Raw genomic sequence first — 112,133 nt, forward strand, 5'->3', positions numbered from 1 at the left:
GGTGTATGAGGGCGTGCATCGACTGATTGCGCGCGAGCCGTTGCAATATGCGTTCGTCGCGTTGGCGGTGCTCGGTGTGTCGGTGGTGCTCGAATCGCTATCGTTGTGGGGCGCGGTCAAGGAGATTCGCAAGACGCATCCGGATAAAAATCTGTGGCACTGGTTTCGCGAGACGCGCGAATCGGATCTGCTGGTCGTGGCCGGCGAAGATATCGCCGCGCTATTCGGTCTCGCGATCGCCTTCGTCGCGGTGCTATCGACGATGGTGACCGGCAGCCCCGTGTATGACGCGCTCGGCTCGGTGGGGATCGGTCTTCTGCTGATGACGATCGCGTGGCTTGTCGCGCGTGAAGTGAAGTCGATGCTCGTCGGCGAATCGGCGAGCCCGGAAGTGCGCAGCGCCATCGACGCGCATCTGCGCGCGCGTCCCGAGATTCGCGGCATCATCAACCTGATCACGCTGCAGTGGGGGCGTCACGTGGTGGTGGCGGTGCAGGCGGAAATGATCGACTACGCGAGCGGCCGCGCGATGGTCGATGCGATCAACGTCATCGAGGCCGATCTGCAGGCCACGTTTCCTCAGGTGCGCTGGGTGTTCTTCGAACCGGATGTGCCGCGCAATTAAAGAAGACTTCTCCACTCGGGCATGAATCGGGTCCGTGAACCCCGCGGACGAGCGGAGGCGAGAGGAGGCGAAGCGACGTGCGCTGCAATCGCGGGTCATTCCGCCCGTCCCGACTGGATGCCAGTACGCTTCACAGCGTTTATTTGAACCCCGCCACCGCATGCGGCACATACAGCTCTTCGAGCCGGCGAACTTCGTCGTCACTGAGCTTCAACGAGAGCGCCGCAACCGCATCGTCGAGATGATGCAGTTTGGTAGCACCAACAATCGGCGCGGTAATCGGCTTCTTCTGCAGCACCCACGCTAGCGCGACCTGCGCGCGCGGCACGCCGCGCTCTTTCGCGATCTCGCTGACCCGCTCGACGATACGCCGATCCGCTTCCTGCGTGTGCGCGTACAGCGTGCGGCCGAATTCATCGGTTTCCGAGCGCGCGCTTTCGGTGTCCCAGTCGCGCGTCAAGCGTCCGCGGGCAAGCGGACTCCACGGAATCACGCCGATGCCTTCGCTTTCGCACAGCGGCAGCATTTCGCGCTCTTCCTCGCGGTACAGCAGATTCACGTAGTTCTGCATCGTCACGAAGCGCGTCCAGCCATTGCGCTCAGCCACCTGCAGCGCCTTGGCAAACTGCCATGCGTACATCGACGACGCGCCGAGATAGCGCGCCTTGCCGGCTTTCACGACATCGTGCAGCGCTTCCATCGTTTCTTCGATCGGCGTGCCGTAGTCCCAGCGATGGATCTGATACAGGTCGACATAGTCGGTACCGAGCCGCCGCAGGCTGTTATCGATCTCCGCCATGATCGCCTTGCGCGACAGCCCCGCGCCGTTCGGGCCCGGATGCATGCGGCTATTGACCTTGGTGGCGAGCACGATCTCATCGCGCTTCGCAAAGTCCTTCAGCGCACGGCCGACGATTTCCTCGCTGGTGCCGTCCGAATAGACGTTGGCCGTGTCGAAGAAGTTGATGCCGTGATCGAGCGCCTGCTTGATGAAAGGCCGCGCGGCTTCGTCGTCGAGCGACCAGGGGTGCGTGCCGCGCGAGGGTACGCCATAACTCATACAGCCGAGACAGAGACGCGATACATCGAGGCCGGTGCGGCCGAGTTTCACATAATCCATCGTGTTGCTCCTGTAGTGAAGCGCACAAACCCGCTGCGAGGGAAGGATATTCGATTATAGGGAAACGACGGCAAGCGCGTCGTCACAGGCCGCACCGCTTTCGATCGCTTCAATGCAAATGCGCCCGCGAAGCCACTTCGCGGGCGCATGACGCCGAGTGCCGTGAACGACAGCCAACGCTCAATGCTGTATCGGGCGATACGGTGTCCACACGGGCGTGTCGGTATTCCAGTTGTCGAGTTCCGATGGTGTCATGATGTGCTCCTCGATGGAGAGGCGCGCAGCTTTGCGCCGCAAGCGCGCCGGGTTCTGAATCAACTTCTTCTAACTCGTTACTGGCCCTTCGCAACGCGCGTCACTTCGCCGTTCGTTCCTTCCTGCAACGCGATGCGCGCGGCTTGCGTCTGGCCGATCAGGCCTTTGTCCGGATACGAGGTGCGATTCAGTGAGGGCAGCGAGCCGTCGCGATACGCGGCGACCAGTTCGGCCTTGACCTCGGCGCGTGTCTTCGTGCTCGCGCTCGGCGCCGGTTGCGTGTCATACGTTCCCGCGCGGCCGATACCGCCGCCGCCTTGCGCAAATGCCGGAACGCTGACGAGCAGCGACAGAGCGAGGCCCGCCAACAGATTGCGTTTCATGATTCACTCCTGTCGATTCATTGGCAGCGCGATGGCGCTGCGACAGGGTGAAATGTAGACGTCGACGCGGTGTGGATAAATCGCGGTTTTGCGAAATGAATTGTCGCGATTCGGGAACAATCGCGAGCGAGGCTTCACCGGGGCCGTGCGATTGCACGGTTGCCGCGGCATTGGCGCCGCGGCTGGAATTCACTGTTTCACTTCGCGTACTTCATGCGACCCATTCGGTCATCACCGGCGTGTCGAGTGCCGGCGCGGACTCGCGCTGCTCGAATGTGCGCTTCGTGCAGGTGGCGTCGAGAGTGCCGCGTCCGCTCAGCAATGGGCAACGATCGAACAGCTCCGCGATCCAGTCTACGAAAACGCGGACTTTCGGCGACAGATGACGACTGTGCGGATAGACTGCCGAAATCGGCATCGGCAAGGGTTTCAAGTCCGGCAGTACTTCGATGAGCTGACCCGAGCCCAGATGCGGCAGCACCATGAAGCGCGCCGGCTGAATCAGGCCAAAGCCTTCGAGTCCGCAGGTCACGTAGGCATCCGCGTCGTTGACCGACACGATGCTTTTCATCTTCACTTCCACTTCGTTGCCGTTCACCAGGAACGCCCAGTCGAGCGTGCGTCCCGTGCGGCTCGAGAAGTAGTTGACGGCTTTGTGATTGTCGAGATCTTCGAGCGAAGCGGGCACGCCCGCGCGCTTGATGTAGTCGGGCGACGCGCAGGTCACGCCCTCGAACAGACCGATGCGGCGCGCGACCAGCGACGAATCCTGCAACGCGCCGACACGCACCACGCAATCGACACCTTCTTGCAGCAGATCGACGGGCCGGTCGGTCAGGCCCAGTTGCAGATCGATGTCCGGATAGCGCGTGTGGAATTCGCACAGCGACGGAATGACGAGCAGACGGCCAATCGAGCCCGGCATGTCGATGCGTAGCTTGCCGTGCGGCTTCTTGTTGCCGCTCTGGAAACTCGCCTCGGTCTCTTCGACGTCCGCGAGGATGCGCACGCAGCGCTCGTAGTACGCGGCGCCATCGGGCGTCAGCGACAGACGGCGGGTGGTCCGGTGCATCAGCCGCGTGCCGAGAAACGCTTCGAGGTTCTGAATAATCGTAGTAACCGATGCGCGCGGCAGGTCGAGCGTTTCCGCTGCGCGGGTAAAGCTGTTGGTGTCGACGACGCGCGTGAACACTTGCATGGCCTGAAGTCGGTCCATTGCAAACCTCCAGAAGGGGCTGGTGCACAGGCGGGAATGGAGTCCGCGAAAACAATCACAACGGGATTGTTCAAAGGCACCGAATTGTGTTGCCGGATTATAGGCATTTATTTGCGAGTCTGCCGAACCCACAATTCGCACCATTGAAGTTCTATGCGCATTTGCGCGGGTCGACATGGATGCATTCAAATCGCCGTACTCGCCTTTTTCCACCGGCGTTTCCGCCGAAGACACTGGCGCTGAGGCCAATGACGCAACGCTTGAAGTCACCGACGTGGATATCGATGGGTACGCTCAACCCATTACGTTGCGCCTGTATCGGCTGACGAAAAAAACCGCGTTGCCGGTACTGCTTTATTTTCACGGCGGCGGTTTTACGAAGGGTTCGATCGAGTGCGCGGACTTCGCCGCGCGGTATTTCGCAGAACACTTACCGGCGCTCGTGGTGTCGGTCGGCTATTCGCTCGCGCCGCGGTTTCCGTTTCCAGCCGCGCCGGAAGACGCGCATCGCGCGGCGCTGTGGGTGCAGACGCGGGCGCGGGCGTTTGGTGGCAATAGCAGAAAGATCGGCGTGGCGGGCCATGACGCGGGCGGCCAACTCGCCAATTGTCTCGCGTTCATCGCGCGCGATCGTAACGACGTGCCGATCAGCGCGCAGGCGCTGTTCGGCCCGATGCTGGATCCGAGCCTGACGCGGCTCGGCGACGAGCAGCGGCTCGGTTCGGACATCACCGCGCGCGAGTGCGCCGCGTGTTATCGCGCGTATCTGCCGCAAGCGTCTCAGCGCATGCATCCGTATGCGGCGCCGCTCGAATCGTCGCGGCTCGCCGGCTTGCCGGCCACGCTGATCGCGACCGCGCAGAACGACGTGCTGCACGTCGAGGCCGAGAAGTATGCAAGCAATCTGATCGACGCGGGCGTACAGACCCAGGTGGTGCGCTTTCCGAGCGTGTCGCACGCGGCGCTCGCCGATCATCCGCCCGCTTTGCAGGAAGCGGTGCGCTTTTTCCAGTGGCGCTTCGACGCGCGCGCTCATCGATAAACAGAAATTCAATCAACGATACCGGGAGCTACACATGACTATCCTTCCTCTTTCCCGCCGCCGCGTGGCGTTAGCCGCCGTGGTCGTCGTCGTCCTTGCCGGGCTTGGCACGTTCGGCGCGATTCGTGTCGATGCGAGCTCGCCGGCCGCACCCACCATCGTGCCGGAAGTAGACGTGGCGACCGTCGTGCAGAAGACGATCACCGACTGGCAGTCTTATTCGGGCCGTCTCGAAGCCGTGCAGAAAGTGGACGTGCGTTCGCAGGTGCCGGGCACGATCGTGTCAGTCAACTTCAAGGACGGCGCGCTCGTGAAGCAGGGCGACACGCTGTTCGTGATCGATCCGCGTCCGTACGCAGCCGAAGTCGATCGCGCGCAAGCGCAGCTCGCGGCCGCGCAGGCACGCACCGGCTACACGCAAAGCGACTGGGAACGCGCGCAACGGCTGATCGTCGACAACGCGATCGCCAAACGCGACTACGACGAGAAGCAGAACGCCGCGCGCGAGGCGAGCGCGAACCTGAAGGCCGCGCAAGCCGCGCTGGAAACCGCGCGCATCAATCTCGGCTACACGAAGATCGTCGCGCCGGTGTCGGGCCGCGTGTCGCGCGCGGAGATCACGGTCGGCAACGTGGTGTCGGCGGGCGCCAGTTCGGTGCCGCTGACGACGCTCGTCTCGGTGTCGCCGATCTACGCGTCGTTCGACGCGGACGAGCAGACCTACCTGCAATACCTGAGCCGCGCGAAGGACGGCAGCAAGGTGCCGGTCGAACTCGGTCTCGCCGATGAATCCGGCTACTCGCGCAGCGGCACGATCGAGTCGGTCGACAACCGGCTCGACACGTCGTCGGGCACGATCCGCGTGCGCGCGAAGTTCGACAACGCGGACGGCACGCTGATTCCGGGCCTCTACGCGCGCCTCAAGGTGGGGGGCAGCGCACCGCATCCGGCGCTGTTGATCGACGATGCCGCGGTCGGCACCGACCAGGACAAGAAGTTCGTGCTGGTCGTCGATCAGGGCAACCACGTCGTTTATCGCGGGATCACGACGGGTTCGATGCAAGGCAATCTGCGCGTCGTCAAGGACGGCTTGAAGCCGGGCGATCGGATCGTCGTCAACGGCGTTCAGCGCGTGCGTCCCGGCGATACGGTCCGAGCGCACATGGTGCCGATGACGACCGACGACGACCCGAACAGCGCAGCGCTCGCGCAGTCGCGTGCCAAGGCCGAGGCCGGCGCGAAAGGCAATTCGTGAGCCGCATGCTCCAACGCGCATGCTCCAACGTTAAGAGCTTCCAATGAACATATCCAAATTCTTCATCGATCGCCCGATCTTCGCAGGCGTGCTATCGGTATTGATCCTGCTCGGGGGCATCATCTCGCTGTTCAAGCTGCCCATTTCCGAGTATCCGGAAGTGGTGCCGCCTTCGGTGGTGGTGCACGCGCAGTATCCGGGCGCGAATCCGAAGGTGATCGCCGAGGCGGTCGCCGCGCCGCTCGAAGAGCAGATCAATGGTGTCGAGAACATGTTGTACATGCAGTCGCAGGCGAATAGCGACGGCAATCTGACGCTGACCGTCACGTTCAAGCTCGGCACCAATCCCGACCTCGCGACGCAGCTCGTGCAGAACCGCGTCAATCAGGCGCTGCCGCGTCTGCCGGAAGACGTGCAGCGGCTCGGCGTGACGACGATCAAGAGTTCGCCGACGCTGACGATGGTCGTGCACCTGATCTCGCCGAACGATCGTTACGACATGACGTATCTGCGCAATTACGCGCTGCTCAACGTGAAGGATCGGCTCGCGCGGATTCAGGGCGTCGGCGAAGTGCAGCTGTGGGGCTCGGGCGATTACGCAATGCGTATCTGGCTCGATCCGCAGAAAGTCGCGCAACGCGGTCTCACGGCGACCGAAGTCGTCAACGCGATCCGCGAGCAGAACATCCAGGTCGCGGCCGGTGTGATCGGTGCGTCGCCGTCGGTACCGGGCACGCAATTGCAGTTGTCGGTGAATGCGCGCGGCCGTTTGAGGACCGAGGGCGAATTCGGCGACATCATCGTGAAGACCGCGCCCGACGGCGGCGTGACCTATCTGCGCGATATCGCCCGGATCGAGCTCGCGGCGTCGGAATATGGTCTGCGTTCGCTGCTCGACAACAAGCCCGCGGTTGCGCTCGCGATCAATCAGGCGCCGGGTGCGAACTCGCTCGCGATTTCAGAGCAGGTGCGCGCGGCGATGAAGGAACTCGCCGAAGACATGCCGGCCGGCGTCGAATACCGGATCGTCTACGACCCGACGCAGTTCGTGCGTTCGAGTATCGAGGCGGTGATCCATACGCTGCTCGAAGCGATTGCGCTGGTCGTGATCGTCGTGATCGTGTTCCTGCAGACGTGGCGCGCGTCGATCATTCCGTTGATCGCGGTGCCGGTGTCGATCGTCGGTACGTTCTCGCTGCTGCTTGCGTTCGGCTTCTCGATCAACGCGTTGTCGCTGTTCGGCATGGTGCTCGCGATCGGCATCGTGGTCGACGATGCGATCGTCGTGGTGGAGAACGTCGAGCGCAACATCGAAAGCGGGCTCAGTGCGCGCGAGGCGACCTACAAGGCGATGCGCGAAGTGAGCGGGCCGATCATCGCGATTGCGCTGACGCTCGTCGCCGTGTTCGTGCCGCTCGCGTTCATGACGGGTCTCACGGGCCAGTTCTACAAGCAGTTCGCGATGACCATCGCGATCTCGACGGTGATCTCGGCGTTCAATTCGCTGACGCTGTCGCCGGCGTTGTCCGCGCTGCTGCTGCGCAGCCACGGCGAGAAGGAAGACTGGCTGACGCGTGTGATGAACCGTGTGCTCGGCGGCTTCTTCAAGCGTTTCAACAAGGTCTTTCATCGTGGTTCGGAAGCCTACGGCCGTGGTGTGACCGGCGTGCTGCGCCGCAAGGGCGCGATGCTCGCGGTGTACGCAATCCTCATCGGTGCAACCGTATTGGTGGCGCGGATCGTGCCGGGCGGCTTCGTGCCCGCGCAGGACAAGGAGTATCTGATCGCGTTCGCGCAGTTGCCGAACGGTGCCTCGCTCGATCGCACGGAGAAGGTGATCCGCGATATGAGCGCGATCGCGCTGAAGCAGCCGGGCGTCGAAAGCGCGGTGGCCTTCCCTGGTCTGTCGGTGAATGGCTTCACGAATAGTTCGAGCGCGGGCATCGTGTTCGTCACGCTGAAGCCGTTCAAGGAGCGCGGCAACAAGAAGCTCTCGGCAGGCGCGATTGCCGGTGCGCTGAACCAGCAGTACGGCGCGATCAAGGACTCGTTCGTTGCGGTGTTCCCGCCGCCGCCGGTGCTCGGGCTCGGCACGCTCGGCGGCTTCAAGATGCAGCTCGAAGATCACGGCGCGCTCGGTTACGCGGAACTCAACAAGGCTGCCGAAGCATTCGTGAAGCGCGCGGCGCAAACGCCCGAACTTGGGCCGACCTTCTCCAGCTATCAGATCAACGTGCGCCGCAGCTGAACGTCGATCTCGATCGCGTGAAGGCGAAGCAGCTCGGCGTGCCGGTCACGGACGTGTTCGACACGATGCAGATCTATCTGGGCTCGCTGTACGTGAACGACTTCAACCGCTTCGGTCGCGTGTATCAGGTGCGCGTGCAGGCGGATGCGCCGTTCCGTCAACGCGCCGACGACATCCTGCAACTGAAGACGCGCAACGCGGCGGGCGAGATGGTGCCGTTGTCGTCGCTCGTCACGGTGACGCCGACCTACGGACCGGAGATGGTGGTGCGCTACAACGGCTACACGGCGGCCGACATCAACGGCGGCCCGGCGCCCGGCTTTTCGTCGGGACAGGCGCAGGCCGCGGCCGAACGCGTGGCCGCCGAGGTGCTGCCGCGCGGCGTGAAGCTCGAGTGGACCGACCTCACGTATCAGCAGATCCTCGCCGGCAATGCGGGCATGTGGGTGTTCCCGATCAGCGTGCTGCTGGTGTTCCTCGTGCTCGCCGCGCTGTACGAAAGCCTGACGCTGCCGCTCGCCGTGATCCTGATCGTGCCGATGAGCGTGCTGTCCGCGCTGACCGGCGTGTGGCTCACCGGTGGCGACAACAACATCTTCACGCAGATCGGTTTGATGGTACTGGTGGGCTTGTCCGCGAAGAATGCGATCCTGATCGTCGAGTTTGCGCGTGAGCTCGAACACGACGGACGCAGTCCGCTGCAGGCCGCGATCGAAGCGAGCCGTCTGCGTCTGCGGCCGATTCTGATGACGTCGATCGCCTTCATCATGGGCGTGGTGCCGCTGGTGTTGTCGAGCGGCGCGGGCTCGGAGATGCGTCACGCGATGGGCGTCGCGGTGTTCTTCGGCATGCTCGGCGTCACGCTGTTCGGCCTGATGCTGACGCCGGTGTTCTATGTGGTGCTGCGTTCGCTCGCGGGCGGGACGATTCACGTCGCGCAGAAGGATGCGCCGCGCTACGGTGCGCCCGTTACGGACGCCTGAGGAGAAAACAACAATGAAACGCTTTGAATCTCGCTTTATATCTTTGCGCGGATGGGGCCGCGCGGCCGCGAGCGGTTTGCTGATCGCCCTGCTGGCCGCTTGTTCGGTCGAGCCGACGTACAAGCGTCCCGACGTCGATACGCCGGCGGCGTTCAAGGAAGCGCCCGCGATGGCGACGTCGGCTGCGGCTGCGTCGGGCGTAGCGGCTGGTTCGGCCGCGCCGGCGCAAAACACCGGCACGTGGAAGCCGGCCCAGCCCGCCGACGACGCCCTGCGTGGCGAATGGTGGAAGGTGTTCGGCGACCCGCAGCTCGACGCGCTCGAAGAGCAGGCCGCCGCCGCGAACCAGGACCTGAAGGCCGCAGCCGCGCGCGTGCAGCAGGCGCGCGCGGTCACGCAGGCGGCGAAGTCCGACTGGTTCCCGAAGCTCGACGCGGGCTTCGGCCCGACCCGGGAGCGTGCGTCGGCGGCGTCGCAATTCCTGCCGGACAGCGCGGGCGGCACGACCGGCACGATCTGGCGCGCGCAGGTCGGCGCGTCGTATGAAGCGGATCTGTTCGGGCGGGTCAGCTCGAATGTGAACGCGTCGCGCTCGGACGAGCAGCAGAGCGAAGCGCTGTTTCGCTCGGTGCAACTGTCGTTGCAGGCCGACGTCGCGCAGAACTATTTCCAGTTGCGCGAGCTCGACACCGACCAGGATCTGTATCGCCGCACCGTCGCGTTGCGCGAGGACACGCTGAAGCTCGTCGAGCGGCGCTTCAAGGAAGGCGATATCAGCGAGCTGGATCTGTCGCGCTCGCGCAACGAGCTCGCGAGCGCGCGTGCCGATGCGGTCGGCGTCGCGCGGCAACGGGCGGCCTCGGAGCATAGCCTCGCGATTCTGCTCGGCAAGCCGCCCGCCGATTTCTCGTTCGCGGAACAACCGCTCGCGCCGGTGGCGGTGCGCGTGCCGCCGGGTTTGCCGTCGGCGCTGCTCGAACGCAGGCCGGACATCGCGGCAGCCGAACGCGCGATGCAGGCAGCGAATGCGCGCGTCGGGCTCGCGAAGTCGGCGTTCTTCCCGAAGCTCGACATCACCGGCGCGTTCGGCTTTGAATCGGCGACGCTCGGCGATCTGTTCATGTGGTCGAGCCGCGCGTTCATCCTCGGTCCGTTCGCGGGTACCGCGCTGACGGTGCCGATCTTCGACGGCGGCCGCCGCAAGGCCAATCTCGCGCAGGCCCGTTCGAAGTACGACGAGGACGTCGCGCAATATCGCCAGCAGGTGCTCGTGGCGTTCCGTGAAGTCGAGGACAATCTTGCCGATCTGCGTTTGCTCGACGATCAGATGCGCGAGCAGAACGACGCGGTCGATGCGTCGCAGCGCGCCGCGCATCTGTCGCGCACGCAGTACACGGAGGGCGCGGTCAGCTATCTCGACGTGATCGATGGCGAGCGGCAGGTGCTGCAGTCGCAATTGCAGGCGAGCCATCTGGCGGGCACGCAGGCGGTCGCGACCGTGAATCTGATTCGCGCGCTCGGTGGCGGTTGGGGCGATGTGACGGCGGGGGATACGGCGGTGGGGGCGGCGCCGGTGCCGGTTGGTGCTTCCGGCGGCGCGGCGGCTTCGCTGGCTGCGGCTTCCGGCTCTGCGGCCGGAGCCGCATCGGTTTCAGCGCAGCAGCAGGTGGCGAAGCGCTGAATTCCTAAGCCTGTTGGCAAGCGCTTCATCGACCTCATCAACGACGCTTGGCATTATCGGCGCGACGGTGATGCCGCATAACCTGTATCTGCACTCGTCGATCGTGCAGACCCGCGCGGTGAAGCGCGATCCGGCCAGCATTCGCTCGGCGATCGGCATGTCACGCATCGACACGATCGCATCGCTCGTGATCGCGGCGCTGATCAACATGGCGATCCTGATTCTCGCGGCCGCCGCGTTTTGCGCGACGGGCCACGACCAGGTCACGCAGATCTTCATCACGCGAGCGCTCGCGCTGATCCCGGCGCTGATCGGTGTGCGGATGCTCGGCAATGGCGCGGTTGGCCAACTGCTCGTCGCGAGTCAGGTCGTGCTGAGCCTGCAACTGCCGTTCGCGCTGTATCCGCTGATCCGCATGACGAGCGGCCGATCGCTGATGGGCGAATTCGCCAACACGCTGCCGACGCGCCTGCTCGTGTGGACGCTGTTTGTTGCGATCAGTGCGGCGAATCTGTGGCTCGTTGCCCAGACGGTGGGGCTGGCCGGTTGATCTGAACGACCGGTATTCGGCACGCCGGTTTGCCCGGCGCGAAGGCGAAAAAAATCCGCGCAGTTCAATCACTGCGCGGAATCATGTGAGCTTCGGTTTGAATCGGGTCGAGCGCGTCTCGCGACGGCGAATCGATCGGTCAAGCGGCCTGCGCAACCTGCGCCGCATCGAGCGCTTCCCGGCGCGCGGCTGCTGCCTTCTTCGTCTTGCCGGCACGCGACGGCGGCTGGCAGGCGCCGCACACGACGTTGTGCTGCAGGTCGTGCTTGTGCGCGACGAACTTGCCGGTACAGCGGCAGCATCTGGTCAACTGCAGGATGTCGGCGTCGAAGAAACGCACCAGCGTCCACGCGCGCGTCAGATCGAGCACCGGCTCGGTTTCGCTGTGCTGACAGTGTTCGAGATACAGCCGATAGCCCTTGGTCAGCGCATCCAGATGCGAGCAGCGCGCTTCGTTCTTGAGGAACAGGTACGTGTTGTAGAACAGCGACGCGTGAATGTTCGCGAGCCACGTCATGTACCAGTCCGCCGAGAACGGCAGCATGCCCTTGGGCGGCGATACGCCCTTGACCTCGCGATACAGGCGGATCATACGGTCGCGCGACAGCGTCAACTCGCTCTCGAGCACCTGCATGCGGGCGCCGAGCTCGATCAGTGCGATCGCGCGAAATACTTCCTGTGCATCTTCGGTCAGGCTTCGCTTGAGCATTGCAGTCACCTCGATCAGGCAAATTGCTCGGCGGGCTGGCCTGCAAGCAGGATCGCCGTGTGGGTCGGTGCAATTGCGGTGTGCTTTGTCGTTTGCGTCAACGCCGACAGCATCGCGTGGTCGTTGAAGCGGAAGAAGCACAAAAGCTGGTCGGAAGCGGCCAGCTTGACGATTTGCGCGAGCGACAGCCCGGCAAGCAAGTCAGCCAGTTCCGACGACAGTCCCAGCCGGAACATTCCGACCGGTTTGTCCTCGCGCAACATGCGTTGCGCGAGCATGATGTAAGACAAGTTGATCTCGCGGATTGAATCCAGCGTCTCGCTGCTACGGTCCATTTTGTCTGTTTCCGAAGCCCCGAATTACTATGTCGGCTTTGCGCCGTTATGTCTTTTCTGCCTCGCCGGCAACGTGGCCTCCGGCTACATGTTGCTACTTGCTACAGCCAGCGAACATTTGATACAAGAGGTTACATTTCGTAACAGCTCGGGACGAATTGTATGAAGGCTAAAACCAGAAATCAATCCTTTCTCAAAAAAATATCTCAAAAAGCTACATCATTTTTCGGTAAGTTTTTCACGCCATTGTAATGAATGATGCCAAGTGAATTTATAGCCTTTCGACACTGGCCTCTAATCCATGAAAACCCTTGCTGGATGGGAATCCTACGCGATTGTCCGAGACGTGCGTCCGCACCGCGCGGCGATCGGTAAATTTGTTTTGGATTAGAAAGGAACAGAAAGCGATGGAATGGACGGTAATAAATACTCGTGCTGGGGGCGCGTGAGGGGCGGATGGAGCCTGTAACCGTATGAAGCGTCCCCCGTTACAAACTACGCAAACGAGGGCCGGATTTGTAACGGCTCGATGAGGAAGGGCAGCCGGTCTGTCGCACGCGTTCGACCCCGAGACTGAACAGCGGTCGCAGACGCGTACCGATCACGTTGTGGACGGAGGCTGCGAGAAGCCAGTGCCGTGCAGGTTGCCTGACACGATGTCGGTGCAATAAGACGACATTACAACGTTGACGAGGCGCCGGGAATGGCCGCAAGGAGGCGTCGTCAATGATTCCCGGGGGCGCTACGCCAGGAATCGCGCCATCAGATCCTCGTCATGGAACACCCCGTCGACGTTCAAGGCGCCGACTTCGCACCCATATTTGCGAAAGCCGAGCGATTCATACAGCCTGCGCGCCGCGTCGTTGCGGCTACCCACGGTTAGCTGCACCTGTCGCAAACCGTCGACGCGCGCCGCGCGCGTCAGCAACTCGCCGAGCAGCGCGCGCCCGACCCCACGACCAGCCGCTTCCTGTGCGACATACATGCCGACCACGTTCGCCTTGTGCCGCTCCTTGTGGGCTTTATTGCGCAGCAGACCGACGACGCCGATCAGCGGAGCGTCGGCCGACGCATACGCGCCAAGCAGAAACGTGCCTTCCGTCTCCGAGCCCTGCAGTGTCGCGTCATGCTGCCCGGCGCCTTTCGCCAGCGCTTCGTCGTGGCTTTGTCCGAACGAAGCGGGGTGCGCCTTCAGCCCGCGCAGACGAAGCTGGAAATAGGCGTCCCGGTCGGCGGGTCCGAGTTGGCGGATCAGCAGGGTGTCGGCGTTGACGGACATCTCACTTATTCGTGGTGAGTGGAGCGGTGGTACGCGAGCGGCTAGCCGCGCTGATGTTCGGCAAATTCGCGCAGCGCCGACGCGGTTTGCCGATCCGCCGGAAAGAACGCCTCGATGGCGAGTTCCGACAGCGTAACGTCCACGGGCGTGCCGAACACCGTGGTGGTGCTGAAAAACGACAACACGCCAAGCGGCGTACGCAGCCGCAATGGCACGGCGATCTGGTTGAGGACTGCATCGTCCAGCGTCGAGGCGTCTGCATTCGGCGGCGCGGGGTAGCCGGCCAGTTCGTCGCGCAGTGCGCTCAGCGTGTCGTCGCCGCTGACGTCGATCTGCCGTTGCAGGCGGCCCAGCACATGCTCGCGCCACGCATGCCAGTTGACGATCGACGCCGCAATGCCTTGCGGATGCAGACTCAGGCGCAGTGCGTTGACCGGTGGCTTCAACAGTTCGGGACTCGCGCCGCTCAACAACGGCGCAATCGCATTGTTGGTCGCGACGATGGTCCAGTGCCGGTCGATCGCGAGGGCCGGGTAGGGCTCATGTCCTTTGAGCACCAGTTCGACGGCTTCGCGTGCGGCGGCGAGCTGCGGGTCGGAGAGGGGACGTTCGCGAAACAGCGGCGCGTAACCGGCCGCGACGAGCAGAGCATTGCGCGCGCGCAACGGCACGTCGAGGCGCTCGGCGAGATGCATGACCATTTCCCGGCTCGGTAGCGCGCGCCCCGATTCGACAAAGCTCAGATGGCGGGTCGAAATGTCAGCCTCCGTGGCGAGCAGCAACTGGCTCATGCGCCGCCGCTGCCGCCATTCGCGGAGAAGTTCGCCGACCGCCCGAGTGCCGATCGGCGCGGATGATGGAGCCGCTTGTGCAATAGAGAGTGTGTTCATGCCACCGATCATAGTCAAAGCGTGCAAGCAATCGATTACCTGAGAGGTAATGCCCCGCCAATTTCAGTCAACGAGACGGGTGCCCGGCTCAGGCGGCAGCCAGGCGCAACGGCACGGCGGTGAATTTGACGCCGATCGCACTCGCCAGTTTGAGGACCGTGTCCATGCGTGGCTTGGAGCCGGGCGCGAGTGTCTTGTAGAGGCTCTCGCGCCCCAGGCCCGCTGCCGCGGCGATCTTCGTGATGCCGCGTGCCTTGGCGATATCCGCGATGGCGGCGAGCAGCAGATCGGAGTCGCCTTCGTCGAGGGCGGCGTTCAGATAGGCCGCGACCATTTCGTCGTTGTCGAGGTACTTCGATGCATCGAAGCGTGCCGTTTTGATCTTGCTCATGACCGTTCCTTTCTGATGGTTGTCCACATTGCTCCGGCATGCCTGATATCCGCCTGCTGCGTGGACTTGTTACCCCCGCAGAGCAGCAGATACATCATGCGTTCCTCGCGCGCGTAGTAGACCCGGTAACCCGGCCCGCAATCGATGCGCATCTCGAACACGCCGTTTTCCAGCAACTTCGCGTCGCCGAAAAGCCCGTGTTCCGCGCGGCGGATCCGCACGAGAATTTGCGCCTTCGCCTTGATGTCGGTGAGGCCGTGAAGCCAACGGTCGAACTCTTCGGTGCAGTTGATCGTGTACACGCGCGGTGTTTCGATCTGCGGATGATTGTATCTCCAAGGATACGGTCGTGCAAGCGAGAAAAGCGTCTCGATAAAGCGGTCCAAGCGGTCCTCCTGTTCATTGCATTGCCCGCCTCGCGATGTCGTCGGCGGGCTTCGATGAGTCACTTGAGGTTAGCGGTGCGAAGGTTTTTTGACGACTCGGCCGAATGACCTATTTGGCGAGAAAAACAGTGAAAAGCGCTGCGTGACAGCGAAGGCTGCATCCGCTTGATTACCTCTCACGTAATCGACGCAATGCACGCGAGCCGTCAATCTTCATTCCGAGCCCGCCGCATGCGATGCGTATGCCGCGCGAAGTGCTCAGTCCTGTCAATCGAGGAGTTCGAGATGAATGCGCATACCGATTTGATCGACCGTTATTTCGATACCTGGAACGAGACCGATGGCGCGCGTCGTCGCGAGTTGATCGCGACAACGTGGAGCGCCGATGCCGACTATCGCGACCCGCTGCTGGCGGGCGCGGGCCACGATGGCATCGACGCCATGATCCGCGCGGTGCATGAGCGTTTTCCGCATCACACGTTTCGCCGTACGACCGACGTCGACGGCTTCGCGAATCGCCTGCGCTTCTCGTGGGCACTGACGACCCCCGCGGGCGAGGCGATCGTGAAGGGCTCGGACTTCGGCGTGGTGGACGCGCATGGGCGTCTGCAAGCGGTCACCGGTTTTCTCGACGAAACCCCCGGCGCCGCCTGAGGCGTCTTTCACGGAGACGATCATGCATGAGCCCGCCGCTGCCAAGCCCGCACAAGTCCATCTCGCGTTGCTGCGCGTCGCGGCCGCGCTCGATGCGTTATCGAGCGCGATCGCCGGTTTCGCGCTGCTCGGCGGCGCGCGGGCGTTCATGTTCATCGCACTGCTCGGTTGGCGCGAGCCGGTGCTCGGCGGCGCGGGGCTCGTGCTGCTCGCTTTGGTCGGATGGCTGCGCTGGCAATGCGGTGCGAGCGCAGCGCCGCAAGACGTCCGGCGCGCTTGCTACAATCGATCGTCGTGCGGATGAAGCGTCGTGCGGATGAAGCGTGACACGCATCGTCTTGCGCAAAGCTCACGACCTCACCCCCTCAGCATGTTCCCAACCGAACGACCTGGAGACCCCGTGCTGAAAAATCTGGACCCGCTACTGAACGCCGATATCCTGCACGCGCTGCGCTCGATGGGCCACGGCGACGAGCTCGTGATCTGCGACGCCAACTTCCCGGCCGACGCCGTCGCGCGCGATACCGTGCTCGGCAAGCCGCTGCGTCTCGACGGCGTCAGTTCGCCGCGCGCGATCCGCGCGGTGTTGTCGGTGCTGCCGCTCGACACCTTTATCGAGCATCCCGCGTCGCGCATGGAAGTGGTTGGCGAGCCGCACACGATTCCCGCGGTGCAGCGCGAAGCGCAAGCCGAGGTCAACGCGGGCGAGGGGCGCGAGGTGCCCTTCGTGTCGATCGAGCGGTTCGCGTTTTACGAGCGTGCGCGCCAGGCATACTGTGTGATCGCGACGGGCGAGGAGCGCGGCTACGGCTGCTTCGTATTCACGAAGGGCGTGTTGCTCGCGCCGGACGCGCCACGCGCATAGTCGCTACCACCTTTCTCGATTCATCACGACAAACCCATGAGCTTCCAGCTAGCCAGTCTCGATCATCTCGTTCTGAACGTCGCCGACGTCGAAGTGAGCGCGGCGTGGTACGCGCGGATGCTCGGCATGCGACGCACCGAGTTCGCGTCGCGCACCGGCACGCGCGTGGCGATGAACTACGGTAATCAGAAGATCAATCTGCGTCCCGCGTCGGCCGATACCGTCGCCTGGATCACGTCGCGCGAGGCGGTGCCGGGCACGGCGGACCTGTGCTTCGTGACCACCGCAAGCCCGGACGACGTCAAGGCGCACTGGCTTGCGCAAGGCGTCGCTATCGAGGCGGGGCCGGTGGAGCGCGACGGCGCGCGCGGCAAGATGACCTCGGTGTATTGCCGCGACCCGGACGGCAACCTGATCGAGGTCGCCACGTATCCGTCAGCTTGAGCGGGCTTGGAAATCGCGGCCATTGCTCATATGCTCAGGGGCGAGGCGGGGAACTGAGCCCGTCCATTCGGGTCTGCTGCTTATTCATTACAGGAGTCCCCCATGTCGCGTCCCGTCGATTTCGGCATTATTTTCATCGCCCGTCTTGCGCTTTCCGTGCTGTTCCTGTGGAGCGGGGTGATGAAACTGCTGGGCTATGCGGGCTTCGTCGGCTACCTGCATTCGAAAGGCGTGCCGTTCGTGCAGATCGCCGCGCCGATCGCAACCGCGATCGAGGTGCTCGGCGGCCTGCTGCTCGTGGTCGGCTTCAAGGTACGGCCGCTCGCGCTGGTCATGGCGGCGTATACGGTCGCGACGGCGGTGCTCGGCCACGACTTCTGGAATATCACCGACCCGGCCTTGCAGCACGACATGGTGATTCATTTCTGGAAGAACATCGGAATCGCGGGCGGTTTCCTGCTGCTGTTCGTTACCGGCGCGGGGCGTCTGAGCATCGACAACGCGCGCGCGCCGCGCGGCGGACTCGGCGGCCTGTAAAGCGGGCTGTAAAGCGTGAGCGCGCGCAGTCGGCGCGGCCCGCATCCTGCTACACAGCAGGATTTCCAATCCGCGCCAATCATGGGAGCAGATGATGATTCAGAACTTCGAGCAAATGATCGGCGGCAAGCTCACGCAACTGTGCGCGAGTCTCGGCGAAGGGCCGACGCCGCATCGTGTGATCATCAGCCTCGCCGAGTCGGCGAAGACGCTGGTGGTTCTGGATGCGTCCGGATTCATCGGCACGCTGAAGGCGGACATCGAGGACCCGGAAAAGCTGCTCGCGGATGCGATCGCCAAAGCGCGCAACGAAGGCCTGATCGAGCGCGCAATCGCTACCGGCACGATTCAGGAGGCGTCGCTGTAGGCGCCTGCATTACACACCGCTTACTTACTCGCGGCGCTCGCGCCGCGCGCAGACGATGCCGCCGCGTGCGGCTCCGGATGCACGAAACACGCGAGCACGAGACCCAGCACCAGCAGTCCCACTGAAATAGCCGTCGCCGCTTGCATCCCCGGCACGATCTGCGTCGCGGCCGCACCGCCCGCGAGCGCGCCGAAGGCCGCCACACCCACCGCGCCGCCGGCCTGGCGCGCCGTGTTCAATACCGCCGACGCCGTGCCCGCGCGCCGCGCTTCGGTCGATGCGAGCACCGCCGTGGTCATCGCCGGCACCGCGAGTCCCATACCCGACGGAATCAGCAAAAACGGCAGCAGCAGGCCAATCAGCGGCGTCTCGGCGTCGACGAGATGCAGCAGGCCATAGCCGAGACCAGCCGTGATCGCGCCGAGGATCATCGGCACGCGCACTCCCAGGCGGCCGATCACCCAGCCGCTCGCGACGTTCGAGATCAGGAAGCCGCCCGTCAGCGGCAGGAACGCGAGGCCCGCCTGCAACGGTGTGTAGCCGCGCACGCGCTGCAGGTAAAGGCTCAGCACGAATACCATGCCGTAATAGGTCAGATTCACGCAGATGCCGAACAGCACTGCCGCGCTGAACGTGCGCGTGCCGAACAGCGACAGCGGCAGCATCGGGCGCGCGACGCGCGCTTCGACGAACACGAACGCACCCGCCGCCAGCAGCGCCAGCACGAAGCCGCCGGCGACCAGCGGATGCGCGAGCCCGAGCGGCCGCCATTCGATCACCGCGGCGACGAACGCGGTTAGCGCGACGATCGCGAGACACTGGCCGCCGAGATCGATGCCGCGTGGCGTCGCGCCGGTGTTGCCGCGAGCGGCGGCCGGCACGCCGCCTTGCGAGGTTTGCGGACGCGGAATCCACAGCAGTGTCGCGAGCAGGCCGGCCGCGCAGATCGGTAGATTGACGAGAAAGATGCTGCGCCAGCCGAACGCGGCGATCAGCAGGCCGCCAGCCACGGGCCCGGCCGCGATCGAAATCGCGCCGGAGGCGGTCCACAGGCCGACCGCGCGTGCCCGCAGCTTCGGTTCGTGGCCGAACGACTGATTGAGCAGCGCGAGCGAATTCGGCAGCATCGCTGCCGCGCCGATGCCTTGCACCGCGCGCGCGGCGATCAGCATCGGGGCATCGAGCGCGAGCCCGCAGGCCAGCGACGCGAGCGCGAACAGCACGATTCCGCACGCATACATGCGCCGCGCGCCGAAGCGGTCGCCGAGCGCGCCGGCCGACAGCATCAGCACCGCAAACGCGAGCGTGTACGCATCGACGACCCATTGCAGGCCCGCGACGTTCGCGTGCAGGTCCGCGCCGATTCGTGGCAACGCGATGTTGACGATGGTCACGTCGAGTTGCGTGACCACGAAGCCGACGCTGACGGTCGCGAGAACGCGACCGAGGGCGGGCGAAAAGGAGGGTGTGGATGAGTTCATGACTGCATCGTAAGCCCGATGCAGCGCGCCACGTTTCGGCGTGGCGTGAAGTATGGATGTCGCCGGATCAACGCCCCCGCGGCGCATCCTTGATGAACAGCGTGGTCAGCGCGCCCAGCACGCAGATCGCCGCGACGTACAGCGGCGCGGCCAGCGGGTTCGACTTCATCATCAGCGATACGGCGATCGGCGTCAGACCGCCGAACACCGCATACGCGACGTTGTACGAGAACGAGATGCCCGAGAAGCGCACCACCGGCGGGAATCCGCGGACCATCACGAGCGGAATCGCGCCGATCACGCCGACGAAAAGTCCGGCCAGTGCATACAGCGGCACGAGCAGGGACGTATCGACGGCCAACTGGCGAAACATCACGTAGTACGTGATCGCAAGCGCAACACCGCCGACGAAAATCGTGCGACCCGCGCCAATGCGTCCGGCGATCGAACCCGCCACCACGCAGCCGATCGTCAGGCACAGCGTCGCGACACAGTTCGCGAGCAGCGCGGTGGCCGGCTCGATGTGAAATTGCTTTTGCAGCAGCGTCGGCGTCATCAGGATCACGACGACGATCGCCGCCGACAGCATCCAGGTGAGCAGCATCGACACGATCACCGCGCGGCCGTGATCGCGCAGCACGGCCTTCAGCGGCACTTCCGCGGCGATCGCCTTGCGTTGCTTCAGTTCGGCGAACACCGGCGTCTCGTGCAGCCAGCGGCGCAGATAGACCGAGAACATGCCGAACACGCCGCCGATGAGGAACGGAACACGCCATGCATATTCGGAAATATCGGCCGGCGTGAAATGGCGATTGACCGCCGACGCAATCAGCGAGCCGAGCAAAATGCCCGCCGTGAGGCCGGCCGTCAGCGTGCCGCACGCATAGCCGACGTGCCGCCCGGGCACATGCTCTGCGACGAACACCCATGCGCCCGGAACTTCGCCGCCGACCGCCGCGCCCTGCATCACGCGGAACAGCAACAGCAGCACCGGCGCGAGCACGCCGATGCTCGCATAGGTGGGCATCAGGCCCATCAGCAGCGTCGGCACCGACATCAGCAGCACGCTCAGCGTGAACATACGCTTGCGGCCGAACAGGTCGCCGAAGTGCGCCATGATGATGCCGCCGAGCGGCCGCGCCAGATAACCGGCCGCGAAAATGCCGAAGGTCTGCACCTGACGCAGCCAGTCCGGCATCGCCGCCGGGAAGAACAGCTGGCCGATCGCCGGCGCGAAGAAAACGAAGATGATGAAGTCGTAGAACTCGAGCGCTCCGCCGAGCGCGGCGAGACCGAGTGTCTTGTAATCGCTGTGCCCAAGCGGGCGGGGGGTGACAGCCTGCGCTCCACCCAGATTTGTCGCTTGCATTGCCATGTCTTCTGATGAATTGTGAGCCACGCGGGAGACGCGTGGACATACGGCGGTCGTCGGGCGAGAAGTGCGGCAGGCGCTGGGTAGAGCACGGGACACGGGCGCGCCGTCCGGATAGGGCGGGCGCGCTGGCGACGGAGGCCGGCGCGGATTTTACAGGATGGAAGCGGAAGTCCTGCGGGAGCGCCCAGTTGGGCGAAGAAAGCGGCGGAAAATAGGAATGCTCCGAAGGGAGGGACCGGGGTGCGGCTCGGAGAATGGCCTGCATGTCCTTGTCGAGAGTCCATCCCATGCGCATTGCAGTTCTTCAGCGTGACCCGGTCATGCGTCAGTCCATTGAATCAAGTCTGGTAAGAGCCGGCCATTTCTGCGCGGCCTATGACGACGGCGTTGCGATGTCGAGGTCGCTCGTGCGCTCCACGATGGATCTGCTGGTGCTCGACTGGCAGGATATGCGGCCCGCCGGCGCGGACCTGTTGCGCTCGGTGCGCCGCGTGGCAGGCGAGCACGTGCCGATCATGTTCGTGTCGAACGACGGCTCGGAGGAAAGCATGGTGCGCGCGCTCGCGGGCGGTGCCGACGATTACCTCGCGTTGCCGCTGCGGGACGCCGAGTTTCGCGCGCGAGTCGCGGCGCTTCTGCGGCGCGCGTATCCGGAGCGTTTCAGCGCCGCGACCTGTTTCGAGATCGGCCCCTATTGCTTCGACACGATCCGCCGGGCGGTCACGCTGCGCGGCGAGCCGGTGTCGCTGTCGCCCACCCAGTACCGGATCGCGGCGCTGTTCTTTTCCAACGTCGATCGCGTGATGTCGCGCGACCATATCTTCGCGACGGTGTGGGGCCGCGAACTGCGCGAGTTCACGCGGACCATCGACAGTCACGTTTCGCGGCTGCGTCTGCTGCTCGCGATCGAGCCGCACAATGGTTTCCGGCTGCAGCCGGTATACAGAAGCGGCTACCGGTTGCTGCGGCTTCACGACCATGTGCTCAGGGAGTGAAGATTGGCAGTCGGCGCGCACGGCATGAGGTCGCCACGGCCAGGTATATGCTGAAATCCGCGTTGCAGCCCGTCGCGCTCGCCAGCGGTGTTCATTCTCCTTACCTGTCCGTATCGGTTAGCCGGGTTGCCGCGTTTGCGCCGATGGTCGTCGACGCCGATACCGAATAGCGGGACGTTTCGCGCGCCGCGCGCGCGGCGGCTCACGCATCGCGCCGCTATGCCGAAATCGTCTCAATCCGCGCGTACGCGCACCAAGACCCACCGGCCCGCGATTCCTACCATGGGCGACATGAAAACTCTCAACATCATCGACTCGCACACCGGCGGTGAGCCCACCCGCCTCGTGGTGTCGGGTGGCCCGGATCTGGGCGGCGGCACGCTCGCGCAACGGCTCGAGGTGTTCCGCACTCGCTTCGACGACTGGCGCGCCGGCATCGTCACCGAACCGCGGGGCTCGGACGTGGTGGTCGGCGCGTTGCTCTGCGAGCCCGACGATCCGACTTGCGCGGCCGGCGTGATCTTCTTCAACAACGTCGGCTATCTCGGCATGTGCGGGCACGGCACCATCGGGCTCGTCGTGTCGCTCGCGCACATGGGGCGGATCGGGCCGGGACGACACCGCATCGAAACGCCGGTCGGCATGGTGGAGGCGACGCTGAACGAAGACGGCGGCGTCGCGGTGCGCAACGTGCCCGCGTATCGCCACCGCAAGGCGGTGCAGGTCGACGTGCCAGGCTATGGCGCACTGACCGGCGACATCGGCTGGGGCGGCAACTGGTTTTTCCTCGTCGCCGAGCATGGGCACGAGCTCGAAGCCGCGAACATCGCGAGCCTGACGGCTTTCAGCTCGGCGATTCGCGACGCGCTGATCGCACAGAACATCACCGGCGCGAACGGCGCGCTGATCGACCATATCGAGCTGTTCGGACCGGGTTCGCGCGAGGGCCTCGACAGCCGCAGCTTCGTGCTGTGTCCCGGCAATGCGTACGACCGCTCGCCGTGTGGCACCGGCACGAGCGCGAAGGTCGCGTGTCTCGCGGCCGACGGCAAGCTCGCCGAAGGCGCGGTGTGGCGCCAGGAGAGCATCATCGGCAGCGTGTTCGAGGCGAGCTATCGCACGGCGGGCGACGGCGTCCACGTGATTCCGACCATCACCGGTCACGCGCACATCATGGCCGAAGGGCGTCTGTGTTTCGACGAGCGCGATCCGTTCGCGTGGGGTATCCGGACCGCATGAGCCCGGACGTGCTGATCATCGGAGCGGGTATCGTCGGTGCCGCGTGCGCGGCGGAACTGGCCGCGCTCGGCATGCGCGTCGACGTGCTCGATGCGCAGCGCATCGGCGGCGGCGCGACGGCGGCCGGCATGGGCCATATCGTCGTGATGAACGACTCGCCCGCCGAATTCGCGCTGAGCCGCTATTCGCGCGAGCTATGGCTCGAGCTCGCGCCGCAGCTGCGCGCGCGCGACGCGTTCGCGCGCTGCGGCACGCTGTGGGTCGCAGCCGACGACGAAGAACGGCAGGCCGCCCGCGCAATGCAGGCGGCGTTTGAGAGCCAAGGCGTCGCCGCGCAATTGCTGGACTCGGCCGAACTGCGCGCCTGCGAACCGGCGCTCGCACCATCGATGGCGGGCGGCTTGCGCATCGAGCACGACAGCATCGTGTATGCGCCGACCGCCGCCGAATGGCTGCTCACGCAGTCGCCGCATGCAGCGAATATCAGCGTGCGACCTGGAGCGTCGGTCGCGTCGGTCGGTGCGGGTGGCGTGACCCTGGCGTGCGGCGAGCGCACCAGCGCGGCGCACGTGGTCGTCGCGAACGGCCTCGGGGCGGCGCAATTGTTGCCGTGGCTGCCGTTGCAGCCGAAGAAAGGCCATCTGCTGATCACCGACCGCTACCCGGGGCTGATCCGTCATCAACTGCTCGAACTTGGCTATATCAAGAGCGCGCATCACGCGAGCGGCACGTCGGTCGCGTTCAACGCACAGCCGCGTCCGACTGGGCAACTGCTGATCGGCTCGTCGCGCCAGTTCGAAACAACCGATCCGGCCGTCGAGATGCCGGTGCTCGCCCGGATGCTGCAACGCGCCGCGCAGTATCTGCCGGGGTTGCCGGCGCTCAGCGGCATCCGCGCGTGGACGGGGTTTCGCGCGGCGTCGCCGGACGGCCTGCCGCTGATCGGACCGGCCGGCGAGTTCGCGCCCGATGTCGGCTCTGGCTCCGCATCCCACCTATGGCTCGCGGTCGGCCACGAAGGGCTTGGCGTGACGACCTCGCTCGCGACCGCGAAACTACTCGCGGCGCAGATCGCGGGCCATGCCGCGCCGATTCCGTGCGAACCTTACCTACCGGTGCGTTTTGCAGAGCAGGTGGCCCATGACCGACACTGACGCGGCCCGCATCCGTTTGAGCGTCGACGGCCGCAGCATCGAAGTGAAACCCGGCACGACCATAGCCGCGGCGCTCGCGATCGCGGGTGTGCGCGGCTCGCGGCTGTCGGTCAAGGGCGAGCCGCGCGAAGCCTTGTGCGGGATGGGCGTGTGCCAGGAGTGCCGCGTCACGATCGACGGTCACGCGCACGCGCTCGCGTGCCAGACGCTATGCCGCGACGGCCAGCACGTGCAGACACGAAACGGGACAGTACACGCATGACGCAGCACTTCGACATCGTGGTGATCGGCGGTGGTCCGGCCGGGCTCAATGCCGCGCGGGCGGCGGCGCAGTCGGGCGCGACTGTCGCGCAGATCGATGACAATCCGCGCGCCGGCGGCCAGGTCTGGCGCCAGGGACCCGCCTATCCGCCTCAAGCAGCGTTGCAGGCGCTACTCACGGCGTTGCAATCGCAGCAAAACTTCACTTACTGGCCATCGACGCGCGTGATCGCGCCGCTCGGCGCGCAAGGCTTGCTGCTCGAATCCGCCGAACACGGCGGCGTGTCGATCACCTATGACAGACTGATTCTTGCGACCGGCGCGCGCGAGCGTCTTCTGCCGTTTCCCGGCTGGACCTTGCCCGGCGTGACCGGCGCGGGCGCATTGCAGGCGCTGATCAAAGGCGGCATGCCGGTGCGCGACGAACGGATCGTGATCGCCGGCAGCGGCCCGCTGCTGATGGCCGCGCTCGCCACCGCGCGAGAGGCCGGCGCGCGCGTGATCGCGGTGGTCGAGCAGGCATCGGCGGCCGAGGTCGCGCGTTTCGGCGTGTCGCTGCTGCGCGAGCCCGCGAAGCTGCGTCAGGCGATCAGCCTCACGCGCGGCTTCGCGGGACTGCGCTACTGGACCGGCAGCATCGTGAGCGAAGCCCGTGGCGCGCAGCGCGTGCAACAGGTGACGATCCGGCGCGGTGAACGCGAGGTGACGCTCGATTGCGACCGCGTCGCGTGCGGCTTCGGACTGCTGCCAAACGTCACGCTTGCCCAGGCGCTCGGCTGCGCGATCAACGACGCGGGCGAAATCGTCATCGACGACGGACAGCGCACCTCGCTCGAACGCGTTTATGCGGCGGGCGAGTGCACGGGCGTTGGCGGCGCTGAGCTCGCTGGCGCGGAAGGCGAGATCGCCGGTCTCGTGGCGAGCGGCGCGGCGAGCACGCAACGCGCCGCGCTGGCGGCGCTGGTCGCGCAACGCGCTCGCTGGCGGGGCTTTGGCGCGCGCGTCGCGGTGTCGTTCGCATTGGGCGAGGCCGCGCGCACGCCGCCCGCCGACGCGACGCTGTTGTGCCGTTGCGAGGACGTGAGCGTCGGCGAGGTGCGCCGCTGCGCCGACTGGCGTGACGCGAAACTGCAGACGCGCTGCGGTATGGGCCCTTGCCAGGGGCGCATCTGCGGCGCGGCCGCGAGCCTGTACTTCGGCTGGCCGGCCGCCGCGCCGCGTCCGCCGTTCAGTCCGGCGCAAATCGGCACGCTGATGAGCGCCGCCGAACCGCCGACGGCGGCGCCATGACGGCTCCGCGCTTACCCTCGGTAGATATTGGCGGGCGACGCGCGGCTCTATAATCGACCGCAATCAATCGCACGAGCAGGCTGCCCGGCCGCACCGGTGCAGCGATCCGCGAACGCAACCTAACGCAATCAACCAGGCACGCACCCACGGAACCGCACGATGAACACGCTGGCGCATCCGCTCGAAACTGACGATATGACGCTGTCCGGCATGCTGTCGCATTTCAGGTTGCTCGAGCCGGTATTCGATGCAATGCCGGACGTCGTGTTCTTCGTCAAGGACGCCGACGCGCGGTATGCGCTCGTCAACCGCACGCTCGCTTCGCGTTGCGGCTTCAAGGAAAAGGCCGCGCTGCTCGGCAAGACCGCGGAAGACGTGTTTCCGCGCCGCTTCGGGCGCATCTATACCGCGCAGGACAAGGCGATCATCGGCGTCGGCAACCAGATGCTCGATCAGCTCGAACTGCATCTGTATCCGGGCCGTCAACCGGGCTGGTGCCTGACCTGCAAACAGCCGTTGCGCGATGCGACGGGCAAGGTGGTCGGCCTCGCCGGCATCTCCCGCGATCTGAAAGCCGACGAAAGCAGCCATCCGGCCTACAGCCGGCTTGCCGCCGTCGTGCAGTCGATCCAGCAGAATTACGTGCAGCCGCTGAACCTGAAGCAGCTTGCGGCAATGGCGGACATGTCGGTCGCGCAGCTGGAGCGCTACTTTCACAAGGTGTTTCATCTGACGCCGCGCCAGGTGCTCCTGAAAACGCGACTCGATGCGGCGACCGCGCTGCTGGTGTCGCACGACAAGGTCACCGACGTCGCCGCGCGTTGCGGCTACACCGATCACAGCGCGTTCACACGGCAATTCAAGGCGACCGTCGGCGTCACACCGACCGAATACCGGATGTTGCTGCACGGTACGCTGCGCGGCTGAACGGCGTCGGGCGTGTCATGGCGGGTCGCGCGCATCACTACTACGTGTACGTCGTCGCGCTCGACGACAAGGTGTGGAACGAGGCGCGCTTTCGTCGCGCGAATCCTGGTTACCGTTTCGACAAGCCGTGCGTGTACGTCGGCATGACGGGGCTCGACCCGGACTTGCGCTTCGATCGGCACAAGGCGGGCATTCAGGCGAATCGCTATGTGCGCGATTACGGCCTGCGTCTGATGCCCGAACTGTACGACGTGTTCAACCCGATGCCTTATCGCGGCGCGCAGGATATGGAAGTGGAATTGGCGATCGGGCTGCGCGAGGCGGGGTATGGGGTATGGCAGGCTTGAAAGGCTTGACGCGGCCGAATTCCATTTTGACGAGCGTGCTCAATGTGCTCGCCGCCATGCGATGACGCTTGCCGGCACTACTAATGCGATGGCGACGATATATCCCGAAACGATCAGCACAAAGTTGCCCCAAGCCTCGACATCGTAGGCGTCGGGCTCCCAATTGGGATATAGGCAACGCAGTAGCCATCGAACGGAACCAGCGAACCATAACGGTATCTGGAACGATAGTTGTTGCGAGCCCCATGCGAGTGCAGTGCCTAATGCGACCCATATCCCAAGTGCACTGATGCACCATCGAAGCAATCGGGCGTCTCTCATCGCACTTCTACTCGCCCGTAAGCTCGCATGTTAGTTCCTGGTATTGGCAGCGTTGGCGAAGTCCGACGGATATAGCGCTGCAGCCGCTCAAAGCCAGCCAGATCTTTTACGGTAATGCAACCTTGGCTTAGATGCCTCGACCCTTCGGGATGAAGGCGGAATTGACCCCGCCGGATGCCTTGAATCATCGTCACGTCGCCGCCGTGAGGATTCCACAGCGTGAACCATTTGTGCCGATCACTACTTCCGAAGTGTTCGCCGATAAAGTCCCTTAGTCCCCCGATGCGTCCGCCGGATTGGCGGTCAATCAGGTAGTACGTGCCGGGAGGTATCGGGCCGACATCCACATCCGCGACATTGTCGGGATTGTCCCTGCCGGCTCTCTGACCTGAATAGGCCTCGACCGCGCCAAAGCCTGAACAGACGAATCGTGAAGTTTCTTTCCGATTGAGCTCGAAGGTACAGCTTACAGTCATTGGTTTTTGCTCCAGAATTCCTTGAGGTGGCGGAGCAATGACTATTGCGTGTACGTCGGTGCCAGACAATCGGAGCGTTCTTAAAGATGCCTCGCATGTCTACGAAACTGATGCAGAAGCGCGGCGGTCTGATCTATCGCCAAAAACGTAGGCCACGCTCAATGGCTGTGCCTGAATAGAAAAAAGCCGCGTCAACGCAACGCGCTGACGCGGCCTCGGATGACCGGGTCGCGAGCCGATCTGCTTACTTCACCCCAAGCCCTCGCAACACCGCATTACCCTCGGACGTCAGACGGATATGCGGCGTGCCCGCATCGTTCGAAACGGTCTCGACGAGACCTGCTTCGTAAAGCTGCGGAATTTCGGGTTTTGCGGATGCATCGATCGGCGCGTGCAGCAGCAGCAGCAGCGTCGCGAGCTCGTGATGGCTCAACAGACGGCGCAGGATAGTAGGCCGTTTCGCCGGTGTTTCGTTGGTGTTGATTTCGGGCTGATTCATGGAGCGCACCTCGTGCGGGGACATGTCCGGGGATCTTGCGGACGAAGTCTTAAACGATTCTTAAGACTCCATTGTCCTGTAACACCGTGACATGAACGTTGCAATGGATCAGATTCCGGCGCCTGCAACTTCGCCTTTATGCGCCACAAAGCCTTATGGCGCGCAGGTTTTGCTTGCCGATTCGATCCACAGGTTGCTTACATGACGCTTGCCCGCATAGAAACGGTAAGTTGTCGCGCCGTTGTCGCTGCGTACCTTGACGACGTTCGAGTCGCCGAAGTCGAGCATCTGACCCTGCGGGATCCCGGTCGACTTGAACGCGGCGTTGTGATGATTGGCCATCTGCGTCAGACAGGCGACCACGTCGTCGACGGAACGCTGTGTCGTCGTGTCCGTGACGGGTTCGCCGGAATCCGGGTCTTTCTGGAAATACGCGCAAGCGCTGAGCAGTAGCGAAAGGGACAGGACTGCAGCGAACTTCTTCATATCTCTCCTGGCGTTGATTCGGCGATTCGGCTGAGCAGGCGCCATTATATCGAGACGGCGAGCCTGCCCCGATCGGGGACGCAGCTCGCGTGCCTGAAAAGACGAAATCCGTATCGACGCGGCGACTTCCAATGACGAAGCCGCCGTCGTGCCTCCGGTGTCCGCCCGTTACTTGCGCCGCTGCGCCTGCGCCGCGAGCCGTACCGCCGCATTGGCCGCGCCGTAGCCGTCATAGCCGCCGCGCCGCTCGACGATCTCGAGGAAGAAGCGCTGGTCCAGTTGCTCCGTATAAGCGTGGAAAAACTCGCCGCCGCGTTCGTCGCGGTCGTACAGGATATTGTTCGCGCGCATCGCTTCGAGCAGCGTGTCGGACAGCGCGTAGCGGGCCGCGAGGTCGTCGTAGTAATTGCGCGGAATGCGCAGGATCGGCACGCCGTCGGCGACGAACTCGGGGAGAGCGCTGAAGATGTCGCCGGTACTGAACGCGACGTGGTTCAGTCCGGAGCCGTGATACGTGTGCAGCGCCTCGGCCACCGCCGTATGGCGATCCACCGATGCATTCAGCGCGATCCGCACCGAGCCGTCGGGGCTGCGCAGCGCGCGGCTGCGCACGAGGCCGTACGGATCGGGAACGAGCACCCCCGGCTCGGCCAGGAAGCCGAACGCGGTGCGCAGAAACAGCACCCACGTATCGAGCGCATTCGCCGGCACCGACAGACACACGTGATCGATGCGCTCGAGCGGTCCCACCTCGGTCGGGCCGTTGACGTCGGTCAGCACGAAATCGGCCTCGAACAGCGTGGGCTGATCGGGCGTTTCGTCGACGAAATAGTTGAGACTGCCATCCGGCGCCTGCACGGCCGGCAGCACGCGCTCGTTCGGCCCGATCTGGCCGGAGAACGGCGCGTAGCCAAAGCCGGCCGCGCGCTCGAATGCGTGGCTCGCGTCATCGACACGAAACGCCGATGCGCACAGCGACAAACCATGCTGCTGAAAAAACGCGTTCGCGAATGAATCGGGCTCGGCGTTCAGCACGATCGAGGCCGCGCCGTGCTGATACAGCGTGACGTCCTTCGAGCGATGCTGGCCGGCCTGGCGAAAGCGCAGCTTGCCGAGCCAGTCGGCGAGCTGCGTGCGCGTGGTGTGATCGACCGCGAATTCGAGGAACTGATAGCCGACGTGCGCGGGCGCGGCGGGCGAGCGGTACAGGCCGCCTGTCGTTTTGCGCGGCTGCTGTTGCTCTTCGAGCAGCGCGCGAGTTTGCTCTTCGAGGAACAACAACGAGCGATGGCCATCGGCGGCCGTGATCGTGGTGGGGGCGGCGCGAAAGCCGTCGTTGAAGATTTCCAGCGAAAGCGGGCCCTTGTAGCCAGCTTTGACGACCTGCGCGGTGAAGTTCGCGAGATCGAAGTCGCCCTGGCCGGGGAAGCAGCGGTAGTGGCGGCTCCATTCGAGCACGTCCATCGCAAGCTTCGGCGCGTCCGCGATCTGCACGAACGCGATGCGCTCGCCAGGAATGTCGGCGATCGCGTCGGGCGTGTCGTTCAGCGACAGCGTATGAAAGCTGTCGAGCACGAGCCCGAGATTCGGATGATTCACGGCGTCGACAAGCTTCCACGCGTGGCGATAGGTCTTTACGTGCCTGCCCCAGGCGAGCGCTTCGTAACCGGCGAGCACGCCAGCCGCTTCTGCCGCGCGGGCGAGCGCGCCCAACTGGTCGATCATCAGCGAGTCGTCGCAGATCGTGTCCGGCGACACGTTGCTGCACACGAGGATGCGGTCGGTGCCTAGCTCGTGCATTACGTCGAACTTGCGCTTCGCGCGGTCGAGATTACGCTCGAGCCGTTCGGGACTGACACCGTCGAAATCGCGAAACGGCTGGAACAGCATGATCTTCAGGCCGAGGTCGTCGGCGATGCGGCGCACGTCGGCGGGCGAGCCGTCGAAATACAGCAGGTCGTTCTCGAAGATTTCGACACCTTCGAAACCCGCCGCGCGGATCGCGCTCAGCTTCTCGACGAGAGTGCCGCTAATCGACACGGTGGCAATCGAACGTTGCATGAACGGCTCCTGCAAAAACGGACAAACGAGGGGGAAACTCAGAGAAAAACCGCGGCGGCGCGCCTGGAGGCGCGGCCTGCCGGGCTTGCTGCAATGCGCAAAAACGAGCTAGTTCGTTACGCACTGAAGCAAGACGCAGGCCAGAATACCCCACACTACCCGGGAGTTTCGACAGTCTATACAAACTAACTAGATGGTACAAATTCGTAGAAACCCCGAATGACGACGACGGCCGATGCGCGCACACTTCGCCATGCGTCGAAGAACCGCCGCGGGTGCCGCGGTTCGAGTCGCGCCTTATTTTGCGGGAGTCGTTGTCATGAGCTTTGCCTCCGTACTGGTCCTGAACGGACCGAACCTCAATCTGCTCGGCACGCGCGAGCCGGCCATCTATGGCGCGCAAACGCTCGACGACGTCGCGACGCTGTGCCGCGACGCGGGCGAGCGCCTCGACCTCGCGATCGACTTCTGCCAGTCGAACGCCGAGCATCAGCTGATCGACTGGCTGCACGCGGCGCGCACCAAGGTCGACGGCGTCGTGATCAATCCGGCCGCTTACACCCATACGTCGGTCGCGATCGCCGACGCATTGAGCGCGATCGAAAAGCCCGTCATCGAGGTGCATATCTCGAACGTGCATCGGCGCGAAGCGTTCCGGCATCACTCGTACGTGTCGGCGGTGGCGGACGCGATCATCGTCGGCTGTGGCACGCAGGGCTATGTGCTCGCGCTGGAACGGATGGCGACGATTCTTAAGAATAGGGCGGCGAAATGAACACTCAAGCGAACACTCAAGCGAACACTCGGGGAAATTCCCGGACCGACGCGCAGATCGCCGCGTTGGCCAATGCGCAGGCGAGCTTGCGGGCCACTCCCCACTCCTTTCTGGTCGGCCTGATCGGCTCGGGCATCAGCGGTTCGCTCACGCCCGCGATGCACGAGGAAGAGGGCAGCAAGCTCGGACTGCACTATGTCTATCGACGCATCGATCTCGATGCGCAGAAGCTCGACACCGCCGCGCTGCCGGAGCTGCTGACGGCGGCCGAACGGATGGGTTACAACGGCCTGAACATCACGTATCCGTGCAAGCAGGCGGTGATTCCGCTGCTCGACGAACTGTCCGACGACGCCCGCGCGCTCGGCGCGGTCAACACCGTGCTGTTCAAGGACGGCAAGCGCATCGGTCACAACACCGACTGGTCCGGCTTCGCGCGTGCGTTCCAGCGCGGCCTGCCGGACGTGTCGCTGGAACGCGTCGTGCAGCTTGGCGCCGGCGGCGCCGGCGCGGCGGTCGCGCATGCGGCGCTGAACATGGGCGCGCACTCGCTGACGCTGTTCGACGTCGATGCCGCCCGCGCGCAGTCGCTCGCCGACGAGTTACAGGCGCGTTTCCCGAAAGCCAGGGTCAGCGCGGGCACGTCGCTCGAAGAATCGCTCGGCGCCGCGCAAGGCCTGATTCACGCTACCCCGACCGGTATGGCTAAAATGCCGGGCCTGCCGCTGCCGGCCGAATTGCTGCACCGCGACCTGTGGGTCGCCGACATCGTCTATTTTCCGATTCGCACCGCGCTGCTGCAGGCGGCCGAGGCGCTTGGCTGCCGCACGCTGAGTGGCGGCGGCATGGCGGTCTACCAGGCGGTCGACGCCATGCGTATTTTCACGGGCCTCGAGCCGGACGCCGAGCGCGTCTACACCCACTTTCAATCGTTGTTGCAACGCTAACCGGCCGCGTAGAGACCGGCACCCAAGCTGATCGAGGAGACAAGCACGCCATGACGCAATCGTTCCAATCCAGCTCCGCGGGCTCGCCCGCGCAGAACAAGGCGGCGAGCCCCGCGCGCCGTTCGAAAGCCCGTTACAAGATCCTCGCGCTGCTCGCGGTCGGCACGATGATCAACTATCTCGACCGCACCGTGCTCGGCATCGCGGCACCGCAGCTGACGAAGGAGCTCGGCATCAACGCCGCGCTGATGGGCCTGCTGTTCTCGGTGTTTTCGTGGAGCTACGTGGCCTCGCAGATTCCGGGCGGCCTGTTTCTCGACCGCTTCGGCAGCAAGCTCACATACTTCCTGTCGATGACGTTCTGGTCGCTCTGCACGCTCGCGCAAGGGCTCGTGGGGAGCATCGGCGGGCTGTTCGCCTTCCGTCTCGGCCTCGGCGTTTCGGAGGCGCCATGCTTTCCGACCAATAGCCGCGTGGTCGCCACGTGGTTTCCGCAAAGCGAGCGCGCGATGGCGACCGGCACCTACACGGTCGGCGAATATATCGGCCTCGCGTTTTTCAGCCCGTTCCTGTTCATGCTGATGGGCGCATTCGGCTGGCGCTCGCTGTTCCTCGTGGTCGGCGGCGTCGGTATCGCGTTCGGCGTGGTGTGGTGGCTGCTGTATCGCGAGCCGCGCGATCATCCGTCGGCGAATCAGGAAGAGCTCGACTATATCGAGGCGGGCGGCGGTCTCACGCAACGCAACAAGGATGTCGCGGGTGCAGCCGATGCTGCGGCATCGAAGAAGAGCGGCTTCCAATGGGGCACGATTGGCCAGCTGCTCAAGCATCGCCAGTTGACCGGCATCTGCCTCGGCCAGTTCGCGGGCAATTCGACGCTGGTGTTCTTCCTCACGTGGTTCCCGACGTATCTCGCCACCGAACGTCATATGGCGTGGCTGAAGATCGGCTTCTTCGCGATCATGCCGTTCATCGCGGCTTCGATCGGCGTGATGTTCGGCGGCGTGTTCTCCGACTGGCTGCTGCGCCGTGGCAAATCGCCGAACGTCGCGCGCAAGCTGCCGATCATCGCGGGTCTGCTGCTCGCGTCGACGATCATTCTCGCCAACTATGTCGAGAGCAACGTCGTGGTGATCGCGATTCTGTCGGTGGCGTTCTTCGCGCAGGGCATGGCCGCGCTCGGCTGGACGCTGGTGTCGGATATCGCGCCCGAGGGCTTGCTCGGCGTGACCGGCGGCATCTTCAACTTCGCCGCGAACCTGGCGGGTATCGTGACGCCGCTCGTGGTGGGCCTGATCGTCGCGGCGACCGGTTCGTTCGTGGGCGCGCTGGTGTTTATCGGTGTCATCGCGTTGATCGGCGCGCTGTCGTATATCTTCGTCGTCGGCGATATCAAGCGGATCGTGCTGGTGGATTGAGTCTTCCCGCTGAGCCGTCGCTTCATGTGACGGTCGTCGTTCCCTTCGAATCCCCGGTTGTCGTCGCGGTGCGGCGGCAACCACGTCGACTGCCGTCACCGGTTTGCCGGGGCAGTAAGCCGGTGAACGGGCTGCGTTTCTCGAAGCGATAAAAAACGGGATGTGGCTTTCACCACATCCCGTTTCCATTTCAGCCGGTCGCCGCGCAACCGGGTCAATCGTCCTTCTTCACGAACCGCAAGATCGCATCGACGATCATCGCCCGATGCCGCGCCCGCAGCCGCGGATGCGACGGATCGCGCCCAAACGCGGTGCCGAACGTATGCCGGTTGCCCACGCGATGGAAACACAGCGAGCTGATCATCAGATGCAGATCGATCGGATCGATGTCGCTGCGGAACTGGCCCGCCGCGATGCCGCGCGCGAGCAGATCCTCGATCGTGTGAATCACGGTGACGTTGCGTCCTTTGAACGTCTTGACCTGCTCGACGTACTTCGCGCCGTGAATGTTTTCGATCGTCACGAGGCGCACGAAATCGCGCTGGCGGTCGTGGTAGTCGAACGTGAATTCGACCAGCGCGCGCATGCCTTCGACCGGATCGAGTTCGCTGATGTGCAGGTCCTGTTCGAGCGCGCGAATGTCTCCATACACCTTTTCCAGCACCGCCTGGTACAACCCTTCCTTGCTGCCGAAGTAGTAGTACAGCATGCGCTTGGTGGTGTTCGTGCGTTCCGCGATCGCGTCGACGCGGGCACCCGTCAGCCCCATCGCGGAGAACTCCTGGGTCGCGACGTCGAGGATGTTGCGCTTGGTCTGCTCGGGATCGTATTTGCGTGGGGCGTCCACACGCGGGGCGTCGGTACGCCTGGCGCCGGTACGTCGCGCGTCGGCGTGCGGCGTGCCAGACACGATGCCGTTGGTATCAGGCTCGGCGGCCTTGCTTCCCTTTTTCATTGTGGTTTCGAGCGGCAGTGACGGCGCATTCTAGCATGGCGAAATGGGCCTCTGGCGTGGGTCCCGGGCATCGACGAAGGCATCTCGAAGGAGCTTGCGTGGCGCTTACGCGACCGGGCGCGTGGGCCGGCGGCGCGCGGCGAGTGCGTCGCGTGTTTGCATCGCGGTGTACGTGAGCTGCGCGGCCGCGAGGCCGAGCGCGCCGTACGTGCGCGTGAGGCCGAAGGTCGCGAACGCGTCGGGCACCGGCCGTTCACCGGAGATAGCCGCGGCCAGCAGTTCGCCCGACACCGTGGTCGGCGCCATGCCGTGTCCGCCGAAACCGACCGCGTACCAGACGCCGTCCGTGCTTTGGCCGATCTGCGGCATCTTGTGTCGCGCGTAGCTCATCAGGCCGCCCCATGCGTGCTCGATGCGCACGTCGCGCAACTGCGGATAGACCTTCAGCAGGTCCTGTCGCAACAGACGCGCGATCGCCTCGGGCTCGCGGTGGCGCACGGAGATGCGGCCGCCCCACAGGATGCGCGTGTCGGGCAACGGGCGGTAGTAGTCGAACGCGAAGCGGGTGTCATAGATCGCGGCGCGTGTGGCGATTGCGTCGTGCAAGCGTTCGCCGAGCGGCTCCGTTGCCATCACGTAGGTGGCGATAGGCAGCACCGCGCGCTCGACGCGCGCGTACACGTTGCGTGCATAGCCGCCGCCCGCCATCACGACATGACGCGCGTCGAGCGCACCTTGCGGGGTCTCGACGACGAAGCCCGCGCCGTCGCGCCGCAAGCTGACGGCCGGCGAGCGCTCGTGTATCGTCACGCCCGCTTGCGCGGCCGCCGCCGCGGCGACGCCGACAACGTACTTGAGCGGATGAAAATGGAACGCGTTGCGCTCGAACAGGCCGCCGTGATAGCGGCTCGTTTTCAGTTGCGCGGCGAGTTGGCTGGCAGCGATCGGTTCCCAGTCGACGCCGAACGAATCGCGCATCAGACGCCGTTGCGCTTCGAGACGCGCAGGTTCGTCGAACCAGTTCGCGAGGATCACGCCGGCATCGGTCGCGTCGCAATCGATCCGATAGCGCGCAATTCGCTTGCGCATCAGCTCGACCGCGTCGGTGGTCAGCGCATAGAGTTCGCGCGCGCGAGTCGGCCCGAGCGTCTTCAGCAGGTCGGCGCAATCGAGGCTGTAGCCGCCGAACACGAAGCCGCCGTTGCGTCCCGATGCGCCGAAGCCGACCTGCTGCGCCTCGAGCACGACGACGTCTTCGACGCCGCGTTCGGCGAGTCCCAGCGCGGTGGAGAGTCCCGCAAGTCCGCCGCCGACGATGCAGACGTGCGCGCTGCGTCGGCCGTTGAGCGGCGCGTAGGCGCAGGAGCGGGTGACGGTGGCTTCGTAGAAACTTTGCATGGGGCCATAGGTTAGCGGCAATCGCGTGTGCCCGTCCAGCCCGCGTGAGCCCGCACGTCGACGGGCGCCCCGCCGCGCTTCGCTCTGCGTTATCGACCCCAGCGCAACACCAGCGGATCGAGCCGGCGTGCGATCTTCAACAGCCCTTCGCGCGTCGCCGGATGCATCTGCGGCAGCGGGTGACGCACCGCGTCCGAACCGATCACGCCGCCTTCTTTCATCAGCGCCTTGCACGATGCGAGGCCGCCCTGGCGATTCTCATAGTTGATCAGCGGCAGCCACTGCTGATAGTGCGCGGCGGCGGCCTCGGTATCACCGGCCGCATAGGCGTCGACGATCAGGCGGATGCCATCGGCATAACCGCCGCCCGTCATCGAACCGGTCGCGCCCGCATCGAGGTCGGCCATCAGCGTGATTGCTTCCTCGCCGTCCCACGGACCGACGATCGTGTCGCCGCCCAGTTCGATCAGCTCGCGCAGCTTGTTCGCGGCCTGCGGCGTTTCGATCTTGAAGTACGACACGTTGTCGATCTCGCGCGCCATGCGAGCGAGGAACGGCGCTGACAACGGCGTGCCGCTGACCGGCGCGTCCTGGATCATGATCGGAATCTGGATGGCATCGGACACCGTACGATAGAACTCGTAGATGCCGCGCTCGCCGATGCGGATCGTCGCGCCGTGATACGGCGGCATGACCATCACCATCGCGGCGCCCGCGGCCTGCGCTGCGCGGCTGCGCTCCGCGCACTGGTACGAGCTGAAGTGCGTGGTCGTGACGATCACCGGCACGCGGCCCGCGACGTGTTCGAGCGCGAGATGCATCAGTGTGTTGCGCTCGTCGTCGGACAGCGCGAACTGCTCGGAGAAGTTCGCGAGAATGCACAGGCCGTTCGAGCCGGCGTCGATCATGAAATCGAGGCAGCGCTTCTGGCCTTCGAGGTCGAGACGCCCGGCGTCGTCGAAGATCGTCGGCACGACGGGGAAGACGCCGCGCAGGGCGGGAGAGTGTGACGCTTGGCTCATGGCGATGTGGTCCGTACGGGGATGGAAGGATTGCGCTCGAGCCCGCGAACGGGCGGCGCAACTGGATGAATGTCTCCTTCGGCGACTATACGGCGCTGGGCCTCGCGGGTATATTGAATTGTTTCCATATCGTGATCGCTTTTGCGACTCACCCCACCGATGAAAGACACGCTCAACGTCCTGCTGTCGAAGCTGCGCATGAAGCAGCTGCATCTGCTGATCGCGCTCGACGATCACAAATCGCTGCACAAAGCGGCCGGCGTGATGTCGATGACGCAATCGGCGGCGAGCAAGGCGCTGCAGGAGCTCGAATCGATGCTCGACGCGCCGCTTTTCGAGCGCTCGAAAAGCGGCATGATCCCGAACCAGCTCGGTCATTGCGTGATCCGATATGCGCGCGTCGTGACGTCGGACCTGACCGCGCTCTGCCAGGACGTCGCCGAAATTCGTTCGGGGCGCGGCGGGCGGCTCGCGCTCGGCGCGATCATGGGCGCGATTCCCGACTGCGTGGTGCCCGCGCTGAATCAATTGCATGCGGCGCAACCGGCTCTGTCGATCGAAGTGGTTGAGGACACCAGCGCACGAATGCTCGCACAGCTCGACGACGGGCGGCTCGATCTGGTGGTCGGCCGAGCGGCGGTCGCGGCCGATCCGTCGAAGTATCAGTATCGGCCGCTCGGCGACGAGCCGTTGGCGGTGGTGGTCGGTTATCAGCATGTGCCGTTGCCGCGCCGCGAGATGATGTTGCGCGATCTCGCCGGGCATCGCTGGGTCATGTATCCGTCACACATGCCGCTGCATGCGCTGCTCGAACGCGAGATGGATCTCGCCGGCCTCGACATGCCCGACAATCCGATTTCGACGGCTTCCACATTCGTGACAGTTGCACTGCTGCAAAGCAGCGCCGAACTCGTTTCGCTGCTGCCGAGCGCAATTGCTGGGCCGTTCGTGCGGCACAAGATGCTGCGCGTCGTGCCGGTCAGGCTCAAATCGCCATCGCAGACGTTCGGCATCGTCACGCGCAAGGGCGGCGTGCTGTCGCCGCCGGCGGAACGGTTTATCGCGCTGTTGCGTGCACAGACGAAAGCGCGAATTTAGGCGCGGCGCAATCAAATTGCTCCGCCGTCCGTCCGGTTGCCGGTAAGAATGCCAGCCAAAAAGCGACTTTCTTTCGGCAAGGCCCGCCAGAAACGGCAAAACCGCCCGAAAAGGCGGTTTGTTATTCGTGTGAAAAGAGCTTCAATATCTCATGCCGGTTCGCGTTCTGTCATCCGACGCCAGCAGGTGTTGTAGCCGCGACACTGTCGCATCAATCCGAACCGATGAGGGTTTCTCGTTCCGAGCTACACTGGTTTGAATGAACTGAGCCAGGCTCGACCCCCTGGCCATCGCTCGGGGAGAGCAGCCATGAATCGGCCACCGCTTCGGTTTCCGCTTCGCGTGACCAGCACCGTGCCCGTGCGGAGCTGGCGTTGGCTCAAATGGGGGCTTGGCGCGTTTTTGCTGCTCGCGGTGGCGCTGATTGCGCGGCTCGTGCAGATCGAGATCGAGACCTCGCGACTGCAGGCGCGGTACCTTTCCGAGCTGACCCGCGACGTCGCTTTTTCGGTCACCGACGGTCCCAGTCATTCCATCCGCTTTCCGCAAGCCGACAAGGGCCCGTACGACGCGCGCCTCGGCTACGCGCTGTTGCCGGCTATCCAGCAGCGTCTGTTGCAACATGGCTTCGAAATCAGCTCGCAGGCGCGCGATTCAGAACGCATGCTTTCGTTAGCCGATGACGGCCTGTTCCTGCCTTACGACGAAAAAGACACGGCCGGCCTGCAATTGTTCGACGGCACCGGCGTGCCGCTATACAGCGCTCAGTTTCCCGGTCGCGTGTACGACAGCTTCGGCGCGATTCCGCCGCTCGTGGTGAACTCGCTGCTGTTCATCGAAGACCGCTATCTGCTCGATCCGGATCAGCCGAACCGCAATCCGGCGATCGACTGGGGGCGCTTCAGCCGCGCGCTCGTCGACCAGGGCGCGCGCGTGTTCAATCGTCATCAGCAGACGCCCGGCGGCAGCACGCTCGCGACGCAGATCGAGAAATTCCGTCACTCGGCGGGGGGCCGCACCGCGACGCCCCCGGAAAAGCTGCGGCAAATCGCGTCGGCGTCGGTGCGCGCTTATCTGAACGGACCGCAAACGCTGCCCGCGCGCGAACAGATCGTGGTCCATTATCTGAACTCGGTGCCGCTTGCCGCGCAGCCCGGCGTCGGCGAAATCAACGGTATCGGCGATGGGCTCGCCGCCTGGTATGGGCGCGATTTCCGCGAGACCAACCGGCTGCTGAAGGCGCCGTCGACCGAAGCAAATCTGCCCGACCAGGGTCTGGCGTTTCGCGAAGTGCTGTCGCTGATGATCGCGCAGCGCGCGCCGTCGTTTTTTCTGCAGCGCGGCTATCCCGAGCTCGAACGGCTGACCGACAGCTACATGCGGCTGCTCGCGAGTGGCGGCGTGATCACCGAGCAGTTGCGCGACGCGGCGCTGGCGGCGCACGTCGAACTGCATCGCGCGCCGCGCAGCACACCGGATCTCGGTTCGTTCGTGTCGCGCAAGGCCGTCACGTCGATGCGCTCGCATCTGCTCGCCGCGCTCGGCGTGCGTAGTTTCTATGAACTGGACCGCCTCGACGTGCAGGCGACAGGCACGCTGAACAATGACGTGCAACAAGCCGTTGCCGAGCGCCTCGCCGCCGCCGCGACGAAAGACGGCGCGAAGGCCGCGGGTCTCGTCGGCTACGAAATGCTGCGCGGGTCCGACGATCCGTCGCATATCGCCTACAGCTTCACGCTGTTCGAGCGGCACGGCGACGCGAACCTCGTGCGCGTGCAGACCGATAGCGTGAACCAGCCGTTCGACATCAATTCCGGCGCGCGCCTGAACCTCGGCTCGACCGCGAAACTGCGCACCGTCATCACGTATCTACAGATCGTCACCGATTTGCACACACGGTACGCATCGCTGAGCAATGCCCAGCTGAAGGCGATCACGCCCGATCCGAACGATCGGCTGACGCGCTGGGCGATCGACTATCTGCTGCACACGCGCGACCATTCGCTGCAGCCTATGCTCGACGCCGCCGTCGAGCGTAAATACTCGGCGAGCCCGGGCGAAACGTTCTTTACGGGCGGCGGCGCGCAGACCTTCACGAACTTCGAGTCCGACGACAACAGCCGCATCCTGACCGTGCATCGCGCGTTCCAGCATTCGGTGAACCTCGTGTTCGTGCGGCTGATGCGCGATATCGTGCACTATGAAATGGTGCAGACCACCGGGCCGTCGTCGCAATGGCTCGGCGATCCGGCGACCCGCAAGATGTACCTGACACGTTTCGCCGATCAGGAAAGCCGCGTGTACATGAAGCGTTTCTACACGAAGTACCACGGCAAGACGCCTGATCAGCAGATCACGCTATTGCTGCTAGGGGTGCGCAAGTCGCCCCCGAAAGTGGCGACCGCGTTGCGCAGCGTCGCGCCGGATCAATCGAACGCGTGGTTCAACAAGTTGATGTACGCGGCGTTGAAGAACACGCCGGCGGCTTCGATGCTCGACGACGAAGATCTCGCGAATCTGTACGACAAGTACGGGATCAACCGCTTCAATCTGAACGACCGCGGCTATATTTCGAGTGTGCATCCGCTCGAACTATGGACGCTGAACTACCTGCGCTCGCATCCGGATGCGACGCTTGCGCAGATCGAAGCCGCGAGCCAGGACGTGCGCCTGTCGACTTACTCGTGGCTCTTCAAGACGCGCTATCACGTGACCCAGGATCACCGCATCAAGCGCATGGTCGAGCTGCGCGCCTACGACGCGATCGGCAAATCGTGGCAGGCGCTCGGCTATCCGTTCGCGTCGCTGACGCCGTCGTATGCGGCGGCGATCGGCGCGTCGGGCGATCGTCCGGCGGCGCTCGCGCAACTGATCGGCGTGATCACGAACGGCGGCAACAAGGTGCCGACCGAAACGCTGACGCAAATCGACTTCGCGAAAGATACGCCGTACGAAACGCATTTCAGGCGCGCGGTGGTCGCGCCGCAGCAGCAGGTGTCGCCGGAGATTGCCGGGGAGGTGCGGATGCTGTTGCGCGACGTCGTGACGGGTGGCACCGCGAGGCGTCTCGCGCAAGGCATGACGTTCCCGAACGGCGAAACGCTCGAAGTCTATGGCAAGACCGGCACCGGCGATCAGCGCTTGAACGTCTACGCGAAGGGCGCGCGGTTGATCGAGTCACGCAAGGTGAATCGCAGCGCGACCTTCGTGTTCGCGCTCGGCGACCGCTTCTACGGCACCTTGACCGCGTGGGTGCACGAGCCGTATGCCGCGCGTTACGACTTCACGAGTGCGCTGGCGGTGCAGTTGCTGAAGTCGATGGCACCGGCGTTGCAGCCGTTGCTCGACAAGCCGGTTCAGAAAACCGTGACCGCGGCGCCGGCGGGATCGACGCCTGCGGCGACGAAAGTTGCCGCGCAGTGAATCGCTCACCGCTCGTCATAACCTGCCTCCGACGCCGCCGGCTTCAGGAACAGCTCATGCACCGGCGCGAAATGCGCATATAGCGGCAGAATCGCACCGCCCATCGCGCGGGCATCGGCGCCGATCGCGCCTTCGAGCAATTGCGGCCGCACCATCCCTTCCCATTCGAAACGATCGAGCACGCGCTCGGTGCGGCGAATGATCTCGCGCAGCAGTAGCCGGTCGAACTCGCCGTCGATCACGACGGCTTCGAGATCGAGCAACGCGGCCGCATTGGTTAGCGCATTCGCGATCGCCGGGCACGCGCTGTCGAGCCATCGCTCGGTATGCCGCCACAACTCGGGCGACAACGCGCGATGATCATGCGCCGCGGCCGCCGGCGCGCCCGCATCGCTGAACAGTCGTTCGAGCACGAAGCCCGATGCCGCGTGCAGCAACTGCCGCGCAGGTTTGCGTGCGCCGCCTTCGCGCAGCGGGATCGAACCGACCGCGCCCGCGTTGTCGTGTGGACCGCCATGCAGACGTCCGTCGATTACGAGACCCCCGCCGATGAACGTGCCGACGAACAGATACAGGAAGTTGTGGATGCCGCGGCCCTGGCCCATCACGAGTTCGGCCGCGCAGGCGGCCGTGGTGTCTTTGGCGAACTCGACGGGCAGGCCGGTTATCGTCGCGATGCGCGCGCGCAGATCGATGTCGTTCCAGGCGTCGAGCGCGTCGGGCGGCGCGCCGAGAAAGTCGCGCCAGCCGCCGAGCCACAACGGCGCCGCGACACCGACGCCGACCACCTTGCCCGCCTTCGCGCCGAGCGTCTGGTTCACGCGCGCGAGTTTGTTTTCGAGCGCGGGGAACAGCGCGCGCGGATCGGGATACGCATACTCGAATACGTCGCGGCATACGATGCGCCCGGCGAAGTCCATCGCGAGCACGTCGAGACTGCGGCGTCCGACCTTGATACCGATCGTGTACGCGCCGTCCGCGCACAACGCGATCGGCACCGACGGCTGGCCGATCTTGCCGCGCACGCGCGCGTGCTTTTCGAGCAGGCCGTCGGCGATCAACCGGTCGACGATCATCGACACCGTCTGCATCGAAAGACGCGTGAGGCGGCCGACCTCGGCCTTCGGCAGTGGTCCATGCAAGCGGATCGTTTGCAGCACGATGCGCTCGTTGAATTGCCGCATGCCGACCTGATTCGAACCGACCGTGCGTTTGACCGGCGAACGCCTGCTGGTGCTGGGGGTGTCCATTGTCGTGTACCGGCCTCGTGGCTCAGCGGATTGGGCGGCGCGTCATGCGATCGCCTTCACGTCGGCTTCCTTCGCCCCGGTCATGATCGCGACCGCTTCCGACATGTGCACGTCCTTCGTATTGACGAGCGCCGCGCGCCGGCCGAGCCGCTGGATATGGATGCGGTCCGCGATCTCGAACACGTGCGGCATGTTGTGGCTGATCAGAATCACCGGCAGGCCACGCTCGCGCACGCGCCGGATCAGTTCGAGCACCATGTTGCCTTCCTTCACGCCGAGCGCGGCGGTGGGCTCGTCCAGAATCACCACGTGGCGCGCGAATGCCGCGCTGCGTGCAACGGCGACGCCCTGGCGCTGGCCGCCGGACAACGTTTCGACCGCCTGGCGCATCGAGCGAATGCCGATTTGCAGGTCCTTCATGGCGGCGGTCGCTTCGTCGAGCATGCGGCGCTTGTCGATCATCTTGAACAGCGAGCCGCGCCAGCCGGGCTTCAGCAATTCGCGGGCGAGAAACAGGTTTTCGGCGATGCTCATCGCCGGCGCGACGGCGAGTTCCTGGTACACGGTCTCGATGCCTTGTGCGCGCGCATCGAGCGGACTGCGAAACTTGACCGGTTTGCCGTCGAGCAGAATCTCGCCTTCGTCGGGCACCGTGGCGCCCGAGAGCGCCTTGATCAGCGACGATTTGCCCGCGCCGTTGTCGCCAATCACCGCGAGGATCTCGCCGGGCAGCACTTCGAAATCGCAACCGTCGAGCGCGGTCACGTTGCCGTAACGTTTGACGAGCCCGCGTGCCTGCAGAACCGGCATCGCAGCGGACATGGAAGAGGAGGTGGAGGTCGACATGAGAGGGCTCCTGTGCGGGATCAACGGCCGCGGTGCGAGAGTTTATCGGCGGCGACCGCGAGAATCACGAGGATGCCGGTGATCAATACCTGGTACACCGAGGAAACACCGATCAGCGTCAGGCCGTTACGGAATACGCCGACAATCAGCGCTCCAAGCAAGGTGCCGACGATCGAGCCGCGTCCACCGAACAGACTCGTGCCGCCGAGCACGACCGCGGTGATGCTGTCGAGGTTCTCGGTTTGCCCGGCCTGCGGATCGCCGACACCGGTGCGCGCTACCGACAGCAGCGCGGCGATGCCGTAGATCGCGCCGGCAAGCGTGTAGACGGTCAGCAGAATCCGCTGCGACGACAGGCCCATCAGTCGCGCGGCCTCGGCGTTGTTGCCGAGCGCGTACAGATGCCGGCCGGGCACCGTGTCGCGCAGCACGAACCACGTGCCCACATACATCAGCAGCGTCAGCACGGTGCCGTACGTGACTTCCGCCGGTCCGAGCCTGAACGTGCTGCCGAGGAACATGATCGCATCGGGCAGGTTCGACACGCTTTCCGCGTTCGAGTAGATCTGCGTGAGCGCAAACGCGATGTTCAGCGTACCCAGCGTGACGATGAACGCCGGCAACTTGATGCGCGTGATCAACAGACCGTTCAGTAAGCCGAACAAGGTGCTGGCGCCGATGCCGCACAGAATCGCGAGGATCGGCGGCACGCCGAGCACGACCGCGAACTTCGTCATGATGATCGAGCCGAAGGCCATTACCATGCCGCAGGACAGATCGATGCCACCGGTCAGCACGATCAGTGTCTGGCCGATCGCGATGACCGCGACGACCATCGTCTGTTGCAGGATCAGCGACAGGTTCTGGAACGATAGAAAGCGGCTGCTCTGCGAGACAAAGAATGCGCAGGCCAGCACCAGCGCGATCAGCGGTCCGATTTCGGACAGCGACGGCAGGTGCTCGGTGAAAGAGGGGCGCGGCCGGCCGGCGGGCGCGGAAGGGGTCGACATGATGGCAGTCCTCGGTACATGAGCGTGACATGAAGGTCACGCTGCAAATCAATTGGCGGCCCGGTGCGACGCGCAACGGGCCGCTGTGCAATGCGCGTTACTTGTTGCCCCAGCAGTTGTCGAGGCCGAACTTCGTGTCTTTGCTGTCGATGCCGGACATCGGCTTGTCGGTGATCAGCGTGACGCCGGTGTCGTGATAACCGGACACCTTCTTGCCGGTCTTCGCGTAGTCGACGCCGGCGGTGACGCCGAGCGCGGCCATCTTCAGCGGATACTGCTGCGAGGTCGCCGCGATCGCGCCGGCCTTCACGTTGCGCACGCCTTCGCAACCGCCGTCGATCGACACGATCATCACGCCCTTGTCCTTACCCGCCGCCTTCAGCGCGCGATACGCGCCGGCCGCGGCCGGTTCGTTGATCGTGTAGACCACGTTGATGTCGGGCGCTTTCTGCAGGCAGTTTTCCATCGCCGTCTGACCTTTCGCCTGATCGCCGCGCGTGTCCTGGCTGCAGACGATCGACGGGTCGCCTTCCTTGACGCCGAAGCCTTCGAGGAAGCCGTTGTGGCGCAGCACGCCGACCGACACGCCCGGCGCGAGATCGAGCGTGGCGATCTTCGCGGGCTTGCCGTTCAGCGCGGCCTTCGCATATTTGCCGATCAGCACGCCGGCCTTGAAGTTGTCGGTGGCGAACAGGGCGTCGGTTGCGTCCTGCGGATCGGTCGGCGTATCGAGGGCGATGACCATCACACCGGCCGCGCGCGCCTTCTTGATGCTCGGTACGATCGCCTTGGTGTCGCTCGGCGTGATCAGGATTGCTTTCGCGCCGGCCGTCATCATGTTTTCGATCGCGGTGACCTGACTCGCGTTGTCGCCGTCGAACTTGCCGGCGGCCGTGATCAGTTTCGCGCCGTCTTTCGACGCGGCCGCGTCCGCGCCCTGGCGCATCTTGACGAAGAACGGGTTCGTATCGGTCTTCGTGATCAGGCCGATGACGGGCTGGTCGGCGGCCTGACTCGCGCTTGCGCACCACAGCGCCGCTGACGCGGCGCACATCGACGCGATTGTCCTGGCGACAGGACGCCTGTGGGAATTCAGATTCATGAGACGCTCCTCCGGTTATTGGCAACGACGTATGGGACTGCAGATAGATCGAAACTGCGAAGCTGCGGGCTTGACGTTTGACGATGACGCTTCGACGCAATGTGGTCCGAAGCAAATCGCCTAAATCACTTTGGTTGATTTAGTACAGCAGGCCCGCGACTGCTCGTCAAGGAAATGTGAACGCGGAAATTCGCCGCGCCGCGAACCGCGTGCAGGCTGAGAGCCTTGTGTGGTAACGCTTTGGCGCCGTGCTGCGGTGCGAAGCGGCGCTTCTCGGCTTGGGGAAAGTCCTGGCTCGTCTGAAAGCTGGTTGAAATGTCAGCGGTGGTTTTTCAACGCAATTCGCGGTGCGTAACGCGCTTTTTCAGTGGGCGATGAATGTTTGCGAGAGGTTGCGGCGGAACAGCGCTTGCTTGCCTCGACAGAATGCGAACCTTTCGGAGAGACCCATGCCTTCGCACTGGTGGCAGCGACGACTCGGCTCCCGCGCATCGCTGATCGCCGCCGCCCTCGTGATCGGCGTTCTGTACGCGGGCAGCACGATGGTCACGCCGCTTTATCCGCTCTATCAACGCCGGTTCGGCTTGTCCGATCTGACGATCACGCTCGTGTACGCGACCTACGTGATCGGCAATCTCGGCGCTTTGTTTCTATTCGGTCGCGTGTCCGACCAGGCCGGGCGCCGATCGGTCAGTCTGCTCGTGCTCGCAGCCGCGATCGCGAGCACGATGTGTTTTCTGTTCGCCACGCATGCGACGTGGCTTTTCGTCGCCCGGGCGGCGAGCGGCCTTGCAATCGGCGTCGGTGCCGCCACGGCGACCGCGTGGATCGCGGAATTGCACGCCGGCGCCGACAAGGCGCCCGCCAGCCGTCTTGCCGCGGCGGTCAATCTGGCTGGGCTCGGAGTGGGACCGCTGCTGACTGGTCTGCTCGCGCAATTCGCGCCCTGGCCATTGCGCACGGTGTTCGTCGTTTATCTGTTGACGCTTCTGGTCACCGCGGCGTTGGCGGCGCTCGCATGCGAAACGGTCCAGGCGCGTGCCCGGACGTTCGCACAGGTGTCGTTCGCACCACGCATCGGCGTGCCCGCGCAATTGCGCGTGGCATTCGTCGTGCCTGCCGTCACCGCATTCGCGACCTTCGCGCTGCTCGGCTTTTTTGCGGCGCTGTTGCCCAATCTGATCGCGAACAGCATGCATCTGCACAGCCCCGCGCTGAGCGGGGCGCTCGTCGCCGAACTGTTCGCCGCGAGCACGATCACCGTGATGGTCACGTCGAAACTCGCCGCTCGCACCGCGATGCTCGCCGGACTGTGGCTGTTGCCGCCGAGTCTCGCGTTGCTGCTGTCGGCGCAGGTCGTCGCGTCGATCGTAGTGCTGAGCGCGGCGACCGCGCTGTGCGGCATCGCAGCCGCGCTCGGGTTTCGCGGCAGTTTGCAGGAGATCAACCGGATCGCGCCCGCGGACCAACGCGCCGAATTGCTATCGGCGTATCTGCTCTGCTGTTACACCGGCAACTCGTTGCCGGCGGTCGGCATAGCGCTGCTGTCGACCCGGGTCGGACATTTGTGGGCGAACGTCGCGTTCGCGGCGGTTTCCGCGGGATTGGCCTGTATTGCGTTGGCGGTCGGTGCGCGCCGGCCTCGTCACGCGAGTTGACGCGCGGCAAGCTGGCCGAGCCTGGTCCAACTGCGACGAACTGCAACGTTGCGGCGCGGCTGTAACTGCCACATCAACGCGAACGCGGTGCGGCCGTCGATGCGCGCACGACCAGTTTCGGCTCGGACGAAATCCGCATCGGCACGGGCGCCGGCATGTCCCGCGCGGCGCGTCCCGGCTGTCCGTACGAAGTCTCGATCAGCTCGCGCAGCAGTTCCACTGCAAGTCCGGCGACCTCGACCGTCGGCACCGCCACCGTCGTCAGTGCAGGGCGCGACTCGCGCGCGAGCTGGATGTCGGTGATGCCGATCACGGACAGTTCGTGCGGCACGCGCAGGCCCAGATCCGCGGCCGCGTGCATCGCGCCGAGCGCAGGCAAATCGTTGGTCGCGAAGATCGCGCTGAGTTGCGGATCGGCTTCGAGCAGCGCGCGGGCCGCCAGGTAGCCGCCGTGGATCGTGTCGGCCGCGTGTCGCACGCGATTTCTCGTCACACCGGCCGCGCGCAACGCGTCGACGAAACCTTCGAAGCGCGCCACGTGAATGCCCGACACCTTGCTGCCGACGATCGCACCAAAGCGCCGATGCCCGAGTTCGAGCAGATGCTCGCCAGCCAGCTTGCCGGCCAGCCGGAAATCGACCGCGACGCACGGCAGCCCGGGCGGCTCGGTGGGCCGCTCCCACATGCACAGCACGACCGGCGTGCCGCGCGCTTCGGTCTCGTGCAGATCGGCGAAATCGAGGTTCGCGTTGGTCACGAGCACGCCTTCGGACAAGGTGCCGGCGATCTGGTCGAGGTACGCGCGGCCGCTTAGCGGATCGTCGTTGGTATTGCAGATGATCACGAAGTGGCCGCTCGTGCGCGCAGCGCGTTCGACCGCGAGCGCGAACTCCGGATAGAACGGATTCGCGATGCTCGACACCATCAGCGCGAGCGTCGGCGCGCGGCCCTCGGCGAGCGCGCGTGCGGCGAGATGCGGGCGATAGCCGAGCGCCGCGACTGCCTCGAGCACGCGTTGCCGGGTCGTTTCGCCAACGCGGCCGCGCTTGCGCAGCACGTTGGACACCGTCGCTGGCGTGACACCGGCATGACGCGCGACTTCGCTGAGTGTGGGCATGATATGGTCAGTATTTGGGATGGCTGTCCGACATTTGCGTCGCGGCGCGAGGCGCGGCAACATCTGTCATCGAACCAATGTACAAAACGATATCGGAGACAGACCAACGATCGCCTTGCGATCGATTTTTCGGTCATGCTGATTAAGCGCTTAATCTCCGACTTCGCCCCGATTAAATCACGGAGTCGATGCAATGGCGAGCATTTCGTTACGAGGCGTGCAGAAGGCGTATGGCGATGGTGCGCCGGTGATTCGCAACGTCGATCTGGACATCGGCGAAAACGAGTTCTGCGTGTTTCTCGGCCCGTCGGGTTGCGGCAAGTCAACGCTGTTGCGCATGATCGCCGGGCTCGAGGATGTGACCGACGGCGACCTGTCGATTGGCGGGAAGATCGTCAACGACGTGCCGGCCGCGCAGCGTGGCGTAGCCATGGTGTTCCAGAGCTATGCGCTGTTTCCGCACATGAGCGTGTTCGAGAACATGGCGTTCGGCCTGAAACTCGCGAAGACCCCGAAGGATGAAATCGAGCGGAAGGTGCGTGAAGCCGCGCGCATCCTGCAACTCGAGGCACTGCTCGAGCGCAAGCCGAAGGCGCTGTCGGGCGGGCAGCGGCAGCGCGTCGCGATCGGCCGCGCGATCGTTCGCGAGCCCGGCGTGTTTCTGTTCGACGAACCGCTGTCCAATCTCGATGCAACCTTGCGCGGACAAACGCGCGTCGAAATCGCACGTCTGCACAAGCAGTTTGCGAAGGCGAGTGTGGTCTACGTGACGCACGATCAGATCGAAGCGATGACGCTCGCCGACAAGATCGTGCTGCTGCATTCGGGCAAGGACACCGAGCGTTACGGCAGCATCGCGCAAATCGGCGCGCCGCTCGAGCTGTATCACCGCCCGAAAAGCCGCTTCGTGGCCGGCTTTATCGGCTCGCCGCGAATGAATTTCCTGCCGGGCAAGGTGGCGTCACTCGATGCGCAGGGCGTGCTCGTCACGCTCGATCACACCGGCGAGAACGTGCGTGTGCCGGTCAGCAGCGCCGGATTGCAGCCAGCGCAGCCGGTCACGCTCGGCGTGCGTCCCGAGCATCTCGAGTTCGTCGATGCATCGGCCACGACGAATGCGGCCGCGTCGCAAGACGGCGTGCTCGCGCGCACCGTATCGCTCGTCGAGCAGCTTGGCGAACACAGCTACGTGCACCTCGATCAACCCGGCGGCGCCGTTCTGATCGCCAAGGCGCCCGGCAACACGCGCCTCGCTCCAGGCGATCGCGCGAGCCTGCGGGTGTCGCGCACGGCCTGTCATCTGTTTACCGAGGACGGTTTCGCGGCCGCGTCGCTCGAATCCGTCGAACACTACGCTTGAAAAACACTGGGGACATAGGGATGCGTCTTGGAGTCTGTTATTACCCGGAGCACTGGCCCGAGTCGATGTGGGACGACGACGCGCGCCGGATGAAAGCGCTCGGCATCGAGCAGGTGCGGATTGCGGAATTCGCCTGGAGCCGGATCGAGCCGACTCCCGGCGAATACGACTGGGGCTGGCTCGATCGCGCCGTCGACGTGCTCGGCGCGGCTGGCCTGAAGGTCGTCATGTGTACGCCGACCGCGACGCCGCCGAAGTGGCTGATCGATCGTCATCCGGAGATCCTGCCGGTCGGCGCCGATGGACGTCCGCGCGGGTTCGGCTCGCGGCGTCATTACGACTTCTCGTCGCCCGCGTATTTCGAGGCTTCGCGTCGTATTTGCACGGCGGTGGCGGAGCGTTACGGCAAGCATCCGGCGGTCGCTTTCTGGCAGACTGATAACGAATTTGGCTGTCATCACACGGTGGTCAGTTATTCGCCGGCCGCGGTCGCGCGCTTTCGCGAGTGGCTGAAGGCGCGTTATCGCACGATCCAGGCGTTGAACGAGGCGTGGGGCACAGTGTTCTGGAGCATGGAGTACCGCGGCTTCGAAGAAATCGACGCGCCGGTCGGCACCGTGACCGAGGCGCATCCTTCGCATCGTCTCGACTACCGGCGCTTCGCATCCGACGAAGTGGCGCGCTACAACCGCATGCAGGTCGAGATCATTCGCGCGCATTCGCCGGGGCGGCCCGTCGCGCACAACTTCATGCAGCTCTTCACCGAGTTCGATCACTACAAGGTCGCGGCCGATCTCGACGTCGCAACGTGGGACAGCTATCCGCTCGGCGCGCTCGAAGAGCAGTGGTTCGCGCCGGACATCAAGGCGCGCTGGTTGCGCAGCGGTCATCCGGACTTCGCGTCGTTCAATCACGACGTGTATCGCGGCATGTCGAAGCTGCCGTTCTGGGTGATGGAGCAGCAGCCGGGACCGGTGAACTGGGCGCAGTGGAATCCGGCGCCGCTGCCGGGCATGGTGCGGCTGTGGAGCTGGGAAGCGTTCGCCCACGGCGCGGGCTGCGTGTCGTATTTCCGCTGGCGTCAGGCGCCGTTCGCGCAGGAGCAGATGCATGCGGGCCTCAATACGCCCGACAACCGGCTCGACGTCGGCGGCAATGAAGCATCGCGGGTGGCGTCGGAAATTCACGCGGTGCTCGCCGCGAACGCCGATGCCAATGCGTCGATCCGCTCGAAAGTCGCGCTCGTCTACGACTATGAAGCGAAGTGGTTGTTCGAGATTCATCCGCAGGGCGCGGACTTTCACTATCCGCGGTTCGCGTTCGAATACTACTCGGCTTTGCGCGCGCTCGGACTCGACGTCGATGTCGTGCCGGCCGATGCATCGTTCGATGGTTATAGCCTCGTCGTCGTGCCGCCGCTGCCGGTCGTGCCCGACGATTTCGCCGAACGTCTCGCACGCTCGGGCGCGCAGGTCGTGCTCGGGCCACGCACCGGCTCGAAAACGCGCGAGCTGCGGATTCCGGCGAATCTGCCGCCGGGCGCATTGACGTCGGTGCTGCCGCTGCGCGTGTGGCGCGTCGAATCGATGCGGCCGAACGTGACCGAAGCGGTGGTGCTCGAACAGCAGGGCGGTGCCGCCGAGGGCTTCGCGCGACACTGGCGCGATTTCATCGACAGCGATGCATCATCTTCATTCGACGTGCGCGCGCGTTTCGCGGACGATCATCCGGCGTACGTGCGAAGCGGCGCGTATCACTACTTTGCGAGCCTGTTCGACGACGCCTTGACCGTGCGCCTGTTCGCGCGGATCGCGCAGGAAGCGGGCCTCGAAACGCAGGCACTCGGCGACAGCGTGCGCATCAGCCGTCGCGGCGGACTGACGTATGTGTTCAACTATGGCGATAGCACCCACATGCTCGACGACATTTCCGACGACGCATTCGTGATCGGCTCCCGGGAGGTGGCGCCGCAAGGGGTAGCGGTCTACCGCTCGCAATAGAAGTCCGGCCTTGGCAATTCCACGCAGTCATTCGATATAGAAGCGACAACGACGTAAAAACCATGGAAAGAAGGAGACAGTCAGGATGAAACTGAAACCACGCAAGATTCTGTTGGCGCTCGCGCTGGCCGCGGTTGCCGCGGGGACCTCGGTCGTCGGCACCGCGCAGGCGGCCACGCTCGCGATGAACATCGCGTACAAGGGCGCGAGCCAGCGCGCGGTTTGGCAGCAGGTGGTCGACGAGTTCAAGAAGGCGCATCCCGGGATCGACGTGAAGGTATCGTTCATCGATGAGGAAGCCTACAAGGTTCAGTTGCCGGGTTGGCTTTCGACTGTCGCGCCCGATATCGTCAACTGGCACGACGGCGAGCGTATGGCGTATTACGCGCAGCGTGGCCTGTTCGAGGATCTGACCGGCGACTGGCAGAAGAACGGCTGGAACGACATGTATGCGTCGACGAAGGAAGCATCGTCGTACAAGGGCAAGCAGTATGCCGCGCCGACCGTGTACTACTCGTGGGGGATGTTCTATCGCAAGGACCTGTTCGAGAAGGCGGGCATCAAGGGCGAGCCGAAAACGTGGGACGAATTTCTCGACGCCGCGAAAAAGCTGAAGGCCGCCGGCATTGCGCCGATCGCGGTGGCGGGCCGCGATGCCTGGACGCTCGCCGGCTGGTTCGATTATCTCGATCTGCGCCTGAACGGCAATGCGTTTCACCAGAAGCTGATGGCCGGCGAAATTCCGTACACCGATCCGCGCGTGAAGAAGGTCTATACGACGTGGAAGCAACTGATCGACGACGGCTACTTCATCAACAATTCACTGTCCTACGATCTCGACGCGGTGCAGCCGTTCCTGTTCCAGGGCAAGGCTGCCATGATGCTGATGGGGACGTTCATTGCGGCGGGTTTCCCGGACAACGTGAAGCCGCAAATGGGGTACTTCCAGTTCCCGATCATCGACTCCAAGGTGCCGACCGCCGAGGATGGACCGGTCGAATCGCTGCATATTCCGTCGAAAGCGAAGAACAAGTCCGATGCGCACACGTTCCTTGCGTTCGTCGAGACGCCTCAGATCGGTGCGCAACTCGCAAAGGGACTCGGCTCGTTGTCGGCGAACAGCAAATCGCCGGAGCCTGAAGATCCGATTTCGAAGATCGGCTTCCAGATCCTGTCGAACACGAAGGGCGGTATCGCGCAGTTTTACGATCGCGACATGACGAAGGAAATGGCCGACGAAGGGATGAAGGGGATGCAGCAGTTCGTCTCCGATCCGTCGAAACTGGACGACATCCTCGCGCAGCTCGAGCAGACGCGTCAGCGTATCTACAAGAAGTGAGCGGCGGCGGCCGCAAGGCCGCTGTCCGATGCATCGGATTGGATCGGGAGATTGATCGTGTCGCATTCCGTCAGCCGTCGTAGCGTCGACGGTCCTGTTGAACCCGGCGGCCCGGGCTTGCCGGCGTCGAGCGGTGCGCTGAGCGGCGCGTCGGTCGCGTCGCGCCGGCGCGGCCCGACGCCGACCGCGCGGCGGCAGCGGCGCGCCGCGTTCCTGTTTCTCGCGCCGGCCTGCTTCATGGTGGCCGTGTACGTGGTGTGGCCGATCCTCTCGACGATCCGTCTGAGCTTCTTCAACTGGGATGGGATGACCGAGCCGACCTTCGTCGGCCTCGCGAACTATATCGAGCTGGTCCATACGCCCACCTTCTATACGGCGCTCAAGAACAACCTGATCTGGCTCGTGCTGTTTTTGCTTGCACCGCCGATGGGCCTCGCCGTCGCGCTGTATCTGAATCAGGCGGTGGCGGGCATCCGCATCGTCAAGTCGCTGTTTTTCGCGCCATTCGTGTTGTCGGGCGTCGTGGTCGGACTGATCTTTTCATGGTTCTACGATCCGACCTTCGGCCTGCTCGCGATGATGCTCGGCCACGGCGTGCCGGTGCTCGGCGATCCGCGCTATGCGACGCTCGGCATCGTGTTCGCGGCGCTGTGGCCGCAAACCGCGTACTGCATGATTCTTTATCTGACCGGCTTGACCACGTTGAACGCCGAGCAGATCGAAGCTGCGCGAATGGAAGGCGCGCAGGGCTGGTCGATGCTCTGGCATGTCATCCTGCCGCAGTTGCGGCCCACGACGTTCATGGCGATCGTCGTGACGATCATCGGCGCGCTGCGCAGCTTCGATCTGATTTCGGTGATGACGGGCGGCGGTCCGTTCGAAAGCTCGACGGTGCTCGCCTATTTCATGTACGACCAGGCGATCAAGTACTACCGCATCGGCTATTCAGCGGCGATCGCGGTGGTGCTGTTCGGCATCATGCTCGTGTACATCGTCTATCACCTGCGGCGGATGCTGCGCGCCGAGCAATGAGGAGCCGCTGATGTTTCCGATTCCGATCGACAAATGGAAGCCGGCCACGCGCCGCGCATACAAACTGACATTGCCGATTGCACTCGTGATCTGGCTGTTGCCGATGATCGCGGTGCTGGTCACGTCCGTGCGTTCGACCGAAGAACTGAGCGAGGGCAACTACTGGGGATGGCCGAAGCACTTCGCGATGTTCGATAACTATCGCGAGGCATTGACGACGTCGCCGATGCTGCATTACTTCTGGAATAGCGTGCTGATTACGGTTCCTTCCGTAGTGGGTTCGATCGCACTCGCGGCGATGGCGGGCTTTGCCTTGGCGATCTATCGCTTTCGCGGCAATTCGACGTTGTTCGCGACGTTCGTCGCGGGCAACTTCGTGCCGATCCAGGTGTTGATGATTCCGGTGCGGGATCTGTCGTTGCAACTCGGTCTGTTCAATACCGTGAGCGCGCTGATTCTGTTTCATGTGTCGTTCCAGACCGGCTTTTGCGCGCTGTTTCTGCGCAACTTCATCAAGCAGCTGCCGTTCGAGCTGGTCGAGGCGGCGCGCATCGAAGGCGCAAACGAGTGGACCGTGTTCTTCAGGATCGTGCTGCCGCTGATTCGTCCCGCGCTCGCGGCGTTGGCGATCCTCGTGTTCACGTTCGTGTGGAACGACTATTTCTGGGCCTTGTGTCTGACGCAAGGCGATGACGCCGCGCCAATCACGGTCGGCGTGGCCGCGCTGAAAGGGCAGTGGACGACCGCGTGGAATCTCGTTTCGGCGGGATCGATTCTGGCGGCGCTGCCATCGGTCATGATGTTCTTTGCAATGCAGAAGCATTTCGTCGCGGGTCTGACGTTTGGCGCGACGAAGGGGTGATGCTGTTCACGCGTGGCGCTGCTGCGTAGAGAAGGGTTGCCCGCGGAAGCGGGCTTTTTTTCGGCGTGGCGAACCGCTGCTCGCACGCGGACTTCTCGATCAACGCTTTTAAGCTGACGCCGGGTTGACCCGCTGCATAACGGCATTCAACGCCGCGCGCGCACTATCGAGAGGCCGCTTGCCTTCGCCGACTTGGCTCGCGAAGTCCAACTTCTGCTACCGGTATGGCTGCTACCCGTATCAACCATCGAACGAGGCCTTCCTGCCTGAAAACAGGAAGGAAGGCGCCTGCCGCTATCAGGCCGGATCAGCGTACTTCAGCGTCCACGTCAGCGTGCGGCTGGCGCCGCCCGTCAACGCGAACGGGTTGGTCGTACAGGCGAAGTTGGAGTGCAACTGTCCAATCGGCGTGGTCGACAGCCGCGTGATCGAGCCCTTGGCGAACGTCATCACGGTGTGCACCTGCAGATCGAGATCCGTCGTGTACAACGCGTTCTTGGCCGCTTGCCTGAACTTCGCGGTGTCGAACGTGACGACCACCTGACCATTGGTTTCCTGCACGTTCAGATTCTTGTAGTACGTGACCGCGATATAGGTTTTGCCGTTGTACGTGACCTGCGGAATCATCAGCGCATAGCCGAGGTCAGTCGTGCCATACGCGAGATTGTCCGAGAACGGCGCCGGATAGTACGGCGTGTACGAGTTGTAGTCGGGCGCCTGGCTCAGGTTCAGGTTGATCACGCGCTTGCCGTCGCGCACCGTGATCAGCGCGCGCTATACGGATGCGCGGTATCGCTCGGCTGGTTGTACCAGGTCCCCACGCGAAAAATTACTAGGAATACACCAGGTATCAGATGCGCGTGCCGATCCGTCGTGGCCACCAATTCGCCCGCTCGCCGCCCATCGGATAAGATACGGCCCGCTATGCATTTTTTAGAACGGAAGGAGTGGTTTCAATGATCGAACCGAGCAACGTTTTCAAGGAAAATCTCGCCAGAATGCCGGCGATCGACGGCATCGCACGCATCGATCTGGTCAATGGCAGCGGTACCGTGGTCGCTAGCATCGAGAACAAACCTGGCAAGCAGGGCTCGCTCGCGGTGTACAACTACCTGCGCGGCGCGTTCGGCACGCTCGACGCGAAGGCGGCCGAACACGGCCTCGCGCTGTTTGCCGAGCATACGGCCGACGCGCGCAACCGTCCGGGCGCGCATCCGAACGTCGATCACCTGCTGGCGATTGCCGCCGGCGGCGAGGCATTGCGCATCGACGTTGTTCCGGCAGCTTGAGGCCGCTCAAAGTCTTTTCCGCGCCGGCAAGGTAGACGTTTTCCTGCCGCTGCCGCGAATTCCAACGCCCCGGCGACGGGATTTGCGGCCCACCTGCGCTAATTGCTTGGTAAAAACCCTCGTTTTTCCCGAAGCCCCCGGATTGGCTTCAGATTCGGCTTCTGTTCGGTGAATTGAAACGCGGGGGGCGGCGCACACTGGGTTCGTCCCGTCGCGTATATCGCGCTTTTCCGTCAGGAGCCCCGGATGTCTTCCCGTCACAACAAACCCCACCGGTTCGACGCCGACTTGCCGGAACTCACCACCTCGGAACGGGATCAGCCGACGCCGGGTCCGGACGACCGCGCGATGCGCGAACTGCAACGCGGTTCCGAAGCCATCGTGCGTCTGGCCACGCAGGCACACGCGGCCATCGCCCGAAGCGACGAAGCGGGCGCGCAAGCCGCGCGCCAATCGCTCGAAACGCAGCTGACGTTTACGACCGCCCTGATCGATGAGCTGCTGTTCGGTGCGCCCGAGCGGTCCACGCTGCATTGACAGCCTACGCGGCAGCATCGCCGTACTATCCCGAAGTACCGGAAACTGACATGAGCGCTTTGACCGTCATTCTTTGCATCTGGGCCATGGTCGCGTTTTGCGCGGTCCTGTTCATCCGCGGCGCGAGTCCGCGCGTCGAGCGTGAGGCGGAGCAGCCGCGTGCTCGTCCGTCGCGCTATTCGATCGCAGAGTAACGCGCACGACCAACGACGCGGAACCAACGGGGTAACATGAGGAGCGCCGGCGCCACTGCCGGCCGGCACCGACGATGTTCCCCACGGAGGTTCCCGTATGGACACACATTCGATTCTCGGCATGCTGCATGCCGAAGAGGCTTTGCTGGTCTCCATCGTGCGGTCGCTGCCCGACGATATCAAGCGCAGGATCGCCAACGACTTTCACGAGCAGGCGCAACTCGCCGAAAGCTCGCATCTGAATCCCACCACGAACCGCGAAACGAGCGACGCGTTCAAGGCCCATGTCCGACGGCTGTCGAACATGCTTGCTTCGTTGTCGTAACCCGGTCGACGTCCGCGCGGCCGAGTCGAATATTCCGGCTTGTTTTCTCGTCGGCGCAGCGCGATTGCGCCGTCATGCCCGTGCGTGCCACCGCGCGCGGCGTAATCCGCTTTATCGGCCGTCAGGCCGGTTATGGCAACGTGATCGTCATTCAGAACCCCGCACCGTTTTCTACGACGTTCGCGCATCTATCGCACTTCGCGAAAGGACTGCGCTCCGGCAGCCGCGTAATGCGCGATCAGGTGATCGGCTATGTCGGCAAGACCGGTTGGGCAACCGGACCGCATCTGCATTTCGAGGTCCACGTGAACGATGTGCCGCAGGATCCGCTCAAGGTCGACCTGCCGCAGAAGAGGTCGCTTGCCGGCGATGAATTACGGCAGTTCGAGTCGCGTGTCGCGCAATTGACCGCGCTGCTGTAAGCCGCTTGCCGTCTCAACTTTGCGACACGCCGGTCCGCATGATTCAGGCGCGCTTTCGTCGCATGACGTGTCGGCATGTTGACCGGTACGGGTCGCAAACCTTGGTCCGTCAATGCGCGTTCGGGTATTCCCGCGCGCGTGGAACGACGTGTACGAGCCAGCACGAAGGCGTCGGGGCATCCCCGCGGCGTCTCATTTCCGATGCATTGCGTGCGATCAGGCCCGCTTCGAAGTGCCCCGGCAGGCATTTCTCCATACGTAGCAGGCCTTCATTCCAGCATGGCATAGCCATTGCAATGACGAATGCACAAGAACTACACATGTTGCAGCCGGAATTTCACGCAGTGAACAAATGCCGACGGCAGCAAAAGTCTCGCGATTCGCGCTCGGGGAGCTTGGCGCAACTTGCGAGGTGCGGCGGGGCCAATAGCAAACGGATGTCGACAAACAACGACGACGCGAGCGGACGATACGGCTGCATCTAACGTCCGCTCGCGATCGTGACGGCGTGAAGCGATGACCCCGCCATTTTTTTCCGTGCTTGCGGGTGAAGCTGAATTCGCGGCGGGCCCCCGCTAAAGGGCGCTTGCGTGCGGGCCGGCGGGCTGCGAAGATCATGCTAACGACCGCCGCATCAGGGAATTTCATGTTAGCGTCGAGCCCGTTTCCCGCATTGCTGCACCACGCGAGCCTGTGGCTGCAAGCCTACGCGCTCGTGCTGGTCATGATGGGCGTCGGTGCGTTGCTCGAGCGTCGCTGGCCAGCCGCATTGCTGCAATCGCGCGCGGGGCAGCGTCTGAACATGGCGTATGCGGGTCTGTATCTGGCGTTGGCGGAAGCCACGAAGCCGCTGACGGCAGCCGCGAGCGTCGCGATCGTCAATGCACTCGGCGGCGGGATGGTGGTGCTGGTGTCGCGCGGGTGGGGCGCGCTAGCTTCGTTCGTGATCGTGCTGCTGACGATCGATTTCCTCGAATACGCGTTTCATCGCTTGCAGCACACATGGCCCATCCTGTGGAAGCTGCATTCGCTGCACCATAGCGCGGTGGATTTCAACGTGACGATCACGTTGCGGCATCATTGGATAGAAGTGCTGCTCAAGGGCTGCCTGCTTTATCCGCTCGTCGGCGTACTGTTCAAGGTCGAGCCGTGGATCGTCGGTGCGACCTCGATCGTGTTCATGTTCGGCAACTATTTCGCGCATCTGAATCTGCGCATGGACCTTGGCCGCTACGTCACGTGGGTCAACAATCCGCAGTATCACCGGCTGCATCACTCGATTCGCGCCGAGCATTTCAATCACAACTTCACGCAGCTGTTGCCGATGTGGGATCACGTGTTCGGCACGCGTTGGGTGCCCGCGAAACACGAGTGGCCCGCCACCGGTCTGGACGATGGTACGCAGCCGAGTTCGCTGTTGGGCGCGTTCAGCTGGCCATTGGGTCAGCATGCGGCACGCAACGCGTTACCCGTTCGCAAGCCGCTTGCCGTGCTCGACAAGAAAGCGAAATAACGCTCGCTACGCGGGTTGCGCGGCGCGCACCGCGTTGCCGCCCAGCAGCGACACGATCAGCGTGGCCATCACGAGCACGCCCAGCGCCGCGCGCAGGCCGAGCACGCCGGCACCGAAACCAATCAGCGGCGGCCCGACCAGAAAGCCCGCATAGCCGAACGTGGCCGCCATCGACACGCCGATCGCCGGCGTCGCGTTCGAGCGACCCGCCGCGCTGAAAATCACCGGAACGATATTCGCGAGACCGATGCCGACCATCGCGAAGCCGACGCACGCGGTCAGCACCGTCGGCAGGCTCAGCACGAGCGCGAGTCCGGCGAGCGCGATCAGACCGCCGAGCGCGACGACCTTGCTCGAACCGAAGCGCCGCACCGATGCGTCGCCGGCGATCCGGCAGGCCGCCATCGAAAACGCGAACGCGGAGTAGCCGATCGCGGCGACGCTCGCTTCCTGGTTCAATGTGGAGCGCAGGTACACCGCGCTCCAGTCGGCCACCGCGCCTTCGACGAGCATGCACATGAACGCGAGCAGCGCCAGTTTCATCACGCTGCTGTCGGGCCATGCGAAGCCGCTCGACGCGGCGGCCGCGCGCGGACCGATATCGCGCAACGCAAACGACGTGGCGAAAATGATCAGGGCCGCGATGAACAGATCGGGCGCGAACAGCCCGCCCATGACGCCGACGCCGCTTTTCTGCAACATCGCGCCGCTCGCCGCGCCAAGCAGGCCGCCCGCGCTCCACGCGGCATGAAACGACGACATGATCGGCGCGCGCCAGCGTGTTTCGATCGCGCTCGCATGTCCGTTCATCGACACGTCGAGCGCGCCGTTCGACGCGCCAAGCGCAAACAGCACCACGCACAACGTCAGCATGCCCGGCGCGAGCGCGGGCAACGGCAGCGCGATCGCGAATGCCGCGCCGAGCAGCGCGGTGGCGCGGCCGCTGCCGACGCGCGGCGCGAGCTGTCCCGCGAGCGGCATCGCAACGATGGCGCCGAGCGCGAAGCAGAACAGCGCGATGCCGAGCGAGGCGTCGCTGAGCGCCAGGCTTTCCTTGATGCGCGGCACCTCGACCGCCCATGCGCCGATGCCGAAACCGTTGGCGAGAAAGACGGCGAGCGTCGCGATGCGTTCCCTGACGAGTGAGTTCATGGGCGTGCCGCCATCACGTTATCGCAGACGGCCCGGAGGCTCGCGACACGCGCGTCCGGCACGTCCGCTTCGACGAACAGATAATCGACGGCCGAAACAGGCGCTACCGCGAACGGCGCCGCTGTCATGAGCTTTTCCGAGGTCAGCGCGATGGCGATCTGGCTGCTCGCTTTGACCATCGCGCGTTTCAGTTCGGCGTCCTCTGCGTCGAATACGGCGACGCCTTCGTCGGGGTCGAAGGCGCAGGCGCCGAGAAAACAGAGGTCCGCGCGGATCTGCTGGATCTGTAGCAGCGCGGTCGCGCCGAGCGAGCCCGCCGCGCCGCCGGCGATGCGGCCGCCGATCAGGATCACGTCGATACCGGGGCGGTTCAGCAGCCGCGCGCAGGCCTCGGGCGAATTCGTGACGACGGTCAGGCCGGCGTTGTCGGGCAGCGCCGCCGCGATCGCGACGTTCGTCGTGCCCGCGTCGAGCAGCACGATCTGCTTCGGACGAACGATCGATACGGCCGCCGCGGCAAGGCGTGCCTTGCGATCGACGGCCTCATGCATGCGCAGCGCCGCGGGTTTGTCGGCGGGCGACATCAGTAGCGCACCGCCGTACACGCGCTTGCAGTGCCCCTGATCCGCGAGATCGCGCAGATGACGGCGCACCGTGTGCTCGGAGATCTGCAGCTCGGCGGCCAGCTCGGCCGCGAGCACGCGACCATGCGTGCGCAATCGCTCCAGAATCAGTGCTTCGCGCTGCTCGGGCAGTAGCCCGTTGATCGCATCTTCCCGGGTTCGCTGCATGGGTCTCGTCTCCATTTCGGCGTGAATCGATCATAAGCGAGCAAAATATATCGTAAACGCTCGTGAGGCACAAGCGGTGCGCCCCGGCTCGTCTTGATCTCACGCCACGCCGTTCGGTTCCGGTCGTGAGTCACGGCCGAAAACCAGCCGGTCGAGCAGCCACACCGCGACGAGCGTTGCGCCCATCAGCGGGAAAACGACGCCGAGAAGCGCGAGGCCGGTTGTCCAGCCACGCATCGGCGGCGCGGCGCGCTCGCGCGACGGCACGCCGAGCGAGCGTTGCGGCCGACGTTTCCACCACATCACGAAGCCGGTCACAGCGAGCGCGCCAAGGCCGAGCGAAATAGCCGCGCACAGTATCTGATTCGCGACGCCGAAGTAGCGACCCATATGCAGCGAGGTGCCGTACGACACGGCCTTCGCGATCGCGCCGTAATCGCCGTAGCGAATGTCCTTCAGGATCGCGCCGCTGTATTGGTCGACGTACAGCGTGCGTTCGTCTTTGGGATTCGCGGGGAAATAGGAAAGCGTGTAGACGCCGGCTGCGGAGCTCGGCAGCACGATGCGGTAGCCGTCCGCGATACCGAGCGACGCGGCGAGCGCGACGATATGCCCGAGCGACAGAGGCTGCGCCGCGTCGGTGGCTGCGGAAGAGGGCACGCTCGCGTTGCCCGCGGCCCACGGCGTCAGCGGCAACGGCAGGTCGTCCATGACCATGCCGGGCATCGAGTCCATGTCGGCGCGCTTGGCATGCGCGAGCGTGGCGCTCGCGTGGCCCGGGTGGTCCGAGGGCGTTCCCGGCACGATGGAGCGCAACGGCAAACCGCCCCACGCGCCCGGCGGAGCGCCAAGCTTCGTCGCGGTCGCGAACGCCTTGAACTGTTTGCCCCACGAGCCGGTCCACGGCAGCCCCGTCAATACGAACGCAAGTGCGCCGAGGGCGAGCCAGATGCCGATCACCGCGTGAAGACTTTTCCATAGCGGACGTCCTTTCAGCGCCAGGCGCGGCAGCAGCACCGCGCGCGCGGTCGTTTTGCCGCGCGGCCACCATAGTGCGACGCCGGTGCCGATCATCACGAGCGTCCAGCATGCGGCCAGTTCCATCAGCAGTTCGCCGGGCTTGCCGAGCAGCAGCTTGCGATGAAGCATGCGATCCACCTGCATCAAGCGATGCTCGACGCTCAGCGTGCCCAGCACCTCGCCGCTATACGGATTCAGATAGATGCTCTGCTGCGAGCCGTCCGCGAGACGAAATACGAATTCGGCGCTGCGTTGCGGATCGCGCGTGATCACGGCGGTCGTCGCGATCGAGCCGGGCGGCATCGCCGCGCGCGCTTTCGCGAGCAGCGCGTTGTCGGCCAGCCTCCGGACGGCCTGCGGTGCGACGACCAGTTGCTGTCGATAAAGCAGCGGCTCGATCTGCGGCTGGAAGCAATACAGCGTGCCGGTGATGGCGAGCACGAGTAGAAAAGGCATCACGAAGAGGCCCGCATAAAAATGCCAGCGCCACAGTGTTCGATAGCCTGGATGTGTCGGGCCGCTCGTGGCGGCGGTTGTACCGTTCTGCGCGCGCACGCGTTCGGCGGTTCGAGTCGTGGACATGAAATCCTCGTCGGGCAAATGGGTCGATGGTTCGTGTGCGACAAGCGGCTTGCCGCGTCTTGCATCAGGCTTAGATATGCAGCTTCGCTTCGACATAAAACGTGCGGCCCGGATACGGGTGGTAGACGAAGTAGCGCGCGTCGAACAGGTTGTCGACGCCGATGCCGAGTTCGCTGAGCTTCGTCGGCTTGAACGTGAACTTCGCGTCGACAACCGTGTAGGTGCTGGTGCCGCCGAACACGTTGGGGTTCGTGTCGGTATTCGTCAGCGTGTTGTACTGACGACCCGAGTAACGCGCAGCGAGCGTCAGCGCCGCGCGCGCGTCGAAGTGATACGTCGCGGCAAGATTCGCGCGCCACAGCGGAATGCGGTAGAAGTACTTGCCGACCGAGGCCGGATTCCGTGCGTTCTCGAGGATCTTCGACTGCGTGTACGCGACGCTCGCGAGCAGATCGAGCCCGCGCACGAACACGTCCTCGCCCGAATAGCTTGCTTCGACGCCGCGCGAGCGAACCTTGCCGATGTTCTGGAAGTTCGTCACGCTCGGAATCACGGTGGTGTCGGTCTGACTGAAGATCGTGTTCTTCACGTCGTCCTGAAACAGCGAGAAGCGGAACACGCCATTCCAATGCGCCCATTCGGCGCTCAGCTCTTTCGACAGATCGTCTTCGGGCTGCAAATATGGATTGTTGTTGACGATCGCGGAGCCGTTGATTTGCCCCTGGAACAGTTCGCTCGCGGTCGGAAAGCGATACGCGCAAGCGATCGACGCGCGCAAAGTCAGCTCGTCGCTGACATCGAACGATAGCGACGCCTTCGGCGAAAGGTGGCGCTGGCTGGCATCGCTGTACGCGATCGTCGTGCCGGGCAGCGACTGTGCGCCATCGTAGGCTTGCCAGTCTTCATAGCGCGCGCCGTAGACGAGCTTCCAGCGCGGCAGAAAGCGCCACGCGTCCTGCGCATAAAGAGCTTGCGTCTGCGTCTTGCCGGTGAACGCGTTGGCGAACGAGGTCGCGTCGCCGTCGCGCCAGTTCAGCGTGTTGTAGGTCTGGTTGTCGACGAAGTAGTTGTCGTAGTGGTAGCCGACGCTCAGTGCGTGATTGGCCAGTCCTGGCTGGTTCGTCGCAGGCGTATAGGTGCCGCGCAGGTCCAGCGTCTTCCAGCCGGTGCCGTCGTTGAACAGCACGGTGCCGGGGCCATTGCCCGGGCCGCCGGCATTCGCGGTGCGTGCGACGCCATTGCCGATGTCGTAATACGAGGCGATCGCCTCGCCGTTCCAGCCGGTCGCGTTGCGCGTTTTCAGCGACACGCCGTAGAGCCAGTTCTCGCTGTGCCCGACACCCGGCGCAAACGCGGCCGCCGGAATCGTGTAGTGGTAACCGTTGATCGATACGTTGCCGCTGTACACAGGGTTGCCGGCCGCGTCGCGCAGGAACGTCGATGTTTCGCTGTTGTACGTCTGGTGCCAGTAGCCGAGCGTGAAGCCGCCCTGCAGCGTCGGCGTGAAGTCGTACTGCATCTTCAGCTTGAACTGGTCCTGCACCGTGTGCTCGATGCCTTCGCCGTTCACACCGAGCACGGCCGTCGGCGCATTGGTCTGGTTGTTGTAGAAATAGGCGCCGGTGACGGGCGTGTCGCCGGCCTTGGCGGGCATGGTCGATTTAGCGAGTGTTGCGAATTGCAGCGGCTGACTCGTGTTCTCGAGATGATTGACGCCGAGCCGGTACGAGAACTTGCCGATGCTATCGCCGATCGACGCGCTCGCTTCGCTGCCGTTGAAGCTCTGGTTCACGCCGAACAGGCTGAAGTGCTGCGTGAATGCCTTCACGTCGGCGTTGGCCTCGAACTGCTTTGGCATGCGCGTGCTGATCAGCACGGTCGCGCCGAGCGAATTGCCCGGATACAGCGCGGAAAACGGCCCGTAGATTACGTCGACCTGCTGGATTTCGTCGGGATACACCATCGACCAGCGCGGCGGAAACGAATAGCTATTGCCGAGCAGGTTGCTCAGCAGCAAGCCGTCCGCATAGACGAGGCCGCGCGCGCTCTGCGTATTGCTGGTGCCGCGCACCGCGATGATCGAATTCAGATCGCCGGTAAAGCGCTTGCGTACCGCCAGGTTCGGCATGTACTTGAGCACGTCCTCGGTGTTGACGACGTTCCAGTTCGCGAACTGATCGCGCGTCACGGTTTCGACGGAGGCCGGCAGGTTCGGGTCGACGGCGCGCGGTGCGGCGCTCGCGCTTGCGCTCGCACTGACGCTGACGGCGGGCAGCGTCGCGTCGGTGTTTGCGTCGGCGGCATGCGTGGGTGTTGCGACGAAAGCCGGCACGAAGGCAGGCATGAGCGCGGGCCAAAGAACGGAACGACGAACCGCGCGATGAGCGGAAAAGACAGCGTCACGACGGACGCAATAAGAGAGCCTTCGCAGCGCGAAGTTGAACATGAGCGTTTCCTCGATGCATTGAACAGGCGATCGCAGGCCTCGTCGATGTGGGCGACGAAGGCGCGATCAGAACCGGTAGCGATCAGGAAACGGCAGGTGGGGCGCGCGGACGTCCCGACGGGAAGGCGCCAAGCGGGGTGAAGCGGGTGGACAGCGTCGGCGGCGCGGTGCCGGCCAGCGGCAGCGCGGCCGGCGGCTCGACGGCGGCGAGCGTCGGCATCGCGACGTGATGTTCGAGCAGATGACAGTAGCCGCAGGCGCCGAAGGCATCGTCGTGGCTCAGATGCACGGGCGCGGGGCTGGTTTGAGCGACGACGCTCGCATCGCTCACATTGCTTGCACCAGCCGGATGAAGCGCCGAACACAGCGCGGCAATCGGCTCGTGGGCACGGCCCGATTCGAGCAACTGACTCACGAGCGGCGCGAACACGACGAGCCACATGGCGACGAGGCCAAGCCATGCGGTCAGGTGGTTGCGTGAGTGTCGAGTCATGATCGTCGAAGAAAAGACGGGCGCGATTCTAGCATCACCGCGCGATCCTTTCATTCGCAATGACGGGCATAACGGCGGATTAGACGGTGAAAAAGCGCTTATTTCGGGGCGCTGAGGCCGAGGCGACAACCAGCGAGCCGTGGCGCTATGTTCGGCCGGGCAGTTCGTCGACGCGTTGCCCCTCGTCGCGCCGCAGCTCGAAGATTCCGCCTTGCCGAACGATCAGCGGGCCGAAGCGTTCAATACTGCCGGTGCGTGTTCGTTCGCGCTGGGTCAGTGGGCGAGCGCGTGCGGCAGGCGTGCGTCGAGCGATTCGGCGGCGCGCTATGACGCCTCTGTGAGCTGCATGTGATACAGGCCCCACGGCGACAATTCGAAGCGGTCCTTCAGTGGCTTGGCCGCGAGTTCGGGAATCTGATCGGCGTCGTAGATCGCCCATAACGGCCCCACGCCGCCGAGCGCCAGCGGCTTGCCGTCCATTTGTGTCGCGACGATGAAGTGATACTCGCGCACCTTGTCGAGCGTCGTCAACACCGCGTAGCCATCGACCGCGTGCATGACGATTTGCGTGCTGCCCGCGTCGGGCGCGCCGACGTTTGCGAGCACGTCGGTGAGCAGCGGGCCGCTAAACGTATGCATGTGCGCATCGTATTCGATCGTCGGATGGATCGTCACGGTCTTCATGCTGGCGAGCCACGGCAGATCGACGCCGTACGCTTGCGAAAACTTCACCTGGTGCTTCGCCAGCAGTTGATCGAAAGCGGGATTGAGCGCGCCGCGATTGCTGTGCTTGATCGCGCCGGAGATCGTCAGGACGACCGGAGACGGCCCGCATTCGGCGTGCTCACGCTTCGCGCCAAATGCGGGCGCGACCGCCGCGCCCAGTGCCGCGGCGCTGGTCAGGAACTGGCGTTTGTTCATTACGTTTTCTCCGGGTGTCGTCGAGGCGCCGCGTGGTGAGGTGCGCGCTCTTCTATTGTCGGAGAATTGTTGCCGCAAGTGATACGGCGATGCTTCATTAACGCGTCATTCGCTATGCTATTTCCGCTTGCGGCTCGTGCCGGAGCCGGCACGGTTCCATGCGCGGCGGTCCAATGCGGTGCGCGTCTTCGCAGGTTTATGACGAAGTCCTTTTCCAATGCCCATGGACGCACGAACCAGGCGCAACGCAAGAAGCCTCCACTCTTTGTCGCCCTAATCAATGGAAGTGCTCAGTTCGCGCCGATACTGACGGTGCGCGTCACATCGACGACCGACAGCCGGATCGCGTCGATCAATGCGCGCGCGGCCGGTGACGGCGTGCCCGCCGCGCGCATCGTCAGGCCGATCTCGCGCCGCGTGTTGTGCAGCGGTACATCGAGCACCACCAGTTGCCCGGACTGAATCTCGTGATGCAGCTGCTGCGCCGACAAGGCCGCCGCCATGTCGGTACCGAGCAGCAGGCCGCGAATCACCGCGAGGTCGGCGGTCTCGACGGTCGGCAGAGGAGGCTTCACCTTCATCCGCTTGAATTGCGTTTCGAACAGCGCACGCGCCGGCGCGTTGCTGCGCGGCAGAATCCACTGCGCGTCGCGCAGACCCATGATGGTCAGATCGTGCGCGTGAGTCAGCGGATGACCGCGGCGCACCAGCACCACCATGTCTTCCGACATCAGCCGCTCGTTTTTCAGGCCGCTCGTCGCGTCGTTGTCGCGCAGCGCGCCGAGAATGAAATCGATGTCGCCCGCTCGCAGACCGGCCACGAGCGTCTCGTATGCGCTTTCGTCGGTGACCACGCGCACGCCCGGATTCTCCGAGGTCATTCGCGCGATCGCCTTCGGCAGGATCAGCGTGCGCCCGAGCGGCAACGCGCCGACTGTCACCGAGCCCTGAATCTTGCCGTGCAATGCGGCGATATCGTCGGGGACGTGGCGCAGTTCGTTCAGCGCGCGGCGTACGTGAAGCAGGAACGTCTCGCCCTCGGCCGTCAGCAGAATGCCGCGCGGGCTGCGGTGAAACAGACTCAGTCCCGAGCCGCTTTCGAGTACCCGGATCGCGGTGCTCACCGCGGGCTGGCTGATGCCGAAGGTTTTTGCCGCGCTCGGCATATGCCGATGCCGCGCGAGCGCCGCGAATAGTTGCAACCGCCGCGTGTTGAGCAGATACGCGGGCAATGCGCCTTCCGCGACGGGCCGGCGGCGCGTCTGTCGCGCGGTGCACCATCGGGCGAGTTCTTCGAGTTCAGCGAAGATCCGCTCGCAGCGATGCAGCACCGCGCGGCCGACCGGAGTGGGCAGCATGCCCGAAGGACCGCGATCGAACAGCGGTTCGCCGAGCGCCGACTCGAGCTCCTGCACGGAGCGCGTGACCGCCGACTGCGCGCGAAACAACGCGGCCGCCGCGCGCGTCGCGCTGCCCATATCGGCGACGAGCCGGAATGCGCGCAGTTGCGCGAGATTGAGCAGGTCCTTGCTGCTGACCGACAGCGGCGCTTTGGCGCTCGCCTGGCTGGTGGCGGCGGAAAGCGTGTCGTTGCTCATGCCGCGCCCGCGATCAGATGCAACGACGGCAGCGACAGATTCAGACTTTCCTTCGAGATTTGCGTGTGCTCCTTCATCAACGCATCGACGCGCGCGCCTTCGCCTTTTTTCAGCGCGTCGACGATCGCGTGATGCTGGCGATGCGCGTACGTCAGCATCATGAATTGACGCTCGCGCGCGGATTCGTCGAACGCGATCGTGAACGGCGACACGAACGGCACCTTGTCGTTCAGACTGAGCGCGGCCGTGACCGCCTGGTTCTGCGCCGCTTCGACGATCAGCGCATGAAAGCGGCCGTTCATCTGCGCGTAGCGCACGTCGTCGCCTGGCTGCAGATGCTTTTGCTCGAAGATCGCGTCGCCTTCACGCAGGCAGTCGTCGAGCGCGGCGGCGAGCGCGGGGCTCACGCCGTTTTCGGCGACCGAGCGCGCGGCGAGTCCCTCGAGCACGCCGCGCACGTCGATCGCGTCGAGCACGTCGCGCACGCCGAAGCGGCGCACGACGTAACCGCGCGAGCCCGAACGATCGAGCAGGCCTTCCGACGACAGCACGCTCAACGCATAACGCAGCGGCGTGCGCGACACGCCGAGCCATTGCGCAAGCTGCGCTTCGACGAGCCGCTGCCCGGGCGACAGTTCGCCCGACAGGATCTTCTCGCGTAAGGTCTGCACAATCGCTTGCTGGGTGGTCTCGTTCATCGTTTCGTCGCTCGTCGGAAGCAGCGCAGTATAGCCACGCGTGCAGCACCGCTCCAAGCCTTAAAAATGGGCGTTGCGAGTTGTTTTCCGGGCCATCTGTTTTATTTATCGCGTGCCGAGATGCCAAGGCGTCGCGGAAGGCTTGCCTCACCGGCTTGGGATACCGAGGGAGCCCTGCGCGGCGTGGGTCGGGGTGCGCTTCATCCGCGCTTTGGCCGCGCAAATGCCGGGTTTTTACTCGTCAACCCGGCGCTGCCTGAGGTATACCCGTGCTTCCCGTATCGCGGCACAATTTCTATCTTTGTATCCCAAGACGGTCATGGTGACTAGCGCGGTAAACCTGGCGACCTATCCGATTGGCAGCAGCACGAAGTGACGGAAGAGAACGAATATGGCAAGAATCATTGGTGGTATCGGCACGTCCCATGTACCCACGATCGGGTTGGCGTACGACAAGGGCAAGCAGAACGAACCGGCATGGGCGCCGATGTTCAAGGGTTATGAACCGGTGGCGCAGTGGCTGGCCGAGCAGAAGCCCGACGTGATGGTGATGTTCTACAACGACCACGCGAACAGCTTCTTCTTCGACTGCTATCCCACGTTCGCGCTCGGCGTGTCGCCCAACCACGAGTTCGCCGATGAAGGCGCCGGCAAGCGTCCGCTGCCCGACATCGCCGGTCATCCGGATCTCGCGATCCATATCGTCGAGCAAGTGGTCGCCGACGAATTCGATCTGACCGTCTTCCAGGACCGCCCACTCGATCACGGCGTCAATTCGCCGCTGTCGCTGATGCTGCCGCATCAGGGCGGCTGGCCGCTGTCGCTGGTGCCGCTCGAAGTGAACGTGCTGCAGTATCCGCTGCCCACCGCGAATCGCTGCTACCGGCTCGGCCAGGCGCTGCGTCGCGCGATCGAATCGTTCGAGCAGGATCTGAAGGTCGTGGTGGTCGGCACGGGCGGGCTGTCGCACCAGGTGCATGGCGAACGCAGCGGCTTCAACAACACCGAATGGGACATGGAATTCCTCGACCTGATCGTCAGCGATCCGGAGCGTCTTGCCGCGATGAAGCACGTCGATTACGTGCGCCTCGGCGGCGCGGAAAGCGTCGAGACGATCATGTGGCTCGCGATGCGCGGCGCGCTGGGTCAGAAGGTCCGCGAACTGCATCGCAGCTACTACCTGGCGACCAGCACCGCGATGGCCGTGACGATCTACGAAGAAGAGGTGGCGTAATGAATCCGCAACTGGTTGGCGTCGAAGAACTGACCGGCACGTATCCGTTCGATATCCGCCAGAGCATGAAGGCGATGCGCCTGAACCGCTTTTTCTGGCAGATGCGCGAAGCGTCGGCGCGCGCGCTGTGGCTCGAAAACCGCACCGCCTCGTACGATGCGGCCGGCCTGACGCCGGAAGAACGCACGCTGGTCGACAACACTGACTGGATCGGTCTGATCCGTTATGGGGTGTCTTTCTTCGTGCTCGAGAAGTTCGCGCGTGTGGTGAAGATCACCAATCTCGGCGTGTACGCGAGCATGCGCGGCGAAACGCTCGAAGCGTTTCTGAAGACTCGTCAGGTACCCGACGCCGTTTAAAGGCCGCGCATCAAGGCAGCGCTGTCCGCTGGGCAATCCGATTTGAAGTTCCGATGTGTAGTTCAAACCATCCGGCTTACTTCGACCCGGCCGTGATTATCGGCGGGTTCATGTCGCATATCTTCTTTACTGTGCCGTTGGCGTTGACCGTCAAGCGGTTGAAAGGTAAAGGGCTTTGGCTATACGTCGAAAACGGCCGCACGCTCGCGTCTGTCGTGATCGACGGAGATAACGACACGGCTGTCGCTCATTTGCGCTGGTTCATCGTCGACGATTCTTTGCGCGGCGCCGGGATTGGACGGCAATTGCTGTCGCATGCCATGCGTTTCTTCGACGAGCGGTTCGACGAAACCTATCTATGGACGTTCAAGGGGCTCGACGCGGCGCGTCATCTGTACGAGTCATTCGGCTTTCGGCTAAGTGAAGAATCGGAAGGCACGCAATGGGGAACACGCGTGGTCGAGCAGCGTTTCAACCGGCTTTGCGCAAGGAAAGGCGATAACGGTACTGCGTGATCCGCGCGGCAGCGAACTCGACGCCGTCGGTCAGTGCGCGAGGACCGACGCCGCGATCCGGTCGGCCAAATCGCCGAGAACGCGGCTCAACGCGGCCGCCTGCGCGAGCGCATCGTGTCCATTGATCGCGGAGTCGAGCGTCACCTGCTGCCGCAGCGTCGCCTGATCCGAGTGCCCGGCCAGCAGCGTCCACTCCGCTTGCAGCGTCAGCGTGCCGCTCGGGTCGGCCGTGGCATTCAGCACGGTGACGACCAGCGTGCGCGTGCCGGGCGGCGCGGGTGCATCAGGAACGACGAACGATCCGGCGGGCAGTCGCATGAGCAAGTCCTGGGCAAGCGTTTTGCGCATCATCAGAGCGAGCGGTGCGCCCCACAGGTCGCTATCGTCGATCGTCAGCCGGTTCTGCGAAGCCAGCGTGACGACTTCGAGCCGATCGAGCACCGCGGGAATATGCACGGCGGTCAGTTGAATCGGTGGGATCGGCGCCGTGGCGGCCGGCGCGTCGGCGGGCATCGGGTTCAACGTCACATAGCGTGTCGGTATGCTGTGTCCGCATCCGGCGAGCGTCATCGCCGCGACGGTTACGACAAACGCCGCCGTCCTGACGCTCGTCGCGAGCGATGCCGCGACGGCGCGTCCGACGGGGAACGTGGACCTCGTCATCATTGAGCCTCCTGCTGCCTGCCACGGATCAGCGCCTCCGGATGGCGGTCGAGATAGTCGGCCAGTGCCCGAATCGAGCGTGCGGTGTCGGTCAGCTCCTGCATGGCGGCAGGCAGGTCGTTCTGGCTCGACGCGTCGCCGCCTAGCGTCCGGTTCGCCGCGGCAACGGTGCGATCGGCCGCGTTCGCCGTCTCGCGCAATTGCGCGACGAGCGGACCGATCTGTGGCGAGACCTGCTGCAACGTGTGATCGATCTGCGCGACCGAGTGGTCGATGTGCGTCAGGCTGTCCTTAATCTGAGGCGAGGAACTGAGCGCGTTGATATGCGCGGCGATACTGCGGACCTGTTCGCCGGTTTGCCGGATCGGAAGATCGTCGATTTTCTGGATCACCTCGTTGGCCTTGGCCATCGTCGTGTCGAGATTCGCGGCGGCGACACTCGGAATGACGGGCAGGCCGTCCTCGCTGGCGAGCGTCGCCACCGGCGCGCCTTGCACGAAGTCGAGGTTGATCTTGTCCGCGCCGACGAGCGGCGGATCTTGCGATAACCGCGCGCGCAAGCCTGTGGCGACGAGGCGGGTGAGCATGCCGTCGACGAGCGGGCGCCAGTCCCCGTTGGCCGGTGGCGGCGCGCCGACGATGCCAAGCTGCGACGGGTTCAGCGCGATCTGCACCGGGGTGCTCAGCGCGCCCGTGCGTGCGTCGTAGTTCAGGCGCACGCTGGTGACGGTGCCCACGTCGAAACCGCGCAATTGCACATCGGCACCACTCTTCAGGTCGCCGACGGCGCCCTCGAAGCGCACCAGATAGGTGACGACCGGGCCGTGCCCCGGCGCGAGCGCGGGGCGGCGATCGACACCGTCGAAATGCGATGCCGGTTCGCCGGGCCCGGGCTCCATCACGATCTCGGGGCCGGTCAGCACTCCCTTGATCGACGCTGGATCGTTGAGATCCACGTGTGCGCCGCGCAGATAAAACCTGGTCTCGCTGCGCAGATACTTTTTTTCGGCGCGATCTATCTTTAGCTCGGCTTGCACGTGTCGGCCATCGGGCGCGAGCGTAATCTCCGAGACGGCGCCGACCTTCACGCCGCGCAGCGTGACGATCGTGTCGTCGGGCTTCATGCCGTACGCGTTGTCGAAGGTTACCGTGACCGTCTCGCCATGATGCATCAACGCGCGAACGCCGAGCCATCCGGCCATCGCGAAGGCTGCGACCGGCACCGCCCAGATCCAGCCGGGCCACGCGCTGCGCCGCACCTGAGCTTGCGAACGACGGGGACGCGTGCCGCTCATCGCTTGCTCCGCGGGTGGACGTCCCACATCAGGCGCGGGTCGAATGCGCGCGAAGCGGCCATCGTCAGAAACACGACCAGCGCGAACGCGGTGGCGCCGATGGCGGGTCTCGCCGAGGCGATGCCGTCGAACTCGATCAGCGGCACGAACGCGGCGATCGTGAACACGTCGACGTACGACCATCGGCCGAGTTCGTCGATCAGGCGGTACAGATGCGCCTTGACCCGCAGATGCCGGCGCGAACGGCGCCGAACGGAGACTACGAACCATGCCATGCCGAGAATCTTCGCCACCGGAATGACGATGCTCGTACAGATGATCAGAATGCCGAGCGGCCACAGGCCAGCGTGAAACAGCTGGTAGACGCCGTCGATGATCCGGGTTGAGTGGGTCCGCCCGAGTTGCATCGAAGTGGTCATCGGAAAGAAGTTGGCCGGGATCGTCAGAACGAGCGCGGCGAGCGACAGCGCAGCCGCGCGCACGACGGCGTCGGTTTTGCGAGCGCGCAACGTCAGTGCGCAGCGAGGGCAGGGGCGCCCCTCCTGCGACATCGGCACGACCAGATCGCAAACCGTGCAGGACAGCGGCGCTTCATGTTCCGGCAACTCGTTTTCCGCGGCGATCGCGCGCCACACGGTTCTCCGGTCGAGCGACGCGCGCGTGAGCATCGACAGCAGCGCCGCGGCGATGAAGCAGTAGCCGCCGGGGGCGATCGTGCCGGTCAGATTCTGCGTCACGCGCGCGTAACCGACGAAGCAGCCGACCAGATAGACGTCGGGCATGGCCCAGATATCGAGCGAGGTGGTCCAGCGAAACAGCGCGCCGATTCCTCTGGTACGCCGGCCGAGCCGCAGCGCGGCGAGGACGATCACGAGGCCGCCAAAGCGGATGAATGGCAGCACGATACCGAAGGTGCCGAGCAGTACCGCGAGAATGAACCAGCCATCGTTCCACATCTGCACGATGCCCGACGACAGCAGTGATGAGCGTTCGACGCCGAGCATGTGGACATACATCAGGGGCGCGAGGTTGGCCGGAAACAGCAATACGAAGGTCGCGCTCGCGCAGGCGAGCGCCGCGGTCTGGCTTCGGCCGCTACGCCGCTCGAGCGGAAAGTGACAGGCGCGGCAACGCGCGTAGGTATGGGCGGTGAGCGGCGGGATGTCTTCGAGCGCGCCGCATTCGGGGCAGCCGATCGTCATGCGACGTTCTCCATCGGCTGTCCGTTTTCAGGCGGGCAGCGCGTTGCGAATGAAGTTTCGCCGATCATCCCTCGACCCCCGGGCGCCGTTTGGCGCGTGCATGTACGGCAGACGCGCTGGCGCGCGCCAGCTCTTGTCCTGCACTAGCATGGCGCGTTCCCGGCCGGCCTCGGCGCGCCGGGCAGCGCGGACGGTCGGCGGCGGCGGTGTGGCGTCAGTCGGGTGAGCGGTTCCGATCCGCTTCGCTTTGCGAGCCGGGCGGCGTGCCCGGTTTGGTGTTCGGCGCCGCGGACGGAGCGGCGTCGGCAATGATCAGCAACCTCGAGGACAGCGCGTCGGGGTGGCCCGGCTTGAACCAGTTCATCTCGGGAATGCGTGAATCGGTCAGGTAGATCGTGCCGTCCGGCCCTTCCGCGAACGTATCCGGCCATCGCAGGCCGGGCTCGTGCAGCAACGTCGTCAATGTCGCGCCGTCCCATACCTTCACCGCGTGTTCTTCGACCGCGGTAATCAGCAGGCGTCCCGTCCGGTCGATGTGCAGCCCGTCGGCGGGGCGATGCTCGAGCACTTTCTGGACGCGGTTGCCGACTTCATCGGTCGCGAGCGTGGTATCGCGAAGCGCTTCGGTGGGCACGCGGTAAAGCGTTTTGCCCTTCACCGCCTGCCAGTACAGATACAGTCCATCGCGAGTGAGCGCGATGCCGTCGGCCGCCAATTCGACGCCGCGTCCATCGGGACGCCGCAATGGTGCGCCGCCAGCATGGACCGTGACGCCCGGATCCGTTTGCGTCGACGGATGCCCGTCGAGCACGCGGCGCGCTTGACCGGTGCCGAGATCGACCACCACGATCGCGCCGCATGTTCCAGAGTCCGTGATGTAGGCGAAACGGCCGTCGGGACTGATGCGCACGTCGTTCAGATAGCTGCCCTGAGACGCGATGTCGAGCGTGAACGCAATGCAGCCGACGACGCTATCCGTCGCAAGATCGATGCGGACCAGTTTAGGGGCACCCGGCACGACGAACGCCTGGGCCGGCGCGCCGGGGTCGAGTACCCACAGGTTGTTTTGGGAATCGCACAGCATCGCCTGCACGCAGACCCAGCGATCCTGCGGGTTCAACTCGTCACGCCTGGCATTGCGCCAGCCGTTCCATCGATCGTCGGGATAAGGACGGACGTCGCCATCGGGCGTGAGTACGCCGACGGAGATCGGCGCGTCTTCTGTCCAGCGCGGGAAGTTGACGAAGATGCGTCCGTCCGCGGCGACGGCGACGCCGGTCACCTGGTGCCCGAACGACGCAATCTCGCGCAGATGCGGCAGCGAGCCGTCGTCACCGGCGCTCGATGCAGGCGCGGCGGTCAGTGGAACCCGATCCGCGGCGGTTGGCGTGGCGGTGTCTTTCATGGGCTGCCTCCGGGACAGGACGGAAATGTCCGTATTCAGTAAAGCGAATGTCGCGTGCAAAGATAAAGTGAATCGTAATCCGCGAATCTTTCGGAAGGTATTCAACGTGAATTGCGGACCGTCCTTTATGCGAATTGTTTGACTTTCGCGCGAGCAGAGAACGGTAGTGCGCGCAATAGGGAAAGCCGAGTTGTCGCGTAGCGCTTGATACGACATGGCGCGCTAAAAGGCCGCGTTGCTACTACGTCATTCAGGGCGAAAAGAATCGCGCCGCGGCGGCGTGCGGAGCCGCCGTACCAAACGGTCCATTTCGGCAACTCTGACTCTCAGGGTTTCTCCTGACTCGCCTTTGGATCCGCCGTGTCACTCGTGCGCTACACCGCTCATTTGCAAAGAAAAAATAATGCCGACGTCAAAGGAATGTGCTAAAAAATAACAATTGCATGCGCAGACAAATAGCCACACCTGCAAGTAAAAATTTCGGCTTTCAATACTCTTAATCGGCCGCGAGGTGGATCATGAGAACAACGACGCTTTGGGGGCTCGGGGTGACGACGGTCGCTTCGGTGCTAACGCTGCAATGTTATCCAGCGTGGGCCGACGGACCCGAAGCAGCGTATGCGTCCGACGACGAGGTGCCGGCCGGCTCGCTCAGTCCGAACGAGTACAAGGTCAATGCGGACGGCATGAAAGAAGATCCGAATGCGAAGATGTCAGACGTGGCCCGCGCGTATCGCAATGGCTATATCAATCGCGGCAAGCAGGATCAGGCCGATTACCAGGCAATGATCGACTCGCACAATCACGGTCAGCGGCAACCGGCCAGGACCGACGTCGCGCGGGTCGACGTGCCGCCGCTGCCGCCGGGCGTTCCTGAAGACGATAACTCGAAGTACACGAGTATTCCGCCGCAGCCTCAGAAGCCGCGGCCGGTCCAATACGCGCAGCGTCAGGTGCCGCAACCGCCGCCGCAACAGCAATATCAGCAGGTGTACCAGCAGCCGCAGTACGCGCCGCCGCCAATGCAATACCAGCAGGCGCCGGCCTACGCGCAGATGCAGCCGGTCTACGACAACCAGCCGGTATACGTGCGGCAGGACTATCCTCAGCCGCCCGTGCAGTACGTGCCGGTTTATCCGCAGGCGCAATACGATGAAATGCCGCAGGTCGTGGAAACGGTGGTTCAACCGGCCGCGCCTGTCGCTTATCAGGTTTATCGTCCGCCGGTCTATTGGGCGCAGCCGCGCGTGTATGCGTATCGCGCACCGGTCTACAGCTATCGTATGTGGCGTTGAGGTATTGCGCGAGTCGTGGCGGCGTTGCGCAGCAATGGACCGCCGCGGCGAATACTCGCACGCATCGATTGATTGGCCGATAGAAAGTACTCAGCCCGCCGCATTCGTGGCGGGCTGAGTACTTTCTTTTATTCGTTTTGCGCTAGTGACCGCTGGCACCTCTCGTGCGCACATTCAGATGGTTATTCACCTGTCTGACTCCGCGCACCGATCTCGCGACACTGCCCGCGCGTTGCACCTGAGCGCGCTGCGGTACCCAACCGGTCAGCGTCACGATACCGCGGCGCGCCTGCACGTGAATCGACGTTGAATGCAGGTTCGGTGTGCGTGCGAGCGCGCGCCGCACGTCGCGCGCGAGCTCGCTATCGGGTCTGTTGCGAGCCGGCGATGCCGCGATGGATTGGCTTTGCGCGGAAGCATCGTTCGGCATGCCGCCACTGGTTTGCGCATTCGCACAGGTCGCAGTGCCGATCGCAATCGCTGCCGCGGCAATGGCGCCAATTAGGGTGCTCGCGCTGTCTTTTCTCACAGGTCCTCCTGTACCACCTGATTGTGGCTCGCCGCGCGGCAGATCGACGTTGCGGCTATTGCGGTTGCCCGTTGCCCAATAGCGCGTCCGTCGTGACGACCGCGCAGTACTCATGATCGAGATTGGCCAGTGACATCGCATGAACGTCGTCGGCGCTGCGCGGCGTTCCGTGCCAGTCGGTCCGTGCAAAAGTGAAACAGCCGTCGGCCACGAGATACGTATCGAAGCCGAGGTTGCCGGCCATCCGCACCGTCGTCTCGACCGAGTTGTTGGTGATGACACCCGCCACGACCAGCGTCGTGTGGCCGGCGGCGCGCAGGCGGTCTTCGAGTCCCGTGCCGATGAACGCGTTATTCGTGCGTTTCGCAATCACCGGTTCGTCGGGCAACGGCACGTTGGACGCCTTGAATTCGTGTCCCGCCTGACCCGGCCGATAGTGCGACCCAGGCTCCGTCGAGTCGTGCCGCACATGCCACACCGGCCAGCCTCGGCTACGCCAATGCGCGAGCAAGCGGCTCACCTGCGTCTCGGCTGCGGGATTGTTGCGCTCGCCCCAGCTCGGATGATCGATCGCGCGTTGCAGATCGATCAACAACAATACGGCGCCGGCGGAAGGAGCGGGAGAGCGCATGGGTCGAATGAGTCTGTGTAGGTGTCGATATGATTCTGGCAGACTTTACCGTATTGGCGCCATCAATAGCCATGTATGATGGCGGGCTCGCGCCCGGCAGGGCGCCCTGCGCGGGCGGCTTGCGCGGATCGCGCGCCGTCTGCCGCGCCCACCGGGCCGCAACGCATCCCTTCACGATGATCCAGAGGAAGACCGCCATGACGGCTGCAACGCAATTCGACCAGGTTTCTGTTGTCAAACGAGCCAACGTGTACTTCGACGGCAAGTGCGTGTCGCACACCGTGCTGTTCGCCGACGGCACGCGCAAGACGCTCGGCGTGATCCTGCCCGGCACGCTGAACTTCGGCACCGACGCGCCGGAGCTGATGGAAGTGCAGGCGGGCAAATGCCGCATCCGTCTCGACGGCAGCGATGAGTGGAAGACCTATGGCGGCGGCGAATCGTTCTCGGTGCCTGGCAAGAGCCGCTTCGATATCGATGTGGTCGAAACGCTGGACTACGTTTGCAGCTATCTGTAAGCGGCTTTAAGGCGCGTGCAGTGGGATAAGAAAGACCTGCTGCAAGCAGCCGGGACGGCTTGGACAATAGGCCCAGACTATCTTTGCTCAGATGTGTTGAAGAGACAGCACGCAAGCATTCGCGAGTGCATGATTGAGCCAGGTACTCAGAATGGGCCGTCCATTACGCTTCGCTTCGACGATGAACCTTACGCTGTCTCTTTCGCCACGATCTCCTCGATCACCTGCACGAATTGCTCGACCGGCTGGCCGCCGGTCACCAGATAGCGGCGGTTGAAAATGATCGAGGGCACCGATTGAATGCCCATTTCCTGATTGTTCTTTTCCGCTTCGCGCACTTCATCGGCATACGCGCCGCTCGTCAGCACGTCGCGCGCTTCGTTGGCGTCGAGTCCTACCGACTGGGCCGCTTCGACCAGCACGTCATGGTTGCCCGGATTCTTGCCGTCGGCATGATACGCGCGCAATAGCGCGAGCTTCAGCGGTAACTGGTGGCCCTTCAGGCCGGCCCAATGCAGCAGGCGGTGCGCGTCGAACGTGTTGTAGGTGCGGATGCGCGGACCGAAATCGAAGCCGACGCTCGCGCCGCGTTCGCGGATCATCGCCTGCGTTTCGGCGATCTGCTCGGCCGTGCGGCCGTATTTCTTGCCGAGATACTCGACGATGTCTTCGCCGTCCGGTCCCATCTGCGGATTCAGTTCGAATGGATGCACGACGATGCGCGCGTCGATTTTGTCCTGAAGCCGCGCGAGCGCGAGCTGCAGCGACGACAGGCCGATCGCGCACCACGGGCAGGCGATGTCGGAAACAAAATCGATGGTGAGCTGCTGTTTCATGGTTGTCCTGGCGGAATGAAGTGCGATGCGGCGGCAGCAAGTGCGGCCGCAACGATACCGACAGCGTAGCGTGAATCGTCCCTCCGTGCAGTGCGGCTGAATTTGACCGCAAGACCCGGAGTGTTTTCCCGCCACCACACTCGTACACTAAGTTCATCGAGCTACCTACTTTGATGGCGCGGGCGACGAGCCCGCGCCGCCCAGTCATCGACGATGAACGCAATCGCTCCCACCCAAACGATCGACCAACGCGTCGACGCACTCGACTGGCCGCGGATCGAACACGATCTCGATCAGTACGGCTGCGCCGCCGTGCCGCAACTGTTGACGCCCCGCGAATGCGACGCGCTGAGCGCGCTCTATACACGCGACGCGCTTTATCGCAGCCGCGTCGTCATGGCGCGCCACGGCTTCGGTCGCGGCGAATACAAGTACTTTGCGTATCCGCTGCCGTCGCTCGTCGGCGGCTTGCGCGGTGCCCTTTATCCGCACCTCGTGCCGGTCGCGAACCGCTGGAACATGGCGATGGGCATCGACGTGCGCTATCCGCCGAAACATGCGGATTTCATTCGACGCTGCCATGACGCCGGCCAGGTGCGTCCGACGCCGCTGATCCTGCAATACGGCGAGGGCGATTTCAACTGCCTGCATCAGGATCTGTACGGCGAACACGTGTTCCCGCTGCAGGTTGCGGTACTGCTGTCGGAGCCGGGGCGCGACTTCACAGGCGGCGAGTTCGTGATGACCGAGCAGCGTCCGCGCATGCAGTCGCGTGCCGAAGTCGTGCCGCTCGCGAAGGGCGACGCGGTCGTGTTCACCGTGAACAGCCGGCCCGTGCAGGGTACGCGCGGGCCGTATCGCGTGAATCTGCGGCACGGCGTGAGCCGCCTGCGCTCGGGACATCGGCATACGGTCGGCATCATCTTTCATGATGCGCTGTGAGGGCCGCTGTCGGCGCAATGGCGCAACACCGCGTGCCGTGAGACGATAACGGCCACGATTCCAGCGATCTGCGGCCATTGTCGTAAGATCCGTCGCCTCGTCCCATGGAAAACCTGCTCAAGAAACTCGATCTGACTTCGCTGCGTCTGTTCGTCGCCGTTTGCCAGGAGCGCAATATCGCGCGCGCGGCGGAGCGCGAGTTCATCGCGTCGTCGGCGGTGAGCCGGCGCATCGCCGAGATCGAGGCGCTGATCGGCCTGCCGGTGATTCAACGGCAGTCGCGCGGCATTACCGTGACGCCGGTCGGCGAGACCGTGCTGCGCTACGCGCTCGCGATCATCGGCAATATAGAGCAGATGAGCGCGGAGTTGTCGCGCTTTTCGACGGGCGTCAAAGGGCGCGTGAGGGTGGTTGCGAATCTGTCGTCGATCGTGCAGTTTCTGCCTGAAGACGTGGCCGCATTCGGCCGCGCGTTCCCGGATGTAGCGATCGAACTCGAAGAAGAAAACAGTGCGGACGTGCTGCGTATCGTCGACGAACACGGCGCGGACTTCGGCATCTGCAATCCGGTTGCTGGCAGCGAGGCGTTCGAGCAGATGCCGTATCGCCAGGACCGGCTCGCGGTGCTCGTGCCGGGTGGGCATCGGCTCGCCAGCGCGGCGCGGGTGAACTTCGACGATCTGTTGCACGACAGCTTCGTCGGCTTGCGCAGCGAAAGCGCGCTTACACGTTTGCTCGCGCAGCAGGCGGCGAGCGCGGGCCAGCAGCTCGACGTGCGGATGCGCGTGAGCAGTCTCGATGCGCTGTGCCGGATGGTGCATGCGGGGCTCGGCATCGCGATCGTGCCCGAGCCGGTCGGCCTGCTCTACGTGAACACGCTCGACGTGCGGCTGCTGCCGCTTGCCGATGCGTGGGCGGAGCGTCATCTGATCATCATCTTCAAGGCGCGCGAGCAGTTGAGCGCGAGCGCGGCCGCGCTGGTGTCGTTCCTCGGCAATCCGCCTTAGACGATTCCACCACCCGCACTGCGCGCCGCGGCTCCGCCATCGAGCATTCGCGAAACGAGACGGCAGCGTTGCCGCACCGGCACTTCGGCATCCGCCTTGCGCACCGTATAGTGAGCGCAAGGAGAATGCAGTGATGAGCGATACGATTCGTTTGGACGGCCGCGTGCTGTACCTGTCGCAAGACCCGGCCGTGATCGAGGCGCAACTGGCCGGCGAAAACTTCACTCGCGACACGGCGGGACCGTTGCGCGACAACGTGTCGACGGACGAGATCACGCCCGTCACCGTAATGCTCACCTACGACGAGCGCCTCGGCCAGTACCCGTACGTCGGCTTCAAGGCCGGCGACCGTCTGCCGATCGGCCGCAATGCGGTGAAGGACGGCGGCTTTCGCGTGACGGTGGCCGGCAAGCGCTACGGCAAGGGCTCGTCGCGAGAATCGAGCCCGCTCGCGGAGTTGTCCGCAGGTATTCGCCTGATCGTTGCCGAGAGCTTCGAGCGTATCTATCAGCAGAACTGCGACAACATCGGCATTCTGACCACGACCGATTTTTCCGTGCTCGATCGCTTGCTTGCAGGCGAAGCGGTGCCGATCGACGAATTCCTGAAAGGCCGCGACTCGCTCACGCAGCAGATCATCCGCAGCGGCGGGCTGCTCGCGTATAGCCGGTTCGCGGAGTGGCCCGCGCCGGGCGAGCGTGCGAGCGATGCCCCGAACGAAGCGCCGGGCGCCGAGCCGAAAACGCTGGTCGAGAAGATCATCGACCGTCATCTGCATCCGGGCACCGCGAGCGCGCAGCGCGGCGACGGCGTGTTCATCGCCGCCGACTGGCGCTTCAGCCATGACTATTTCACCGGCATGTGCGCGCATCTGATGCATCGGGCGTTCGGCAAGCCCGCGCCGCTGCATGCGCCGGATCACATCATCGCGTTCCAGGATCATCTGGTGCTCGCGCCGCAGAGCATCCCTCACGTGCGCGACGGTCTGTTGCCGGGCGTCGCGAATCTGATGGAAGGCCACACGACGTTTTCGCACGACTACCCGGTGCGCTCGCACGGCGCGCTCGATGGTGTGCCCGGCTCCGAGGGCATCTGTCATGCGTTGATGGCCGAGCAATACGCGCTGCCGGGCCAGGTAGCATGCGGTACCGATTCGCACACGCCGCATTCGGGCGCGCTCGGCTGCCTCGCATTTGGCGCGGGCGCGACCGAAATCGCCAATAGCTGGGTCACGGGCTACGTGCGCTGCAAAGTGCCGGAGACGCTGCGCATCGAGATCGACGGCCAGTTGCGCGACGGCGTGACCGCGAAGGACGTCGTGCTGCATCTGCTGCGGATGGAGGCGATTCGCTCGGGCGGCGCGATCGGCCTCGTGTTCGAATACGGCGGCGCGGCGGTGCGCGCGATGTCGATCGACGAACGTGCGACGCTGACCAACATGGTCGCGGAACTCGGCGGCTTCACTGGCATCGTCGAACCGGACGAGCGCACGGTCGCGTTCCTGAAGGAGCGGCGCGGCGTCGATTTCGTGCTGGAAGGCTGGATGAAAAGCGACGCGGACGCGACCTATCGCGACACGATCCATATCGATGCGAACGCGATCGAACCGATGCTCGCGCGTCCGGGCGACCCCGGCAATGGCGTGCCGGCGCCGCGGCTCGAACAGGACGTCGCGATCGATATCGCGTATGGCGGCTCGTGCACCGCGGGCAAGCGCGAGGACTTCGATTTCTATCACGAGGTGCTGCGTTGGGGCGTCGAGCACGGCCTACGGGTGCCCGAGCGCACGCGTTTGTATCTGCAATTCGGCACGATGGCGGTGCGCGCGTATTGCGAGGAGCAGGGCTATCTGCCGGTGTTCGAGCGCGCGGGCGTGACGCTCGTGATGCCTGGCTGCGGCTCGTGCGCAAACTGCGGACCGGGACAATCGGCCAAGCCGAATGACGTGACGATCAGCGCGATCAACCGCAATTTCCCCGGCCGTTCGGGACCTGGCGACGTCTGGCTCGCGAGCCCGTACACGGTCGCGGCGAGCGCGCTGGCCGGAAAAATCACCACGTTCGAACAATTGCAACGCGGGCACGGCTAGAATGCTGGCCGGACTCCGGCCGACCCATCGTGGCGCGTGCGACGCGCGACAGGACGCAAGGCCGGCATCGAACCGGCCGCGGTAAGCGATCAGCCCTGCCGTAAAAGCAGTCGCAACAGAAGGAGACAGACAACATGGCATTCCCCGATCCCGCGGGGTCCGTCGCGCGCAGCGGCGGTACCGTGGCGCAGTCCACTGACGCGGCCGGCAGCGCCGCCCGCAGCACGCCCGCTCAGGCGGCGGGCCACGCATCGCTCGACGCCGGCAGCATTTCGGCGCGCCTCGACCGCTTGCCCGCCACGCGCTCCGTCTGGAAGCTGGTGGTGCTGCTGAGCCTCGGCTTCTTCTTCGAACTCTACGACCTGCTGTACTCCGGCTATATCGCGCCGGGCCTCGTGAAAAGCGGCATGTTGACCGCGACCACGCATGGCCTGTTCGGCTCGACCGGCGTCGCGAGTTTCATCGCCGCGCTGTTTAGCGGCCTGTTTATTGGCACGATCGCGTGCGGTTTCCTCGCGGATCGCTTCGGGCGGCGCGCGGTGTTCACCTGGTCGCTGCTGTGGTACACCGCGGCGAACCTCGTGATGGCGTTTCAGGAGACCGCGACGGGCCTCAATTTCTGGCGCTTCGTCGCCGGTGTCGGCATCGGCGTCGAACTGGTGACGATCGGCACGTACATCTCCGAGCTGGTGCCGAAGCAGATCCGCGGCCGCGCGTTCGCGTGCGAGCAGGCGGTCGGCTTCACGGCCGTGCCGGTGGTCGCGTTTCTATCGTTTCTGCTGGTGCCGCGCACGCTGTTCGGTCTGGACGGCTGGCGCTGGGTCGTGCTGATCGGCGCGCATGGCGCGCTATTCGTCTGGTGGATTCGCCGCGCGTTGCCGGAAAGCCCGCGCTGGCTCGCGCAGCAAGGACGTCTCGCCGAAGCCGACCGCGTGATGAACGCGCTCGAGGCGAAGGTACGTCACGAATATGGCCGCGAGTTGCCGCCGCCGGCGCCGCCGGTGCCGATCCCACCGCGCGGCAGCTTCCGCGACATGTGGGTGCCGCCGTACCGCAGCCGCACGCTGATGATGACGATCTTCAACATCTTCCAGACGGTCGGCTTCTATGGCTTCGCGAACTGGGTGCCGACGCTGCTGATCAAGCAGGGCATCACGATCACGACGAGCCTGATGTATTCGAGCGTGATCGCATTGGCCGCGCCGCTCGGTCCGTTCATCGGGCTGTTTATCGGCGACCGCTTCGAGCGCAAGACGGTAATCGTCGTGATGGCCGGCGTCAATATCGTGTGCGGGTTGTGGTTCAGTCAGGCATCGGGTGCGGTGCTCCTCGTGAGCCTCGGAGTGTGCCTGACGCTGGCCGGCAACATCATTTCGTACAGTTATCACGCGTACCAGGCCGAACTGTTTCCGACCAGCATCCGGGCGCGCGCGGTCGGCTTCGTCTACTCGTGGAGCCGCTTTTCCGCGATTTTCACGGCCTTTCTGATCGCGGCCGTATTGCGCTACTTCGGCACGACCGGCGTGTTCGTGTTCATCGCGGGCGCGATGCTGATCGTGATGCTGGCGATTGGCTTGATGGGGCCGAAGACGAAAGGGCTCGAACTCGAGAAGATATCCGCATAGCGAAGGCCGGCTGTCGAGCCGGCCCGCCGCCATGTGCCGCATTGGCTATGCCCTCAATGGAATGCACGGTCAGAGCGCCGGCCTTCCTGCAAAGCGGGGTCCAGGACTGCTTCAGGTGCCCACAGGACGGATCGACAGCGCGTTCCTGACCGAAGTTACGCCAGGCACCCCTTTCGCCACTTCGGTTGCCCGGTCGCTTTCTGCCTGAAGCGGTACGCTGCCCTGCAGCGTGACAGCACCATCGCGGGCGCGAACTGTGATATTGGCCGTGGAGATGTTCCTGTCTTTCACCAGCGCATTTCGAACCTGACGCTGTAGCGCCCGGTTCGCTGCTTTCATTGACTTGTAATGCGATCGGGCTTCGGGCGTCGTGGTCGGGGCAGACGCAGGGGCGTTAGCGTTGCTCGCCTGCGCATAGGCGTGAATCGAACCCGAAATCAGAAGGGCGGTACCGACCAGTTTGACGGCGTGGATTGCTTTCATGCATCTTCTCCTGTCGTTGCAGATCGTTGGGGCTACAGATTCAGGGATATCAGACACACGCCCCCACAATATTTCTGAGGCGGATCAAATGGCACTATAGGACAATAAAGGGTTAGGTCAAGCAGCAATGCAAACCGGCCAATTGCGCGGACAACCGAAGAAATTACAATACTTCAAATTATGATGGCGCTCTAATTCTGTTGATAGGGTTGCAAATCAAAACCAGGGATTAGTTTTTTTCCGCCTTTAATCACGGATTACCGGTAGCGCGGAGCATGCGATACGCGAGCCGCGGCAACTCGCCCTGCCGCACCTTTGCTGTGCATAACACGCACTCCGATGAAGAGGCCGAGCCCCGTCCATGGTGAAGTAGGCAATTCGTCCATGCTCGCAGCCGCGCGTTCGCCGCCCCGATCAGAACAACTGCTTCTGCCCCGACATCAGCGTCGTGAAATCGTCGCGTAGCAACGGCAGAATCGCGTCGGCAACCGGCTGCAATTGCCGCGTCAGATAGTGCTCGTAGTCGATCGCCGAGCGCAGCGTTTCGAGCGGCTCGGGGCCGGCCACCGTCATCACGTAGCTGATCCAGCCGCCGTTCTGATATTGCAGCGGACGTCCCTGCTGGCGATTGAACTCATCGGCGACGCGTGCCGCGCGCACATGCGGTGGCACGTTGCGCTCGTAAGCGTCGATCGGTCTGCGCAACTGCTTGCGATAGACGAGCTGATCGTCGAGCCGGCCGGCGAGCGTATCGCGCACATAGTCGCGCACGTAATCCTGATACGGCTGCTGCTTGAAGATGCGCCGATACAGTTCCTGCTGAAACTGCTGCGCAAGCGGCGTCCAATCGGTGCGCACGGTTTCGAGCCCTTTGTAGACCACGTCCTCGCGGCCGTCCGGCAATACCATAAGTCCTGCGTAGCGTTTCTTGCTGCCTTCCTCGGCACCGCGCACCGTCGGCATGAAAAAGCGCCGGTAGTGCCGCTCGAATTGCAGTTCCAACGCACTGTCGATACCGAAGCGCGCCTGCAGCTTCTGCCGCCACGCCGCGTTGATATGTTCGACGAGCGCGCGGCCGATGCGCGCGGCGTCTTCCTCGTCATGCGCGTGCCTGAGCCAGACGAAGGTCGAATCGGTGTCGCCGTAAATCACTTCGTAGCCTTGCGCCTCGATCAGCTCGCGTGTCGTGTGCATGATCTCGTGGCCGCGCATCGTGATCGACGACGCAAGCCGCGGATCGAAGAAGCGGCAGCCGGTCGAGCCTAGCACGCCATAGAACGCGTTCATGATGATCTTCAGCGCCTGCGACAGCGGCTTGTTGTGCTCGCGCTTGGCCGCTTCGCGTGCCTGCCACACCTGCGCGACGATCGACGGTAAGCAGTGACGCGTGCGTGAAAAGCGCGCGCCGAGAAAGCCCGGCACCGAGCTCGCGTCGTCGGGATGCAGCATGCCTTCGACCAGACCGAGCGGGTCGATCAGAAACGTGCGGATGATCGACGGATACAGGCTCTTGTAGTCGAGCACGAGCACCGAGTCGTAGAGCCCGGGCCGCGAATCCATCACGAAGCCGCCGGGGCTCGCGGCGCCGGCCACGTCGCCGAGATTCGGCGCGACATAGCCCTGCCGATGCATGCGCGGCATGTACAGATGCGTGAACGCCGCGACCGAGCCGCCGCTGCGATCGGCGGGCAGGCCCGTCACGGTCGCGCGTTCGAGCAGGAACGGCAGCAACTCGGTCTTCGCGAAGATACGCGTGACGAGCTCGCAGTCCTTCAGGTTGTAACGCGCGAGCGCGGGCTTGTCTTCGTCGAAGCGGCGCTGGATTTCGTCCATGCGCTGATACGGATTGTCGATCGCTTTGCCTTCGCCCAGCACCGAGCGCGATACGTATTCGAGGCTGAACGACGGGAAGCTCCACGTCGCCGAACGCAATGCCTCGATGCCGTCGATGACCCAACGACCCGCCACGCCCGCGAAAAAGTGATTGCGCGTGACGCCGTGTTCGCGCCACTCCATCACCGCGCCGCCTCGTCCGATGCGCAGCGGCACGCGATACTGCTCGGCATGTTGTTGCAGTACCTTCAGGTCGAACTGCACGAGGTTCCAGCCGATGATCGCATCGGGATCGTGCCGCTCCATCCACTCGATCAGCTTTTCGAGCAGCCGTGCGCGGGTTTCGCAGTATTCGAGCTTGAAGTCGATGGCGTCGGTGACATTGCCGTTGTTGCCATTCGGCGGCCCGAGCATATACACCTGCCGCTCGCCGCAGCCTTCGAGCGCGATCGAATATAGCTCGGCATGCGCGCTCGTTTCGATGTCGAGCGACACGAGCTTCAACGGCGGACGATAGTCGTTGGACGGTTTGAGTTCGCTGTCGAGCCAGGGGCCATCGAGCCCCGAACCATTCTGCTGCGGCACGCCGCTGAACCACACCGGCGCGGTGATGAAGCGCTCCATCATGTAGCGCTCGGGCGGCTGGATATCGGCTTCGTAGACATCGACACCGCCTTCTCTGAGGCGCTTCTCGAAGCCCTTCAATTGCCGGTATTGCGCGCAGTAAAGCCCGCTGACCGGCCGATGCTGGAAGTCGCGCAATTCGAGCGAACGCAGATCGAGCGGCGCGTCGCGGCGCAGGATCGTTTCGGCGCGTTCGCGATGTTCGGCCGGAATGAAGGCGACGGACGGCTGAGGGCGCAGACGGATGTGGCGCGGCCCGCTGTGCGTGGCCAGCCAGAACTCGATTTCCGTGCCGGCGGGCGTGTCCCGCCAATGTCGGGTCAAAATGAAACCCTGCTCGAACTCAGTCAAACTTCCACCTTTAAAGCGGCGCAATCGCCTTGCGCGATTTTACCGCCGCAGGCAGGGACTGTTGAACGGGCAATGAAAAGGGCGCTTCGTACTGAAGCGCCCCAACCAGCACGGCTTTATCTCTTCAAAGCCGGTTCAGTTCGTTCCCGGTTCGCTCAAGCTTCGAGCGCCAGCGTCGCGAACGTGGCGAGCCAGTGCTCGCCCATGTAGTCGCCGGTCACATGCGGCAGCGCGCTGTGCAGATGACGCTCGGCCGCATCGAACAGCACGGTGCGACGCACGTCGCCGGCGGGCAGCGCGCGCGCGAGCGCACGCTGGCACCACGCGCGGCTCAGATTGAGGCCGTCCAGATGCGCGATCTTGCCGTCGCTGCGATCGGTCACGGTGACGGGCTCGAACAGCGTCGCCGGTTTTTTCGCGCCGAGGTCCGGCAGGAAGCGTCCGAACCAGTCGGCGAACTGCGCCGACGGCAACACACGCCGCATCAACTCCGCTTCCATCAGCGACGGCGACAGGAACTCGTCGCCGGCCGGCTCCCACGCCTGACACGCGACGTCGTCCAGATACCAGCGCTCCGCGGTGCTGACGATCAGCGCCTCGAGCGATTCGCGCGAGGTTTGCCGCGCGAAATCGAGCGTCAGCGCGAGCGCGAACGCCATGTTGAAGTGCGTGCCGACGCGCAGCGGATAGGTTGCTTTCGGCAGGAACTCCTCGAAGCGCTCGACGAACGCCTGAGTGAGCGGCGCGAACGTCTTCGCACAGCGCGCGGCTTCCGAGATTTTCATCGACTGCAACTGCGCGCCGAGCGCGAGCAGCCACGCCCAGCCATACGGCCGCTCGAAGCCGCGGTTGTGCGGCAGCTCCAGATACGCGAGTTCGCCGGCGACGTTCGCCACGGTGAAATGCTCGTCGACCACGGCGATGATGCGCGCGGCCTCGGGCAGATCGGGGAAGCGTTCGAGCAGATGCAGGATCAGCCAGTAACCGTGCACGCACGAATGCCAGTCGTAGCTGCCGTAGAAGATCGGATGCAAGGCGCGCGGACCCTGCACGTCCTGCGGTCCTTCGAGCGAGTGCGTGAGCTTGTTCGGGTATTCGCGCGTGAGGTGGGCGAGTGCGACATTGGCGAATCTGGACGCGAATTCGCGGGTGAGCTGGGTGGTCATCGGCGGTTCCTCAGAAGCGGAATACGAACACGTACGACAGTATGGTGTTGACGATCAGCAATAGTAAAGCGGTCGGCCATTGCGCCTTGATCACGCCGTTCTGGTCCTTCAGTTCGAGCAGCGCGGCGGGGACGATGTTGAAGTTCGCCGCCATCGGCGTCATCAGCGTGCCACAGAAACCAGATTCTTCGTTTCGACGAAAGGCGCGTACTTGAGCGTCAGCGTACCGACCAGCGTGATGAGAGCACGCGGCCGGTGGTGGCTGCATGCAGGCGCGAGATCAGATGCCGCGCCTGTTGCTTCAGACCGTTGCGTTCGAGCAGCGCGATGACCGGCAGCGTGAGCCAGATCAGGCCCATGTAGCGGTGATCCGCGAATGCCTTGCCGAACGCGCTGACGATCGCCACCGTCTACAAGCCGCCGGCTATCCAGGTCGCGACGCCCGCGATCGTCACCACCAGCAGCGCGTTGAAGCGCAATGCGAAGCCGAGTACCACGATCGGCACGCCAATCAAAACCCCCATCCGGCTCTCCTTGCTTCGTTTCCCCGACGCATGGCGACGGAATCTAACACGAGACTTTATTGATAAATAATCGATAAAATATACTTATCGGGTAAACGCCGAGAAAGTGGCAGCGTGTGCGGGAAACGATCAACCCGCGGTCATACCCTCCGCCGTCAACTGCCGCAACTGCTCCAGCAGCTTGACCGCCGGGCTCGGCAGAATCCCCTGGCGCCGCCGGAACGCGGTCAACGTGCGCCGCCCGACCACGCCTGGGACGCCGAGCGTATCGAACACGCCGGCCTTGCTTTCGGTCACGTACATCGTCGACGCCATCCAGCTCAGAAAGCCCGAACGCGCGACCAGGCTCTTCAGCGCCGTGACCGAGCGCGTTTCGACGACGACGTTCGGCAGTCCCAGCCCGCGCTCGGCAAACACACTCTGCATGTGCTCGAACGGGCCGGTGCCGCGTGGCGGAATCGCCCAGCGTTCGCCCAGCGTGTCGGCGAGCGTGAGGTCAGGCTTGCGCCGCAGCGGATGATCGAGCGCGGCGACCACGTAGCTCGCGTCTTCCCAGCGGCAATCGGCGATCGCGGTGATCTCGTCGGTATCGGGCACGGCCATGCTGAGCGCGAGATCGATCTGACGTTTGACGAGCGCATCGGCGAGCCGGTCCCACACGCCCTCGATGATCTCCACGCGCAGGTTCGGCCACTTCGTCAACACGCCGCTCACCGCGAGCGGCAGCACGAGGCTCGCGATGCTGCCGACCGCGCCGACGCGGATCGTGCCGCGCGCGAGGCCGCGCATCGCGTCGATTTCCTCGCGCGCCTGTTCGGCTTCGCGTTGCAACAGGATCGCGTGCGGCAGCAGTGCCTCGCCGACCGCGGTCAAATGCATGCCGCGCGAATGCCGCTCGAACAGCGGCGCGCCGACCTGTTCCTCGAGACGGCGGATGGTCCGGCTCAAGGCCGGCTGTGTGATGTGCAGCGCTTCGGCGGCGCGTCCGAGGCTGCCGCTCTCGACGATCACCGCGAACGCCTGCAGTTGTTGCAGGTTGTAAGTCATGCCGAAAGGTAATGCCTTTTTGCGAATTGGGCAATTTTCGGCTACCCCGGCGGCCGTGATAATGGCCATTCGATTTTTCGCGCTCACCAGACAGGAGACTTCGCATGACAAGCAGCGCGCCGCAGCAGAATCAGGCACACGCAAAAGAACAGAGCACGCCGTGGACCGTACGCGACGCGGTCATCGACTTCGCGCGCCGCGTCGGCATGACGTCGATCTTCGCGAACCCGGGCTCGACCGAGCTGCCGATGTTCCGCGATTTCCCCGCGGATTTCCGCTACGTGCTCGGTCTTCAGGAAGCGGTCGTGGTCGGCATGGCAGACGGCTACGCGCAGACCACCGGCAACGCGGCGCTCGTGAATCTGCATTCGGCGGCGGGTGTCGGCAATGCGATGGGCAATATCTTCACGGCGTTTCGCAACCGCACGCCGCTCGTCGTCACCGCGGGTCAGCAGGCCCGCTCGATCCTGCCGTTCGAACCGTTCCTCGCCGCGACCCAGGCCACCGAATTGCCGAAGCCCTACGTGAAGTGGAGCATCGAGCCGGCTCGCGCGCAGGATGTGCCGCTCGCGATCGCGCGTGCGTACGCGATCGCGATGCAGGAGCCGCGCGGCCCGGTGTTCGTGTCGATTCCCGCCGACGACTGGGATCAGCCTGCCGAGCGCGTGGCCGACCGAGAGGTCGCGCACATCATGCGACCCGATCCGGCGATGCTCGAACGCATCGGCACGGTGCTCGACGCGTGCGAGCGGCCCGCGTTCGTGGTCGGTGGCGCGGTCGATCGCGCGGACGCGGCGGCTGAAGTCGTGCGCCTCGCGGAGCGGCATTCCGCGCGCGTCTACGTCGCGCCGATGACAGGACGTTGCAGCTTCCCCGAAACGCACCGCCTGTTCGCGGGCTTTTTGCCGGCGCTGCGTGAGCGCATCGTCGAGTTGCTCGGCGCGCACGACGCGATCTTCGTGATCGGCGCGCCAGCGTTCACGTATCACGTCGAAGGCAATGGTCCGCATGTGCCGCCGGGCTCGCGGCTGTGTCAGTTGATCGACGATCCGGGCATTGCCGCATGGACGCCGCAGGGCATCGCCGCGGTCGGCAACGTGCGGCTCGGCGTGCAGGATCTGCTCGCGCGCGCCGCGCCCAAAGCGCGCGAGTTGCCCGCGCCGCGCGCGGTGGCGCCGCGAGCGCTGCCGCCCGCGCGGGGCGAGCGGATGTCGGTCGCGTTCGCGTTGCAGACACTCGCCGAAGTGCGCGATCCCGATGGCATCGTCGTCGAGGAAGCGCCGAGCTCGCGGCCCATCATGCAGACCTATCTGCCCATCGCGCGCGCCGGCACGTTCCTGACGATGGACAGCGGCGGCCTCGGCTACGGCATGCCGGCGGCGCTCGGCGTTGCGCTTGCGCGGCCGGGCGAGCGCGTGATCGCGCTGATCGGCGACGGTTCGAGCATGTACTCGATTCAGGCGATCTGGAGCGCGGTGCAGATGCAGCTACCGATCACATTCGTGATCCTGAACAACACGCGCTACGCGGCGCTGCAGGATTTCGCGCCGGTGTTCGGTTTCGCGCCTGGCGAGACCGTGCAGGGCACGGACCTGCCGGGCCTCGACTTCGTGACGATCGCGGCGGGCATGGGTTGCCCTGGCGCGCGCGTCAGCGAGGCGGCTGAACTTGCCGACGTGTTGCGTCGCGCGCTGACCGAAGGTGACGTGAAAAGCGGTCCCACGCTCGTCGAAGCGATCGTCGCGTAACTGCGCTTCCCATTCACGAAAAGGAGAGAGACCTACGATGAAAAACGTATCGATGCTGATCGGCGGCGAGCAGACACAGGCGCGCAACGGCGCGAGCTTCGAGCGCCGCAGTCCGCTCGACGGCGAAGTCGCGACGCGCGCGCCGGCCGCGACCGTCGAAGATGCCGTGGCCGCCGTCGATGCCGCCGCGGCCGCCTTTCCGGTGTGGTCCGCGCTCGGACCGAGCGAGCGCCGCGCGCTGCTGACGAAGGCCGCGCACGCGCTCGAAGCGAAGGCCGACGCCTTCGCGGCCGCGATGGCCGCCGAGACCGGCGCGTCGGGCATCTGGGCCGGCTTCAACGTGCATCTCGCGGCGGCCGGGCTGATCGAGGCCGCCGCGCTGACCACGCAGATCGCCGGCGAACTGATCCCATCCGACGTCCCCGGCAGTCTCGCGATGGGCGTGCGCCAGCCCGCGGGCGTCGTGCTCGGCATCGCGCCGTGGAACGCGCCGGTGATACTCGCGGTGCGCGCGATCGCGCTGCCGCTCGCGTGCGGCAACACGGTCGTGCTGAAGGGCTCGGAGATCTGCCCGGCCACGCACGGTCTCATCATCGAGGCGATGCAGGAGGCGGGTCTGCCACGCGGCACCGTGAACTTCGTGACCAATGCGCCGGCCGACGCCGCGCGCATCGTCGACGCGATGATCGGACACCCGGCCGTGCGTCGCGTGAACTTCACGGGCTCGACGCGCGTGGGCCGCCTGATCGCCGAAACGTGCGCGCGCAATCTGAAGCCCTGCGTGCTCGAACTAGGCGGCAAGGCGCCGCTCGTCGTGCTCGACGACGCCGACATCGGCGCCGCGGTCGATGCGGCCGTGTTCGGCGCGTTCGCGAACTCCGGGCAGATCTGCATGTCGACCGAGCGGATCATCGTCGACGATAGCATCGCCGATGCGTTCGTCGAGCGGCTCGCCGCGCGCTCGCGAGCGCTGCCACTCGGCGATCCGCGCAAGGGGCCGGTCGTGCTCGGCTCGGTAGTCGACATGAGCACGGTCGAGCGCTGCAACGCGCTGATCGACGACGCGCTCGCCAAAGGCGCGACGCTCGTGTGCGGCGGCAAGAGCGAAACCACGCTGATGCCCGCGACGCTGCTCGATCGAGTGACGCCGGACATGCGCATCTATCACGACGAATCGTTCGGGCCGGTCAAGCCGATCGTGCGCGTGCGTGGCGAGGAAGCCGCAATCGCGTGTGCGAACGACAACGAATACGGCCTGTCGGCGGCGGTGTTCAGCCGCGACACGGCGCGCGCGCTGAACGTCGCTAAATGCATCGAGTCGGGCATTTGTCACGTGAACGGCCCGACCGTGCACGACGAAGCACAAATGCCGTTCGGCGGCGTGAAGGCGAGTGGCTTCGGCCGCTTCGGCGGCAAGGCGGGGATCGCGGAATTCACCGATCTGCGCTGGGTCACGCTGCAAACGACGCCGCGTCACTATCCGTTCTGACGAAGAGCGTCGCGATGGGCTCGCTGTTCGGCGGCCAACTCGCCGAAGCGGGCCATCGCGTCGCACCGTACTGCCGACAGCAAAAAAAATCGAACAACGCGCGTGCAGCGCAAACAACGGAGACAGGCTCATGAGTTTCGTTCCTCCTGCTTCGGCCGCGGCCTCGACCGCGACCGCGCGCGACGACGCGGCGCTCGCCGGCATCGCGCGCGGCGGCAACACGGTCGACATCGGTCATGCACTCGACGACGGCCCCTACACGTTGCTGCAGAAAATCGCGGTGGTGCTCGCGGCGCTGTCGATCGTCGTCGACGGTTTCGACAGCCAGCTGATCGGCTTCGCGATTCCGATGCTGACCAAGGAGTGGGGCATCACGCGCAACGCATTTGCGCCGGTGGTTGCGTCGGGGCTGGTCGGCATGGGTATCGGCAGCGCGTTCGCGGGGCTGTTCGCCGATCGCTTCGGCCGCCGCTGGGCCGTGATCGGCAGCGTGTTCGTGTTCGGCCTGGCGACCTGCGCGATCAGTCTCGCGCCGAACGTCGCGGCCATTGCGGCGCTGCGCTTTATCGCGGGGCTCGGCATCGGCGGCGTGCTGCCGACGTCGACGACGCTGACCGCCGAGTTCACGCCCGCGCGTTTTCGTACCTTCGCGGTGACGGCGACCATTCTGTGCGTGCCGCTGGGCGGTATGGTCGCCGGATTGTTCGCCGGCCAGATGCTGCCGGTTTATGGCTGGCGCGGTCTGTTCGTCGCGGGTGGTGTGCTGCCGCTCGTGCTCGCCCTCGTCCTGCTCGCGGCGCTGCCGGAATCGCCGCGTTTTCTGGCACGCCGTCCGCATCGCTGGCCCGAACTCGTGAAGCTGTTGCGGCGCATGGCGCGCGACGTGTCGGCCGATGCGAGCTTCACCGATGTGCGCGAACAAAGCGCTGAGAAACACGTCGGCTTTGCCGCGCTGTTCCGCGATGGCCGTTCGCGCGACACCGTCGCGATCTGGGGCGCGTTCTTCATGTGCCTGCTCGCGGTGTATGCGGCGTTCAGCTGGCTGCCGTCGATGCTGACGAGTGAGGGCTTGAGCGTGTCGCTCGCGGGCTATGGCCTGAGCGCGTACAACCTCGGCGGCGTAATCGGCGCGGTGCTGTGCGCGCTGGCGATCGGGCGCTACGGCTCGCGCTGGCCGCTGCTGCTGTGCTGCGCGGGCGGCGTCGCGAGTGCGTGGATGCTGCTCGGCGTCGGCGCGACCCAGCATACGGCGTTGATGATCGTCGGTCTCGGCTTGCACGGGCTGTTCGTCAATGCGGTGCAATCGACGATGTACGCGCTGTGCGCATACGTCTATCCGACCAGCGTGCGGGCGACGGGCACCGCGTCGGCACTCGCGTTCGGCCGCGTCGGCGCGATTCTGAGCGCATTCGCCGGTGCCGCGGTGATCACGGCCGGTGGCGCTTCGGGCTATCTGCTGATGCTCGGTATCGCAATGGTCATCGTGCTGATCGCGCTGGCGGTGGTGCAGCGGCATATTCCGCGTCGCGGCGCCGCGAGCGCGCGCTGATCGACGCGACGTCTCTCGCGGTGCATTCGTATCGCGAGGGACTTTTGCGCGCGATCTGGTTTTCCCCTTTGCAAGAACCTGTTTCTCGCGCATCGCGGCGGTTTCCACTTGCCCCCATGCACGAGCGACGCTATCAACCTCGCTGAATATAAACGGGCAACGCCACTGCATTCGCCGCCGGATCGCCGGCCGCATTGGTCGGCAAATACTGTGTCTGAAACGCGGTAAACATCGCGGCAAACCCATCGGCGCGCTGCACGATCACCGCGCCGTCCTGGAACGCGCCGTTTTCGTTGTAATGCGGGCCGCGCGGATTGCCCTGATTCATGTGAGTCTCGTGAAGACCGTCCTTCTTCGGCAGAAACAGAAAGCCGAACCCATAGACCACGATGCCCGCGGTGGTCGGTGTCCAGAAATCGCGGTTGTGCAACTGGCCGCTGCCGTTGTCGTAGGGCAGACTTTTCGACGGTTTGCTTTCGTCGATGGTGAGGATTTCGTCGATGATGTCGTTGACGTCGGCGCGGTTGCCGTTTTGATCCTCGTAGGGGACCGGCCGCATGCGGTGAATGTCGAGCAGGCTGCTGTCCTGGAAGTAATCGAGCCGTGGAAAGCCGCTCGTGTAGAGGCCGAGGTTCAGGGGCTGCAGTTTCGCGGTGAGTGGATCGGCGAAGTTCAGATCAGCATAGAAGTACACGTTGTCGTTACCGCTTGCGCCCGGTTGCGTCGACGCCGAATTGACGACGATGTTGAATGGCGTGTTGTCGTTGCCAGTCACCGTGATCACATAGTGCGGACTGCCTATATAAGAATCTTTGAAAGGCGCCGCGCGCAGCAGTTTTCCCTTGAACATGCAGTATTCGTTCATGACGGAATGACCTTCTCGAAGTTGACGAACGGAAAGCGACATATCCAAGCATACGGTGCTACACGTCGATAAACAACCGCGCCCGCTGTCATACGCTTGCAATGTTTTTATCCCAACGCTATTGCGGTGGGCGAGCAATGGTCATCACGCGTGGCGCTACGGGTTGGAGACGCACAAGGACAAGGCGTGGCATTTCCTCGCGTCGGACGACGGCTGACGGCCAGGCGGCCGTCGAACAGATCAACGAGGGGTGCTCGACGGAACGAAGTCGCCCGGTCAATGCGCCCGCGATCGGCGACCTGTTCGATCTTTTCGACTTCGACCGGGACTCCGACACGCACGGGCATCATGACGGGTCGCACCCGGACCATGATGCAGGCAACGGCGGTAAGGGCTGGTGGCCTTTCTGACCATAACCTGGAAAGCTCGCGCGACCGGTACAACGTAAAGTAGGACCGCCGCGCGTTCCGGCGGCGGTCACGGGGGGCAGATGATTGGTGCGATCCTGCGGCTGACCGGCGATTTGAAGGCTGTGCGGGCACTCGACGGCTGAGGGAAACTGAATCGCAACCACGCAGTGCTATCGGATGCCCACCTGTCGCGCGGTCGCATCGATCGCCGCTTTTGCCTTTGAGACGATTTCGTCGATTTCCGGCCGGCTGACCACGAGCGGCGGCGACAGCAACATCCGGTCGCCGCTCGCGCGCATGATCAGATTGCCGTTGAAGCAGAAGTCGCGGCACATCGTACCGACATCGCCGCCATTCGCGAAGCGCTTGCGCTCGAGCGGCTTCTCGGCGAGTTGCACGCCCGCCACGAGGCCCGCGCCGCTGATCTCGCCAACGATAGGATGACCGGCGAACGTCTCACGCAGTTTGTTCTGAAAGTACGGACCCGTATCCGCTTTGACGCGCTCCACGATCCTCTCGTCGCGCAGCAGTTTCAGATTCGCAAGCGCGACGGCCGCCGCGACCGGATGCCCGGAGTAGGTGAGGCCATGATTGAAGTCACCGTTGTCGATCAGTGCGCGGGCGACGCGATCATGTAGACCGACAGCCCCCATCGGCACGTAACCGCTCGTCAGTCCCTTCGCGAGCGTGATCAGGTCCGGCTCGAAGCCGAAGTGCTGATGCGCAAACCATTCGCCGGTTCGGCCGAAGCCGCCGATCACTTCGTCCGCGACGAGCAGCACGTCGTACTTGCGGCAAATGCGCTCGATTTCCGGCCAATACGTCTCAGCCGGAAAAATCACGCCGCCCGCTCCCTGGAAAGGCTCACCGATAAATGCGGCGACATTGTCCGCACCGAGTTCGAGAATCTTCGCTTCGAGCTGCCGCGCGCGAGCCAGTGCGAATTCTTCCGCCGTCTGATCGCTTGCCGCTTCGCCGAAGAAATAGGGCTGATCGATATGCACGATGTTCTCGACTTTCGATGGCATCTGCTCATGCATATAAGCCATGCCGCCGAGCGTGCCGCCCGCGATCGTCGACCCGTGATAAGCGTTTTTGCGCGCGATGACGAACTTCCTCGCGGGCTGTCGTTGCGCCGCCCAGTATTGATGGACGATGCGCAGCACGGTATCGTTGCCTTCCGAGCCGCTGTTGCAGTAGAAGAAGTGATTGAATGGCGCGGGCGTCAGTTCGGCGAGCAGGGCAGACAGTTCAATCACGGGCGGATGCGTCGTCTTGAAGAACGTGTTGTAGTACGGCAGTTCCCGCATCTGCCGGAATGCGGCGTCGGCCAGTTCCTGGCGGCCGTAGCCGACGTTCACGCACCACAGTCCCGCCATGCCGTCAATGATCTTGTTGCCCTCCGAGTCCCACAGGTACACCCCTTGCGCCTTGACGATCACGCGAGAACCCGCGCGATTGAGCGAGCCCATATCCGAGAACGGATGGATGTGATGCGCGGCATCGAGCGCGCGGTATTCGGCGGTGCTGCGAGATGTGGCTTGCGAGGTCGGCGCGTCTTTCGTGCCGCCATGCTGCGACGTTTCCTTTTGCGCATACATCACGTCTTCAGTCTTATAGCTCATACTGCCTCCGTCTTTTCAAGGTTCTCATTGACCGATTGGCCCGCAGCACTCAAACGTGCAGCAGCAAGTGCCGGCGTTCCCACGAACTGATTACGCGGAAAAACGCTTCGTATTCGGTCTCTTTCAACGCGAGATACGCGCGGACGAACTGCTCGCCGAGTACTTCGGCAATCGGCTCGCACGCGCTCATCGACGTCAAGCCTTCTTCGAGATTGCGCGGTAATTGATAGGGCAGGGCATAGCCGTCGCTCGCCAGCGGTTCGGTTGCGGCGAGCCGCTGCGTAATGCCCAGATAACCCGCCGCCAAGGTCGCGGCAATCGCCAGATACGGATTGCAATCGACACCCGGAATCCGGTTCTCGATGCGGCGCGCGACCGGCGCGGAATGCGGAACCCGGAAGCCGACCGTGCGATTGTCATAACCCCACGCGACATTGATCGGCGCGGCCATGAAACGCGACAGACGCCGGTACGAATTGATGTACGGCGCGAAGATCGGCATCAGCGCCGGCGTGTATTTCTGCAAGCCGGCGATATAGCCGGTGAACAGCGAGGTCGGCTCGCCGTCGGCGGCGGTGAAGAGGTTGCGGCCGGTTTCCATATCGACGAGGCTTTGATGCATGTGCATCGCCGAGCCCGGCTCACCTTCCATCGGCTTCGCCATGAAAGTCGCGTACATCTTGTGACGCAACGCCGCTTCGCGCACGGTGCGCTTGAAGAGAAACACACTGTCCGCGAGCTTGAGCGGATCGCCGTGCATGAAGTTGATTTCCATCTGCGCGGCGCCGACTTCGTGTATCAGCGTATCGACTTCGAGTTCCTGCACGTCGCAGTACTCGTAGATGTCTTCGAACAACGGGTCGAATTCGTTGACCGCTTCGATCGAATACGCCTGGCGTCCGGTTTCCGCGCGACCCGTACGTCCGACCGGCGGTTGCAACGGCAGATCGGGATCGCGGTTCATGTCGACCAGATAGAACTCGAGCTCCGGCGCGATCACCGGTTTCCAGCCGCGCGCCTTATATAGATCGAGCACGCGCCGCAACACACAGCGCGGCGAGATTTCGACCGGGGTGCCGTCGAAATGCACGCAATCGTGAATCACCTGCGCGGTCGGGTCGACTGCCCACGGAATCATCCGGATCGTGCTCGCGTCGGGTACGCACACCATGTCGGGATCGGTGACGCCGGTCAGCGAATCGCTTTGCGGATAGTCGCCGGTGACGGTCTGGATCATCACCGCCTGCGGCAGACGCATCGATTCGCCCGATTCGAACTTGCTGCGCGGAATGATCTTGCCGCGCGCGATGCCGGCCATGTCCGGAATAATTGCTTCGATTTCGGTGACATGATGCTTTTTCAGAAATTCGTCGATGTCATGCATGATTGTTCTCTCTGTTTTGGTCCGCGACCTGGGTCATGTGTGCAGGGTTTCGTGTATTCATGCGCGGGCGACACGCGTCGCCGAAGGTGCGAAATATCGCGCGGCGAGGTGGGAAAACGCCAAGGCGAGTCGATGCCAAAGCGAATCCGCGCAATAACGCGCAGCGCTTACCCGATTAGAAGCGGTTCGATTGAATCCGTCGCGATGCGCGGTGATCAGTCAGTGCCGCGCGGACGCAAGCAGCCAGCTCGCGAAAACGCGTGCAAACGGACGAATCGAGCAGCGAAAAGAGATGAAACGGGAGAGGCGCTACGGCAGCAGCGAAGCGACTTCGTCTGTGCGCACCGCGATGAACGCGCGCGCGGAGAGAACGTTGCGGCGTCGAACGGAACGACGCGACAGGACTGTGATGACGGACAGAAAGCGGCGAAACGCAAGGCTGCCGTTGCTGCCGTCGGCGCTGGCGCCGTCAGCGCAAGTACAACGCGCCTGACTGCGATTCCAATTCACCAAAGGGCCTCGGACTCTCACGATGACACTCGACTGGCGTAGTTGAGGGTATTGAACGGCCCGTTTCGAATCCACAGCGGATATTGAAGAAACAGGACACGGGTTGATCGAGAAGAAACGGTACTGGACGGTAGTAGCTCAATTCGCCGCGCCGCCCACGCGATCTACCAATAGCTAGGATATACGAGCTAAAAATGCCGTCAATTTATTTTTAGATTTTGGCAAAGTGGCATCGAGCGTGATGCCGCGTGTTTCGTCTACTGTTCATTCACTCCGCGAGACGTGCGCGCACCGTGTATTCGCCTTCGTTGCCCTTGTCTTCGAGCATGTGTGCCATCGCCCTATTGAAGTCGGTCGGCAGTGGCTCGACCGGATAGCCGCGCTTTTCCCACGCATCGAGACCGCCCTTCAGCGCGCGCACATGATGAATGTTCTTCCGATGCAATTGCCTGACGATGCGCTTCGCGGTCGCTTCGTTGGGACACACGCAATAGACGACGATCGGCCGCTTCAGGTATTCCGGATGAATCGGATCGGGCGACTCGAGATCGAGCGGCCGGGCGCCGGCAATGCGGTGCGATTCCTTTTCGCGCACGGTGCTCGGGCGCGCGTCGAGAATCAGCGGCGGTTCGTTCGACTTCATCATCGCGTCGAGCTGATCGGGCGTAATGCGCGTATGCGCGAGCCAGCGACGAAACTGCAAGCGGCGCAGCCAGCGATACACCAGAACCGCCGCGAAGATCACCGCGAACGTATCGAAGATCGTGCCGCCGTTGTGTCGCACGAGCAGCATCATTTGCACGATCTGGCCGTGCAGGGCGCCGCCGCCGATCACCCAGACGCTGGCCCACAGCGTGGCACCGACCATGTCCCACCACAGAAACACGCCGACGCCGATAGCGGTCGTCCCAAGCAGCGGCGCGGAAATCAGGCCGAGACCGGGCAGGAACTTCGCGACGGTTAGAATCGGTGCGCCATAGCGCTCATAGGTATTGCGCGCGACGCGTACCGTGGTGTCCAGCGACAGAGAGAAGCGCACGAGGTAATTGAGCAGACGGCGGCCGTACGCGCGTCCGGTGAAAAACCACAGCGAGTCGGCGATCAGCGTCGCACCGACCGCCGCGCAGATCATGTTGACGTACGAGGCTTCTCCCACCGCGGCCATCGTTCCAGCGAGAATCAGCATCGGCGCGGCCGGAATCGGCATGCCGAGCTGCGTGACGAGCACGCTCACGAAGACGGCCCACACGCCGGCAGACGGTGGAATAGCGACCGGGAAATGCCACACAACCGCGCTCCTGATAAGCCAATAAAAAAAGAATCGTCCGCGCCGAGGCCGATACATGCCACGAGCGACGCGAACGGCCGTGCGGGGGCACGCGCGCGCGTCGACGCGAAAGACGGATTTAAGCACAGGTGGCGAGTCGGCGTCGTGAAAGAACGCCGACGAAATCGCGCGCGACCGACGAATGGGCGCGGCGCACGACGCGGCGCGGCCTGCATGCGCCGCGCGGCAAGTGGATCAAACCGGCTTGAGAAGCATGATTTGCCTCGCTTCAGGCGAGGCGGTCCGGGAGGAGGCCCGTTGCCTCACGCATCCTCGGACGGATCATAGGGCACCACGCGCTCATGCTCGTCCGCGTGATTGCGCGCGACGATCGCGCGCGCCGCGGCGTTCGCGTCGAGATTGAACGGCTGATGCGGGACGCCCTGCGGAATGAACAGGAAGTCGCCCGGCTCGGTGATAACCGACTCGCGCAAACCCGGGCCGTAGCGCGTCTCGATCTTGCCTTCGAGCATATAGATCGCCGTCTCGTAGTCGGCGTGAAAGTGCGGCTCCGCATGGCCGCCAGGCGGGACCACGACCATGTACATCGACAGCCCGGTGCTGCCCGCGGTGCTCGCCGAAATGCCGACGAAATAGGGCAGCCGCTGCATCGTCGCCATTTCCCGTTCGGGTCGCACCTTGACCACCGGGGCCCGCGCGTCGTGCGTAACGTTTGACATGGTCGCTCCTTTCGTCGCCGCCGTGCCGGGCGGCTTCACGCATGCCGAACTGAAAGTCTAGACGATACGGGCGGCAATGTCGGACGTGATCGAGCGGACCTGGTGAAGCGCGGGCGAGCGCGAAATCGCGTTGCTACAATGGTCGGCATACCCCGACAGAGATCACGGAGACAGCACATGGCCACGCTTCAGCCCATCAGCCGCTACCCGGTGCCCGAGCCGAGCGAGTGGCCCGAAGACATCAGTGCCCGCATTCTCGAAGTGCAGGAGAAAGCGGGTTTCGTGCCGAACGTGTTTCTGACGCTCGCGCATCGGCCCGACGAATTCCGCGCGTTCTTCGCTTATCACGATGCGTTGATGCTGAAAGAGGGCGGTCTAACGAAAGGCGAGCGGGAGATGATCGTGGTCGCGACGAGCGCGGTCAACGATTGTCTTTACTGCGTGGTCGCCCACGGCGCGATTCTGCGCATCTACGAAAAAGCGCCGCTGCTCGCCGATCAGGTCGCGGTCAATCACCGCAAGGCCGACATCACGAACCGCCAGAAGGCGATGCTCGATTTCGCGCTGAAGGTGTGCCGCGCGTCGGGCACGGTCGACGAAGAAGACTTCCAGACACTGCGCGGCCACGGCTTCACCGATGAAGACATCTGGGACATCGCGGCAATCACCGCGTTTTTCGGGCTGTCGAACCGGATGGCCAACGTGATCTCGATGCGTCCGAACGACGAGTTCTATCTGATGGGGCGTGTGCCGAAAGCCGCGGCGGATGCACCGAAAAAGTAGCCTCGACTGGAATCGCTTCAGCATCTCTATCGGCAATTCGCGTCACGCCTGCGCGGGGCGAGATGAACGCCGCGCGGGCGTCATCACCACGGTGTCGTCGATCGGGAAATGCAGCAGTGCCGCGATCAATCCCGCCGCGACCGTCGCTACCCATAGCAGTGAGTACGAGCTCGTCAGATCGAACACGAGGCCACCGAGCCACGCGCCGAGAAACGAGCCGGGCGCGCGACTCATGCGGATCGCAAAGTCGAAGCCGTCGACCGGAAAGCCGACCTGGCGACGCGAGGTGTCCACGCTCACGACGACATGCGGCCAGCGCGCGCGAAAACCGGCGAGGCGCGGCAGCAGCCAGCGCGACGCGAAGGTCGGCGCGCAGCTGAGCGCGACCGGCCGATCCGCGCGATGATTGGGCAGACGTTGCGTGCCGATCGCGATCAGCGAAAACGCCTCCGAGACGTACGACAGATAATCTGCGCCAATCGCCGTTAGCGAGATGCCGCGCGGCTCGCGCACGAACAGTTCGACGCCGAGCGCTCCCTCGAGTCCGACGATGCCATGACTGATCGCGCTCGGCGTGACGTTCAGCTCGGCGGCGGCGAGCTTGAAACTTTGATGCCGGCCGGCCGCTTCGAAACAGCGAAGCGCAGGCAGGAGTGGCAGACGAAGCGGCATGTGCGTTCCCCAAGGCGCCGCGTCGTGCGTGGCGCGCGTGCCGGGTGGTGTTGGCGGGTGTAACGAGCTTGCTGTTTGGCGCAAGCATACCTTGCGCCGGCGCCTGGCGAGTGGGTGGTCAAACCGCCGGCAAAATCGCCGCAAAAAGCCCCCGCTGCAAAATCATGGCGAGGCCTGTCGATTTTCCGCGGCCTCGTTCGTCGTCCCTACAGGAAGGGCGGCAAAGCGACGATGCCCGCTCGTCTTCCGTCCGTTTTTCTGACGATTTCTCACAAGGAGATGACTGATGAACGACGCAAACACTTCGATGCATACGCTGAAACCGGCCCGCGAACTGGCCGACTTGCCCTCGCGCTTTCCCGGCGAGAGCCCCGAATATCGACGCGCGCGCAACGCGTTGCTCGCCGAGGAGATCGAGCTGCGCCGCCAGATCGAGCGTGTTGCCGCGCAGCGTCGCGCGCTGCCGGCGGGCGGTGTCGTGCCGGAGGATTACCGCTTCGACGGCGAAGCGGGCCCGGTCACGCTATCGCAGATGTTCGGCACACTGCACCCGTTAGTTGGCGGTGTATGGACACGCGCCTAACCCCTGCCGGGTAGGGGGTTGAGGGGAGTGCCGATATGTCCATGCGACACAACCACGATGGCTGATCCTTCGGGGGCAGTCAAGGAAGATGCGCATGGCAATCCGCATCGAGGCTCGATGGAGGATTGCGCAGATTGCGTCAGGGGCGAAGGGGACGGGGGAGGGCATGGTGCGCTCCAGCGGGTCCGGGAACGGGCCGCGGAACGGTGTAGAGGTGCCCCTTATCACCGGAAAGCATGCGCCGAGACGCAAGGCGCAATGTTAGGCACTGTGAAGCGCCGGGGCGATGTTCTGAAGGAAAGCCATGATGTGGTGCGCAAACGCACGCTCGACGATTCCTGGGACGCATTGGAACCTGGGGTAGTGAGGGATTCGGTATGCAGGCGCAACCACAATGAATTTCGCGTCATTAGAAAAGGGCGGCGCGCAACACGGAAGGGCGCCGCTCATGCGTTCCGCTAGCTGGAATACCTCACCCAATACGCACGCTTATTTTGGAAGCTTCCCGCTTGCCCTAGCGCGCTGGCGTCTGGGCTCAAGTCCAGATTTCTTTTTCGTGTGGGCGTTCGCGATATGTTGCTCGACAGCAGCAACCAGTTCGCTGGCCGCACAATCAAGTGCCCTAGCCAGAGTAAGCAGCATTGCAAGTGTTGGTTGAGCGCGGCCCAATTCCAGCTTGCTTACATATACCCGTTGAATCTCAGCCTCAAATGCCAACTGTTCCTGAGTCAGGTTTGCCTCAAGCCGGCGTGCACGCAGCACAGTTCCGAAGGCTTCCGCTGCTTCCAAATTTGCTCCCGTGAAATGGGAGCACTGTCCTTTTACCGCTATAATTTGTCTTCATACTGCAGTATGAATTATCGTGTCATCACCACTTCTTTGAGCGTGGCGATAGCGGCTTCGGCGGCGTCTCAGCGCAGAAGTTGAAAGCGGCATTCTGCGAACCCACGGCCGCCGGGCTGTTTTCAAAAGCGGCGGTAGATGGCCTGTAGAGATAGGAATCTAGACTTATGTTTTTGACTTCTGACCAGAACCGTCTGCCGGCATGGCCCGGAATGGCGTTGTGGGCCGTTGCCGAGATGGCGGGTTGTGGTGATGTGCTCATCCTGCAATTTGCCGCCAGCAAACGCGACCTGCCCCGGGTTGTCATGGTGGAATTCGCGTCGGGTGCCGCGAAGACGCTGCTACAACTGACGGCAGACGGCCAGACCGTGCGGGGCGCGGCAGTGCTGAGCGTGAAGCCGCACAAGGACTCGGCACAATGGAGTCTGCAGCCGCTGAGCGAAATTCACATCGGCGCAACCGCAGCCTATGACGAGGACCATCCGCTGGTGTCGTTCGCGCGATTCACGACAGCAGCGGGCGAGGAATTCTCGATGCCTGTCGGTATCGCCGAGAAACACTCCCTCGGAAAGCGCATTTACCCGTCCACGCCGGCGCGTTCGTCGAAGGCTGGCCGCCGCAAACCGACGGTTGATGTCGCAGGTATGAGTTGACGGCATGCGTATCCAGATCGCCTCGGATCTGCATCTGGAGATCGTGCACCAGAGTTTTCCGGGCTTCAACCCGGTCGTGCGGTCCAATGCGGACGTGCTGGTGCTCGCGGGGGACATCGCGAAAGGGGCCGATGCGGTTGAGCCGTTTGCGCGCTGGCCGGTGCCCGTCATCTACGTGCATGGCAACCATGAAGCGTATGGCACGGAGTACGATACGCTGGCCACCTCCATCCGTATGCGCGCGGCCGGTACTGCGGTTCATTACCTTGAGCGCGACACGTTGGTCATGGGTGATGTGCGGTTTCTCGGTTGTTGCCTCTGGACAGACTATGCGCTCAGTGGCGTGCGCGACCGGAATATGGCGCTGGCCGGGCGGATGCTGCATGACCATCGTGTGATCCGCGTCGGCGACGGCACACGTTTTCGGCCGGAGCACGCGCTGGCGGAGCACGAAAAGACAGTGAAGTGGTTGCGGACCGAGCTGGCAAAGCCCTTCGACGGGCGCACGGTCGTCGTGACCCATCACGGCGTTGCTCCGCCGTCGGTGCATCCGCGCTATGCGAACGACCCGGTCAACGCTGCATTCGTGAGTGACCTGCGACCTGTGCTCGAGCTGGCCGACGTGTGGATTCACGGTCACGTGCATGACTCGTTCGATTATCGGGTTGGCCAGTCGCGGGTGATTGCCAACCCGCGCGGCTATGCGACGAACCGTCTGATGGCGGGTGCGCCGACCGACCTGAAATGGGAAAACCCGGCGTTTGATCCGGCGCTGATGATCGAGTTGTGAGCATGTGCCGTGGCGCGCTGAGGCGGCGCAAACGTTCTGGCCATGCGCATGGGCGCTGCCGCGAGGAGATCGCCTGCAAAAAAATGGTTGACCCCCAGGACGACGGACTCGAGGGAGCAGCTCGACATGGAGCGCGCCTGACTAGGGCGAACCGGCGAAAAAGACGGCGACAGTCATTGCCGCCTGACGAGAGCAGCGCACAGTTACGGGCGCGCCTGAAGGCCTTTGCGCTCGCCACGCGTAAAACAGGAACAGCGATGACTACAGCCCTCCACAGTCTTCAGGTTCAGCGAGAAGACACGATCCTGAAGATACTGGCCGAGGGCGAGTGGATCGGGGCAGACACCGTTCCCGCGGACGTAGCCGGATGGCAGCAACGCGGCTGGATCTTTGGCGTGGAAGCTGAAGGTCAGCGGTACTTTGCCCGATACCAGTTCGATGATCGTGATCAGCCGCTGCCGGTCATCCGGGAAATTCTGGCAGAGCTCGGAGCCGCCACGGACCCGTGGACAATTGCCGCCTGGTTTCACTTTCCCAACGGCTGGATTGTGGAGGAGGGTGGTACTGCCCCGATCGCGCCCAAGGATGCGCTTGATCACCACGTTGCGGTCGTTGATGCCGCACGCCGGTTCCGAGGAACATTCGGAGCATAACGTCCAGTGACGTGATCATCTTCTTACCGGGTCAATCCCTCTCCGGACACGTCGACTGATTCTTGCAAAGGAAACCCGTCATGGGCACCAAAGACACTATCCGGTTTCAGGACAAGACCGGCGATCTGCCAGGTTGGACGCCTTACACCGAAATGTTCGGGAAGGAAGACACCGTCTATCTGGAGCTCGAAAGCGTGCAGGCCGATGCGACCATGATCAACAGTGTATGGGGACATCCCTCCGGCACTGTCGTGCTGCGTATGCCGACGGCTACGGCACGGCAGTTGGGGCTGGTTCCACAAGAGTGGACAAGGGATGCGTCGCGATTCAGGGAGTAGGGCATGCTCGAATTCCGGGAGAAAGGGGTGCACGAGGTCTCGGGGTGCACGTGCGATCGCTCCGGACGACGCATGACCCCGGATGAGGCCGACTGGGGTTGGCATGAGCGGGTTTCGATTGCCGACTATGTGGATTTCATTCTATTTTCGGCGATGGCTGCGCAATCAGTATCGACCTGTGCCAGCACTGTGTGCGGGACACTATGGGTGAATGGTTGCGGATCTCATCAACAGGCATCTACGACCTCGAACCATCCCCGGATTCAGATCCCGCTGAGTTCGCTGCGAGGCATCCTCCGGCATGATGCTGATGATGCGCTGTCTGCTGAGCAGGTGAATGCTGCGATCGCCAACGACGCGACTGTCCCGATGACGCGTGACCTATCTTTAGATACTGGCCAGACGGACCTCAGTGATATCGACCGGATCGTGATGAAACTGGACGCAACACGTGCCGCGGCGTCGTTGATTCTAAACGGGCTGGAAAACCTTGGTAGTGCGACCCCACAGGATGCCAGAGCAGGGCTGACGCGTCAGGTGCGCCAGCAAATAAACGAGCTGGAACATAGTGCCCTGCAGGGACTCGTCGATGCTTCGCCCGTCCGGCTGTTGCCGCATTCGCACGCCGGAATGGGGGCGAAGGCAATTGCGGCCGTGCTTGAGGAAACGATGTGGCTGACCGCTCCAACGGTCTGCAGGCGGCAGACTCTGGGGGCCACGAATCTGTTAGCCGTGACCAATCTGTTGATGTTCATCCCGAGAACGAGCCGGGTCGCGCCGGCGGCCGCGGTGCATATGGCTGTCCGGGCGACTGCGGATCTGCACGCCTGCTGCACCCGATGAAAGGTCAACAGAAGGAGAAGCGGATGCTTCGAATCACCATTGAGTTGCTGCCCGGTGGGCAGGAGGAGGGGAAGCGTGTCATCGCGACGGCGGATATCGCACGGGCGAGTGACGGGCCAACCGGCGCACTCGGCGATTACAGGGTCACCCTGAGCGACGCAATACTCGGCGAGGTTGGCGAACCGACGGTCGTGCGCCGCTATCCGAGATGGGCGAGCAGCGTATGGGATCTCGTTGCCCGCTGTCTTGCCACCGCGCTGAATCAGGGGCGCGAAGCGTTGCCGCCGCGACCTGCACGGCCGGAGGTAACGGTTCGCACGAACGATGCGGGCTACCGTTACGTGCGTCTGGATGAAATTCCCGAGCCGACCAGAACGTTCTTCGATCGGAAGCTGGCCGGCTCGGGCATTCCGGATCACGGCTGCGCTTTCGCGCACGACTGGTTTGATTTCATCAACGGTCAACGCTGAGGCGAGGAAACATGTTTTACGTGGCAAGCAGGAGAGAGCTGCGTGCGACCTGAATCGCCACTGAAAATCCAGGGCGAACCGATCCCCACCGCCCATAGTCCGGCCCGCCGCTGCCACCCCTGTCGTGCGAACCGTTCATGCAGCGTCCGCGAGCGTCGGGTCGTTGTCGTCTGATTGCCGTAAGCAGGGTCCCGGCCCACCTCCGGGCAATAGAAAGGAATCTTTCGATGCTGATGACAATTACAGCATGGGCCGATCCCACCCGACCGCCCCTGGCTGGGTCGCAACCGGCGTGGAAGTATGTTGCCTGGACCTGTGGGACGGTGAACTTCTGGGTGATCCGATCGGATGACGACGCGCCCGACGCAGCCGACGCGCCGGAGGCTGGCCGGTCGCCGGCCCCGAGGCCCTGCACGATGCCGCCAGCGAATTCGAACCGGGTACCATTGCCATCTATGTGCTTGACCGCGTCGGCACGCAGAGTGCGCGGCTGAGCGCGTCACGGGGCTGTGGCGGGAAGTCGGTGCGCCGGATGATGCATCGTGCTTCTGGTACGCCAACGACAGCGGCGAACTCAAACCCTGCACGCCTTCGCAGCTGCTGCCACGCGCAAGGCTTGAGCTGGCCGTCAGGCTGGTGGCGCAGCCGCAACTCCGTGCTGCCTGTGCCGGAGGTTCGGGCTGGCGTGCAGCCCGCGCGGATCGACCGGACGTGCCCGGGGCCGTCTACAACACTAACCATGGACGAATTTCCCGACCCGACAGGACCTTTCCGACCGGAAACTGGCCGGTTCGGGCATTCCCGATCAAGGGTGCGCTTACGCGCAAGACTGGTTCGACTTTCTCAACGGTCATCGCTGATGCCAGGATGCAAGTGTCAGCTCGATCTGATGGGCACATGTCCGAACGCGCGACCGCCGCGTGGCAGAAAAAGGCTTATGTCATTGACGACGCGGATTGCGTCCAGTATCTGAAGCGACTGCCCGTGACACGTGGCGCGTCGGCTAAACGCTCGCAAAAGGAACAGCGATTTATGAGCAGCAAGGACCACATCCGGTATCAGGCGAAAGAGGGCGGTCAGCCCGGCTGGGATCTTTACGCCGAGATTTTTGAGCCCGAGGACGTCGTGTATCTGGAACTTGACGGTGTAGCCGCCGAAGTCACGATGCTCGGGAACCTGGAGCGCGGACCGGGCACGGTGCTGTTGCGCCTGCCGGTCGCCACCGCGAAGCAGCTCGGTCTCGTGCCTCCGGGGTGGAAAAAGTCGGGCTGGGAAAGGGAGTAGGTCATGCGCGAATACCGTGACAGGATGGTGCAGGAGATCGCCGCCTGCACATGCGACCGCTGCAGCCAGCGCATGTCACCCGATGATGACCAGGGGGAGTGGTATGAAAAAGTGTCGCTCGACTGGCGCGGCGGCTTTGGCTCGGTTTTTGGCGACGGTGCCCATCTGAGCATTGATCTTTGTCAGCAGTGTCTCCGCGATACGCTCGGGTCATGGCTGCGGGTCGATCCGCCGTCCGCAACGGATCACGTGATTGAAGCCTTGAAGGGCGTCGTTTCCCGACCCGACGTGCGGGTAACTGTGGACCAGATGAATCCACTGCTGTTCGGCGAGCAGGACGAGTCCCGTGGCACGTTACTCCTTGCGACACGTCTCGCGAAAATAGTCGCGCAGGCGATAGCCGTCTTCCGGGAGCAGGATAAGGCGATCCGGTGGCTGGTCATGCCGCACAAGCAGTTTGCCGGCCGAACTGCGCTCGAAATGGCGAAGACCGAGGATGACGCACGGCTGGTTGAGGAAGCGCTGGTGCGGATTGACGAAGGGTACGGATAGCAAAAGGCCGGACCTTGGGGGCGCGACTGAAGAACTTGTTGCCCGATTGCGCATCCGCACATCGCCTAAAGCCGGCGATCATCCGATGCGATAACTTGTATGTTGTCGCTGGGCATCCCCTTGAGCAAGCCTTTTCGCCGCGCAGTTTCGGACGCAACCGGAAAAACGGTCTTTAGCCCCCACATCCGG

105 protein-coding genes and 8 pseudogenes (1 of these 113 cut by a window edge) are annotated in these 112,133 nt (G+C 64.0%); 60 read left to right on the forward strand and 53 right to left on the reverse strand.

The genetic code is table 11. From position 1 onward, the window contains the following. Positions 1–625, forward strand: partial view of a cation diffusion facilitator family transporter gene (locus OKW37_RS27425; protein ID WP_184064256.1) — the 3' portion only. Its footprint begins 281 nt before the window's first position; 625 of the gene's 906 nt are visible here — the last part of the coding sequence; its start codon lies off the left edge, out of view; its stop codon occupies positions 623–625. Between the two features lie 139 nt (positions 626–764). Here the strand turns inward: OKW37_RS27425 and OKW37_RS27430 are convergent, their stop codons facing one another. From OKW37_RS27430 to OKW37_RS27440, 3 genes are all read right to left on the reverse strand, one after another. Next, positions 765–1,745, reverse strand: a complete 981-nt coding sequence (locus OKW37_RS27430) for an aldo/keto reductase (RefSeq protein WP_018423448.1) — start codon at positions 1,743–1,745, stop codon at positions 765–767. A 332-nt stretch (positions 1,746–2,077) separates the two neighbouring features. After that, entirely contained in the window at positions 2,078–2,383 is a 306-nt protein-coding gene (locus tag OKW37_RS27435; RefSeq protein ID WP_429402775.1) for a DUF4148 domain-containing protein, read from the reverse strand. 211 nt (positions 2,384–2,594) lie between these two features. Then, positions 2,595–3,599 carry a LysR family transcriptional regulator gene (locus OKW37_RS27440; RefSeq protein WP_429402776.1) on the reverse strand — a complete coding sequence of 335 codons (1,005 nt, stop codon included), beginning with the start codon at positions 3,597–3,599 and terminating at the stop codon, positions 2,595–2,597. A gap of 175 nt (positions 3,600–3,774) precedes the next feature. On the opposite strand from OKW37_RS27440, the gene OKW37_RS27445 reads away from it, so the two are divergent. From OKW37_RS27445 to OKW37_RS27465, 5 genes and pseudogenes are all read left to right on the forward strand, one after another. Beyond that, positions 3,775–4,641: an alpha/beta hydrolase gene (locus OKW37_RS27445; protein ID WP_184064262.1), complete on the forward strand. Its 867-nt coding sequence runs from the start codon at positions 3,775–3,777 to the stop codon at positions 4,639–4,641. Between the two features lie 34 nt (positions 4,642–4,675). After that, entirely contained in the window at positions 4,676–5,896 is a 1,221-nt protein-coding gene (locus tag OKW37_RS27450) for an efflux RND transporter periplasmic adaptor subunit (RefSeq protein ID WP_429353147.1), read from the forward strand. 43 nt (positions 5,897–5,939) lie between these two features. Beyond that, a pseudogene (locus OKW37_RS27455) lies at positions 5,940–9,127 on the forward strand (efflux RND transporter permease subunit). A gap of 13 nt (positions 9,128–9,140) precedes the next feature. Further along, positions 9,141–10,808, forward strand: a complete 1,668-nt coding sequence (locus tag OKW37_RS27460) for an efflux transporter outer membrane subunit (protein ID WP_429402777.1) — start codon at positions 9,141–9,143, stop codon at positions 10,806–10,808. Then, complete coding sequence (locus tag OKW37_RS27465; RefSeq protein ID WP_429353150.1) at positions 10,711–11,358, forward strand: divalent metal cation transporter; 648 nt, start codon at positions 10,711–10,713, stop codon at positions 11,356–11,358. Before OKW37_RS27460 ends, OKW37_RS27465 begins: the two co-directional genes overlap by 98 nt. A 139-nt stretch (positions 11,359–11,497) precedes the next feature. Here OKW37_RS27465 and flhC read toward each other — a convergent pair whose 3' ends face one another. The 6 genes from flhC to OKW37_RS27495 form a co-directional block, all read right to left on the reverse strand. After that, entirely contained in the window at positions 11,498–12,067 is a 570-nt protein-coding gene (gene flhC, locus OKW37_RS27470) for a flagellar transcriptional regulator FlhC (RefSeq protein ID WP_018423439.1), read from the reverse strand. Between the two features lie 14 nt (positions 12,068–12,081). Beyond that, entirely contained in the window at positions 12,082–12,402 is a 321-nt protein-coding gene (flhD, locus tag OKW37_RS27475; protein ID WP_090807045.1) for a flagellar transcriptional regulator FlhD, read from the reverse strand. 742 nt (positions 12,403–13,144) lie between these two features. Beyond that, complete coding sequence (locus OKW37_RS27480; RefSeq protein ID WP_429402778.1) at positions 13,145–13,681, reverse strand: GNAT family N-acetyltransferase; 537 nt, start codon at positions 13,679–13,681, stop codon at positions 13,145–13,147. A gap of 41 nt (positions 13,682–13,722) precedes the next feature. Next, positions 13,723–14,571, reverse strand: coding sequence for a helix-turn-helix domain-containing protein (locus OKW37_RS27485; protein WP_429402779.1), 849 nt, complete (start codon positions 14,569–14,571; stop codon positions 13,723–13,725). Between the two features lie 88 nt (positions 14,572–14,659). Further along, complete coding sequence (locus OKW37_RS27490; RefSeq protein ID WP_018423436.1) at positions 14,660–14,962, reverse strand: addiction module antidote protein; 303 nt, start codon at positions 14,960–14,962, stop codon at positions 14,660–14,662. Further along, positions 14,959–15,348 (reverse strand): type II toxin-antitoxin system RelE/ParE family toxin, encoded by a 390-nt coding sequence (locus tag OKW37_RS27495; RefSeq protein ID WP_429402780.1) that lies wholly within the window; start codon positions 15,346–15,348, stop codon positions 14,959–14,961. Before OKW37_RS27495 ends, OKW37_RS27490 begins: the two co-directional genes overlap by 4 nt. A 285-nt stretch (positions 15,349–15,633) precedes the next feature. On the opposite strand from OKW37_RS27495, the gene OKW37_RS27500 reads away from it, so the two are divergent. From OKW37_RS27500 to OKW37_RS27525, 6 genes are all read left to right on the forward strand, one after another. Next, a complete protein-coding gene (locus OKW37_RS27500) occupies positions 15,634–16,002 on the forward strand; it encodes a nuclear transport factor 2 family protein (RefSeq protein WP_429402781.1) in 369 nt (122 codons plus the stop codon). A 22-nt stretch (positions 16,003–16,024) separates the two neighbouring features. Then, a complete protein-coding gene (locus tag OKW37_RS27505) occupies positions 16,025–16,306 on the forward strand; it encodes a hypothetical protein (protein WP_090806947.1) in 282 nt (93 codons plus the stop codon). Positions 16,307–16,402: 96 nt separating this feature from the next. Then, positions 16,403–16,867: an RbsD/FucU family protein gene (locus OKW37_RS27510; RefSeq protein WP_184025325.1), complete on the forward strand. Its 465-nt coding sequence runs from the start codon at positions 16,403–16,405 to the stop codon at positions 16,865–16,867. A gap of 36 nt (positions 16,868–16,903) precedes the next feature. Then, positions 16,904–17,311 (forward strand): VOC family protein, encoded by a 408-nt coding sequence (locus tag OKW37_RS27515; RefSeq protein WP_187617319.1) that lies wholly within the window; start codon positions 16,904–16,906, stop codon positions 17,309–17,311. Positions 17,312–17,413: 102 nt separating this feature from the next. Further along, a complete protein-coding gene (locus OKW37_RS27520; protein WP_184054217.1) occupies positions 17,414–17,848 on the forward strand; it encodes a DoxX family protein in 435 nt (144 codons plus the stop codon). A gap of 94 nt (positions 17,849–17,942) precedes the next feature. After that, on the forward strand, positions 17,943–18,215 hold the full coding sequence (locus tag OKW37_RS27525) for a hypothetical protein (protein WP_090810195.1): 273 nt from the start codon (positions 17,943–17,945) through the stop codon (positions 18,213–18,215). Between the two features lie 20 nt (positions 18,216–18,235). Here the strand turns inward: OKW37_RS27525 and OKW37_RS27530 are convergent, their stop codons facing one another. Further along, positions 18,236–19,696 (reverse strand): MFS transporter, encoded by a 1,461-nt coding sequence (locus tag OKW37_RS27530; protein ID WP_429402782.1) that lies wholly within the window; start codon positions 19,694–19,696, stop codon positions 18,236–18,238. Between the two features lie 67 nt (positions 19,697–19,763). Beyond that, the gene (locus OKW37_RS27535) at positions 19,764–21,065 is read right to left on the reverse strand and encodes an MFS transporter (RefSeq protein WP_429402783.1); all 1,302 of its coding nucleotides are present in this window, start codon (positions 21,063–21,065) and stop codon (positions 19,764–19,766) included. A gap of 293 nt (positions 21,066–21,358) precedes the next feature. Here OKW37_RS27535 and OKW37_RS27540 point away from each other — a divergent pair, with 293 nt between their 5' ends. From OKW37_RS27540 to OKW37_RS27575, 8 genes are all read left to right on the forward strand, one after another. Then, a complete protein-coding gene (locus OKW37_RS27540) occupies positions 21,359–22,066 on the forward strand; it encodes a response regulator transcription factor (protein ID WP_429402784.1) in 708 nt (235 codons plus the stop codon). A gap of 47 nt (positions 22,067–22,113) precedes the next feature. Beyond that, a complete protein-coding gene (locus tag OKW37_RS27545) occupies positions 22,114–22,236 on the forward strand; it encodes a hypothetical protein (RefSeq protein ID WP_429402785.1) in 123 nt (40 codons plus the stop codon). A 112-nt stretch (positions 22,237–22,348) separates the two neighbouring features. Continuing rightward, positions 22,349–23,305, forward strand: a complete 957-nt coding sequence (locus tag OKW37_RS27550; protein WP_429402786.1) for a 4-hydroxyproline epimerase — start codon at positions 22,349–22,351, stop codon at positions 23,303–23,305. Next, a complete protein-coding gene (locus OKW37_RS27555) occupies positions 23,302–24,459 on the forward strand; it encodes an NAD(P)/FAD-dependent oxidoreductase (RefSeq protein ID WP_429402787.1) in 1,158 nt (385 codons plus the stop codon). Before OKW37_RS27550 ends, OKW37_RS27555 begins: the two co-directional genes overlap by 4 nt. Continuing rightward, positions 24,446–24,721 carry a 2Fe-2S iron-sulfur cluster-binding protein gene (locus tag OKW37_RS27560; RefSeq protein WP_429402788.1) on the forward strand — a complete coding sequence of 92 codons (276 nt, stop codon included), beginning with the start codon at positions 24,446–24,448 and terminating at the stop codon, positions 24,719–24,721. The genes OKW37_RS27555 and OKW37_RS27560 overlap by 14 nt, the downstream gene beginning before the upstream one ends. Further along, complete coding sequence (locus tag OKW37_RS27565; RefSeq protein ID WP_429402789.1) at positions 24,718–26,010, forward strand: FAD-dependent oxidoreductase; 1,293 nt, start codon at positions 24,718–24,720, stop codon at positions 26,008–26,010. The genes OKW37_RS27560 and OKW37_RS27565 overlap by 4 nt, the downstream gene beginning before the upstream one ends. Before the next feature lie 159 nt (positions 26,011–26,169). Then, complete coding sequence (locus OKW37_RS27570) at positions 26,170–26,937, forward strand: helix-turn-helix domain-containing protein (RefSeq protein WP_429402790.1); 768 nt, start codon at positions 26,170–26,172, stop codon at positions 26,935–26,937. Positions 26,938–26,954: 17 nt separating this feature from the next. After that, a complete protein-coding gene (locus OKW37_RS27575; protein ID WP_187611238.1) occupies positions 26,955–27,284 on the forward strand; it encodes a hypothetical protein in 330 nt (109 codons plus the stop codon). Between the two features lie 317 nt (positions 27,285–27,601). Here the strand turns inward: OKW37_RS27575 and OKW37_RS27580 are convergent, their stop codons facing one another. From OKW37_RS27580 to OKW37_RS27595, 4 genes are all read right to left on the reverse strand, one after another. Then, the gene (locus OKW37_RS27580; RefSeq protein WP_429353266.1) at positions 27,602–28,081 is read right to left on the reverse strand and encodes a DUF2778 domain-containing protein; all 480 of its coding nucleotides are present in this window, start codon (positions 28,079–28,081) and stop codon (positions 27,602–27,604) included. 244 nt (positions 28,082–28,325) lie between these two features. Next, the gene (locus OKW37_RS27585; RefSeq protein WP_090810191.1) at positions 28,326–28,580 is read right to left on the reverse strand and encodes a hypothetical protein; all 255 of its coding nucleotides are present in this window, start codon (positions 28,578–28,580) and stop codon (positions 28,326–28,328) included. Between the two features lie 153 nt (positions 28,581–28,733). Further along, the gene (locus tag OKW37_RS27590) at positions 28,734–29,066 is read right to left on the reverse strand and encodes a hypothetical protein (protein ID WP_090806920.1); all 333 of its coding nucleotides are present in this window, start codon (positions 29,064–29,066) and stop codon (positions 28,734–28,736) included. 168 nt (positions 29,067–29,234) lie between these two features. Then, a complete protein-coding gene (locus OKW37_RS27595) occupies positions 29,235–31,127 on the reverse strand; it encodes a bifunctional sugar phosphate isomerase/epimerase/4-hydroxyphenylpyruvate dioxygenase family protein (RefSeq protein ID WP_429402791.1) in 1,893 nt (630 codons plus the stop codon). Positions 31,128–31,446: 319 nt separating this feature from the next. Here OKW37_RS27595 and aroQ point away from each other — a divergent pair, with 319 nt between their 5' ends. The 3 genes from aroQ to OKW37_RS27610 are packed head-to-tail and all read left to right on the forward strand — an operon-like array spanning position 31,447 to position 34,267. Next, complete coding sequence (aroQ, locus tag OKW37_RS27600) at positions 31,447–31,902, forward strand: type II 3-dehydroquinate dehydratase (RefSeq protein ID WP_090806916.1); 456 nt, start codon at positions 31,447–31,449, stop codon at positions 31,900–31,902. After that, complete coding sequence (locus tag OKW37_RS27605; protein ID WP_429402792.1) at positions 31,899–32,849, forward strand: shikimate dehydrogenase; 951 nt, start codon at positions 31,899–31,901, stop codon at positions 32,847–32,849. The genes aroQ and OKW37_RS27605 overlap by 4 nt, the downstream gene beginning before the upstream one ends. 50 nt (positions 32,850–32,899) lie before the next feature. Next, positions 32,900–34,267 (forward strand): MFS transporter, encoded by a 1,368-nt coding sequence (locus OKW37_RS27610; protein ID WP_429402793.1) that lies wholly within the window; start codon positions 32,900–32,902, stop codon positions 34,265–34,267. Between the two features lie 214 nt (positions 34,268–34,481). Here the strand turns inward: OKW37_RS27610 and OKW37_RS27615 are convergent, their stop codons facing one another. The 3 genes from OKW37_RS27615 to OKW37_RS27625 all read right to left on the reverse strand — a co-directional run bounded on the left by OKW37_RS27615 (position 34,482) and on the right by OKW37_RS27625 (position 37,642). Next, complete coding sequence (locus OKW37_RS27615; RefSeq protein ID WP_090806910.1) at positions 34,482–35,222, reverse strand: TetR/AcrR family transcriptional regulator; 741 nt, start codon at positions 35,220–35,222, stop codon at positions 34,482–34,484. Between the two features lie 105 nt (positions 35,223–35,327). After that, positions 35,328–36,620: an NAD(P)/FAD-dependent oxidoreductase gene (locus OKW37_RS27620; protein ID WP_429402794.1), complete on the reverse strand. Its 1,293-nt coding sequence runs from the start codon at positions 36,618–36,620 to the stop codon at positions 35,328–35,330. A gap of 89 nt (positions 36,621–36,709) precedes the next feature. After that, positions 36,710–37,642 carry a dihydrodipicolinate synthase family protein gene (locus OKW37_RS27625; protein ID WP_429402795.1) on the reverse strand — a complete coding sequence of 311 codons (933 nt, stop codon included), beginning with the start codon at positions 37,640–37,642 and terminating at the stop codon, positions 36,710–36,712. 159 nt (positions 37,643–37,801) lie between these two features. On the opposite strand from OKW37_RS27625, the gene OKW37_RS27630 reads away from it, so the two are divergent. Next, entirely contained in the window at positions 37,802–38,740 is a 939-nt protein-coding gene (locus OKW37_RS27630) for a LysR family transcriptional regulator (protein ID WP_184064311.1), read from the forward strand. A 309-nt stretch (positions 38,741–39,049) separates the two neighbouring features. Further along, on the forward strand, positions 39,050–42,163 hold the full coding sequence (locus tag OKW37_RS27635; protein ID WP_429402797.1) for a transglycosylase domain-containing protein: 3,114 nt from the start codon (positions 39,050–39,052) through the stop codon (positions 42,161–42,163). Between the two features lie 5 nt (positions 42,164–42,168). On the opposite strand, the gene OKW37_RS27640 is transcribed toward OKW37_RS27635, so the two are convergent. From OKW37_RS27640 to OKW37_RS27655, 4 genes are all read right to left on the reverse strand, one after another. Next, a complete protein-coding gene (locus OKW37_RS27640; RefSeq protein WP_184025444.1) occupies positions 42,169–43,413 on the reverse strand; it encodes an ROK family transcriptional regulator in 1,245 nt (414 codons plus the stop codon). Positions 43,414–43,455: 42 nt separating this feature from the next. Beyond that, positions 43,456–44,259, reverse strand: coding sequence for an ATP-binding cassette domain-containing protein (locus tag OKW37_RS27645; protein ID WP_184062996.1), 804 nt, complete (start codon positions 44,257–44,259; stop codon positions 43,456–43,458). Between the two features lie 20 nt (positions 44,260–44,279). Further along, a complete protein-coding gene (locus OKW37_RS27650; protein WP_184064339.1) occupies positions 44,280–45,269 on the reverse strand; it encodes an ABC transporter permease in 990 nt (329 codons plus the stop codon). A gap of 97 nt (positions 45,270–45,366) precedes the next feature. Beyond that, positions 45,367–46,371 carry a sugar ABC transporter substrate-binding protein gene (locus OKW37_RS27655; RefSeq protein WP_429402799.1) on the reverse strand — a complete coding sequence of 335 codons (1,005 nt, stop codon included), beginning with the start codon at positions 46,369–46,371 and terminating at the stop codon, positions 45,367–45,369. A gap of 449 nt (positions 46,372–46,820) precedes the next feature. Here OKW37_RS27655 and OKW37_RS27660 point away from each other — a divergent pair, with 449 nt between their 5' ends. Continuing rightward, entirely contained in the window at positions 46,821–48,029 is a 1,209-nt protein-coding gene (locus tag OKW37_RS27660) for an MFS transporter (protein ID WP_429402801.1), read from the forward strand. Positions 48,030–48,102: 73 nt separating this feature from the next. Here the strand turns inward: OKW37_RS27660 and OKW37_RS27665 are convergent, their stop codons facing one another. Then, positions 48,103–49,146, reverse strand: a complete 1,044-nt coding sequence (locus OKW37_RS27665) for a LacI family DNA-binding transcriptional regulator (RefSeq protein WP_429402802.1) — start codon at positions 49,144–49,146, stop codon at positions 48,103–48,105. 193 nt (positions 49,147–49,339) lie between these two features. On the opposite strand from OKW37_RS27665, the gene OKW37_RS27670 reads away from it, so the two are divergent. The 5 genes from OKW37_RS27670 (at position 49,340) to OKW37_RS27690 (ending at position 55,739) form a co-directional block, all read left to right on the forward strand. Next, positions 49,340–50,506 carry an ABC transporter ATP-binding protein gene (locus tag OKW37_RS27670; RefSeq protein WP_429402803.1) on the forward strand — a complete coding sequence of 389 codons (1,167 nt, stop codon included), beginning with the start codon at positions 49,340–49,342 and terminating at the stop codon, positions 50,504–50,506. 20 nt (positions 50,507–50,526) lie between these two features. Beyond that, complete coding sequence (locus tag OKW37_RS27675; RefSeq protein WP_429402804.1) at positions 50,527–52,506, forward strand: beta-galactosidase; 1,980 nt, start codon at positions 50,527–50,529, stop codon at positions 52,504–52,506. 85 nt (positions 52,507–52,591) lie between these two features. After that, positions 52,592–53,845 (forward strand): ABC transporter substrate-binding protein, encoded by a 1,254-nt coding sequence (locus OKW37_RS27680; protein ID WP_090806886.1) that lies wholly within the window; start codon positions 52,592–52,594, stop codon positions 53,843–53,845. 57 nt (positions 53,846–53,902) lie between these two features. Continuing rightward, positions 53,903–54,877 carry a carbohydrate ABC transporter permease gene (locus tag OKW37_RS27685; RefSeq protein WP_184064375.1) on the forward strand — a complete coding sequence of 325 codons (975 nt, stop codon included), beginning with the start codon at positions 53,903–53,905 and terminating at the stop codon, positions 54,875–54,877. Between the two features lie 10 nt (positions 54,878–54,887). Then, entirely contained in the window at positions 54,888–55,739 is an 852-nt protein-coding gene (locus OKW37_RS27690) for a carbohydrate ABC transporter permease (protein WP_018423397.1), read from the forward strand. Between the two features lie 297 nt (positions 55,740–56,036). Here the strand turns inward: OKW37_RS27690 and OKW37_RS27695 are convergent. Beyond that, a pseudogene (locus OKW37_RS27695) lies at positions 56,037–56,554 on the reverse strand (hypothetical protein); the annotation flags it as partial. A 141-nt stretch (positions 56,555–56,695) separates the two neighbouring features. On the opposite strand from OKW37_RS27695, the gene OKW37_RS27700 reads away from it, so the two are divergent. The 6 genes and pseudogenes from OKW37_RS27700 to OKW37_RS27725 form a co-directional block, all read left to right on the forward strand. Next, complete coding sequence (locus OKW37_RS27700) at positions 56,696–57,028, forward strand: DUF2322 family protein (protein ID WP_184064378.1); 333 nt, start codon at positions 56,696–56,698, stop codon at positions 57,026–57,028. 246 nt (positions 57,029–57,274) lie between these two features. Next, a complete protein-coding gene (locus tag OKW37_RS27705; RefSeq protein ID WP_429402805.1) occupies positions 57,275–57,565 on the forward strand; it encodes a hypothetical protein in 291 nt (96 codons plus the stop codon). A 50-nt stretch (positions 57,566–57,615) separates the two neighbouring features. Next, positions 57,616–57,759: a hypothetical protein gene (locus OKW37_RS27710; protein ID WP_167368704.1), complete on the forward strand. Its 144-nt coding sequence runs from the start codon at positions 57,616–57,618 to the stop codon at positions 57,757–57,759. A gap of 97 nt (positions 57,760–57,856) precedes the next feature. After that, a complete protein-coding gene (locus tag OKW37_RS27715) occupies positions 57,857–58,084 on the forward strand; it encodes a hypothetical protein (RefSeq protein WP_013092139.1) in 228 nt (75 codons plus the stop codon). Between the two features lie 74 nt (positions 58,085–58,158). Continuing rightward, the gene (locus OKW37_RS27720) at positions 58,159–58,506 is read left to right on the forward strand and encodes a M23 family metallopeptidase (RefSeq protein ID WP_429402806.1); all 348 of its coding nucleotides are present in this window, start codon (positions 58,159–58,161) and stop codon (positions 58,504–58,506) included. Between the two features lie 898 nt (positions 58,507–59,404). Next, a pseudogene (locus tag OKW37_RS27725) lies at positions 59,405–59,842 on the forward strand (sterol desaturase family protein); the annotation flags it as partial. A gap of 183 nt (positions 59,843–60,025) precedes the next feature. Here the strand turns inward: OKW37_RS27725 and OKW37_RS27730 are convergent. The 5 genes from OKW37_RS27730 to OKW37_RS27750 form a co-directional block, all read right to left on the reverse strand. After that, on the reverse strand, positions 60,026–61,171 hold the full coding sequence (locus tag OKW37_RS27730) for an MFS transporter (protein ID WP_429402807.1): 1,146 nt from the start codon (positions 61,169–61,171) through the stop codon (positions 60,026–60,028). Then, complete coding sequence (locus OKW37_RS27735; RefSeq protein ID WP_429402808.1) at positions 61,168–61,962, reverse strand: DeoR/GlpR family DNA-binding transcription regulator; 795 nt, start codon at positions 61,960–61,962, stop codon at positions 61,168–61,170. Before OKW37_RS27735 ends, OKW37_RS27730 begins: the two co-directional genes overlap by 4 nt. 99 nt (positions 61,963–62,061) lie before the next feature. Further along, positions 62,062–63,564, reverse strand: a complete 1,503-nt coding sequence (locus OKW37_RS27740; RefSeq protein ID WP_429402809.1) for a PepSY-associated TM helix domain-containing protein — start codon at positions 63,562–63,564, stop codon at positions 62,062–62,064. 70 nt (positions 63,565–63,634) lie between these two features. Next, complete coding sequence (locus tag OKW37_RS27745) at positions 63,635–65,908, reverse strand: TonB-dependent receptor (protein ID WP_429402810.1); 2,274 nt, start codon at positions 65,906–65,908, stop codon at positions 63,635–63,637. A gap of 184 nt (positions 65,909–66,092) precedes the next feature. Further along, complete coding sequence (locus tag OKW37_RS27750) at positions 66,093–66,503, reverse strand: DUF2946 domain-containing protein (protein WP_018423374.1); 411 nt, start codon at positions 66,501–66,503, stop codon at positions 66,093–66,095. Between the two features lie 139 nt (positions 66,504–66,642). On the opposite strand from OKW37_RS27750, the gene OKW37_RS27755 reads away from it, so the two are divergent. Continuing rightward, the gene (locus OKW37_RS27755) at positions 66,643–66,855 is read left to right on the forward strand and encodes a hypothetical protein (RefSeq protein ID WP_429402811.1); all 213 of its coding nucleotides are present in this window, start codon (positions 66,643–66,645) and stop codon (positions 66,853–66,855) included. Here the strand turns inward: OKW37_RS27755 and OKW37_RS27760 are convergent. From OKW37_RS27760 to OKW37_RS27770, 3 genes are all read right to left on the reverse strand, one after another. Further along, entirely contained in the window at positions 66,828–67,424 is a 597-nt protein-coding gene (locus OKW37_RS27760; protein WP_184064395.1) for a molybdopterin-dependent oxidoreductase, read from the reverse strand. The two genes, OKW37_RS27755 and OKW37_RS27760, sit on opposite strands and share 28 nt — an antisense overlap. Before the next feature lie 290 nt (positions 67,425–67,714). After that, on the reverse strand, positions 67,715–69,022 hold the full coding sequence (locus OKW37_RS27765) for a LysR family transcriptional regulator (protein ID WP_184064399.1): 1,308 nt from the start codon (positions 69,020–69,022) through the stop codon (positions 67,715–67,717). After that, positions 69,019–69,720, reverse strand: coding sequence for a GntR family transcriptional regulator (locus tag OKW37_RS27770; RefSeq protein ID WP_429353288.1), 702 nt, complete (start codon positions 69,718–69,720; stop codon positions 69,019–69,021). Before OKW37_RS27770 ends, OKW37_RS27765 begins: the two co-directional genes overlap by 4 nt. 391 nt (positions 69,721–70,111) lie before the next feature. On the opposite strand from OKW37_RS27770, the gene OKW37_RS27775 reads away from it, so the two are divergent. The 3 genes and pseudogenes from OKW37_RS27775 to OKW37_RS27785 all read left to right on the forward strand — a co-directional run. Next, on the forward strand, positions 70,112–70,954 hold the full coding sequence (locus OKW37_RS27775; RefSeq protein ID WP_429402812.1) for a gallate dioxygenase: 843 nt from the start codon (positions 70,112–70,114) through the stop codon (positions 70,952–70,954). Further along, on the forward strand, positions 70,954–71,313 hold the full coding sequence (locus tag OKW37_RS27780) for a protocatechuate 3,4-dioxygenase (protein ID WP_090806862.1): 360 nt from the start codon (positions 70,954–70,956) through the stop codon (positions 71,311–71,313). The genes OKW37_RS27775 and OKW37_RS27780 overlap by 1 nt, the downstream gene beginning before the upstream one ends. A gap of 164 nt (positions 71,314–71,477) precedes the next feature. Further along, a pseudogene (locus OKW37_RS27785) lies at positions 71,478–71,828 on the forward strand (GNAT family N-acetyltransferase); the annotation flags it as partial. A 30-nt stretch (positions 71,829–71,858) separates the two neighbouring features. On the opposite strand, the gene OKW37_RS27790 reads toward OKW37_RS27785, so the two are convergent. The 4 genes from OKW37_RS27790 to OKW37_RS27805 form a co-directional block, all read right to left on the reverse strand. Further along, positions 71,859–72,494: a PqiC family protein gene (locus tag OKW37_RS27790; protein ID WP_429402813.1), complete on the reverse strand. Its 636-nt coding sequence runs from the start codon at positions 72,492–72,494 to the stop codon at positions 71,859–71,861. After that, positions 72,491–73,786 carry an MlaD family protein gene (locus OKW37_RS27795; RefSeq protein WP_429402814.1) on the reverse strand — a complete coding sequence of 432 codons (1,296 nt, stop codon included), beginning with the start codon at positions 73,784–73,786 and terminating at the stop codon, positions 72,491–72,493. The genes OKW37_RS27790 and OKW37_RS27795 overlap by 4 nt, the downstream gene beginning before the upstream one ends. Continuing rightward, positions 73,783–74,988 carry a paraquat-inducible protein A gene (locus OKW37_RS27800; protein WP_429402815.1) on the reverse strand — a complete coding sequence of 402 codons (1,206 nt, stop codon included), beginning with the start codon at positions 74,986–74,988 and terminating at the stop codon, positions 73,783–73,785. Before OKW37_RS27800 ends, OKW37_RS27795 begins: the two co-directional genes overlap by 4 nt. Before the next feature lie 214 nt (positions 74,989–75,202). Beyond that, positions 75,203–76,393, reverse strand: a complete 1,191-nt coding sequence (locus OKW37_RS27805; RefSeq protein ID WP_429402816.1) for an L-dopachrome tautomerase-related protein — start codon at positions 76,391–76,393, stop codon at positions 75,203–75,205. A 518-nt stretch (positions 76,394–76,911) separates the two neighbouring features. On the opposite strand from OKW37_RS27805, the gene OKW37_RS27810 reads away from it, so the two are divergent. Continuing rightward, positions 76,912–77,688, forward strand: a complete 777-nt coding sequence (locus OKW37_RS27810; protein ID WP_035471695.1) for a hypothetical protein — start codon at positions 76,912–76,914, stop codon at positions 77,686–77,688. A 142-nt stretch (positions 77,689–77,830) separates the two neighbouring features. On the opposite strand, the gene OKW37_RS27815 is transcribed toward OKW37_RS27810, so the two are convergent. Both OKW37_RS27815 and OKW37_RS27820 read right to left on the reverse strand, forming a co-directional pair. Then, positions 77,831–78,217, reverse strand: coding sequence for a BON domain-containing protein (locus OKW37_RS27815; RefSeq protein WP_090806852.1), 387 nt, complete (start codon positions 78,215–78,217; stop codon positions 77,831–77,833). 55 nt (positions 78,218–78,272) lie between these two features. Continuing rightward, entirely contained in the window at positions 78,273–78,815 is a 543-nt protein-coding gene (locus OKW37_RS27820) for a cysteine hydrolase family protein (RefSeq protein ID WP_429402817.1), read from the reverse strand. 230 nt (positions 78,816–79,045) lie between these two features. Here OKW37_RS27820 and OKW37_RS27825 point away from each other — a divergent pair, with 230 nt between their 5' ends. Beyond that, on the forward strand, positions 79,046–79,366 hold the full coding sequence (locus tag OKW37_RS27825; protein ID WP_429402818.1) for a pyrimidine/purine nucleoside phosphorylase: 321 nt from the start codon (positions 79,046–79,048) through the stop codon (positions 79,364–79,366). Positions 79,367–79,554: 188 nt separating this feature from the next. Here the strand turns inward: OKW37_RS27825 and OKW37_RS27830 are convergent, their stop codons facing one another. Beyond that, positions 79,555–80,202: a DsbA family oxidoreductase gene (locus OKW37_RS27830; RefSeq protein WP_429402819.1), complete on the reverse strand. Its 648-nt coding sequence runs from the start codon at positions 80,200–80,202 to the stop codon at positions 79,555–79,557. A 213-nt stretch (positions 80,203–80,415) separates the two neighbouring features. Between OKW37_RS27830 and OKW37_RS27835 the strand changes: the two genes are divergently transcribed. From OKW37_RS27835 to OKW37_RS27850, 4 genes are all read left to right on the forward strand, one after another. Next, positions 80,416–81,144 carry a 2OG-Fe(II) oxygenase gene (locus OKW37_RS27835; RefSeq protein WP_184064427.1) on the forward strand — a complete coding sequence of 243 codons (729 nt, stop codon included), beginning with the start codon at positions 80,416–80,418 and terminating at the stop codon, positions 81,142–81,144. Positions 81,145–81,248: 104 nt separating this feature from the next. Further along, a complete protein-coding gene (locus tag OKW37_RS27840) occupies positions 81,249–82,151 on the forward strand; it encodes a LysR family transcriptional regulator (RefSeq protein WP_429402820.1) in 903 nt (300 codons plus the stop codon). Between the two features lie 133 nt (positions 82,152–82,284). After that, the gene (locus OKW37_RS27845; protein WP_429402821.1) at positions 82,285–84,240 is read left to right on the forward strand and encodes an aconitase family protein; all 1,956 of its coding nucleotides are present in this window, start codon (positions 82,285–82,287) and stop codon (positions 84,238–84,240) included. A 134-nt stretch (positions 84,241–84,374) separates the two neighbouring features. Beyond that, complete coding sequence (locus OKW37_RS27850) at positions 84,375–85,865, forward strand: MFS transporter (RefSeq protein ID WP_429402822.1); 1,491 nt, start codon at positions 84,375–84,377, stop codon at positions 85,863–85,865. Positions 85,866–85,976: 111 nt separating this feature from the next. On the opposite strand, the gene OKW37_RS27855 is transcribed toward OKW37_RS27850, so the two are convergent. The 6 genes and pseudogenes from OKW37_RS27855 to OKW37_RS27880 form a co-directional block, all read right to left on the reverse strand. Next, complete coding sequence (locus OKW37_RS27855) at positions 85,977–86,348, reverse strand: BON domain-containing protein (RefSeq protein WP_184064654.1); 372 nt, start codon at positions 86,346–86,348, stop codon at positions 85,977–85,979. 414 nt (positions 86,349–86,762) lie between these two features. Continuing rightward, positions 86,763–89,156 (reverse strand): DNA polymerase II, encoded by a 2,394-nt coding sequence (locus OKW37_RS27860; RefSeq protein ID WP_429509980.1) that lies wholly within the window; start codon positions 89,154–89,156, stop codon positions 86,763–86,765. A 155-nt stretch (positions 89,157–89,311) separates the two neighbouring features. Further along, complete coding sequence (locus tag OKW37_RS27865) at positions 89,312–90,322, reverse strand: DUF2891 domain-containing protein (RefSeq protein ID WP_429402823.1); 1,011 nt, start codon at positions 90,320–90,322, stop codon at positions 89,312–89,314. 10 nt (positions 90,323–90,332) lie between these two features. Next, positions 90,333–90,506, reverse strand: a pseudogene (locus OKW37_RS27870) (5-oxoproline transporter, DUF979 family subunit); the annotation flags it as partial. Positions 90,507–90,564: 58 nt separating this feature from the next. Next, positions 90,565–90,846 (reverse strand): annotated as a pseudogene (locus OKW37_RS27875) (5-oxoproline transporter, DUF969 family subunit); the annotation flags it as partial. A gap of 129 nt (positions 90,847–90,975) precedes the next feature. Continuing rightward, positions 90,976–91,893, reverse strand: coding sequence for a LysR family transcriptional regulator (locus OKW37_RS27880; RefSeq protein WP_184054335.1), 918 nt, complete (start codon positions 91,891–91,893; stop codon positions 90,976–90,978). A 104-nt stretch (positions 91,894–91,997) separates the two neighbouring features. Here OKW37_RS27880 and mdlC point away from each other — a divergent pair, with 104 nt between their 5' ends. From mdlC to OKW37_RS27895, 3 genes are all read left to right on the forward strand, one after another. Further along, the gene (gene mdlC / locus OKW37_RS27885; protein WP_429402824.1) at positions 91,998–93,641 is read left to right on the forward strand and encodes a benzoylformate decarboxylase; all 1,644 of its coding nucleotides are present in this window, start codon (positions 91,998–92,000) and stop codon (positions 93,639–93,641) included. Between the two features lie 37 nt (positions 93,642–93,678). Then, positions 93,679–95,130: an aldehyde dehydrogenase gene (locus OKW37_RS27890; RefSeq protein ID WP_429402825.1), complete on the forward strand. Its 1,452-nt coding sequence runs from the start codon at positions 93,679–93,681 to the stop codon at positions 95,128–95,130. Positions 95,131–95,260: 130 nt separating this feature from the next. Then, entirely contained in the window at positions 95,261–96,679 is a 1,419-nt protein-coding gene (locus OKW37_RS27895) for an MFS transporter (protein ID WP_429402826.1), read from the forward strand. A 133-nt stretch (positions 96,680–96,812) separates the two neighbouring features. Here OKW37_RS27895 and OKW37_RS27900 read toward each other — a convergent pair whose 3' ends face one another. The 6 genes from OKW37_RS27900 to OKW37_RS27925 all read right to left on the reverse strand — a co-directional run bounded on the left by OKW37_RS27900 (position 96,813) and on the right by OKW37_RS27925 (position 103,480). Beyond that, positions 96,813–97,544 (reverse strand): DUF2278 family protein, encoded by a 732-nt coding sequence (locus OKW37_RS27900; protein ID WP_429353306.1) that lies wholly within the window; start codon positions 97,542–97,544, stop codon positions 96,813–96,815. Positions 97,545–98,124: 580 nt separating this feature from the next. After that, entirely contained in the window at positions 98,125–99,579 is a 1,455-nt protein-coding gene (locus OKW37_RS27905) for an aspartate aminotransferase family protein (protein ID WP_429402827.1), read from the reverse strand. Between the two features lie 49 nt (positions 99,580–99,628). Next, on the reverse strand, positions 99,629–100,963 hold the full coding sequence (locus OKW37_RS27910) for a glutamine synthetase family protein (RefSeq protein WP_187610714.1): 1,335 nt from the start codon (positions 100,961–100,963) through the stop codon (positions 99,629–99,631). A gap of 309 nt (positions 100,964–101,272) precedes the next feature. After that, on the reverse strand, positions 101,273–101,494 hold the full coding sequence (locus tag OKW37_RS27915; RefSeq protein WP_026226309.1) for a hypothetical protein: 222 nt from the start codon (positions 101,492–101,494) through the stop codon (positions 101,273–101,275). A 247-nt stretch (positions 101,495–101,741) separates the two neighbouring features. After that, positions 101,742–102,761: a rhodanese-like domain-containing protein gene (locus tag OKW37_RS27920; protein WP_429402828.1), complete on the reverse strand. Its 1,020-nt coding sequence runs from the start codon at positions 102,759–102,761 to the stop codon at positions 101,742–101,744. 302 nt (positions 102,762–103,063) lie between these two features. After that, complete coding sequence (locus tag OKW37_RS27925; RefSeq protein WP_429353309.1) at positions 103,064–103,480, reverse strand: cupin domain-containing protein; 417 nt, start codon at positions 103,478–103,480, stop codon at positions 103,064–103,066. A 177-nt stretch (positions 103,481–103,657) separates the two neighbouring features. Between OKW37_RS27925 and OKW37_RS27930 the strand changes: the two genes are divergently transcribed. Next, positions 103,658–104,263: a peroxidase-related enzyme gene (locus OKW37_RS27930; RefSeq protein WP_184064685.1), complete on the forward strand. Its 606-nt coding sequence runs from the start codon at positions 103,658–103,660 to the stop codon at positions 104,261–104,263. A 219-nt stretch (positions 104,264–104,482) separates the two neighbouring features. On the opposite strand, the pseudogene OKW37_RS27935 reads toward OKW37_RS27930, so the two are convergent. Next, positions 104,483–104,935: pseudogene (locus OKW37_RS27935) on the reverse strand (LysR family transcriptional regulator); the annotation flags it as partial. A gap of 286 nt (positions 104,936–105,221) precedes the next feature. Here OKW37_RS27935 and OKW37_RS27940 point away from each other — a divergent pair. Then, positions 105,222–105,506, forward strand: a pseudogene (locus OKW37_RS27940) (DUF899 family protein); the annotation flags it as partial. 501 nt (positions 105,507–106,007) lie between these two features. Here the strand turns inward: OKW37_RS27940 and OKW37_RS27945 are convergent. Then, a complete protein-coding gene (locus OKW37_RS27945; RefSeq protein ID WP_429402829.1) occupies positions 106,008–106,307 on the reverse strand; it encodes a helix-turn-helix domain-containing protein in 300 nt (99 codons plus the stop codon). Positions 106,308–106,573: 266 nt separating this feature from the next. On the opposite strand from OKW37_RS27945, the gene OKW37_RS27950 reads away from it, so the two are divergent. The 8 genes from OKW37_RS27950 (at position 106,574) to OKW37_RS27985 (ending at position 111,944) form a co-directional block, all read left to right on the forward strand. Then, complete coding sequence (locus tag OKW37_RS27950; RefSeq protein ID WP_429402830.1) at positions 106,574–107,014, forward strand: hypothetical protein; 441 nt, start codon at positions 106,574–106,576, stop codon at positions 107,012–107,014. 4 nt (positions 107,015–107,018) lie between these two features. After that, on the forward strand, positions 107,019–107,804 hold the full coding sequence (locus tag OKW37_RS27955) for a metallophosphoesterase (protein WP_429402831.1): 786 nt from the start codon (positions 107,019–107,021) through the stop codon (positions 107,802–107,804). Positions 107,805–108,061: 257 nt separating this feature from the next. Continuing rightward, positions 108,062–108,457 carry a hypothetical protein gene (locus OKW37_RS27960; protein WP_429402832.1) on the forward strand — a complete coding sequence of 132 codons (396 nt, stop codon included), beginning with the start codon at positions 108,062–108,064 and terminating at the stop codon, positions 108,455–108,457. Positions 108,458–108,537: 80 nt separating this feature from the next. Then, positions 108,538–108,795, forward strand: coding sequence for a hypothetical protein (locus OKW37_RS27965; protein ID WP_429402833.1), 258 nt, complete (start codon positions 108,538–108,540; stop codon positions 108,793–108,795). Positions 108,796–108,798: 3 nt separating this feature from the next. Further along, positions 108,799–109,638 (forward strand): hypothetical protein, encoded by an 840-nt coding sequence (locus OKW37_RS27970; protein ID WP_429402834.1) that lies wholly within the window; start codon positions 108,799–108,801, stop codon positions 109,636–109,638. A gap of 23 nt (positions 109,639–109,661) precedes the next feature. After that, a complete protein-coding gene (locus OKW37_RS27975; protein WP_429402835.1) occupies positions 109,662–110,108 on the forward strand; it encodes a hypothetical protein in 447 nt (148 codons plus the stop codon). Positions 110,109–111,005: 897 nt separating this feature from the next. Further along, positions 111,006–111,392, forward strand: a complete 387-nt coding sequence (locus tag OKW37_RS27980; RefSeq protein WP_429402836.1) for a hypothetical protein — start codon at positions 111,006–111,008, stop codon at positions 111,390–111,392. A 3-nt stretch (positions 111,393–111,395) separates the two neighbouring features. After that, a complete protein-coding gene (locus OKW37_RS27985; RefSeq protein ID WP_429402837.1) occupies positions 111,396–111,944 on the forward strand; it encodes an antitoxin Xre/MbcA/ParS toxin-binding domain-containing protein in 549 nt (182 codons plus the stop codon). The last annotated feature ends 189 nt before the right edge of the window (positions 111,945–112,133 follow it).

The sequence above is a fragment of the Paraburkholderia sp. MM5482-R2 genome (genome assembly GCF_050436125.1).
Classification (GTDB): Bacteria; Pseudomonadota; Gammaproteobacteria; order Burkholderiales; family Burkholderiaceae; genus Paraburkholderia; species Paraburkholderia tuberum.

What these genes read in the sequence shown, in the direction of transcription:
- OKW37_RS27520 (WP_184054217.1), top strand. Translation starts at nt 17,414, where the DNA reads ATGTCGCGTCCCGTCGATTTCGGCATTATTTTCATCGCCCGTCTTGCG.
- OKW37_RS27750 (WP_018423374.1), bottom strand. Translation starts at nt 66,503, where the DNA reads ATGACTCGACACTCACGCAACCACCTGACCGCATGGCTTGGCCTCGTC.
- OKW37_RS27800 (WP_429402815.1), bottom strand. Translation starts at nt 74,988, where the DNA reads ATGACGATCGGCTGCCCCGAATGCGGCGCGCTCGAAGACATCCCGCCG.
- OKW37_RS27515 (WP_187617319.1), top strand. Translation starts at nt 16,904, where the DNA reads ATGAGCTTCCAGCTAGCCAGTCTCGATCATCTCGTTCTGAACGTCGCC.
- OKW37_RS27690 (WP_018423397.1), top strand. Translation starts at nt 54,888, where the DNA reads ATGTTTCCGATTCCGATCGACAAATGGAAGCCGGCCACGCGCCGCGCA.
- OKW37_RS27965 (WP_429402833.1), top strand. Translation starts at nt 108,538, where the DNA reads ATGGGCACCAAAGACACTATCCGGTTTCAGGACAAGACCGGCGATCTG.
- OKW37_RS27430 (WP_018423448.1), bottom strand. Translation starts at nt 1,745, where the DNA reads ATGGATTATGTGAAACTCGGCCGCACCGGCCTCGATGTATCGCGTCTC.
- OKW37_RS27715 (WP_013092139.1), top strand. Translation starts at nt 57,857, where the DNA reads ATGGACACACATTCGATTCTCGGCATGCTGCATGCCGAAGAGGCTTTG.
- OKW37_RS27905 (WP_429402827.1), bottom strand. Translation starts at nt 99,579, where the DNA reads ATGAGCTATAAGACTGAAGACGTGATGTATGCGCAAAAGGAAACGTCG.
- OKW37_RS27745 (WP_429402810.1), bottom strand. Translation starts at nt 65,908, where the DNA reads ATGCCTGCCTTCGTGCCGGCTTTCGTCGCAACACCCACGCATGCCGCC.
- OKW37_RS27910 (WP_187610714.1), bottom strand. Translation starts at nt 100,963, where the DNA reads ATGCATGACATCGACGAATTTCTGAAAAAGCATCATGTCACCGAAATC.
- OKW37_RS27555 (WP_429402787.1), top strand. Translation starts at nt 23,302, where the DNA reads ATGAGCCCGGACGTGCTGATCATCGGAGCGGGTATCGTCGGTGCCGCG.
- OKW37_RS27980 (WP_429402836.1), top strand. Translation starts at nt 111,006, where the DNA reads ATGTCCGAACGCGCGACCGCCGCGTGGCAGAAAAAGGCTTATGTCATT.
- OKW37_RS27855 (WP_184064654.1), bottom strand. Translation starts at nt 86,348, where the DNA reads ATGAAAGCAATCCACGCCGTCAAACTGGTCGGTACCGCCCTTCTGATT.
- OKW37_RS27825 (WP_429402818.1), top strand. Translation starts at nt 79,046, where the DNA reads ATGACGGCTGCAACGCAATTCGACCAGGTTTCTGTTGTCAAACGAGCC.
- OKW37_RS27560 (WP_429402788.1), top strand. Translation starts at nt 24,446, where the DNA reads ATGACCGACACTGACGCGGCCCGCATCCGTTTGAGCGTCGACGGCCGC.
- OKW37_RS27865 (WP_429402823.1), bottom strand. Translation starts at nt 90,322, where the DNA reads ATGACCACCCAGCTCACCCGCGAATTCGCGTCCAGATTCGCCAATGTC.
- OKW37_RS27970 (WP_429402834.1), top strand. Translation starts at nt 108,799, where the DNA reads ATGCTCGAATTCCGGGAGAAAGGGGTGCACGAGGTCTCGGGGTGCACG.
- OKW37_RS27570 (WP_429402790.1), top strand. Translation starts at nt 26,170, where the DNA reads ATGAACACGCTGGCGCATCCGCTCGAAACTGACGATATGACGCTGTCC.
- OKW37_RS27460 (WP_429402777.1), top strand. Translation starts at nt 9,141, where the DNA reads ATGAAACGCTTTGAATCTCGCTTTATATCTTTGCGCGGATGGGGCCGC.
- OKW37_RS27605 (WP_429402792.1), top strand. Translation starts at nt 31,899, where the DNA reads ATGAACACTCAAGCGAACACTCAAGCGAACACTCGGGGAAATTCCCGG.
- OKW37_RS27585 (WP_090810191.1), bottom strand. Translation starts at nt 28,580, where the DNA reads ATGAATCAGCCCGAAATCAACACCAACGAAACACCGGCGAAACGGCCT.
- OKW37_RS27625 (WP_429402795.1), bottom strand. Translation starts at nt 37,642, where the DNA reads ATGAGCCAAGCGTCACACTCTCCCGCCCTGCGCGGCGTCTTCCCCGTC.
- OKW37_RS27705 (WP_429402805.1), top strand. Translation starts at nt 57,275, where the DNA reads ATGTCTTCCCGTCACAACAAACCCCACCGGTTCGACGCCGACTTGCCG.
- OKW37_RS27845 (WP_429402821.1), top strand. Translation starts at nt 82,285, where the DNA reads ATGAGCGATACGATTCGTTTGGACGGCCGCGTGCTGTACCTGTCGCAA.
- OKW37_RS27780 (WP_090806862.1), top strand. Translation starts at nt 70,954, where the DNA reads ATGAATCCGCAACTGGTTGGCGTCGAAGAACTGACCGGCACGTATCCG.
- OKW37_RS27675 (WP_429402804.1), top strand. Translation starts at nt 50,527, where the DNA reads ATGCGTCTTGGAGTCTGTTATTACCCGGAGCACTGGCCCGAGTCGATG.
- OKW37_RS27440 (WP_429402776.1), bottom strand. Translation starts at nt 3,599, where the DNA reads ATGGACCGACTTCAGGCCATGCAAGTGTTCACGCGCGTCGTCGACACC.
- OKW37_RS27620 (WP_429402794.1), bottom strand. Translation starts at nt 36,620, where the DNA reads ATGCAAAGTTTCTACGAAGCCACCGTCACCCGCTCCTGCGCCTACGCG.
- OKW37_RS27505 (WP_090806947.1), top strand. Translation starts at nt 16,025, where the DNA reads ATGCATGAGCCCGCCGCTGCCAAGCCCGCACAAGTCCATCTCGCGTTG.
- OKW37_RS27435 (WP_429402775.1), bottom strand. Translation starts at nt 2,383, where the DNA reads ATGAAACGCAATCTGTTGGCGGGCCTCGCTCTGTCGCTGCTCGTCAGC.
- OKW37_RS27630 (WP_184064311.1), top strand. Translation starts at nt 37,802, where the DNA reads ATGAAAGACACGCTCAACGTCCTGCTGTCGAAGCTGCGCATGAAGCAG.
- OKW37_RS27830 (WP_429402819.1), bottom strand. Translation starts at nt 80,202, where the DNA reads ATGAAACAGCAGCTCACCATCGATTTTGTTTCCGACATCGCCTGCCCG.
- OKW37_RS27730 (WP_429402807.1), bottom strand. Translation starts at nt 61,171, where the DNA reads ATGAACTCACTCGTCAGGGAACGCATCGCGACGCTCGCCGTCTTTCTC.
- OKW37_RS27485 (WP_429402779.1), bottom strand. Translation starts at nt 14,571, where the DNA reads ATGAACACACTCTCTATTGCACAAGCGGCTCCATCATCCGCGCCGATC.
- OKW37_RS27930 (WP_184064685.1), top strand. Translation starts at nt 103,658, where the DNA reads ATGGCCACGCTTCAGCCCATCAGCCGCTACCCGGTGCCCGAGCCGAGC.
- OKW37_RS27835 (WP_184064427.1), top strand. Translation starts at nt 80,416, where the DNA reads ATGAACGCAATCGCTCCCACCCAAACGATCGACCAACGCGTCGACGCA.
- aroQ (WP_090806916.1), top strand. Translation starts at nt 31,447, where the DNA reads ATGAGCTTTGCCTCCGTACTGGTCCTGAACGGACCGAACCTCAATCTG.
- OKW37_RS27960 (WP_429402832.1), top strand. Translation starts at nt 108,062, where the DNA reads ATGACTACAGCCCTCCACAGTCTTCAGGTTCAGCGAGAAGACACGATC.
- OKW37_RS27580 (WP_429353266.1), bottom strand. Translation starts at nt 28,081, where the DNA reads ATGACTGTAAGCTGTACCTTCGAGCTCAATCGGAAAGAAACTTCACGA.
- OKW37_RS27790 (WP_429402813.1), bottom strand. Translation starts at nt 72,494, where the DNA reads ATGATGACGAGGTCCACGTTCCCCGTCGGACGCGCCGTCGCGGCATCG.
- OKW37_RS27530 (WP_429402782.1), bottom strand. Translation starts at nt 19,696, where the DNA reads ATGAACTCATCCACACCCTCCTTTTCGCCCGCCCTCGGTCGCGTTCTC.
- OKW37_RS27925 (WP_429353309.1), bottom strand. Translation starts at nt 103,480, where the DNA reads ATGTCAAACGTTACGCACGACGCGCGGGCCCCGGTGGTCAAGGTGCGA.
- OKW37_RS27445 (WP_184064262.1), top strand. Translation starts at nt 3,775, where the DNA reads ATGGATGCATTCAAATCGCCGTACTCGCCTTTTTCCACCGGCGTTTCC.
- OKW37_RS27840 (WP_429402820.1), top strand. Translation starts at nt 81,249, where the DNA reads ATGGAAAACCTGCTCAAGAAACTCGATCTGACTTCGCTGCGTCTGTTC.
- flhD (WP_090807045.1), bottom strand. Translation starts at nt 12,402, where the DNA reads ATGGACCGTAGCAGCGAGACGCTGGATTCAATCCGCGAGATCAACTTG.
- OKW37_RS27985 (WP_429402837.1), top strand. Translation starts at nt 111,396, where the DNA reads ATGCGCGAATACCGTGACAGGATGGTGCAGGAGATCGCCGCCTGCACA.
- OKW37_RS27615 (WP_090806910.1), bottom strand. Translation starts at nt 35,222, where the DNA reads ATGAAAAAGGGAAGCAAGGCCGCCGAGCCTGATACCAACGGCATCGTG.
- OKW37_RS27660 (WP_429402801.1), top strand. Translation starts at nt 46,821, where the DNA reads ATGCCTTCGCACTGGTGGCAGCGACGACTCGGCTCCCGCGCATCGCTG.
- mdlC (WP_429402824.1), top strand. Translation starts at nt 91,998, where the DNA reads ATGACAAGCAGCGCGCCGCAGCAGAATCAGGCACACGCAAAAGAACAG.
- OKW37_RS27500 (WP_429402781.1), top strand. Translation starts at nt 15,634, where the DNA reads ATGAATGCGCATACCGATTTGATCGACCGTTATTTCGATACCTGGAAC.
- OKW37_RS27565 (WP_429402789.1), top strand. Translation starts at nt 24,718, where the DNA reads ATGACGCAGCACTTCGACATCGTGGTGATCGGCGGTGGTCCGGCCGGG.
- OKW37_RS27805 (WP_429402816.1), bottom strand. Translation starts at nt 76,393, where the DNA reads ATGAAAGACACCGCCACGCCAACCGCCGCGGATCGGGTTCCACTGACC.
- OKW37_RS27700 (WP_184064378.1), top strand. Translation starts at nt 56,696, where the DNA reads ATGATCGAACCGAGCAACGTTTTCAAGGAAAATCTCGCCAGAATGCCG.
- OKW37_RS27710 (WP_167368704.1), top strand. Translation starts at nt 57,616, where the DNA reads ATGAGCGCTTTGACCGTCATTCTTTGCATCTGGGCCATGGTCGCGTTT.
- OKW37_RS27490 (WP_018423436.1), bottom strand. Translation starts at nt 14,962, where the DNA reads ATGAGCAAGATCAAAACGGCACGCTTCGATGCATCGAAGTACCTCGAC.
- OKW37_RS27650 (WP_184064339.1), bottom strand. Translation starts at nt 45,269, where the DNA reads ATGTCGACCCCTTCCGCGCCCGCCGGCCGGCCGCGCCCCTCTTTCACC.
- OKW37_RS27480 (WP_429402778.1), bottom strand. Translation starts at nt 13,681, where the DNA reads ATGTCCGTCAACGCCGACACCCTGCTGATCCGCCAACTCGGACCCGCC.
- OKW37_RS27640 (WP_184025444.1), bottom strand. Translation starts at nt 43,413, where the DNA reads ATGGACACCCCCAGCACCAGCAGGCGTTCGCCGGTCAAACGCACGGTC.
- OKW37_RS27950 (WP_429402830.1), top strand. Translation starts at nt 106,574, where the DNA reads ATGGCGTTGTGGGCCGTTGCCGAGATGGCGGGTTGTGGTGATGTGCTC.
- OKW37_RS27795 (WP_429402814.1), bottom strand. Translation starts at nt 73,786, where the DNA reads ATGAGCGGCACGCGTCCCCGTCGTTCGCAAGCTCAGGTGCGGCGCAGC.
- OKW37_RS27850 (WP_429402822.1), top strand. Translation starts at nt 84,375, where the DNA reads ATGGCATTCCCCGATCCCGCGGGGTCCGTCGCGCGCAGCGGCGGTACC.
- OKW37_RS27680 (WP_090806886.1), top strand. Translation starts at nt 52,592, where the DNA reads ATGAAACTGAAACCACGCAAGATTCTGTTGGCGCTCGCGCTGGCCGCG.
- OKW37_RS27540 (WP_429402784.1), top strand. Translation starts at nt 21,359, where the DNA reads ATGCGCATTGCAGTTCTTCAGCGTGACCCGGTCATGCGTCAGTCCATT.
- OKW37_RS27975 (WP_429402835.1), top strand. Translation starts at nt 109,662, where the DNA reads ATGCTTCGAATCACCATTGAGTTGCTGCCCGGTGGGCAGGAGGAGGGG.
- OKW37_RS27525 (WP_090810195.1), top strand. Translation starts at nt 17,943, where the DNA reads ATGATTCAGAACTTCGAGCAAATGATCGGCGGCAAGCTCACGCAACTG.
- OKW37_RS27535 (WP_429402783.1), bottom strand. Translation starts at nt 21,065, where the DNA reads ATGCAAGCGACAAATCTGGGTGGAGCGCAGGCTGTCACCCCCCGCCCG.
- OKW37_RS27590 (WP_090806920.1), bottom strand. Translation starts at nt 29,066, where the DNA reads ATGAAGAAGTTCGCTGCAGTCCTGTCCCTTTCGCTACTGCTCAGCGCT.
- OKW37_RS27810 (WP_035471695.1), top strand. Translation starts at nt 76,912, where the DNA reads ATGAGAACAACGACGCTTTGGGGGCTCGGGGTGACGACGGTCGCTTCG.
- OKW37_RS27735 (WP_429402808.1), bottom strand. Translation starts at nt 61,962, where the DNA reads ATGCAGCGAACCCGGGAAGATGCGATCAACGGGCTACTGCCCGAGCAG.
- flhC (WP_018423439.1), bottom strand. Translation starts at nt 12,067, where the DNA reads ATGCTCAAGCGAAGCCTGACCGAAGATGCACAGGAAGTATTTCGCGCG.
- OKW37_RS27665 (WP_429402802.1), bottom strand. Translation starts at nt 49,146, where the DNA reads ATGCCCACACTCAGCGAAGTCGCGCGTCATGCCGGTGTCACGCCAGCG.
- OKW37_RS27655 (WP_429402799.1), bottom strand. Translation starts at nt 46,371, where the DNA reads ATGAATCTGAATTCCCACAGGCGTCCTGTCGCCAGGACAATCGCGTCG.
- OKW37_RS27955 (WP_429402831.1), top strand. Translation starts at nt 107,019, where the DNA reads ATGCGTATCCAGATCGCCTCGGATCTGCATCTGGAGATCGTGCACCAG.
- OKW37_RS27765 (WP_184064399.1), bottom strand. Translation starts at nt 69,022, where the DNA reads ATGAGCAACGACACGCTTTCCGCCGCCACCAGCCAGGCGAGCGCCAAA.
- OKW37_RS27670 (WP_429402803.1), top strand. Translation starts at nt 49,340, where the DNA reads ATGGCGAGCATTTCGTTACGAGGCGTGCAGAAGGCGTATGGCGATGGT.
- OKW37_RS27575 (WP_187611238.1), top strand. Translation starts at nt 26,955, where the DNA reads ATGGCGGGTCGCGCGCATCACTACTACGTGTACGTCGTCGCGCTCGAC.
- OKW37_RS27890 (WP_429402825.1), top strand. Translation starts at nt 93,679, where the DNA reads ATGAAAAACGTATCGATGCTGATCGGCGGCGAGCAGACACAGGCGCGC.
- OKW37_RS27595 (WP_429402791.1), bottom strand. Translation starts at nt 31,127, where the DNA reads ATGCAACGTTCGATTGCCACCGTGTCGATTAGCGGCACTCTCGTCGAG.
- OKW37_RS27895 (WP_429402826.1), top strand. Translation starts at nt 95,261, where the DNA reads ATGAGTTTCGTTCCTCCTGCTTCGGCCGCGGCCTCGACCGCGACCGCG.
- OKW37_RS27770 (WP_429353288.1), bottom strand. Translation starts at nt 69,720, where the DNA reads ATGAACGAGACCACCCAGCAAGCGATTGTGCAGACCTTACGCGAGAAG.
- OKW37_RS27610 (WP_429402793.1), top strand. Translation starts at nt 32,900, where the DNA reads ATGACGCAATCGTTCCAATCCAGCTCCGCGGGCTCGCCCGCGCAGAAC.
- OKW37_RS27720 (WP_429402806.1), top strand. Translation starts at nt 58,159, where the DNA reads ATGCCCGTGCGTGCCACCGCGCGCGGCGTAATCCGCTTTATCGGCCGT.
- OKW37_RS27645 (WP_184062996.1), bottom strand. Translation starts at nt 44,259, where the DNA reads ATGTCGACCTCCACCTCCTCTTCCATGTCCGCTGCGATGCCGGTTCTG.
- OKW37_RS27740 (WP_429402809.1), bottom strand. Translation starts at nt 63,564, where the DNA reads ATGTCCACGACTCGAACCGCCGAACGCGTGCGCGCGCAGAACGGTACA.
- OKW37_RS27775 (WP_429402812.1), top strand. Translation starts at nt 70,112, where the DNA reads ATGGCAAGAATCATTGGTGGTATCGGCACGTCCCATGTACCCACGATC.
- OKW37_RS27550 (WP_429402786.1), top strand. Translation starts at nt 22,349, where the DNA reads ATGGGCGACATGAAAACTCTCAACATCATCGACTCGCACACCGGCGGT.
- OKW37_RS27760 (WP_184064395.1), bottom strand. Translation starts at nt 67,424, where the DNA reads ATGAACAAACGCCAGTTCCTGACCAGCGCCGCGGCACTGGGCGCGGCG.
- OKW37_RS27450 (WP_429353147.1), top strand. Translation starts at nt 4,676, where the DNA reads ATGACTATCCTTCCTCTTTCCCGCCGCCGCGTGGCGTTAGCCGCCGTG.
- OKW37_RS27545 (WP_429402785.1), top strand. Translation starts at nt 22,114, where the DNA reads ATGCTGAAATCCGCGTTGCAGCCCGTCGCGCTCGCCAGCGGTGTTCAT.
- OKW37_RS27635 (WP_429402797.1), top strand. Translation starts at nt 39,050, where the DNA reads ATGAATCGGCCACCGCTTCGGTTTCCGCTTCGCGTGACCAGCACCGTG.
- OKW37_RS27900 (WP_429353306.1), bottom strand. Translation starts at nt 97,544, where the DNA reads ATGAACGAATACTGCATGTTCAAGGGAAAACTGCTGCGCGCGGCGCCT.
- OKW37_RS27880 (WP_184054335.1), bottom strand. Translation starts at nt 91,893, where the DNA reads ATGACTTACAACCTGCAACAACTGCAGGCGTTCGCGGTGATCGTCGAG.